Annotated in this window: 95 protein-coding genes, 1 other RNA gene and 5 pseudogenes (1 of these 101 only partly in view); 47 read left to right on the top strand and 54 right to left on the bottom strand. The window is 51.5% G+C overall.

What is annotated here, in order from left to right; translation table 11 throughout:
• Positions 1 to 427: the start of a 2-succinyl-5-enolpyruvyl-6-hydroxy-3-cyclohexene-1-carboxylic-acid synthase gene (gene menD / locus LCF41_RS05825; RefSeq protein ID WP_225087264.1), read on the bottom strand. The gene continues 1256 nt to the left of window position 1, outside the view; the window shows 427 of its 1683 coding nt (coding positions 1-427); it begins with the start codon at positions 425 to 427; the stop codon falls past the left edge of the window.
• Positions 428 to 647: 220 nt separating this feature from the next.
• Complete coding sequence (gene menF, locus LCF41_RS05820; protein ID WP_225087263.1) at positions 648 to 1970, bottom strand: isochorismate synthase MenF; 1323 nt, start codon at positions 1968 to 1970, stop codon at positions 648 to 650.
• Positions 1971 to 2328: 358 nt separating this feature from the next.
• Here menF and LCF41_RS05815 point away from each other — a divergent pair, with 358 nt between their 5' ends.
• From LCF41_RS05815 to rcsB, 3 genes are read left to right on the top strand one after another with little or no spacing between them, the layout of a single operon-like run.
• Positions 2329 to 3498 carry an MFS transporter gene (locus LCF41_RS05815; RefSeq protein ID WP_225087262.1) on the top strand — a complete coding sequence of 390 codons (1170 nt, stop codon included), beginning with the start codon at positions 2329 to 2331 and terminating at the stop codon, positions 3496 to 3498.
• 16 nt (positions 3499 to 3514) lie between these two features.
• Positions 3515 to 6202: a phosphotransferase RcsD gene (gene rcsD, locus LCF41_RS05810; protein WP_225087261.1), complete on the top strand. Its 2688-nt coding sequence runs from the start codon at positions 3515 to 3517 to the stop codon at positions 6200 to 6202.
• Between the two features lie 8 nt (positions 6203 to 6210).
• A complete protein-coding gene (gene rcsB, locus LCF41_RS05805; protein ID WP_015839395.1) occupies positions 6211 to 6861 on the top strand; it encodes a response regulator transcription factor RcsB in 651 nt (216 codons plus the stop codon).
• Between the two features lie 43 nt (positions 6862 to 6904).
• Here the strand turns inward: rcsB and rcsC are convergent, their stop codons facing one another.
• Positions 6905 to 9760, bottom strand: a complete 2856-nt coding sequence (gene rcsC / locus LCF41_RS05800) for a two-component system sensor histidine kinase RcsC (RefSeq protein WP_225087260.1) — start codon at positions 9758 to 9760, stop codon at positions 6905 to 6907.
• A 114-nt stretch (positions 9761 to 9874) separates the two neighbouring features.
• Positions 9875 to 12514, bottom strand: a complete 2640-nt coding sequence (gene gyrA, locus LCF41_RS05795) for a DNA topoisomerase (ATP-hydrolyzing) subunit A (RefSeq protein WP_225087259.1) — start codon at positions 12512 to 12514, stop codon at positions 9875 to 9877.
• Between the two features lie 302 nt (positions 12515 to 12816).
• Here gyrA and ubiG point away from each other — a divergent pair, with 302 nt between their 5' ends.
• The 6 genes from ubiG (at position 12817) to LCF41_RS05765 (ending at position 19342) form a co-directional block, all read left to right on the top strand.
• Positions 12817 to 13536, top strand: coding sequence for a bifunctional 2-polyprenyl-6-hydroxyphenol methylase/3-demethylubiquinol 3-O-methyltransferase UbiG (gene ubiG / locus LCF41_RS05790; protein WP_225087258.1), 720 nt, complete (start codon positions 12817 to 12819; stop codon positions 13534 to 13536).
• 359 nt (positions 13537 to 13895) lie between these two features.
• A complete protein-coding gene (nrdA, locus tag LCF41_RS05785; RefSeq protein ID WP_225087257.1) occupies positions 13896 to 16181 on the top strand; it encodes a class 1a ribonucleoside-diphosphate reductase subunit alpha in 2286 nt (761 codons plus the stop codon).
• Between the two features lie 250 nt (positions 16182 to 16431).
• The gene (nrdB, locus tag LCF41_RS05780; protein ID WP_039353027.1) at positions 16432 to 17562 is read left to right on the top strand and encodes a class Ia ribonucleoside-diphosphate reductase subunit beta; all 1131 of its coding nucleotides are present in this window, start codon (positions 16432 to 16434) and stop codon (positions 17560 to 17562) included.
• Positions 17563 to 17565: 3 nt separating this feature from the next.
• Positions 17566 to 17826, top strand: a complete 261-nt coding sequence (yfaE, locus tag LCF41_RS05775; RefSeq protein ID WP_010284079.1) for a class I ribonucleotide reductase maintenance protein YfaE — start codon at positions 17566 to 17568, stop codon at positions 17824 to 17826.
• 146 nt (positions 17827 to 17972) lie between these two features.
• Positions 17973 to 18887: an SPFH domain-containing protein gene (locus tag LCF41_RS05770; protein WP_015839389.1), complete on the top strand. Its 915-nt coding sequence runs from the start codon at positions 17973 to 17975 to the stop codon at positions 18885 to 18887.
• On the top strand, positions 18887 to 19342 hold the full coding sequence (locus tag LCF41_RS05765) for an NfeD family protein (RefSeq protein ID WP_225087256.1): 456 nt from the start codon (positions 18887 to 18889) through the stop codon (positions 19340 to 19342). Before LCF41_RS05770 ends, LCF41_RS05765 begins: the two co-directional genes overlap by 1 nt.
• 57 nt (positions 19343 to 19399) lie before the next feature.
• On the opposite strand, the gene cueR is transcribed toward LCF41_RS05765, so the two are convergent.
• A complete protein-coding gene (gene cueR / locus LCF41_RS05760) occupies positions 19400 to 19816 on the bottom strand; it encodes a Cu(I)-responsive transcriptional regulator (protein WP_225087255.1) in 417 nt (138 codons plus the stop codon).
• 116 nt (positions 19817 to 19932) lie between these two features.
• Between cueR and copA the strand changes: the two genes are divergently transcribed.
• On the top strand, positions 19933 to 22656 hold the full coding sequence (gene copA / locus LCF41_RS05755; protein ID WP_225087254.1) for a copper-exporting P-type ATPase CopA: 2724 nt from the start codon (positions 19933 to 19935) through the stop codon (positions 22654 to 22656).
• Positions 22657 to 22750: 94 nt separating this feature from the next.
• On the opposite strand, the gene LCF41_RS05750 is transcribed toward copA, so the two are convergent.
• Both LCF41_RS05750 and LCF41_RS05745 read right to left on the bottom strand, forming a co-directional pair.
• Complete coding sequence (locus LCF41_RS05750; protein WP_225088108.1) at positions 22751 to 23182, bottom strand: type II toxin-antitoxin system HicB family antitoxin; 432 nt, start codon at positions 23180 to 23182, stop codon at positions 22751 to 22753.
• Positions 23183 to 23209: 27 nt separating this feature from the next.
• Positions 23210 to 23386 (bottom strand): annotated as a pseudogene (locus tag LCF41_RS05745) (type II toxin-antitoxin system HicA family toxin); the annotation flags it as partial.
• 187 nt (positions 23387 to 23573) lie between these two features.
• Between LCF41_RS05745 and LCF41_RS05740 the strand changes: the two are divergent.
• Positions 23574 to 24392, top strand: coding sequence for a TraB/GumN family protein (locus LCF41_RS05740; RefSeq protein ID WP_225087253.1), 819 nt, complete (start codon positions 23574 to 23576; stop codon positions 24390 to 24392).
• Between the two features lie 70 nt (positions 24393 to 24462).
• A complete protein-coding gene (gene ybaK / locus LCF41_RS05735) occupies positions 24463 to 24942 on the top strand; it encodes a Cys-tRNA(Pro)/Cys-tRNA(Cys) deacylase YbaK (protein WP_225087252.1) in 480 nt (159 codons plus the stop codon).
• Positions 24943 to 25049: 107 nt separating this feature from the next.
• On the opposite strand, the gene LCF41_RS05730 is transcribed toward ybaK, so the two are convergent.
• The 6 genes from LCF41_RS05730 to ushA all read right to left on the bottom strand — a co-directional run bounded on the left by LCF41_RS05730 (position 25050) and on the right by ushA (position 34394).
• Complete coding sequence (locus tag LCF41_RS05730; protein ID WP_225087251.1) at positions 25050 to 26432, bottom strand: glycoside hydrolase family 28 protein; 1383 nt, start codon at positions 26430 to 26432, stop codon at positions 25050 to 25052.
• A gap of 253 nt (positions 26433 to 26685) precedes the next feature.
• Positions 26686 to 27687, bottom strand: a complete 1002-nt coding sequence (yjiA, locus tag LCF41_RS05725) for a GTPase (protein WP_225087250.1) — start codon at positions 27685 to 27687, stop codon at positions 26686 to 26688.
• A 16-nt stretch (positions 27688 to 27703) separates the two neighbouring features.
• On the bottom strand, positions 27704 to 27907 hold the full coding sequence (locus LCF41_RS05720) for a YbdD/YjiX family protein (RefSeq protein WP_039353071.1): 204 nt from the start codon (positions 27905 to 27907) through the stop codon (positions 27704 to 27706).
• Positions 27908 to 28051: 144 nt separating this feature from the next.
• Positions 28052 to 30205: a carbon starvation CstA family protein gene (locus LCF41_RS05715; RefSeq protein ID WP_225087249.1), complete on the bottom strand. Its 2154-nt coding sequence runs from the start codon at positions 30203 to 30205 to the stop codon at positions 28052 to 28054.
• Between the two features lie 289 nt (positions 30206 to 30494).
• Positions 30495 to 32510, bottom strand: coding sequence for a discoidin domain-containing protein (locus LCF41_RS05710; protein ID WP_225087248.1), 2016 nt, complete (start codon positions 32508 to 32510; stop codon positions 30495 to 30497).
• Between the two features lie 234 nt (positions 32511 to 32744).
• Positions 32745 to 34394: a bifunctional UDP-sugar hydrolase/5'-nucleotidase UshA gene (gene ushA, locus LCF41_RS05705; RefSeq protein WP_225087247.1), complete on the bottom strand. Its 1650-nt coding sequence runs from the start codon at positions 34392 to 34394 to the stop codon at positions 32745 to 32747.
• A gap of 668 nt (positions 34395 to 35062) precedes the next feature.
• Between ushA and ybaL the strand changes: the two genes are divergently transcribed.
• On the top strand, positions 35063 to 36748 hold the full coding sequence (gene ybaL, locus LCF41_RS05700) for a YbaL family putative K(+) efflux transporter (protein WP_225087246.1): 1686 nt from the start codon (positions 35063 to 35065) through the stop codon (positions 36746 to 36748).
• A gap of 245 nt (positions 36749 to 36993) precedes the next feature.
• On the opposite strand, the gene hemH is transcribed toward ybaL, so the two are convergent.
• Together hemH and adk are read right to left on the bottom strand one after the other, a co-directional pair.
• Positions 36994 to 37956, bottom strand: coding sequence for a ferrochelatase (gene hemH / locus LCF41_RS05695; protein ID WP_225087245.1), 963 nt, complete (start codon positions 37954 to 37956; stop codon positions 36994 to 36996).
• 347 nt (positions 37957 to 38303) lie between these two features.
• Positions 38304 to 38948, bottom strand: coding sequence for an adenylate kinase (adk, locus tag LCF41_RS05690; protein ID WP_225087244.1), 645 nt, complete (start codon positions 38946 to 38948; stop codon positions 38304 to 38306).
• Between the two features lie 507 nt (positions 38949 to 39455).
• Here adk and LCF41_RS05685 point away from each other — a divergent pair.
• The 4 pseudogenes from LCF41_RS05685 to LCF41_RS05670 all read left to right on the top strand — a co-directional run.
• A pseudogene (locus LCF41_RS05685) lies at positions 39456 to 41035 on the top strand (ABC transporter substrate-binding protein).
• Positions 41035 to 42010: pseudogene (locus tag LCF41_RS05680) on the top strand (ABC transporter permease). The pseudogenes LCF41_RS05685 and LCF41_RS05680 overlap by 1 nt, the downstream one beginning before the upstream one ends.
• Positions 42000 to 42245 (top strand): annotated as a pseudogene (locus LCF41_RS05675) (ABC transporter permease); the annotation flags it as partial. The pseudogenes LCF41_RS05680 and LCF41_RS05675, both read left to right, overlap by 11 nt.
• Positions 42246 to 42276: 31 nt before the next feature.
• A pseudogene (locus LCF41_RS05670) lies at positions 42277 to 42483 on the top strand (ATP-binding cassette domain-containing protein); the annotation flags it as partial.
• Between the two features lie 135 nt (positions 42484 to 42618).
• On the opposite strand, the gene htpG reads toward LCF41_RS05670, so the two are convergent.
• The 6 genes from htpG to LCF41_RS05640 all read right to left on the bottom strand — a co-directional run bounded on the left by htpG (position 42619) and on the right by LCF41_RS05640 (position 48974).
• Positions 42619 to 44502 carry a molecular chaperone HtpG gene (htpG, locus tag LCF41_RS05665; RefSeq protein ID WP_180742515.1) on the bottom strand — a complete coding sequence of 628 codons (1884 nt, stop codon included), beginning with the start codon at positions 44500 to 44502 and terminating at the stop codon, positions 42619 to 42621.
• A 180-nt stretch (positions 44503 to 44682) separates the two neighbouring features.
• Positions 44683 to 45288: a recombination mediator RecR gene (gene recR / locus LCF41_RS05660; protein ID WP_180742276.1), complete on the bottom strand. Its 606-nt coding sequence runs from the start codon at positions 45286 to 45288 to the stop codon at positions 44683 to 44685.
• A complete protein-coding gene (locus LCF41_RS05655; protein ID WP_132452506.1) occupies positions 45288 to 45617 on the bottom strand; it encodes a YbaB/EbfC family nucleoid-associated protein in 330 nt (109 codons plus the stop codon). The genes recR and LCF41_RS05655 overlap by 1 nt, the downstream gene beginning before the upstream one ends.
• A gap of 40 nt (positions 45618 to 45657) precedes the next feature.
• Complete coding sequence (gene dnaX, locus LCF41_RS05650; protein ID WP_225087243.1) at positions 45658 to 47733, bottom strand: DNA polymerase III subunit gamma/tau; 2076 nt, start codon at positions 47731 to 47733, stop codon at positions 45658 to 45660.
• 74 nt (positions 47734 to 47807) lie between these two features.
• On the bottom strand, positions 47808 to 48362 hold the full coding sequence (apt, locus tag LCF41_RS05645) for an adenine phosphoribosyltransferase (RefSeq protein WP_225088107.1): 555 nt from the start codon (positions 48360 to 48362) through the stop codon (positions 47808 to 47810).
• 216 nt (positions 48363 to 48578) lie between these two features.
• Positions 48579 to 48974 carry a DUF454 family protein gene (locus tag LCF41_RS05640; RefSeq protein ID WP_225087242.1) on the bottom strand — a complete coding sequence of 132 codons (396 nt, stop codon included), beginning with the start codon at positions 48972 to 48974 and terminating at the stop codon, positions 48579 to 48581.
• 208 nt (positions 48975 to 49182) lie between these two features.
• On the opposite strand from LCF41_RS05640, the gene priC reads away from it, so the two are divergent.
• Together priC and rsmS are read left to right on the top strand one after the other, a co-directional pair.
• Positions 49183 to 49719, top strand: coding sequence for a primosomal replication protein PriC (gene priC / locus LCF41_RS05635; RefSeq protein WP_225087241.1), 537 nt, complete (start codon positions 49183 to 49185; stop codon positions 49717 to 49719).
• A 38-nt stretch (positions 49720 to 49757) separates the two neighbouring features.
• A complete protein-coding gene (gene rsmS, locus LCF41_RS05630) occupies positions 49758 to 49937 on the top strand; it encodes a pleiotropic regulatory protein RsmS (protein ID WP_225087240.1) in 180 nt (59 codons plus the stop codon).
• Between the two features lie 34 nt (positions 49938 to 49971).
• On the opposite strand, the gene acrR is transcribed toward rsmS, so the two are convergent.
• Entirely contained in the window at positions 49972 to 50613 is a 642-nt protein-coding gene (gene acrR, locus LCF41_RS05625; protein WP_225087239.1) for a multidrug efflux transporter transcriptional repressor AcrR, read from the bottom strand.
• 165 nt (positions 50614 to 50778) lie between these two features.
• Between acrR and LCF41_RS05620 the strand changes: the two genes are divergently transcribed.
• From LCF41_RS05620 to LCF41_RS05595, 6 genes are all read left to right on the top strand, one after another.
• Positions 50779 to 51972, top strand: coding sequence for an efflux RND transporter periplasmic adaptor subunit (locus tag LCF41_RS05620; protein ID WP_225087238.1), 1194 nt, complete (start codon positions 50779 to 50781; stop codon positions 51970 to 51972).
• A 28-nt stretch (positions 51973 to 52000) separates the two neighbouring features.
• The gene (locus LCF41_RS05615) at positions 52001 to 55129 is read left to right on the top strand and encodes an efflux RND transporter permease subunit (RefSeq protein ID WP_225087237.1); all 3129 of its coding nucleotides are present in this window, start codon (positions 52001 to 52003) and stop codon (positions 55127 to 55129) included.
• 230 nt (positions 55130 to 55359) lie between these two features.
• Entirely contained in the window at positions 55360 to 55608 is a 249-nt protein-coding gene (locus LCF41_RS05610; RefSeq protein WP_225087236.1) for a type B 50S ribosomal protein L31, read from the top strand.
• Between the two features lie 17 nt (positions 55609 to 55625).
• Positions 55626 to 55769, top strand: a complete 144-nt coding sequence (ykgO, locus tag LCF41_RS05605) for a type B 50S ribosomal protein L36 (protein WP_005976091.1) — start codon at positions 55626 to 55628, stop codon at positions 55767 to 55769.
• 596 nt (positions 55770 to 56365) lie between these two features.
• Positions 56366 to 56734 (top strand): Hha toxicity modulator TomB, encoded by a 369-nt coding sequence (gene tomB / locus LCF41_RS05600; RefSeq protein WP_005976089.1) that lies wholly within the window; start codon positions 56366 to 56368, stop codon positions 56732 to 56734.
• A 53-nt stretch (positions 56735 to 56787) separates the two neighbouring features.
• On the top strand, positions 56788 to 56991 hold the full coding sequence (locus LCF41_RS05595; protein ID WP_005976087.1) for an HHA domain-containing protein: 204 nt from the start codon (positions 56788 to 56790) through the stop codon (positions 56989 to 56991).
• A gap of 462 nt (positions 56992 to 57453) precedes the next feature.
• Here the strand turns inward: LCF41_RS05595 and ffs are convergent.
• Positions 57454 to 57550: signal recognition particle sRNA small type (gene ffs, locus LCF41_RS05590), an RNA gene on the bottom strand.
• Positions 57551 to 57735: 185 nt separating this feature from the next.
• Between ffs and LCF41_RS05585 the strand changes: the two genes are divergently transcribed.
• Entirely contained in the window at positions 57736 to 58056 is a 321-nt protein-coding gene (locus tag LCF41_RS05585; protein ID WP_015839360.1) for an MGMT family protein, read from the top strand.
• 20 nt (positions 58057 to 58076) lie between these two features.
• Here the strand turns inward: LCF41_RS05585 and LCF41_RS05580 are convergent, their stop codons facing one another.
• The gene (locus tag LCF41_RS05580) at positions 58077 to 58658 is read right to left on the bottom strand and encodes a YbaY family lipoprotein (protein ID WP_225087235.1); all 582 of its coding nucleotides are present in this window, start codon (positions 58656 to 58658) and stop codon (positions 58077 to 58079) included.
• 212 nt (positions 58659 to 58870) lie between these two features.
• Between LCF41_RS05580 and tesB the strand changes: the two genes are divergently transcribed.
• A complete protein-coding gene (tesB, locus tag LCF41_RS05575) occupies positions 58871 to 59734 on the top strand; it encodes an acyl-CoA thioesterase II (RefSeq protein ID WP_225087234.1) in 864 nt (287 codons plus the stop codon).
• A 77-nt stretch (positions 59735 to 59811) separates the two neighbouring features.
• Here tesB and amtB read toward each other — a convergent pair whose 3' ends face one another.
• From amtB to LCF41_RS05550, 5 genes are all read right to left on the bottom strand, one after another.
• Positions 59812 to 61098 (bottom strand): ammonium transporter AmtB, encoded by a 1287-nt coding sequence (gene amtB, locus LCF41_RS05570; RefSeq protein ID WP_225087233.1) that lies wholly within the window; start codon positions 61096 to 61098, stop codon positions 59812 to 59814.
• 39 nt (positions 61099 to 61137) lie between these two features.
• A complete protein-coding gene (glnK, locus tag LCF41_RS05565) occupies positions 61138 to 61476 on the bottom strand; it encodes a P-II family nitrogen regulator (RefSeq protein WP_002208627.1) in 339 nt (112 codons plus the stop codon).
• Positions 61477 to 61835: 359 nt separating this feature from the next.
• Positions 61836 to 63611 (bottom strand): SmdB family multidrug efflux ABC transporter permease/ATP-binding protein, encoded by a 1776-nt coding sequence (locus LCF41_RS05560; protein WP_225087232.1) that lies wholly within the window; start codon positions 63609 to 63611, stop codon positions 61836 to 61838.
• Positions 63604 to 65373 carry a SmdA family multidrug ABC transporter permease/ATP-binding protein gene (locus tag LCF41_RS05555; RefSeq protein WP_225087231.1) on the bottom strand — a complete coding sequence of 590 codons (1770 nt, stop codon included), beginning with the start codon at positions 65371 to 65373 and terminating at the stop codon, positions 63604 to 63606. The genes LCF41_RS05560 and LCF41_RS05555 overlap by 8 nt, the downstream gene beginning before the upstream one ends.
• Before the next feature lie 78 nt (positions 65374 to 65451).
• A complete protein-coding gene (locus LCF41_RS05550; protein WP_005976040.1) occupies positions 65452 to 65913 on the bottom strand; it encodes an Lrp/AsnC family transcriptional regulator in 462 nt (153 codons plus the stop codon).
• A gap of 359 nt (positions 65914 to 66272) precedes the next feature.
• Here LCF41_RS05550 and LCF41_RS05545 point away from each other — a divergent pair, with 359 nt between their 5' ends.
• Positions 66273 to 67349 carry a PLP-dependent cysteine synthase family protein gene (locus LCF41_RS05545; protein ID WP_284144946.1) on the top strand — a complete coding sequence of 359 codons (1077 nt, stop codon included), beginning with the start codon at positions 66273 to 66275 and terminating at the stop codon, positions 67347 to 67349.
• A 176-nt stretch (positions 67350 to 67525) separates the two neighbouring features.
• On the top strand, positions 67526 to 68221 hold the full coding sequence (gene queC, locus LCF41_RS05540) for a 7-cyano-7-deazaguanine synthase QueC (protein ID WP_225087230.1): 696 nt from the start codon (positions 67526 to 67528) through the stop codon (positions 68219 to 68221).
• A gap of 73 nt (positions 68222 to 68294) precedes the next feature.
• Here queC and LCF41_RS05535 read toward each other — a convergent pair whose 3' ends face one another.
• From LCF41_RS05535 to bolA, 9 genes are all read right to left on the bottom strand, one after another.
• A complete protein-coding gene (locus tag LCF41_RS05535) occupies positions 68295 to 68693 on the bottom strand; it encodes an acyl-CoA thioesterase (RefSeq protein ID WP_225087229.1) in 399 nt (132 codons plus the stop codon).
• A gap of 138 nt (positions 68694 to 68831) precedes the next feature.
• The gene (locus tag LCF41_RS05530; protein WP_225087228.1) at positions 68832 to 69197 is read right to left on the bottom strand and encodes a ComEA family DNA-binding protein; all 366 of its coding nucleotides are present in this window, start codon (positions 69195 to 69197) and stop codon (positions 68832 to 68834) included.
• 138 nt (positions 69198 to 69335) lie between these two features.
• Entirely contained in the window at positions 69336 to 71216 is a 1881-nt protein-coding gene (ppiD, locus tag LCF41_RS05525; protein ID WP_225087227.1) for a peptidylprolyl isomerase, read from the bottom strand.
• A 269-nt stretch (positions 71217 to 71485) separates the two neighbouring features.
• The gene (gene hupB, locus LCF41_RS05520; protein WP_005976031.1) at positions 71486 to 71758 is read right to left on the bottom strand and encodes a nucleoid-associated protein HU-beta; all 273 of its coding nucleotides are present in this window, start codon (positions 71756 to 71758) and stop codon (positions 71486 to 71488) included.
• Positions 71759 to 71955: 197 nt separating this feature from the next.
• Positions 71956 to 74337 (bottom strand): endopeptidase La, encoded by a 2382-nt coding sequence (gene lon / locus LCF41_RS05515; RefSeq protein WP_225087226.1) that lies wholly within the window; start codon positions 74335 to 74337, stop codon positions 71956 to 71958.
• Positions 74338 to 74528: 191 nt separating this feature from the next.
• Complete coding sequence (gene clpX, locus LCF41_RS05510; protein ID WP_225087225.1) at positions 74529 to 75803, bottom strand: ATP-dependent protease ATP-binding subunit ClpX; 1275 nt, start codon at positions 75801 to 75803, stop codon at positions 74529 to 74531.
• Positions 75804 to 75966: 163 nt separating this feature from the next.
• A complete protein-coding gene (clpP, locus tag LCF41_RS05505) occupies positions 75967 to 76590 on the bottom strand; it encodes an ATP-dependent Clp endopeptidase proteolytic subunit ClpP (RefSeq protein ID WP_014700831.1) in 624 nt (207 codons plus the stop codon).
• A 505-nt stretch (positions 76591 to 77095) separates the two neighbouring features.
• On the bottom strand, positions 77096 to 78400 hold the full coding sequence (tig, locus tag LCF41_RS05500) for a trigger factor (protein WP_225087224.1): 1305 nt from the start codon (positions 78398 to 78400) through the stop codon (positions 77096 to 77098).
• A 315-nt stretch (positions 78401 to 78715) separates the two neighbouring features.
• Entirely contained in the window at positions 78716 to 79030 is a 315-nt protein-coding gene (bolA, locus tag LCF41_RS05495) for a transcriptional regulator BolA (protein WP_225087223.1), read from the bottom strand.
• A gap of 336 nt (positions 79031 to 79366) precedes the next feature.
• Between bolA and LCF41_RS05490 the strand changes: the two genes are divergently transcribed.
• The 9 genes from LCF41_RS05490 to LCF41_RS05450 all read left to right on the top strand — a co-directional run bounded on the left by LCF41_RS05490 (position 79367) and on the right by LCF41_RS05450 (position 89783).
• The gene (locus LCF41_RS05490; protein ID WP_225087222.1) at positions 79367 to 79945 is read left to right on the top strand and encodes a lipoprotein; all 579 of its coding nucleotides are present in this window, start codon (positions 79367 to 79369) and stop codon (positions 79943 to 79945) included.
• Positions 79946 to 80004: 59 nt separating this feature from the next.
• Positions 80005 to 81492 (top strand): muropeptide MFS transporter AmpG, encoded by a 1488-nt coding sequence (gene ampG, locus LCF41_RS05485; protein WP_225087221.1) that lies wholly within the window; start codon positions 80005 to 80007, stop codon positions 81490 to 81492.
• 424 nt (positions 81493 to 81916) lie between these two features.
• Entirely contained in the window at positions 81917 to 82954 is a 1038-nt protein-coding gene (gene cyoA, locus LCF41_RS05480) for a cytochrome o ubiquinol oxidase subunit II (protein ID WP_225087220.1), read from the top strand.
• A 4-nt stretch (positions 82955 to 82958) separates the two neighbouring features.
• Complete coding sequence (gene cyoB / locus LCF41_RS05475) at positions 82959 to 84950, top strand: cytochrome o ubiquinol oxidase subunit I (protein WP_225087219.1); 1992 nt, start codon at positions 82959 to 82961, stop codon at positions 84948 to 84950.
• Complete coding sequence (locus LCF41_RS05470) at positions 84940 to 85554, top strand: cytochrome o ubiquinol oxidase subunit III (RefSeq protein ID WP_015839340.1); 615 nt, start codon at positions 84940 to 84942, stop codon at positions 85552 to 85554. The genes cyoB and LCF41_RS05470 overlap by 11 nt, the downstream gene beginning before the upstream one ends.
• Entirely contained in the window at positions 85554 to 85886 is a 333-nt protein-coding gene (locus tag LCF41_RS05465) for a cytochrome o ubiquinol oxidase subunit IV (RefSeq protein WP_225087218.1), read from the top strand. The genes LCF41_RS05470 and LCF41_RS05465 overlap by 1 nt, the downstream gene beginning before the upstream one ends.
• 14 nt (positions 85887 to 85900) lie before the next feature.
• On the top strand, positions 85901 to 86791 hold the full coding sequence (gene cyoE / locus LCF41_RS05460; RefSeq protein ID WP_225087217.1) for a heme o synthase: 891 nt from the start codon (positions 85901 to 85903) through the stop codon (positions 86789 to 86791).
• Positions 86792 to 86920: 129 nt separating this feature from the next.
• On the top strand, positions 86921 to 88243 hold the full coding sequence (locus LCF41_RS05455; RefSeq protein WP_225087216.1) for an IS4 family transposase: 1323 nt from the start codon (positions 86921 to 86923) through the stop codon (positions 88241 to 88243).
• A 175-nt stretch (positions 88244 to 88418) separates the two neighbouring features.
• The gene (locus LCF41_RS05450) at positions 88419 to 89783 is read left to right on the top strand and encodes an MFS transporter (protein WP_225087215.1); all 1365 of its coding nucleotides are present in this window, start codon (positions 88419 to 88421) and stop codon (positions 89781 to 89783) included.
• Positions 89784 to 89876: 93 nt separating this feature from the next.
• On the opposite strand, the gene LCF41_RS05445 is transcribed toward LCF41_RS05450, so the two are convergent.
• Positions 89877 to 90368 (bottom strand): YajQ family cyclic di-GMP-binding protein, encoded by a 492-nt coding sequence (locus LCF41_RS05445; protein WP_225087214.1) that lies wholly within the window; start codon positions 90366 to 90368, stop codon positions 89877 to 89879.
• Positions 90369 to 90556: 188 nt separating this feature from the next.
• On the opposite strand from LCF41_RS05445, the gene panE reads away from it, so the two are divergent.
• Both panE and yajL read left to right on the top strand, forming a co-directional pair.
• Positions 90557 to 91465, top strand: a complete 909-nt coding sequence (gene panE / locus LCF41_RS05440) for a 2-dehydropantoate 2-reductase (RefSeq protein ID WP_225087213.1) — start codon at positions 90557 to 90559, stop codon at positions 91463 to 91465.
• Positions 91428 to 92018 (top strand): protein deglycase YajL, encoded by a 591-nt coding sequence (gene yajL, locus LCF41_RS05435; RefSeq protein ID WP_225087212.1) that lies wholly within the window; start codon positions 91428 to 91430, stop codon positions 92016 to 92018. The genes panE and yajL overlap by 38 nt, the downstream gene beginning before the upstream one ends.
• Before the next feature lie 36 nt (positions 92019 to 92054).
• On the opposite strand, the gene thiI is transcribed toward yajL, so the two are convergent.
• On the bottom strand, positions 92055 to 93503 hold the full coding sequence (gene thiI, locus LCF41_RS05430) for a tRNA uracil 4-sulfurtransferase ThiI (RefSeq protein WP_225087211.1): 1449 nt from the start codon (positions 93501 to 93503) through the stop codon (positions 92055 to 92057).
• A 251-nt stretch (positions 93504 to 93754) separates the two neighbouring features.
• Here thiI and xseB point away from each other — a divergent pair, with 251 nt between their 5' ends.
• The 3 genes from xseB to dxs are packed head-to-tail and all read left to right on the top strand — an operon-like array spanning position 93755 to position 96794.
• A complete protein-coding gene (xseB, locus tag LCF41_RS05425; protein WP_005976008.1) occupies positions 93755 to 94003 on the top strand; it encodes an exodeoxyribonuclease VII small subunit in 249 nt (82 codons plus the stop codon).
• Positions 94000 to 94911, top strand: coding sequence for a (2E,6E)-farnesyl diphosphate synthase (gene ispA / locus LCF41_RS05420; protein ID WP_225087210.1), 912 nt, complete (start codon positions 94000 to 94002; stop codon positions 94909 to 94911). Before xseB ends, ispA begins: the two co-directional genes overlap by 4 nt.
• A 17-nt stretch (positions 94912 to 94928) precedes the next feature.
• On the top strand, positions 94929 to 96794 hold the full coding sequence (gene dxs, locus LCF41_RS05415) for a 1-deoxy-D-xylulose-5-phosphate synthase (protein WP_225087209.1): 1866 nt from the start codon (positions 94929 to 94931) through the stop codon (positions 96792 to 96794).
• A 51-nt stretch (positions 96795 to 96845) separates the two neighbouring features.
• Here the strand turns inward: dxs and pgpA are convergent, their stop codons facing one another.
• The 6 genes from pgpA to nrdR all read right to left on the bottom strand — a co-directional run bounded on the left by pgpA (position 96846) and on the right by nrdR (position 101103).
• Entirely contained in the window at positions 96846 to 97382 is a 537-nt protein-coding gene (pgpA, locus tag LCF41_RS05410; RefSeq protein ID WP_225087208.1) for a phosphatidylglycerophosphatase A, read from the bottom strand.
• Complete coding sequence (thiL, locus tag LCF41_RS05405) at positions 97357 to 98337, bottom strand: thiamine-phosphate kinase (protein WP_225087207.1); 981 nt, start codon at positions 98335 to 98337, stop codon at positions 97357 to 97359. The genes pgpA and thiL overlap by 26 nt, the downstream gene beginning before the upstream one ends.
• Before the next feature lie 68 nt (positions 98338 to 98405).
• Positions 98406 to 98825 carry a transcription antitermination factor NusB gene (gene nusB, locus LCF41_RS05400; RefSeq protein ID WP_225087206.1) on the bottom strand — a complete coding sequence of 140 codons (420 nt, stop codon included), beginning with the start codon at positions 98823 to 98825 and terminating at the stop codon, positions 98406 to 98408.
• 24 nt (positions 98826 to 98849) lie between these two features.
• Entirely contained in the window at positions 98850 to 99326 is a 477-nt protein-coding gene (ribH, locus tag LCF41_RS05395) for a 6,7-dimethyl-8-ribityllumazine synthase (RefSeq protein WP_225087205.1), read from the bottom strand.
• A 110-nt stretch (positions 99327 to 99436) separates the two neighbouring features.
• On the bottom strand, positions 99437 to 100546 hold the full coding sequence (ribD, locus tag LCF41_RS05390; protein WP_225088105.1) for a bifunctional diaminohydroxyphosphoribosylaminopyrimidine deaminase/5-amino-6-(5-phosphoribosylamino)uracil reductase RibD: 1110 nt from the start codon (positions 100544 to 100546) through the stop codon (positions 99437 to 99439).
• A gap of 107 nt (positions 100547 to 100653) precedes the next feature.
• On the bottom strand, positions 100654 to 101103 hold the full coding sequence (gene nrdR, locus LCF41_RS05385) for a transcriptional regulator NrdR (protein ID WP_005975999.1): 450 nt from the start codon (positions 101101 to 101103) through the stop codon (positions 100654 to 100656).
• Between the two features lie 217 nt (positions 101104 to 101320).
• On the opposite strand from nrdR, the gene LCF41_RS05380 reads away from it, so the two are divergent.
• On the top strand, positions 101321 to 101890 hold the full coding sequence (locus LCF41_RS05380) for a SadB/YajI family lipoprotein (RefSeq protein WP_225087204.1): 570 nt from the start codon (positions 101321 to 101323) through the stop codon (positions 101888 to 101890).
• 72 nt (positions 101891 to 101962) lie between these two features.
• On the opposite strand, the gene secF is transcribed toward LCF41_RS05380, so the two are convergent.
• From secF to queA, 5 genes are all read right to left on the bottom strand, one after another.
• Positions 101963 to 102874 carry a protein translocase subunit SecF gene (secF, locus tag LCF41_RS05375; protein WP_225088104.1) on the bottom strand — a complete coding sequence of 304 codons (912 nt, stop codon included), beginning with the start codon at positions 102872 to 102874 and terminating at the stop codon, positions 101963 to 101965.
• Between the two features lie 72 nt (positions 102875 to 102946).
• Entirely contained in the window at positions 102947 to 104794 is a 1848-nt protein-coding gene (secD, locus tag LCF41_RS05370; protein ID WP_225087203.1) for a protein translocase subunit SecD, read from the bottom strand.
• Positions 104795 to 104821: 27 nt separating this feature from the next.
• Complete coding sequence (gene yajC, locus LCF41_RS05365; protein ID WP_225087202.1) at positions 104822 to 105157, bottom strand: preprotein translocase subunit YajC; 336 nt, start codon at positions 105155 to 105157, stop codon at positions 104822 to 104824.
• Between the two features lie 108 nt (positions 105158 to 105265).
• Positions 105266 to 106411: a tRNA guanosine(34) transglycosylase Tgt gene (gene tgt, locus LCF41_RS05360; protein ID WP_225087201.1), complete on the bottom strand. Its 1146-nt coding sequence runs from the start codon at positions 106409 to 106411 to the stop codon at positions 105266 to 105268.
• A 97-nt stretch (positions 106412 to 106508) separates the two neighbouring features.
• Complete coding sequence (gene queA, locus LCF41_RS05355) at positions 106509 to 107576, bottom strand: tRNA preQ1(34) S-adenosylmethionine ribosyltransferase-isomerase QueA (protein ID WP_225087200.1); 1068 nt, start codon at positions 107574 to 107576, stop codon at positions 106509 to 106511.
• A gap of 191 nt (positions 107577 to 107767) precedes the next feature.
• On the opposite strand from queA, the gene LCF41_RS05350 reads away from it, so the two are divergent.
• From LCF41_RS05350 to LCF41_RS05340, 3 genes are all read left to right on the top strand, one after another.
• Entirely contained in the window at positions 107768 to 108349 is a 582-nt protein-coding gene (locus tag LCF41_RS05350; protein WP_225087199.1) for an acyl carrier protein phosphodiesterase, read from the top strand.
• 210 nt (positions 108350 to 108559) lie between these two features.
• Positions 108560 to 109162, top strand: a complete 603-nt coding sequence (locus LCF41_RS05345; protein WP_010299049.1) for a peroxiredoxin C — start codon at positions 108560 to 108562, stop codon at positions 109160 to 109162.
• 220 nt (positions 109163 to 109382) lie between these two features.
• The gene (locus LCF41_RS05340; RefSeq protein WP_225087198.1) at positions 109383 to 110657 is read left to right on the top strand and encodes a mechanosensitive ion channel family protein; all 1275 of its coding nucleotides are present in this window, start codon (positions 109383 to 109385) and stop codon (positions 110655 to 110657) included.
• 232 nt (positions 110658 to 110889) lie between these two features.
• Here LCF41_RS05340 and proY read toward each other — a convergent pair whose 3' ends face one another.
• The 3 genes from proY to LCF41_RS05325 all read right to left on the bottom strand — a co-directional run bounded on the left by proY (position 110890) and on the right by LCF41_RS05325 (position 115309).
• Positions 110890 to 112266: a proline-specific permease ProY gene (gene proY / locus LCF41_RS05335; RefSeq protein WP_225087197.1), complete on the bottom strand. Its 1377-nt coding sequence runs from the start codon at positions 112264 to 112266 to the stop codon at positions 110890 to 110892.
• A 140-nt stretch (positions 112267 to 112406) separates the two neighbouring features.
• Positions 112407 to 113726 carry a branched-chain amino acid transport system II carrier protein gene (gene brnQ, locus LCF41_RS05330; protein ID WP_225087196.1) on the bottom strand — a complete coding sequence of 440 codons (1320 nt, stop codon included), beginning with the start codon at positions 113724 to 113726 and terminating at the stop codon, positions 112407 to 112409.
• Positions 113727 to 114202: 476 nt separating this feature from the next.
• A complete protein-coding gene (locus tag LCF41_RS05325) occupies positions 114203 to 115309 on the bottom strand; it encodes a cobalamin-independent methionine synthase II family protein (RefSeq protein ID WP_225087195.1) in 1107 nt (368 codons plus the stop codon).
• Between the last annotated feature and the right edge of the window lie 34 nt (positions 115310 to 115343).

Raw genomic sequence — 115343 nt, 5'->3', positions numbered from 1 at the left:
TGTCGGGCGTGGGGCGCGGTAAATCCAGCGCCAATGTGGGGTGTGAAGCATACAGCGCATGTTGACGAATCGCCTGATTCGCGCCGCAGTCGATCAGCTCCGGCGGACGGTCGGCGGTCAGAACGACCAGCCGCTCACCGGTCAGCCCGGCTTCAATGATGGCAGGATAAAGGTTCGCGGCAGCGGTGCCTGACGTCACGATAATCGCAACCGGTTCACGTGAGGCTTTTGCTAGCCCAAGCGCCAGATGCCCGAGCCCGCGTTCGTCAAAATGCGTGTGGCAAATCAGCGCGTGGTTGTCCGCCGCAGACAATGTCAGCGGGGTGGAGCGAGAACCGGGCGCGATACAGACATGCCGGACGCCGTGGCGGGTCAGCGATTCCAGCAGTAATGTAGCCCAGCGGCGATTAAATACACTTGTTGACATGATGTACTCAACAACTCAGGTTGCAGGTTATTCCCGCCATCTTCCTGTGTACTGGCTGAACCGCTCACAGAAAATGATGGATACAGGCAAAAGACGAATGATCAACTGTTGGCGGCCTGGTTGCCCTTTAGCAAACATCAAGATCGACCCTATTATATTTTTTTTTACCACGCTGACTTTGATATAAACCAGTACCAGGCACAACAACCATAAAACAAAACTATGACATATCACCGTCTAACAGGGATCTCAGCCCTGCCGCTTTGTTTTCCAACTCCTGCCATTCTTGTTCTGGATCAGAAGCGGCCACAATTCCGGCACCGGCATAGAGCGTTAAAATATGATCCCGCACTTCGGCTGAACGTAACGCCACGCTGAATTCAGACTGCTGACGAGAAAGGTAACCCGCCGACCCTGCGTACCAGCCGCGTTCAAACGGTTCATGTTCGGCAATAAAGCGCCGCGCCTCTTGCCGCGGCAAACCCGCAACCGCCGCCGTGGGCTGTAATGCCTTCAGGCACGCGCTATCAGACGCCGTTCGTAATGTGGCATGAATGGTGCGGCGCAGATGCTGTACTTTACGCAGGCGCACAATTTCCGGCGGCATCACATCCAGCGACAGCGCGGACTGCTGGAGCCGCTGGCAAATATCATCCACCACCAGCATGTTCTCGCACTGATTTTTGGTGTCATTCATCAGCCAGTCAGCCAGTTCAGCAGCTTTGTGTGCGTCGCGATCGCTTGCCACCGTCCCCGCCAGCGCTTCCGTTTCCAGCTCACTCCCCCGACGACGATAAAGCCGTTCCGGGCTGGAACCGAGAAACGCATGACGCGCGTCGTGCGCCAGCATGAAATGGAAACAGTGGTGATTTGCCGCCCGGCTGGCGGCCATAAAGGTGGTGGCCTGTAGCGACTGCGTCAGCGTTAGCGTAGTCGCCCGTGCCAGAACGACCTTTTCCATCAGTCCCGCATTGATGTCATGCAGCGCCCGCTGGAGCAAATCAATCCATCCCTGGCGCTCTGGCTGATGCCCGACGGACTGAACCTCCGCATGCAAAGCAGGCAGCGACGCAGGCGGCAGAAGCAGATTAATAAACGCCGAGGCTTCGGCGGCATCCTGCTGCAATGAGGTATCGCTGAACAGATTAATACTCAGGCTGAGCGTATCATCCTGACGCCGCAGCTCTGCACGGGGCAAAAACAGGTAGCCAGGAGACGAAGTGTCGCTTTCTTTTATCTGGTTAAACGCATTCAGTCCCCAGATTCGCACGTTGGGGCCGCACTGCTGCTCGGCGAGAAATGCCTCGGCATCCTGAATATGATGAAACCCGCACACATTGCCGCACACAGCGGCTTCTTCACGATCCTGGCGATGCTGCCAATAGAACTGTGGGTACACCGGCTGAGTCGCCAGCCACGGCAATAGCTCAGACGCATCGCTGAGAGTTAATGAACGCGTTATTTGTCTGAAACCAGCGCATTCAGGCTGTGGCTCGCGCAAATCCTGCTGCAAATGCCGCAGCAAGTCGGAAAGTTGTTTCACCGTTACCCCAGAGACCTAACACAAAGTAGGGGATTATACGGGAAAAAACACGCCGTGGGTGAGAGCTTACGCAAGAGCCCAAAGTCCCCGTTACAACCACGAGGGGGAAGACAACGCAAAATCGCATCAAACGGCAAAACGGCGCGTGCGCATCGCTTTAAAATTTCACATCATCATTATTGCTTTAATTGATCTCTTCTTTTGCCGATTATCTAATCGGCATTTTTTTGCGCGCGATATAACCTCGGGAAACGCGCTCTCCCTCCCTCTCGAACGGCGTATCAGGATTCTTTCCATTCAGGGCATGAGTTATGGTAAAAATAGGCCCTTGTTACGTTGACCGGATAGTCTCGTCAGGATGAGTACAACACTGAATTCCAACCCGTTATGCATTAATCAGCCTCTGCCAGGCAAAAAGGCACAGGCAGCGACGCGCATCGTTTTCTTTGTTGCGGGTTTCGCCATGGCCTCCTGGGCGCCGCTGGTTCCTTTTGTCAAAACGCGGCTGGCTATCAGTGATGCCTCTCTGGGGATGTTGCTACTTTCTCTCGGTATTGGGTCGTTGCTGGCTATGCCACTCACCGGTTTTCTCACCAGCAAGTTAGGGTGCCGCAGCGTGATTTTGCTGGGAAGCGCGCTGCTTTGTCTGGTATTGCCCGCATTGACGCAGGCAGGCACATTACCCCTGATGGCGATAACGCTGCTCTTTTTCGGTGCCTCTATGGGCATGATCGATGTCGCAATGAATATTCAGGCCGTCATCGTAGAACGTGCCAGCGGGCGGGCGATGATGTCCGGTTTTCATGGCTTCTTTAGTGTGGGGGGGATTGTCGGCGCAGGTGGCGTCAGCGCCCTGCTGTGGCTTGGCCTGTCCCCGCTGATGGCAATCCTGACGATGGTTGCGTTGATCCTGATCTTTATGGCAACGGCGCACAAGCACCTGCTGCGCACCACGAATCAGGATGACGGTGGCCCGCTGTTTGTCATTCCGCGCGGCTGGGTCATGTTTATTGGTTCACTGTGCTTCATCATGTTCCTGGCCGAAGGTTCCATACTGGATTGGAGCGCCCTCTTCTTAACGGTTGAACGCAACCTGACCGGCGCGCAGGCGGGCATGGGCTATGCCGCGTTTTCCGTCGCCATGACGCTGGGCAGGCTGAACGGCGATCGCATCGTTAATGCGCTCGGGCGCTACGCGATTCTTACCGGCGGCAGCCTCTGTGCCGCACTTGGTCTGGTGTTAACGATCAGCATTGATAATGCGATCACCGCGATTCTTGGCTTCGTCATGGTCGGTATCGGCGCATCAAATGTGGTGCCGATTCTTTTCAGTGCGGCGGGAAATCAAAAGATCATGCCGCCCAATCTGGCCATCGCGTCGATCACCACCGTGGGCTATGCCGGTATTCTGATCGGCCCGACCATTCTCGGCTTTATTGCACAGTTCAGCAATTTGGCTACCGCATTCGGGTTTGTCGCACTGCTGTTGCTGGCCGTTAGCGCCAGTGCGCGTGCCGTCATCCGCTAATCAGGAGCGTTAATTGATGCCAGCCATAATCCTGCGTTATTTTTCTCTCCTTACGGTGCTATCGCTCCTTATTACCGGAACGTTCGGCTATAGCTACATCAACGATTTGCTGGCGGGCAAAAAACATTCGCTGACGACCATTGCGCAGGGCATACAAAAACGCGTCGATACCTACCGTTTTTTCACCTATCAAATATACGGCAGTCTGAACAGCGAACCCGCCGCTAACGACCCCAGCATTACCGCCATTAATTTAATGCCGAATGTGTTCTACGTAGAAAAAAACGGTCAGAAAACGGACGCACTGATTTTCGGGCAGCACGATAAAGGAACGCTGACGTCGGTTCGTCGGATATCCCGTTATCTTGATATTCTCTGGGGAGCGGAGAACAGTGTCTATTCCATGTATTACCTGAACGGTATCGACAACAGCCTGACAATGATTTCCACGCAGACGCTGAAAGATATCTCTTCGCAGTTCCGGGGCAATTATATTACGGTCATCGCCGAGGCGCGCCGGACGGAAATGCTGCAACAGGCGAATGTGTTAGACGAGCGTGAAAGTTTTTCCCCGCTGCGTAAATTACGCTTCTATAACGACTACTATTTTACGCTGCGCACCACATTCAATCAGCCGGGGCATCTGGCAACCATTCTGGCCTTCGATCTGCCGATTAACGATTTAATTCCGGACACCATCCCGCGTGAGCACCTTATGCTGAAGCCGGATACGCCAGCAGCCAGCACGATGGACAGCAGCAATAATAGCGAAGGCTCGGCCGATGTGCAGCTTCACGGATCCAATATTGAAATCTCCGCTACGCTCGTTAATGCGCCGCTGAAAATCGTTTTTCAGGTGCCCGTAAAAGCCCTGATTATTGATTCATTGCGTAATAACGTCTGGCTTTTGCTGCTGAATCTGGTTCTGCTGAGTTTGTCCCTCGCGGGCTTTTATCTTTTCCGCCGGAAGTATGCGCACCCCGTAGAGGATGTATCCCATCAGTTGGAAAAGAAACTGGATATTTACCGTGAAACCACGAGCAGAATCCCGATGGGCGTGCTGGTTTATGACTTCAACAGCAATAAAATCATCATACAAAATGAGCGTGCCGAGCAGTTGCTTCCACACCTTAGTCTGCAAAAAATCACTAATATGGCAGACGAGCACCAGGGCGTCATTCAGGTCACGATCAATAATGAAATGTATGAAATCCGCCAAATTCGTAGCCAATATTCGCCGGACTATTGCCTCTTCCTGCTGCGTGAACAGGATAAAGAGATTCTGGTGCAGCGGAAACTGCTGCTCGCCCAGCGTGAATATGAAAAGAATATTCACGCCAGAAAACGCTTATTTCAAAACCTGCTCAGCGAATTCAAACAGCCGCTGATTTCACTACAACAGCATATTCATGCGCTGCGCCACAGCGATACGGGAACCGTACAGACACCCACACTGGAGCAACTCACGGCGGATACCCGTTGCGCTATTGAGCTACTGGAAAATATCGCCCTGCACGAAAAGCTGGAAGCGCAGGAATGGAGCGTGGTCAACGACAGCTTTTCGCTGCTGGCGCTGATGGACAATGTGCTTCTTGAGCTACTACCGCGATTGAATCAAAAAGGCCTGGCCCTATTCCATCATTACAACCTGGAGAATAATCAAACTTACGTGGGTGATGCCGGGTTGCTGAAAAAGACGCTGGCGCTGCTGCTGAATTATTCGGTGACCAATACGGATTACGGCAAAATTACGGTATCGGTTGACAGAAAAAATAATGAATCGGACACCCTAATTATTCAGGTCAGCGATACGGGCACCCATGTTTCAGGCAAAGAGCAGGAAAATATCCGCCACCCTTTCCTGCACCCTGCCACTTCCGATCGTTTCGGACAAAATTCAGGATTGACCTTATTTTTGTGTAATCAACTCTGTAATAAACTGGGCGGTGCGTTAACCATCAACAGTAAGTCCGGGCTAGGTACACACTATATTCTGACGCTAAAACTGGAGCCGGAACCGCTTTCCGTTGAGGAAGAAAAACTGCTGGATGGTATTACCATTCTGCTGGATGTGACGTCTGATGAAGTACAGCATATTGTCGGCAATATGCTGACGGGTTGGGGAGCGAATTATCTGGTCAGCGATGAACGCCAGATTAATCAGGAAGTCGATATCTGTATTACGGATGACCCGGATAATAAGGCAGATTATACGCTGCTATTGAGTCACGACGATGACACCTTAACGCCTTTGGGCCCGCGCCGTTTGCGGGTGAATTATAATATCAGCCACCTCCTGCTGGAGGCGTTGCTTAAGCTGATTGAGCTACAACTGGAACATTCCCCCGATGCGCTACAGGAAGGGGAACAGGACGATGTCGACTTTTACGCCGCGCAATTGGCATCAAGCGACTATTATTCGCTGTTCGTGGAGACAGTACCGGATGATTTAAAGAGGCTGTATACTGAAGCGGAAGCAGGCGATTTCCCGTCACTTTCGCAGACGGCACACCGGCTGAAAGGCGTGTTTGCCATGCTGAATCTGCATCCTGGCAAACAGTTGTGTGAACAGCTTGAACAGCATATTACCGCGCATGATAGTGAAGAGATCGAGGCTAACCTTCATGAAATTGAGAGGTTTGTCAGTGCATTACTATCCCCAATAGAACCTAAAGGGCAGCAAGGTAGCCAACAAGATGAGTAACCAAAACGATGAGTAACTTAAACGTAATTATTGCCGACGACCATCCTATTGTCCTTTTTGGCATCAAAAAATCGCTTGAGCAGATTGAATGGGTCAATGTGGTTGGCGAATTTGAAGACTCAACAGCGCTGATCAACAACCTGCCTAAGCTGGACGCTAACGTTTTAATTACCGATTTATCCATGCCTGGCGATAAATACGGCGATGGCATCACCCTCATTAAATACATTAAGCGCCATTTTCCTCATCTCTCTATTATTGTTCTCACCATGAATAATAATCCGGCGATTCTGAGCGCGGTACTGGATTTGGATATCGAAGGCATCGTGCTGAAACAGGGTGCGCCAACCGATTTACCCAAAGCGCTGGCTGCCCTGCAAAAAGGGAAGAAATTTACGCCGGACAGCGTATCCAAAGTACTGGAGAAAATCAGCGCCAGCGGCTACGGTGACAAACGCCTGTCTCCGAAAGAAAGTGAAGTGCTACGTCTGTTTGCAGAAGGTTTTCTGGTCACCGAAATCGCCAAAAAACTCAACCGCAGCATCAAAACAATCAGTAGCCAGAAGAAGTCAGCGATGACCAAGCTGGGCGTCGACAACGATATTGCCCTGCTGAACTACCTGTCTTCCGTTAATGGCGGCGCAACGCAGGTCGACTAAACCTTTACCTTTCCTCGCCTGCACCGGCAACCGCTGGTGCAGGTTACTCCCCGGATGTTCTCGCCTGACGCACCACGTTACTGTAATACGCCAGCGCCTGCTGCAAGGTATCCAGCGTAACCGGTTTTGACAAACAGTTATCCATCCCCGCACCCAGGCAACGTTCCCTTTCTTCCGCCAACGCATTCGCTGTCACGCCGATAACCGGGAAGCGTAATCCCTGCTCGCGCATACGCTGTGTAAACAGATAACCATCCATATTCGGCATGTTGACATCCGTCAGCACGATATCGATATGATTTTTACTCAATACGCCCAGCGCGTCGATCCCATCATTCGCCGTCATCGCCTGATACCCCAGAGAACCAAGCTGATCCGCCAGCAGCCTGCGGTTGATGGGATGATCGTCAACCACCAGAATCATAATATCGCCATTCTCTGCGCGCTCGTAGTGAGTCAGCGGCGGTGAAATCTCGGCGTACGCGCGATCCTCGTTTTCTGAACGATAGATTTTCTCCAGCAAATCGGGCAGATGTTGCGGCGTGGACGTTCCTTGCACCCAATGCCCTGCACTCACTTCCTGCGCGGATCCGGTATGGGAACCGCTCATCACGATATGCGCCCGAACGGTGATATTCTCTTCTGATATGTAATCGCTAATCATCACATCATCAGGCGACACGGTTTGGTTCTGATAACGCGCAACCTGCAACCCCTGATCTTGCAACAGCGTGAGCAGATAAGCCTCCAGCCGAGCATTGCGTATCTTCAACCAGCACATTTTCCCTTGCAGACTGGCGTTGATTGCTGCGGGAGCATAACGCGCTTTATACAGCGGAATTCTGACGCCAAACAGGCTGCCGAGCCCAGGTTCAGATTCAATGGTAATGTCTCCATCCATCAGATTGACCAGCTTTTCACAAATCGCCAGCCCTAACCCTGTGCCCTGAAAATGGCGCTGCACGCCGCTCCCCGCCTGGAAGAACGGGTCAAACAGCTTCACCGCCTCACGAGGTTGAATCCCTACCCCGGTATCACGCACCACAAATTCCAGATAGCCATCGCGGCAGCCGACTTCAAAAATGATGCAGCCCGTGTCGGTAAATTTGATGGCGTTGCTCAGCAGGTTAGACAACACCTGCTGCAAACGCACGGGATCGCCAAACAGGCTGACTGGCACATTGGGATCGATAAAGCAGTACAGCGTCAGGCGCTTTTTAACCACCAGTGGAAGATAGTTGCTGGTGATGTGGCTGATGACCTCATGCGGCGCAAACTCACACGGTTCGATCTTCAACTGTTCCGATTCAATCTTGGAAAAATCGAGGATATCGCTGATGATTTTCAGCAGCAGCGAGGAAGAGTTATTCATCGCCGCCACCAGACGGTTGGCGTCCTGCGGCAGCGATTTGGTTTGCAGTAAATCGAGGTTACCGATAATCCCGTACAGCGGCGTACGCAATTCATGGCTGACGGTAGCCAGAAACATCGATTTCGACTGGCTGGCCTGCTCGGCAGCATTCGCCATTTCCTGTAGCGACTCTTCCATTTTGACGCGCGCGCTGACGTCCAGCAGCACACAAATCGCCACGTTTTCATTACGATAGCGCGAATGAACAAAGCTGATTTGCAGGTGATGATTGCGGCTGGTCATGACATCCACAAACTTGGACTGCTGCTCGCAAATGATGCGGGTAATACGCAACCTGTCTTCGTGGGTCAGCAGGTTGAGATAGTTGTGCGCCAGCTCGTTACTGAGGATGTTCGTGCCGTCATTGATACGCAGGATACAAATCCCTACCGGTGCCGAGGCCACAATCTTACGGTTGAATTGCTCGTTCTCTTCCAGTTGGAACGCATTCACTTCTGCCGGCAACAGCATTTTCCGCTCAAACACCAGCGCCAGCACAAACAGCAAGATAGCCGATAACATATTCAGCACCAGCATGTTGATCATTAAGGCGCTGATATGGGAGAGCAGCACTTTCAACGGCAGTGAATACACGATGCTGAACGACGTCGGCGGCAGCGACTTCTTCAAAATGAGCTCGTCATAACCATTCACATAGCCAAAATAGTTATGATCGGAGGGATAACCGTCTACCGACGAAGCGTAACGCCCCTTATCATCGGAAAACTGCAAAACGACCTGATTGTATTGATCCAACAGCCTGGCACCGATCGGAAATTTACCTATGGTGACAAAGTCATCCAGACGAATCGTCTGTTCAATCCCCATGATGACTTCCAGCTTGTTATCCACATAAATCGGCGTCAGCGCATATAAATAGCCGACATCGGGGATAGACGCAGGAGTAATCCAATAGAGCGTTTCATCACGTCCGGTTTGGGTGCGGTTCTTCTTCTGATCCTGAAACCGATCCTGCACGTTTTTAAGTAAGTTATCACGGTCGAGCGACTGGTTACGGATGCCAAAATCAACCATACAGCGCCGATCGCCGCCGACAAAAAAGACCCGGTTAAGATCGTAGACGGCAGAGAAGTTATCCTGCCAGCCGTTAAAGAAATGACTTAATGAAAGCAGCGCTGCATTCCCGCCATATTGCGTGGAACAGGTTGCGCCGGGCGCGAGCGAATAAACGGAGACACCGGGGCCCCCTTCCATTGGCGGCTCTGCTTTTTCTCTCGCCAGCACCAGCCGATTTGCCGCCAGATACTGGAGTTCGCGCACAATATCCGACGCGTGTCGGATATAGCCCTGCGACTGATCAAAGCTGAGGTTGTACTCCTGCCGCAACTCTGACTCTTTTTCATTCAATACTTTAGTGACATAAAAAACGGATATCAGCGCGCCTAGCACCCACAGCATGACCGCCAGAACCCGAAATAAATAGCGGGAAACTTTTAATGTGGTATGGAATGAGGCGAGATATTTCAAGTGGATACCGTTGAATAATGGAAGAACCCGTTGGCTGATACACTACCGAGTGTCGATAAAAAAAGCCAGCGCATCGCGCTGGCTTACTCGACTCATTCCGGCTAAGGAAAAGGCTTATTCGTCATCTTCTGCGATATCATCATCGCCATCAATGTCATCAATCGCGTCGTCGTCTTCGGCAACTTCGCCTTCAACTTTTACCACACCATCCAGCTCTTCATCTTCTACCGGTTCGGCCACGCGTTGCAGGCCGACAACATGTTCGTCTTCCGCCGTACGAATCAGCGTCACACCTTGCGTGTTACGGCCAACGATACTGACTTCAGATACGCGGGTACGCACCAGCGTTCCGGCATCGGTGATCATCATGATCTGGTCTGCGGCATCGACCTGAACCGCACCAACCACTTTACCGTTACGTTCGCTGACCTTGATAGAGATAACCCCTTTCGTCGCACGCGACTTGGTCGGGTACTCACTCACGGCACTACGCTTACCAAAGCCATTTTGCGTCACGGTCAGGATATCGCCTTCGCCACGAGGAATGATCAGTGAAACAACGCGATCTTCGCCTTGCAGGTTGATACCACGGACACCCGTTGCCGTACGGCCCATGGAGCGCACCGCCTGCTCGGAGAAGCGAACCACTTTGCCTTCCGCAGAGAACAGCATCACTTCATCACTGCCATCGGTCAGGTCGACACCAATCAGCTCGTCACCCTCGTTCAGGTTAACCGCGATGATCCCCGCACTGCGCGGACGGCTGAATTCGGTTAGCGCCGTTTTCTTCACGGTACCGCTGGCGGTGGCCATGAAAATATGGCGACCTTCTTCGTATTCACGCACCGGCAGAATCGCGGTGATACGTTCATCCGCTTCAAGCGGCAGCAGGTTGACGATCGGGCGACCACGCGCGCCACGGCTGGCTTCCGGCAGTTGGTATACCTTCATCCAGTACAAACGACCCCGGCTGGAGAAGCACAGAATCGTGTCGTGGGTGTTCGCCACCAGCAGACGATCGATAAAGTCTTCTTCTTTTATACGTGCGGCAGACTTGCCTTTGCCGCCACGGCGCTGTGCTTCGTAATCGCTCAGCGGCTGATACTTCACGTAACCCTGATGGGACAAGGTGACGACAACATCTTCCTGATTGATCAGATCTTCGATGTTAATATCAGCGGTATTCGCGGTGATCTCGGTACGACGCTCATCGCTGTACTGCGTTTTGATCGCTTCCAGCTCTTCGCGGATCACTTCCATCAGGCGCTCAGGGCTGTTGAGGATATAAAGCAGCTCGGCGATTTCCGCCAGCAACGCTTTATATTCATCCAGCAGCTTTTCGTGCTCCATACCGGTCAGTTTCTGCAAACGCAGATCCAGGATCGCCTGCGCCTGCTGTTCCGTCAGGTAGTAACGCCCGTCACGGATACCGAACTCCGGCTCCAGCCACTCTGGACGCGCGGCATCATCACCCGCACGTTCCAGCATAGCCGCCACGCTACCCAGTTCCCATGCTTGTGCGATCAGCGAGGCTTTCGCTTCAGCCGGTGATGGCGCGCGGCGAATCAGTTCGATAATCGGATCGATGTTCGCCAGCGCAATCGCCAGACCTTCCAAAATATGGGCGCGATCGCGGGCTTTACGCAGTTCAAAAATGGTACGGCGCGTCACCACTTCGCGGCGGTGGCGCACAAACGCAACCAGAATATCCTTCAGCGGCATGATCTTTGGCTGCCCCTGATGCAGAGCAACCATGTTGATACCGAATGACGTCTGAAGCTGCGTCTGGGAATACAGATTATTCAGAACCACTTCACCCACGGCGTCACGCTTAATCTCGATGACGATACGCATACCGTCTTTATCGGATTCGTCACGCAGTGCGCTAATGCCTTCAATACGCTTGTCTTTAACCAGCTCGGCAATTTTCTCGATCAGGCGCGCTTTGTTCACCTGATAAGGAATTTCATGCACGATGATGGTTTCACGTCCGGTTTTCGCGTCCGCTTCTACTTCCGCGCGCGCACGGATGTAAATTTTACCGCGCCCGGTGCGATAGGCTTCTTCAATACCGCGTCGACCATTGATGATCGCCGCCGTCGGGAAATCCGGGCCTTTGATGTGTTCCATCAACCCTTCAAGGCTGATGTTTTCATCGTCGATATACGCCAGACAGCCGTTCACGACTTCTGTAAGGTTATGCGGAGGAATGTTCGTGGCCATCCCGACGGCGATACCGGAAGAACCGTTAACCAGCAGGTTGGGAATACGCGTTGGCATGACGTCAGGAATCTGCTCGGTGCCGTCATAGTTCGGCACAAAATCGACCGTCTCTTTTTCCAGATCGGCCAGCAGTTCATGGGCAATTTTCGCCATGCGAATTTCGGTATAACGCATCGCCGCCGCGGAGTCGCCGTCAATCGAACCGAAGTTACCCTGACCATCAACCAGCATGTAACGCAGTGAGAAAGGCTGCGCCATACGCACGATGGTTTCATAAACGGCAGAGTCGCCGTGCGGGTGGTATTTACCGATGACATCCCCGACGACACGGGCGGATTTTTTATACGGTTTGTTCCAGTCGTTGCCCAGTACGCTCATCGCATACAGTACGCGGCGGTGTACCGGTTTAAGTCCATCACGAACATCTGGTAATGCACGCCCGACAATAACGGACATCGCATAATCCAGATACGAGCTTTTCAGCTCTTCTTCAATGTTGACCGGTGTGATTTCTCTGGCAAGGTCGCTCATGGAGCCGCTATCCCTCTATTTAGGCATCTACCCGTGTTCAGAAAAGTGAACCGTTCAGGTAAGGTGAACTGTTCAAAAGGTGAAGGATTATATCACAAAGCCCCGTTTCGGGGGAAACTCCCTTCCACCTTGAACGGACGGTTTTCCTGCTGGACAGGTATTTTGCAGAGATAACGTATTTTGCAGAGAAAAGTCTCCGGCAAAGAAAAGTATGCCGCAGTGAAAAACGACAGCGCTGCACGTTGCGACACGAAGGGAGTATACTCGCGGCAGTAAAAGATGACGAAAGGCAGCGATGACAGATGAATGTAGAAAATCAAACTCCGAACGTTGACCATCAGGAGATTGCCAAATTTGAGGCTATCGCTTCACGTTGGTGGGATTTAGAAGGTGAATTCAAACCGTTACACCGCATTAATCCGCTACGTCTGGGCTATATTTCGCAGCGTGCGGAAGGTCTGTTCGGCAAGAAAGTGCTGGACGTCGGCTGCGGCGGCGGCATTTTAGCCGAGAGCATGGCGCGTGAAGGCGCAGACGTCACCGGGCTTGATATGGGCGCAGAACCGCTACAAGTCGCACGTTTGCATGCACTGGAAAGCGGTGTCGCCCTGAATTACGTACAGGAAACGGTAGAAGCCCATGCACAGGCGCATCCGGGCCTCTACGATGTTGTCACCTGTATGGAAATGCTGGAGCACGTTCCCGACCCGCAATCCGTGGTGCAGGCCTGCGCCAAGTTGGTCAAACCCGGCGGACATGTCTTCTTCTCCACCATCAACCGCAATGCGAAAGCGTGGATGATGGCCGTTATCGGCGCTGAGTACGTGCTAAAAATGGTACCGCGCGGCACCCATGACATTAAGAAATTCATCCGCCCGGCTGAGCTGATGCACTGGGTTGACAGTACGCCGCTGCGTGAAAAACACATCACCGGGCTACACTACAACCCGTTGACAGACCGCTTTAAGCTGGGTCCAAACGTAGACGTGAACTACATGCTGCACACGCGCCACGACAAATAGATCGGATTCAGAATATTCTTAAATGCTGCGCGGTTTTTTGCCGCGCGCCTTTATCCTTCTGGTGCCAAAACCAGCAAAGCCTTCAGGTTTTCTTTTTCTTATCAAAACCGAGAATGATATTGACATCGCCACAGGCCTTATCAGGCGAGGTTTTTAACAAAATATCTTTTCTTAAACCTCCAAATTAACGAAAAATCAACTCTTGTTCTTCAAAGAATCCACACTACAATACTCACCATGTAGTAGCCTTTTATCAAAAAATATCTATATCTAGTATTTATCCACAGAGTTAGTCACAGGGTGGTTTCTGTGAATAAACAGGGGATATTTTTTATTTTCACCAACAGGTAAATCCCAACATGAACCAGAGCTTGCTCGTTACCAAACGCGATGGCAGTAAAGAAAAAATCAATTTGGATAAAATCCACCGCGTCATTACCTGGGCCGCAGAGGGTTTACACAATGTCTCCGTCTCTCAGGTCGAACTTCGCTCCCACATTCAGTTTTACGATGGCATCAAGACCGCCGATATCCACGAGACCATCATTAAGGCCGCCGCCGATCTGATCTCGCGCGAAAGCCCGGATTATCAATATCTGGCCGCGCGTCTGGCTATCTTTCATCTGCGCAAGAAAGCCTACGGTCAGTTTGAGCCGCCAGCACTGCTGACTCACGTCACCAAGATGGTGGAACTGGGCAAGTACGACAAACACCTGCTGGAAGACTATAGCCCAGAAGAATTCGCCCAGATGGACGCTTTCATCGATCACTGGCGTGACATGAATTTCTCCTACGCGGCGGTTAAACAGCTGGAAGGGAAATATCTGGTACAAAACCGCGTCACCGGTGATATCTACGAAAGCGCCCAGTTCCTGTACATTCTGGTCGCGGCATGCCTGTTCTCCGGTTACCCACGTGAAACGCGTCTGGATTACATCAAACGTTTTTACGACGCGATTTCCACCTTCAAGATTTCCCTGCCGACGCCAATCATGGCGGGCGTGCGTACGCCAACGCGTCAGTTCAGTTCCTGCGTGCTGATCGAATGCGGCGATAGTCTGGATTCCATCAATGCGACATCCAGTGCAATCGTGAAATACGTTTCCCAGCGTGCCGGTATCGGCATCAACGCGGGCCGTATCCGTGCGCTCGGCAGCCCAATTCGCGGCGGTGAAGCCTTCCACACCGGCTGTATTCCTTTCTACAAACACTTCCAGACTGCGGTGAAATCCTGCTCTCAGGGCGGTGTACGCGGCGGTGCAGCTACACTGTTCTACCCATTGTGGCATCTGGAAGTGGAAAGTCTGCTGGTGCTGAAAAACAACCGTGGTGTAGAAGGTAACCGCGTTCGTCACCTCGACTATGGCGTGCAGTTGAACAAACTGATGTATCAGCGTCTGGTAAAAGGAGAAGACATCACGCTGTTCAGCCCGTCTGACGTACCGGGGTTATACGACGCGTTCTTCGCCGATCAGGATGAGTTCGAGCGTCTGTATGTGCAATATGAGCAGGATGACAGCATCCGCAAACAGCGCATCAAAGCCGTTGAGCTGTTCTCTCTGATGATGCAGGAACGTGCTTCCACCGGCCGTATCTATATTCAGAACGTTGACCACTGCAATACGCACAGCCCGTTCGATCCGCAGATTGCGCCGGTTCGCCAGTCCAACCTGTGTCTGGAAATCGCACTGCCGACCAAGCCGTTGGACGACGTGAATGATGAAAACGGTGAAATCGCGCTGTGTACGCTGTCTGCTTTCAACCTCGGTGCTATCAACAGCTTAGAGGATCTGGAAGAGCTGGCGACGCTGGCTGTACGCGCGCTGGATGCCCTGCTGGACTATCAGGATTACCCAATCACGGCCGCAGAGCGTGGCGCGATGGGCCGCCGCACGCTCGGTATTGGCGTCATCAACTTCGCTTACTATCTGGCGAAAAACGGCGTGCGTTACTCTGACGGCAGCGCCAACAACCTGACACACAGAACGTTTGAAGCGATTCAATACTACCTGCTGAAAGCCTCTAACGTGCTGGCGCGCGAGCAAGGTGCCTGCCCGTGGTTCAATGAAACCACCTATTCGCAGGGTATCCTGCCTATCGATACCTATAAGCGCGATCTGGATGCGATTTGCAACGAACCGCTGCATCTCGACTGGGAAGCGCTGCGTAACGACATCAAAGAATACGGGCTGCGTAACTCCACGCTGTCTGCACTGATGCCGTCTGAGACGTCGTCTCAGATCTCCAACGCGACCAACGGCATTGAACCACCGCGCGGCCACATCAGCGTTAAAGCATCCAAAGACGGTATCCTGCGCCAGGTGGTGCCGGAATACGAAACACTGAAAGATGCTTACGAGCTGCTGTGGGAAATGCCAGGCAACGATGGTTACCTGCAACTGGTGGGGTTGATGCAGAAATTTGTCGATCAGGCTATTTCTTCTAACACCAACTACGATCCGTCGCGTTTCCCATCAGGCAAAGTGCCGATGAAACAGTTGCTGAAAGATCTGGTCACGGCTTACAAATTCGGCGTGAAAACGCTGTATTACCAAAACACCCGTGACGGCGCAGAAGACGTACAGGACGACCTGCTGGCAGAGCCACAGGACGACGGCTGCGAAGGCGGCGCATGTAAGATTTAAGCCAATATACCCTAAATAATTCGAGTTTCAGGAAGGCGGCAAGCGAGGGAATCCCGATGAGCTTACTCAGGTAAGTGATTCGGGTGACTGAACGCAGCCAACGCACATGCAACTTGAAGTATGACGGGTATGATAATGAAAGGCTGCAATGCAGCCTTTCATCCTTTTATAGCGGGCGTCCCTGCCCACCCCCTACGGGGCTGCCGCAATCGGCATTAAAAAATGCTCCCGGCATTTTTTGGAGAGACTCATGGCCTATACCACTTTTTCACAGAATAAAAATGACCAGTTGCTAGAACCGATGTTCTTCGGCCAGTCCGTTAACGTTGCCCGTTTCGACCAGCAAAAATATGAAATTTTCGAAAAGCTGATCGAAAAGCAACTGTCCTTCTTCTGGCGCCCGGAAGAAGTCGACGTGTCGCGCGATCGTATCGACTATCAGGCACTGCCCGATCATGAAAAGCATATCTTTATCAGCAATCTTAAATACCAGACGCTGCTGGATTCGATTCAGGGTCGTAGCCCAAACGTGGCGCTGCTGCCGCTGATTTCGATCCCTGAGCTGGAAACCTGGGTAGAAACCTGGGCTTTCTCAGAAACCATTCACTCACGCTCTTACACGCACATCATCCGTAATATCGTGAACGATCCGTCTCTGGTGTTTGACGATATCGTCACGAATGACGAGATCCTGAAGCGCGCCAAAGATATCTCCGGCTACTATGACTCGCTGATCGAAATGACCAGCTACTATCATCTGCTGGGCGAAGGCACACATCAGGTTAACGGCAAGACCGTGACAGTGAACCTGCACACGCTCAAAAAGCAGTTGTATCTGTGCCTGATGAGTGTGAACGCGCTGGAAGCCATTCGCTTCTACGTCAGCTTCGCGTGTTCATTTGCTTTTGCAGAACGCGAGCTCATGGAAGGCAACGCCAAAATCATCAAGCTGATCGCGCGTGATGAAGCGCTGCACCTGACCGGCACGCAGCACATGTTGAACCTGATGCGCTCTGGCCATGACGATCCTGAAATGGCGCAGATTGCCGAAGAGTGTCAGCAAGAGTGTTATGACCTGTTTGTGCTCGCCGCGCAGCAGGAAAAAGAGTGGGCGGAATACCTGTTCCGCGACGGTTCGATGATTGGTCTGAACAAGGATATCCTGTGCCAGTACGTGGAGTACATCACCAACATTCGCATGCAGGCGGTTGGGCTGCCGCTGCCGTTCCAGACGCGCACTAACCCTATTCCGTGGATCAATGCCTGGCTGGTATCCGATAACGTGCAGGTCGCGCCTCAGGAAGTGGAAGTCAGCTCCTATCTGGTCGGCCAGATCGATTCAGAAATCAGCGACGATGACCTGAGCGATTTCCAACTGTAAGCGATGAGCAATCCAACGATCACACTGCGCACATCCGGTGCGCAGTTTTCCTGCTCAGACGACGGCCCTTCCCTGCTGGATGTGCTGGAGTCCAACCGCGTCAGCATTGAATATCAGTGCCGCTCCGGCTATTGCGGTTCCTGCCGACTGCGTCTGGTAAAAGGCAGAGTCGCGTATCGCCAAACCCCACTGGCCTGCATCCAACAGGATGAAATTCTCCCCTGCTGCTGCATGCCGCAAGGCGACATCGAACTCGATATTTAATCCCGTTCCGTCCTCCCACATCGACTACTCCGTCTATCGCTCTCGCTGGCGGGCGCATTTCCTGCCCGCTTTCCTACGCAAGTGAGTTACACTACCCGCTGACATCGTCTTTTGACCGATATAAAACAACCTGGAGGTTTTAAAACATGCTCACCGTCATTCCTATTTTGATCTTTGTTGCACTCATCATTGTCTGGTCAGGCATCAAAATCGTACCCCAGGGATATCAATGGACTGTGGAACGGTTTGGTCGTTATACCAAAACGCTGATGCCGGGCCTTAATCTGGTCGTGCCATTTATGGATCGTGTCGGCCGCAAAATTAATATGATGGAACAGGTGCTGGATATTCCCTCACAGGAAATCATTTCGAAAGATAACGCCAACGTCACCATCGACGCGGTGTGTTTTATCCAGGTTATCGATCCGGCTCGCGCCGCTTATGAAGTTAGCAATCTGGAACAGGCTATCGTCAATCTGACAATGACCAACATTCGTACCGTACTGGGTTCGATGGAGCTGGACGAAATGCTGTCTCAGCGTGACAGCATCAATACCCGCCTGCTGCATATCGTGGACGAAGCGACCAACCCGTGGGGCATTAAGATTACCCGTATTGAGATCCGCGACGTTCGTCCGCCAACAGAGCTGATTGCCGCGATGAACGCGCAGATGAAAGCGGAACGTAACAAGCGTGCCGATATTCTGGAAGCCGAAGGGGTGCGTCAGGCCGCAATCCTGAAAGCCGAAGGGGAAAAACAGTCGCAGATCCTGAAAGCAGAAGGCCTGCGTCAGTCCGCGTTCCTGGAAGCAGAGGCGCGTGAACGTGCGGCGGAAGCGGAAGCACAGGCAACCAAGATGGTGTCAGAGGCCATCGCGGCGGGCGACATTCAGGCAGTCAACTACTTCATCGCCCAGAAATATACCGATGCACTGCAACAGATTGGTTCTTCCAATAACAGCAAAGTCATCATGATGCCGTTGGAAGCCAGCAATTTAATGGGTGCTATCGGCGGAATTGCAGAACTGGTTAAAGACAGTAAAGAAAGCCGAGGTAAATAATGGGCATTGAACTGGTGATGGAAAATGCGCACTGGTTCTGGCTGTCACTCGGCGGCCTGCTTTTAGCCGCCGAAATGCTAGGCGCCAGTGGCTATTTACTGTGGAGCGGCTTATCGGCGGTATTGGTTGGGCTGCTCACGTGGGTCATGCCGCTGGGCTGGCCATGGCAGGGAACAATTTTTGCCATCCTGACGATCGTCACGGCGCTGCTCTGGTGGTATTGGCTACGTAAACGGACGCTGTCACGCCCACAGTCAACGCTCAACCAACGCGGGCAGCAGTTGATTGGCCTGCGCGCGACCCTGACCGACCCGGTGACTAACTGTTTCGGCCGGGTAAACATCGGTGACAGCAGTTGGCGTGTGAAAGCAGAGCAGGATCTGCCCGCGGGCACGCCTGTCGAAGTGATTGCCATTGATGGCATCACGCTGCATGTGCGCCCAACAGAGCGCTAACCGCACACACTGTAGGGGAGCCCGTCTCCCCTTTATGACGGCTTACTTTTTGGCAATTTACGCTTCCGACGACTTACTCTTCTGACAACAGCCCGCCAGATTATTGATTATCGGACAGTCCGCCCCACCGTCACCCGGACACTGCTCGGCCAGCGCCAGCAACTGTTCACGCATCGTTTTTAGCTCTTCGATATGCATTTCGATTTCGTGCACTTTCTGCAAGGTACGCGCTTTGACATCCGCACTTCGCCGCAGCGGATCGTTAAACAGCGTCACCAGTTCCCGGCATTCATCCAGATTAAACCCAACCTGACGAGCCTGGCGCAGCAGCGTGAGCTCTTCAACGTGATGATCGTCGTAGCTACGGTAACCATTTTCAGAACGCAGCGGCGTAGTCAGAAGTTCTTTTTCTTCATAGAAGCGAATGGTTTTACTGCTAAGACCGGTTTTTTTCGCGACATCACTGATATTCATGATTTCCCCCTTGACCCTCCCCTTGCTAGAAGGTTTACCTTACCCAATAACTAGTAGAAATCAGATAGCCGGTCAACGTCTTTCACCTCCGGCTGTGATCACGGGAGAAAATTATTATGTCACAAACCATCGTGTTGTCATTGCAGGGTCTAACCTGCGGACACTGTGTCCAACGTGTTAAAAAAGCACTGGACGCGCTTCCTGCGGTCGAACAAACCAGCGTCACACAACAGTACGCCAGCGTCAGCGGCGACATTGATTCGCAGACGTTGATCGACGCCATTGAGCAGGCTGGCTACGAAGCGCAGCTTGCGACTACACCGGATGTGTCCCTCCAGCTTTCCGGCCTGAGCTGCAATCACTGCGTCGCGGCTACGCGTAAAGTGCTGGAAGTTATTCCCGGCGTTGTGGCGACGGATGTCACTACAGAGCAGGCAAGCGTGTACGGCAACGTTGAGGCCACAATACTGATTAGCGCCATTGAAGAAGCCGGCTATCACGCCAGCGTGCAGGAGAGTGTTCACCCAAAAACTGAGCCGCTGGCACAGGTAGCGACGACGCCGGAAGCGCTGCCAGCGGCCGAGAGTATTCTTCCGGCAACAACCACATCGTCCACCCACGATGACGACAGCGTGCAGCTCCTGCTTCAGGGCATGAGCTGCGCCAGCTGCGTAAACCGCGTACAGACGGCGCTGCAAAACGTCAGCGGCGTCACGCAAGCGCGTGTCAATCTGGCCGAACGCAGTGCGTTGGTCAGCGGTCATGCTGAACCGGAAGCGTTGATTGCCGCCGTTGAACAATCGGGCTATGGGGCGGAAATCATTCAGGACGAAGAAGCACGCCGCGCGCGCCAGCAGCAAACCTCTCAGCAGGCAATCCGCCGTTTCCAATGGCAGGCCGCGCTGGGCTTACTGCTCGGTGTGCCGCTAATGCTGTGGGGCGTGCTGGGCGGCAGCATGAGTCTGACGCCAGAAAGCCAAACGCCGTGGCTCATCATCGGTATTTTGACGCTGGCGGTGATGGTATTGGCTGGCAGTCATTTTTACCGTAACGCCTGGCGTAGCCTTAGAAACGGTGTCGCAACCATGGATACGCTGGTCGCGCTGGGAACGGGGGCGGCGTGGCTTTACTCCATTACCGTTAACCTGTGGCCGGACCTTTTTCCAATGGCGGCGCGCCATCTTTATTATGAAGCCAGCGCGATGATCATCGGTTTAATCAACCTCGGTCATGCACTGGAACAGCGTGCCCGCCAGCGATCTTCTCGTGCGTTGGAGCGGCTACTGGATTTGACGCCGCCCACCGCTCGCGTCGTGACAGAAGAAGGTGAGAAATCGATTCCGTTGTCCGCTGTGCAGTCCGGCATGACGCTGCGCCTGACAACCGGCGATCGTATTCCTGTCGATGGCGAGATACTGCAAGGTGAGGTCTGGGTGGATGAAGCGATGCTGACCGGGGAGCCGATCCCGCAAGCCAAAACAGCTGGCGATACGGTGCATGCGGGTACGCTGGTTTCCGACGGCAGCGTTCTCTTCCGAGCGGATGCAATTGGTAATCAAACCACGCTGTCGCGCATTATTCGGCTGGTCAGGCAGGCACAAAGCAGCAAACCCGCTATCGGCCAGTTGGCGGATCGCATCTCTGCCGTGTTTGTGCCCGTCGTTGTGGCTATTGCGCTTCTCAGCGGCGCGATCTGGTTCTTCGTTGGGCCGCAGCCGCAGATGGTCTACACGCTCATCATCGTCACGACCGTCCTGATCATTGCCTGCCCCTGCGCACTTGGGCTGGCAACGCCGATGTCGATTATTTCCGGCGTCGGACGTGCTGCGGAGTTTGGCGTGCTGGTGCGAGATGCCGATGCCTTACAGCAGGCCAGCAAGCTAGATGTGCTGGTGTTTGACAAAACCGGTACGCTAACCGAAGGACAGCCGCGCGTTGTGGCGGTTCATACCTTCGGTGACGTAACGGAAACACAGGCACTGGCCTGGGCGGCCTCGCTGGAACAGGGATCGAATCATCCTCTGGCAAAAGCGATTCTTGAACGAGCAGAGAATCTGCCGCTCACGCCAACCGAGCAGTTCCGTACGCTGCGCGGTCTCGGCGTCAGCGGCAAGATCGGCGATACCACTCTGCTGTTGGGGAATCCGGCACTACTCAAACAGCATCAGGTCGATATCACCGAAGGTGAAACACTGATCAACGAACAGGCTCAGCGCGGGATCACGCCAGTATTGCTTGCGGCGAATGGTCGCATCATCGCGGTGTTATCTATTCACGATCCGCTGCGAGCAGATAGCGTGAGCGCCTTGCAGCGTCTGCATCGGCAGGGCTATCAGCTCGTCATGCTAACAGGGGACAACCCGCTTACGGCGAAGCGCATCGCGAAAGAAGCGGGTATCGACCAGGTGATTGCTGGGGTGCTGCCAGACGGAAAAGCCGAAGCCATCAAAAAGCTACAGGCTCAAGGCAAACGCGTGGCGATGATTGGTGATGGCATCAACGATGCGCCCGCGCTGGCGCAGGCCGATGTCGGCATTGCGATGGGCGGCGGCAGCGATATTGCGATTGAAACCGCCGCCATCACGCTGATGCGCCACAGTCTGCACGGCGTCGCCGATGCGCTGGCGCTCTCCAATGCCACGCTGCGCAACATGAAGCAGAACCTGCTGGGCGCATTTATCTATAACTCGCTGGGAATCCCGATTGCCGCGGGCGTACTTTACCCGCTGACCGGTGCGCTACTCAGCCCGGTGGTCGCTGGTGCCGCCATGGCGCTCTCCTCCATCACGGTTGTCAGCAACGCTAACCGCCTGCTGCGTTTTACACCTAAAAGTGAGTAATACAAATGCGGCGCGTCTCAACAACGCGCCGCGTTTCCTCTTTCGGAAATTGTCATGGTTTTTATCGACTGTCGTCAGACCTATTTAACCAGACTCACTCCAGTTCATGACGTGCCGCTTCTGCCAAAAAATGGCTACGATCGCGATAAGTTCCCGGCTGCTCCCGCACGCGATTATCAATACGCTGTATCAACGTATCAGGAAGTGAAATATTCAATCTCTGCGGCTTTCCTTCAAAAGCCGATAGATCGACATCCAGCACAAACCAACTATCGTAGTCCGCGAAATCAGGCATCGCCGCATAGATCAGATATCCAGCATCATTAAGTCGCTTAATGTCCAGACTTCCGCGACTCACCGCTTCATCAATAAGGGCTAAAATCGCTTCCCGCGCCATGCGTGCGATATCTTGCTGGCTGTCAGCCGCGGAGAAACAGCCGTAATCATCAGTACACAATGCCGGAACGATCAGCCCATATGCCGTAGCGTCATCTTTTGGCGTTTCCACACCGACTGAGAAAAACATATTGCCTCCGAAAAGGCGGGGATTAGATCCCCGCCATTTTTTGATGGATTTGACAGTTCCAAGTGGTAAATCCTTTTTGGGATGCGGCACCGGAAACGTTTTTCCGGTAATGGGTGACCACCATATTTGATGGCTTCCGCCGTTATGCCGTTTGCACTCACAACCTGCCGCTGCCAGCTCCTTTATCAGGTCAGTTGATTTCATATATCCTCCTAACCTGATTTTCATTATACACACTAATACACACCCATCAATATTTTACGCGCAGGGAAAATCGATAACGGATGAGCAGCCAAACTCTGAGGCTTCAGTGCCCTTAGGATTGGTACACCTTGTATTGTTCCGCATCTAGCGTTTAGCATAGTTATTCCCACATCAGGAGGCGGAATCAATGGGGCAACTGCTGCGCAGAATCGCAACTTTTCTTGGTTTTATTTCACCGCTGGCTTATGCCTATCCGGCGATAGACGTTCAGCTTGCCAACGAACGACAGCTACATCTGGTCGGCAGTATTCATATGGGGAGTCAGGATATGGCACCGCTGCCCGATACGCTGTTACGACAGCTCCGCCAGGCGACCGCACTCATCGTCGAAGCCGATATCTCCGATGCACACTCCCCCTTCGGCCACAGTGATAACGAGCCACCGCTGGTGCAACGCCTCAGCCCAGACAGCTACCGCCAGTTGCAAAAAATCTGCGAATCGCTCGCTTTCGATGAAAGCAATATCAATACGCTTCCGGCCTGGCAGGCCGCGCTGATGCTGCAAGCAAGGCAGGCACAGCTGCTGGGCTTACGCCCCGACTATGGCATCGATTATCAGTTGATTAACGCGGCGAAATCTCACGGTATTCCGGTCATCGAACTAGAAGGGCAACAGACGCAGGTTGAGTTGTTACAGCAGCTGCCACAGGGCGGTTTGCTGCTGCTGGAAGATACAATTCAACACTGGCACACCAACGCGCGTCTGCTGCAAACGATGGTCGGCTGGTGGCTAGACAGCAAGCCAGGCCAATATAAGCCGGATATCCCCGCAACATTTAGCAATGAAATGACCGACCTGCTGATGGGCCAGCGTAACCGCCTCTGGCAACGGCAACTTCAGGCGCTGCCGCCCGGAAACTACGTTGTGGCCGTCGGTGCCCTGCATCTGTATGGCGATGAGAATTTACCCACATTGCTCAGAAATGGTCATTCCACCACGCCATAAAAGAACACATTATGACGCGCAACCGCGTCTGCAAGATAAAACCCGCGAAAGGGTTAAGGACAGTGAAATCATGACACCCGCAGTCAATCTGCTCGAAAAGAATAAGATCGCCTTTACGCTGCACAGCTACCACCACGACAGTGACGAAACCAATTTTGGCGAGGAAGCGGCCAGAAAGCTGGGACTGAATAAAGAACAGGTTTATAAAACGCTGCTCGTTGCTCTGAATGGCGATGCGAAAAACCTCGCCGTAGCCGTCACGCCCGTCGCCGGAATGCTGGATCTCAAGAAAGTCGCTCGCGCGCTGTCGGCCAAAAAAGCCGATATGGCCGATCCGGTCATCGCTCAGCGTGTAACCGGTTATCTGGTTGGGGGAATCAGCCCGCTTGGGCAAAAGAAACTCCTGCCGACGGTCATTGATGAACCGGCACGCCAGTTCGATACCATTTTCATTTCCGGCGGTAAACGCGGGTTGGATATTGAGCTATCGGCAGACGATCTGGCGCGGCTACTGCGTGCGACCTTTGCCGATATCGCCAGACATGATTAATATCCGTCGCTGAACGGCCATCACCTGCCGGGTGACGTGTAGCAAAGTGAAGCAGGTAGCAGAGGACTCCACGGCCAGTGTGCCCCCCGCTACCGCTTCATAATCGATTACTGATCGACTTTCGCCCCTTTATCCAGCTGCATCACTGGGCCTTCTTTCACATTCACCGTCAGGCCTTTGGTTTGCAGTTCCGCGTTCCTTATGCGAATCCCTTTATCTGCATCAATGCGCACGTTATCAAAGTGGAAACCACTGAGCGGGGCTTCCGGCACGCCGATAATGTATGCCGCCGCCTTGGTCTTACCGGTCGACTCCAGATTCTCAATCGTCACATTACTGAAATGCGGCGTTTTGTATTGATCAAACGGCTGCTCTGGATCGGTATCCGGTGGGTAAATCTGCTCGCCCATAGTGAAGCCGCCTTCGGCCAGCATCTTGTCTACTTCAGCCTGCACAATCGGCGCGGCTTTATAGTAACCCGCAAAGACCAGCGGGATTTCGACATCCACCATTTTAGTATTACGGTAGGTGATGTTTTTCACTTCACCGCCTTTACCACGCAGGGTTTTAATACGGATTCCGTACATAGAACCTTCGAACTGGTTATTTTCGACCAGCACGTTATTCACACCGCCGGAGGTTTCACTGCCGATGGAGATACCGCGCCCCTGCTTCAGGATGTTATTGGCGATATAAATATTATCGACGACGCCGTTCGGGAAGCGACTATCCGGCTTCTCGGCTTTTATCGCGATATGGTCGTCATTACAGTCGATATAATTGTTGGTAATACGGATGTTCTGGCTGTCGATCGGGTCGATAGCATCCGTGTTTGGCGCATGCCACGGCGACAGAATCCGCGTACCGTTCACATCCACATCATGCGAGTAACGCATCACAACGTGGAAACTTGGGGAGTGCGTGAGCGTGACGCCGTCCACCAACACGTTACTGGAATTTTTGATATAAATCAGGCGTGGACGATCGGTACCACCTTTCTTGCCCGTTGCGCGAATATTGGCACGCCAGCGTTCCCACCAGACGGCGCCCTGCCCATCAATGGTGCCCTGGCCGGTGATAGCCACGTTTTGCGCATCCGCAATACTGATGAAGGGAAGCCAGCCATTTTCCGCTTCAGCGTACTTGGTTTTTTCCGTGGCGCGATACGCCGCTTCTTCGGTCGACGCAACAATGGTCGCATCTTTCGCTAAATCCAGCCTGATATTACTTTTCAGGAACAGCGGATCGACCAGATAGTTACCGCGAGGTACGTGTACCGTTCCCCCGCCGGCCGCAGCACAGTCATCAATCGCTTTCTGGAAAGCCTCGGTATTCAGTGCGATCTGTAAGCGGTGGCCTTCGGCGCCGTATTGCGTTACGTCACAGATTTTATCGGGGAATTTCACTGAGCTGGCCGCTTGTGCAGAGCCTGCTTGAATACCCAATGTGATGCAGGAAGCCATTAACGACAGGGCAAGACCACTACGCATACTTAACCTCACTAAAAAATGAAATATAGTTTTAATAAAATAACACTCTCATTCCATAAAAAAGCGAGGAGCGATCACGTTTTAGATGTATTCGTAATAATTACAATAAGGTATGAATTTTTCTGTGCAATTGCCCTATTCACATTTTGCCGATGGGCATAGCCTGAATACCGTTCTGTCGGGTAGTGAGCAACGTAAGCGGAATAAGGAATGGTGCTGGCCAGAGCGACCAGCACAGATAAGATGAATGATCTTATGCCGTCAGGCGAGCGAAAGCGTCACGAATGTCCTGTTCAGGTAAATCCACACCAATAAACACCAGCACGCTCTTTCTTTCTTCACCAGGCTGCCATTCTCTGTCCCAATCGGCGCTGTACAAGCGCTGAACGCCCTGAAACAGCAAACGGCGATCGTCACCGTTAATCGCCAGAATGCCTTTATAACGCAGCAGGTTATCGGAGAATTGCAGTAGCAGGTTTTCCATCACATCGGAAACAGACTGAAGCTCAACCGCCTTATCGAGATACACAACAATGGAGTGCACGTTATTCTGCGCGGGGGCAACAAAGCGGAATACGGGCGTTTTCACGTCCAGTTTGTCACTGAGCACATTATCGCCGAGAACAAAGCCGTCGATGTTAAACAGCACGCTCAGATCGATATCGCCGTGTACTACGGGATAGATCGGTGCACGCGCATTAATGCGCTGAAGACGCGGTAGCAGCGTGTCGTCCTCAGTTGCTACGTCGGTTTTAGTTAGCAGTATGCGGTCGGCATAGCCAATCTGCGACTGCGCGATAGTGAACTGATCGAGCTGCTGTTGCGCATGTACCGCATCCACCAGCGTGATGATGCCATCCAGCACAAAGCGTTCGCAGATAACGTCATGCGAGAAGAAGGTCTGTGCTACCGGCCCAGGATCAGCCATACCCGTGCATTCAATGATGACGTGATCGAAATCCAGCGTACCGTTATCAACGCCGTCGATCAGATCGAGCAGCGCATCGGCCAGTTCATTGGACTGTGTGCAGCAGATGCAACCGTTGCTCAGGGTCGTAATTTGGCTCGCGCGTTCACCGATTAACGTATTATCAATCGGTACTTCGCCGAATTCGTTTTCAATCACGGCGATTTTATAGCCGTGGTCTGCATTCAGAATATGTCGTAATAAGGTGGTTTTTCCCGCGCCGAGAAACCCGGTCAGGATGGTGACATACACAGGGGTAGCCACATCAGAGGATAAAGGTTGAGTCATAACAGGTTCCAAATCGTTAACAGCAGCGCATCCCGCCTTTGCCATCTCCGCCGTAACGCGCCTGCTGGCGTTCGCGGAAAAATTCTTCATACGTCATCACAGGTTTATCCGGGTGGTTGGTCTGCATATGCTGCACGTAGGTGTCATAGTCTGGCATACCGACCAGCATACGCGCCGCCTGGCCCAAATATTTTCCTGCTTTTCCCAGATTGCCAAACATCATTACCTCCAGACCATCGCCTGCGATAGCGGCTAGATAAAAAATACCCTGTATAACGTTATACATTATACAGGGTATCTGTACCCGTCATCTTTCACATTCAGCCTTGCTAGCTGTCTCGCAAAATCTGACGGGGCGAGTGACTTAGTGGCCGGAAGAGACTTTCACGCCGCCTTCAGGAACCGGCACATACGGCGTTTCCTGATCGGTACGTTCAGCTACTTTACGTGCGGCCAGAGCCTCTTTGATACCATACGCAATAATGCTGTACACCACGATCAGGAACAGAATGCTCAGACCGGCGTTGGTATAGTTGTTGGTCACGATATGGTTCATGTTCGCAATCTGCTGCGCGCTCAGGTCAGCACCGCCTTGCGCAATTTTGCCTTTGAACATGTTCGCCATATAGAAGAAACCTTCCAACTGCGGGTTGTCACTGAACAATTTCAGACCAAGAGCCCAGGTCGTACAGATCAGTAGCCAAATCGCCGGAAGCAGCGTGACCCAGATGTACTGTGTCCGTTTCATCTTAATCAGAATCACCGTACCCAGAATCAGCGCGACGGCAGCCAGCATCTGGTTAGAGATACCGAACAACGGCCACAGGCTCTTCACGCCGCCCAGCGGATCGACCACGCCTTGATACAGCAGGTAACCCCACAGACCAACGCAGCCCGCCGTACCGATCATACCGGCAATCAGAGAGTCGGTTTTCTTCAGGAACGGAACGAAGTTACCCAACAGATCCTGCAACATGAAGCGGCCAGCACGTGTGCCCGCATCCAGCGCAGTCAGAATGAACAGCGCTTCAAACAGAATACCGAAGTGATACCAGAAGCCCATGTCGGCACCAGGAATGATCTGGTGGAACACGTGTGCGATCCCCACAGCCAGCGTTGGTGCGCCACCAGCACGGTTCAGAACAGAAGGTTCACCGATATCTTTCGCCGTTTGCAGAATCTGTTCAGGAGAAATCACGAAGCCCCAGGAGCTGACTGTCGCCGCGGCATGAGCGGAGACATCCTGCAACTGTGCCAGAATCATCGGCGCATCCGCCGTGCCCAGTCGGTGCAGATCCGGCATCGTAATGCCCAGCGCCGCTGGCGGGGTGTTCATCGCGAAGTACAGGCCAGGTTCGATAATAGATGCCGCAACCAGCGCCATCACCGCCACGAACGATTCCATCAGCATCGCGCCATAGCCGATGAAACGCGCATCGGTTTCATTAGCCAGCAGTTTCGGTGTCGTACCAGACGCAATCAGCGCATGGAAGCCAGATACGGCACCACAGGCGATAGTAATAAACAGGAACGGGAACAGCGTACCTTTCCAGACCGGGCCGGTGCCATCCACAAACTGTGTTACTGCTGGCATTTTCAGATCTGGGTTCAGGATCACGATACCAATCGCCAGACCGACGATGACACCGATTTTCAGGAAGGTTGCCAGATAGTCACGCGGAGCCAGAATCAACCATACCGGCAGCAGTGCAGACACGAAAGCATAGCCAATCAGCGTATAGGTAATCGTCGTATCTTTGAAGGTCAGCGCCGGGCCCCAGTACGGGTCATGTGCAACCACGCCACCGAACCAGATCGCCAAGACCAGCAGCACGATACCCATCACCGAGACTTCACCGACTTTACCCGGACGGATAAAGCGCATGTAAATGCCCATAAACAGCGCGATCGGCACCGTAGAACACACGGTAAAGACGCCCCACGGGCTTTCTGCCAGTGCTTTCACCACAATCAGCGCCAGTACGGCAAGAATAATGATCATGATCAGGAAGCAGCCGAATAGCGCAATCGTACCCGGTACAGGGCCCAGCTCTTTCTTAACGATTTCGCCTAGCGACGCGCCATTACGACGGGTTGAAATAAACAGCACCATGAAGTCCTGTACTGCCCCCGCCAGCACGACGCCGGCCAGCAGCCACAAGGTGCCGGGCAAGTAACCGACCTGGGCGGCCAGTACCGGCCCAACCAGCGGGCCTGCACCAGCGATAGCGGCAAAGTGGTGCCCGAACAGGACGTTACGGTTCGTCGGCACATAGTTAAGACCGTCGTTATTGACAACGGCAGGGGTTGCTCTGGTCGGGTCCAACTTCATGACTTTCTGTGCGATATACAGGCTGTAGTATCGATAGGCCACGAGGTAAACGGCGACAGAAGCAACAATAATCCATAATGCACTGACATGCTCACCGCGACGTAGTGCGACTACGCCGAGGCAGGCAGCCCCGATGATTCCAAGAATCATCCAGGGGATGTGTTTAAGAATGGAACTGCTCTTCATAAGACATCCTTCAATTAAAAATTACGATCGTTTGATTTTGTTAGCTGTGGAAAAAGAAACCCTGGTAAGACGTTGCGCGATAACGTGTCATCGCGTGTTTCAGATAAAGGGACATCGTGGCGGCACATTACGCCATCGCGTACGCGCGTGGGGCGGGTATTTGGGTAGGCGGCAGAATAGCAAGTTAAGCGGTTAGAATGACGCGGTAAGTGGCAGGGGATAAATGGGGCGCTATAAAAGAAAAGGCCGCGAACGTCGCGGCCAGTAAAATGTTGAGTATCGTGAACGATTACGGTACCTGATACGCCAGTTTGTAATTGCCTGCCGTTACGGTGCGGAATGTCACGCTGTCGGTGCGCCAGCGGATTTCCACTTCTGCGGGAGACTGCACTTTCCAACTCGACGCATCGTTAACGTTCAGCACCAAGCGGTCAATGGTCGCGACATCTGCCGCCGGATCGGTAATATCAAGTGCGAACGCAAAGGCAAGCGAGTCCGGCACACCGTTGTTAGATGCAAACAGCTGCGTCCACTGGGCCGCCGTAATAGCGCCAAGCTCAGCAGGCATCATACCGTCGGCGATCAGTTTCGTTGCGCCCGCCGTATCGGCTGATAACGCCCCCACATCAACCCACGCTCCGTTCCGCAAGACATGCCAGTTCACTAAATCCCGCGTCACGGCGACACGCACTTTACCGTTGCCTGTCTGCGTTGCCGTTAACGTTGCGGCATTGATTTTTGACCATGAACCCGCAGAGGCAGATAATAGAGATTTACTGATAACAATTTGTGAATTAGGGAGATACGTTAATTTAATATTACGCTGATTCTCTGCGTGTACTGAGAACGGAGAAATAGCCGAAATATCAGATCCATTAATGGTCCCAGATGATGAAAATCCGCGACTAAAGTCAGCTGTCCCGATGTTCTCCAGCAATCCATTATTAACGGTATACCATGCATTATCACTGCCATTAATCAGCATACGGGCATGAGGGAATAGCTTAATGTTTTGTATAACAACATAGTTAGTATTTGGGTTTGATTCAGTAATAATAATTCGGTATGACGCATACGCTACTGATGAGGATATTCTGTACTCTCTGATAATCCCAGCATTGCTGTTCGTATCATTATTAACAGAATGAAGGACTTCCCATGCAACTCCATCATGGCTTCCCTCAAATCGCCATGAGCGTGGGCTACTGATAACAGATGATAATCGATTCTGGATTGAATAGCCGCCAATAGCTTCTGGTTTTGGTAAATCGACACGCAACCACTGAGGTGCTTCAGTTGTTGGTCCAACTGCTGAATTCCAAAAGCCAGGATTGGTCGACGAAAATGCCATCCACCCTGAATATGCAGGAGTGTATATCGATGATGAAGAGATAGTATATCCACTCGAGGATTCGTTTGATTCCATATCAGGGATAATGGATGTTATTTCCATATCAGAGATTGATAACGATTTAGCTCCGGATTTTATATCTGAAAAATATTCTCCACCGGATTCGCTGAGCGTTACAATTCCACCCATGTATGGCTGTAATTTTCCATCAAAAATAACCGCATTGGTCGCGTTATAATTAGGCTCACTCGACGCATTAAAGTCATCAACAACATAAGTCTGATTCGTTGCGCCAGCGACTTCTTTCAGCGCGTACGCCGCGAGATTAAACGTGCTTTGTGGGTTAATGTTGAATGCGTGATTTTGCCCTGCCGTTGCGCCCTGACGATCGGCAACGATATAGCCAGAGCCACCACTGCCCGAACCACCGCCCGTAGCACTGATTACCGTTTTCTCATTCACCGGGTTATAACTCAACGTCACACCCGTCCCGGCTTCCAGCGAGGAACGGATGAGCTGCTTCGTTTTTGCTGCGTAGTCGGTGATTTCCGCTGTGGTATGGGTATGTCCAATGGCCGCAACGCCCATTTGTGCCGGCGTAGGTGAAATATCACCACTACCCAGCAGCGATTGACCAAAGAGCGTGCGAATAGTGGTTCCAGAGAGTAATGCATCCTGCTTTGCATTCCAGACAGCCTTTTCATCCGGCGTGACAAAGGTTCTGGTGGCAGTTTCGGTAATCTGATCGGCCGTATAGTCACCATCTTGAGCGGTTACGACACCGGTACGCCCAAATACAGAGGAAACCCCGGACACTCCAGGTTGCGACTCGCACTGCTCATCCGTATCCACATGGCAGCAGGTGTGAGGATTGATCTGAATTGGGGGATTAACAGCACATGTTGCTTTTCCTGTGCTGCCACAGACGTTGATTTCAATATTTACGTTTTTCATAGTACCGACTACTCCGTTAGTGAGGGTGCATCAGGAGTATCGCGTATTTGGCAGGTCTGTTATTTTAAAGCACTTTACTAAACATAAGATTATTTAATCAATAAAACCAGCAAATTAGATTCAATTCATTTTTGTAATGCGCAGCTTATATGCAGCACAGCCTTTAAGGGCTCAAACAGAAAAAATGGCGGTTTCAGTCATCAGCAAAGAGACAAAAACCGCCATCACTATTTGTTACTTATAAACAATCTCACCTTTCGGCGCGTAGGCTTCCGCGTCCAGCGGAGAGTGCTTCTCGATATATTGTTTCAGCACTTCAGCGTCGACAAAACCGGTGTTCACATAGCCCGGCAGATTATCAAGACGCGGGTAGCCATCGCCGCCCATCGCATTAAAGTTCAGCGTTGCCATGCGGTAAACTTTATCTGCCTGCAACGGCTCACCTTTGATTTTCACGTTCTGTACGCCCTGCCCGTCCGCCGTCAAACTGACGTTGAGGAATTGCGCATAGGCACCGGAATCCACCTTTTTATTGGCTGCGACGGCCAGATATTTCTCAACATCGCTGCCTTTCATATCCACATAAACCAGCGTGTTGGCAAACGGCTGAACCTTAAGGACATCTTTATAAGTGATCTCACCGGATTCAATCGAGTCACGCACGCCACCGCCGCTCATGACGGCAAAATCCGCACCTGCGCGCTCAAGCTGTGCCGACAGCAGCACGTGCGCCAGATTGGTCTGACGGAAACGCACCTGATTACGATCGCCTTCGAGTTTGCCTTTCACACTGCCGATCTTGATGCCCAACTGCGCCTGCCCTTTTTCCTGGAACGGCGTCAGCACTTTCATGACCTCAGGATCCTGCGTGATTTCATGCGTATAGAAAACACGTTCGGTTTTGCCGTCCTTTTCTACCTTTTTCTTCAGGTTGATGGGTATCAGTTGGTAATGCTCAAGCTTCAATTCACCATTGCGGAAGGTAAAATCAGCCCGACCAACATATTTCCCCCATTCATGCGCCTGCACAATCCAGGTACCGTTTTGACGATCGGGTGAACAAGGTGTGCCTGGCACATAATCCACCTGCTTTTTATTTTCCTGCGCCATACAGACAGGATCCTGCGAATGCCCCCCGACGATCATGTCCAAATATCCCGCTGGCAGGCTACGTGCCATTTCTACATCGCCCGGCGCGTTGGAACCATGATTACCGTCGTCATAGTGCCCCATGTGCGTCGCAGCAATAATCACATCTGGCTTTTCGCTCTTACGCAATTGTTCAACAACCTGCTTCGCTTCCGTCGAAGGATTACGGAATTCGATATCGGTAAAATACTCAGGATTGCCTAATTTGGCCGTATCGTCCGTTGTCAGGCCGATAACCGCGATTTTCACACCTTGCTTGTCGAACAGCGCATAAGGCTTAAATAAGCGCTGATTGGTGCTTTTCTGATAGATATTGGCCGATAACAGTGGGAATTTTGCCCATTTCTCCTGCTGACGCAGGACAGACAGCGGATTATCAAATTCGTGGTTGCCAAGCGCCATCGCATCATAGCCAACCATGTTCATACCACGAAAATCTGGCTCCGCATCCTGCAAATCGGACTCAGGCACGCCAGTATTAATATCACCGCCGGAAAGCAGCAATACGCTGCCACCTTTACTCGCCACTTCCTGTCGAATCTGATCGACCAGCGTTTTTTGCGCCGCCAGCCCATATTCGCCGTGGTCGTTATGCCAGAAGTGGCCGTGGTGGTCATTCGTATGCAAAATGGTGATGGCGTATGTTTTATCTTTCTCCCAAGCCATTGACATAACAGGCGTTAGCGCCAGCGATACCGCCATCGCACATCCCAGAGCTTTTATTGAAAAGCGCATGATAAATCTCCGTTTATTTTAAAGACGCAGTGGAACCACTGAGAAATTCAGCACACAAATTACCACAGCAAGATGAACAATGCGCGAAGCACATCGGCACCGTCCGTCAGCAATGTGCGATAGCCGACAAAATCAGCTGAGGTATAGTCGCTATAATGATCGCTCGCTGACCCAACGCTGTCGTCGTGCCGTCACGAACTCTTGCTAATATGGATGCTTCACCAGAATAACCCGGCATCATACCGTTAATCCTCTGTTTTCCGACGTTTTACACCAGTGGATAAAATTATTCCGCTGAATACACAGAAAAGCAGTAAGGCATTAGCGTCAAGAACATCACGCTATCAGAATAATTACGCATGTTTATCAATGCTTATCGCGAGAAACCATCCTGAAATCTGTGTTACACTACCTTTAGCTTGAGAAACTGATATTTTTCATAAAATACCACTTTTACCCAAGCAACATTTCGCTATATGCAATAGAATTTGTGTATACCCAGAATAATTGGCGTTGCAGCCAGACAGCAAACGAACGGATCCAATACGCTTTTCGGTACATCTATAAGAGTGATAAGGGTACGTAAGCGCCGCTAACCACGCTGTAGCTTCAAGGCAAGAAGGGTAAATCCGCTCAATTACGTTTCACCTATGGCACAAGGAGTTGGGATGCATGCTGCAACACCGCTAATTTCTACTATCGCTGGAGGGCTGGTTCTTGCCTTCCTCCTTGGCATTCTGGCAAACCGCCTGCGAATCTCTCCCCTTGTTGGTTACCTTGCCGCAGGCGTACTTGTCGGTCCTTTTACCCCTGGCTTTGTCGCCGATACGTCACTGGCCTCCGAGCTGGCTGAACTTGGCGTCATCCTGCTGATGTTTGGCGTCGGCCTGCACTTCTCGCTGAAAGACCTCATGGCGGTAAAGTCCATCGCCATTCCCGGCGCAATAGCCCAGATTGCCGTGGCGACGCTGCTTGGAATGGGATTATCCTCCATACTGGGTTGGAGCCTGGCGAGCGGCCTGGTTTTCGGCCTCTGTCTGTCCACCGCCAGTACCGTGGTGCTGCTACGCGCGCTTGAAGAGCGACAGCTGATTGATAGCCAGCGCGGTCAAATCGCCATCGGCTGGTTGATTGTGGAAGATCTGGCGATGGTACTGACGCTGGTTCTGCTGCCAGCCTTCGGCGACATGATCGGCGCTGAACATGCTGACACCAGCAAACTGCTAGCCGATTTGGCCTGGACCATCGGTAAAGTTATCGCGTTTATTACCCTGATGATTGTCGTTGGTCGCCGTCTGGTGCCGTGGGTGTTGGCAAAAAGTGCCAGTACCGGCTCACGCGAGCTTTTCACGCTAGCGGTGTTAGCAATGGCACTCGGCATCGCCTTCGGCGCAGTGAAACTGTTTGATGTCTCCTTTGCACTGGGTGCATTCTTCGCCGGCGTGGTATTGAACGAATCAGAACTCAGCCAGCGTGCGGCGCACGATACGCTGCCACTGCGCGATGCTTTCGCCGTCCTGTTCTTCGTTTCTGTCGGTATGCTGTTTGATCCAATGATCCTGCTGAACGACCCCATTTCTGTGCTGATCACGCTGGCTATTATCGTGTTCGGTAAGTCAGCCGCCGCTTTCGTGCTGGTTCGGCTCTTTGGCCACTCAAAACGGACGGCATTAACGATTTCCGCCAGTCTGGCGCAGATCGGTGAGTTTGCCTTTATTTTGGCCGGGCTCGGCATTGTGTTGGGGCTGCTGTCCGAAGAGGGGCGGAATCTGGTGCTGGCCGGCGCTATTCTCTCGATCATGATAAACCCACTGCTGTTTACGCTGCTTGAACGCTATCTGGCGAAGCATGAAACCATCGAAGAGCAGATCGTGGAAGAAGCGATTGAGGAAGAGAAACAGATTCCTGTCGATATGTGCAACCATGCGCTGCTGGTCGGCTATGGTCGCGTAGGGAGCCTGATTGGTGCCAAACTGCATCAGGCAGGGATTCCCATCGTGGTCATTGAGAATTCCCGTACCCGCGTTGATGCCTTGCGTGAACAGGGGATTAAAGCGGTGTTGGGTAACGCGACCAAACCTGAAATCATGGACATTGCGCGTCTGGACTGTGCCCGCTGGTTACTGTTGACGATTCCGAACGGCTATGAAGCCGGGGAAATCGTCGCGGCAGCCCGTGAGAAGCGCGCCGATCTGGAGATTATCGCCCGCGCGCACTATGACGATGAAGTCAGCTACATTACCGAGCACGGAGCCAACGAGGTGGTCATGGGCGAGCGGGAAATCGCCAACAGCATGATCACACTGCTGAAACTGGATGAACTCCCTCCGGCACCTCAGGCGTGTCCTATTTAAACGGCGACATGCTGAATACGAAAATGGCGGGCAAATAAGCCCTAATGCCGATCGTTTAAGAGTCGAGATACCGGGGGCTACCACGGTGCGAGGTATCCCTGCGGGAACCTCATCACCGTGTTTCCCCCTAAATCCACGCTTAAGTGAACAGTATTAGGCAAATAAGCCCGCCATTTTTTACGTTATGCGCCATGCCTTCAAACACTGACGCCTTCAAACGCCACCAGACAAAGGCAACCTCATCCCTACTCTGCTTTACTCACTAACTGTTCCAGCAGATCAATATGCAGCGGGTCATCATTGAGCGCTGGGATATAGTGGAAAGCCTCGCCACCTGCATGCAGGAAAATTTCGCGGTTCTGTTCCTGAATCTCTTCCAACGTTTCCAGACAGTCAGCCGCAAAACCAGGGCACATAATCTGAATATGTTTAACGCCCTGCGCGGGAAGCCCCTGCATGGTTTCATCCGTGTACGGCGTCAGCCAGGGTTCACGGCCAAAGCGTGACTGGAAGGTCATCATCACTTTCTCTTTCGGCAGCCCCAGCGCAGCAATCAGCGCCTCCGTAGTCGCCCGACAGCGCTGCGGATAGTCATCCCCTTCATTGGCATACCGCACGGGGATACCGTGATAAGAGATCACTAACCTGTCTGGTTCACCGTGTTCAGCAAAAGACTGCTCGACACGGTGCTTTAGCGCTGCAATATAAGCAGGATGCTCGGCGTAATCACGGATAAAGCGAATCGCAGGCAGTTGGCGATTATCACGCAGCTGTGTCGCTAGCCCATCCCACACCGCTGCGGTTGTTGAGCAGGAATATTGCGGATACATCGGCAAGACCACCAGTTGCGTCACGCCCTGCGCCAGTAATTTATCCAGCGCCGAACGCAGGCTAGGCGAACCATAGCTCATCCCCAGCTCAACAGGCGTTTCCGGCATTCGTGCAGCCAGTGCCTGCTGCTGTCGACGGCTAATCACCAACAGCGGCGATCCCCCTTCCATCCAGACCGACTGATAGAGCTTCGCCACTCGCGGCGAGCGTATTGGCAGGATGATACCACGTAGCAACGGCCACCATAGCAAACGTGGCGTATCCACCACACGGCGGTCACTCAGAAACTCAGCCAGATAACGCTTCACCGCCTGCGGCGTCGGGGCATCGGGCGTTCCTAAGTTAACCATTAGCACGCCGTATTTCTCTTGTTTCATCGCCGTCTTCCTTTTATGGAGAAGCAGGCCTTCTTTCAGCCCGCCAGTGCGTAATATCAAGTGTCTATACCCTAAATAATTCGAGTTGCATGCAGGCGGCAACCGCACGAATCCCCAGGAGCTTACACAAGTAAGTGACTGGGGTGAGCAAGGGAAGCCAACGAACATTCAGCTTGAAGTATGACGGGTATATTGTAGCGAAAAAAAGCTAAACAAATACGGGTAGATAGCAGGGATAACGCCGATGCTATCAATAGAGGAAAATAAGCAAACGAGGATTTCAGAACGAAAAAATGCCAGACCGTCGTCTGGCATTTCTGTGACAAGGTGGGACTCGCAGCGAAAAATTAGCCCAGAATGGTTTCCAGTTCTGCGCGAACTTCTTCCACTTTACGCGTGCCTTCTACTTTGAAATAGCGCGTGTTGCCCGCATCCGCTTCTTTCTGATAGTAAGAAACCAGTGGTGCCGTCTGCTGATGATATTCAACCAGACGCTTACGCACGGTATCTTCGTGGTCGTCTTTACGAATCGTCAGTTCTTCGCCTGTCACATCATCTTTGCCTTCAACTTTAGGCGGATTGAATTTTACATGATAGACACGACCGGACGCCGCATGGACGCGACGACCAACGATACGATCGATAATCAGTTCGTCAGGAACGGCAAATTCGATAACGTAATCGACATTGATGCCTGCTTCTTTCATGGCATCAGCTTGCGGAATGGTGCGTGGGAAGCCATCCAGCAGAAAACCGTTACGGCAATCGTCCTGGGCGATGCGCTCTTTAACCAGAGCAATGACCAGTTCATCAGTGACCAGTTTACCCGCGTCCATGATTTCTTTAGCCTGCTTGCCCAATTCAGTACCGGCTTTTACCGCTGCACGCAGCATGTCACCCGTGGAAATCTGCGGAATACCGTATTTTTCCATGATGAATTGAGCCTGAGTACCTTTGCCTGCGCCCGGAGCGCCCAGCAGAATAATACGCATCGCGTAAATCCCCTTGCTATGTAATATTTATAAAATAAATTTGAAAAACGCTAAACCATACCATTCCAGACGCTTATGCTCAAGGAACGGGCACGCTTCAGCAACGCGCAGGCAGACGAAAAAAGTGTCAACGTAAAGCAGAAATAGCCCGATTACTGCAAAGCCGTCATGTCCATTGCACCCAACTGTCGGCATTCCTTACTGCTGTAACGACAAATATCATGACAACCACGGCACCAAAAAGTGAAAATGCAGGGCAGTGCAATCTGCATAACGCATTCATTGTAGCAGCTCAGCCTGGATTTGGCTGACCGCGACATAATGTGAGTCCAGCAGGCCATTGCCACGCTGCTCACTGACCGTCAGATGTTTTTTTTAATCATCATACTTTTCTGTCCTGTATCATATTCTCCCTCAGATTTGCCCACCATAATCCCTACTCTAGGAACTCCTGCGTATGGCTTCGTGAGGAGTAATACAAGTAAAGCAGAGTCTGGGACACGATTCATGAATATAGGCAAACTGGCACTGCTTATGTGTGCCTTATCCTTCACTTTAGCCACCCCACTTTTCGCAGAACAACACATTGCTAAAGGCCAGACATTAAAAATGGCAATCGGGCCAGAACCTTCCGAAGGTTTTGACCCAATGCTTGGCTGGAGCCATGGTAGTTATCTTCTTCTGCATGCGCCGTTGTTAAAACAAAATGTCGATATGAGTTGGGGAAACCTGCTCACCGAAAAAGTTGAAACTAGCGCAGAGGGTAGAATCTGGACACTGACATTAAAACCCGATCTCAAGTTCTCTGATGGTTCGCCGTTGACTGCCAAAGATGTTGTTTTTACTTATAACAAAGCGGCAAAAAGCGGCGGAAAAATCGACATGGGCAACTTTAGCCACGCACGTCAGGTTGGTGTACGTCAAATTGAAATCACGTTGAGTCATCCCCAAAGCACATTCATTAATGTGCTTGGCTCTTTAGGTATTGTTCCCGAGAAACTTTATGATGAGAAAACGTTCGCCCACAAGCCTATTGGCGCAGGCCTTACCGTCTTGTCAGTTTTCAGCCAGGACAACAGTTAATTGTTGAAGCTAACCCTTGGTATGCCGGTAAAAAGAATGATTTTAGCCGGCTCATCTTTGTATTCCTTGATGAAGATAATGCTTACTCCGCCGCAAGAAGTGGTCAGTTGGGGCTGGTACGTATTGCTCCGTCAATGGCAGTCGTACCCCAACAAGATAATCTTAAACTCTGGGTTCGCGACAGTGTTGAGAATAGAGGCATTGTTTTCCCAATGGTTCACGCAGGTAAAAACGATGCCAATGGCTTCCCTGTTGGGAACGATGTAACGGCAGATGTGGCGATCAGGCGAGCCATTAACTACGCCATCAATCGTAAACAATTGGCAGAACTGGTCATGGAAGGTCATGCTATACCAGCATACAGTGCTGTTCAGGGACTCTCCTGGCAGAGTCCTGACGTCGTTTTCAAAGATGGCGATGTAGAAAAATCACGCAAAATCCTTGATGATGCGGGCTGGCAAGTCGGTAAAGATGGGATTCGTACCAAAGAGGGCAAAGAGGCGCGCTTGACCTTATGGTATGCAAGTGGTGACAGCACCAGAAAAGATCTGGCAGAAGCCGTTCGGGCGATGCTGCACCCCGTAGGTATCGCTATCTCTCTGCAATCGGGCAGTTGGGAAACCGTAGAGCGGCATATGCACGCCAACCCTACGTTGTTCGGTTGGGGAAGTCTGGACCCAATGTAACTCTTCCATCATTACAGTGCTCAGACTGCCGGTTTGGAATACTATAATCCGGGTTATTACAGTAATCCGGTTGTTGAACAACATCTTAAACAGGCCATTGATGCGCCTGACTGGCAAAAAGCACTGCCATTCTGGCGACAAGTTGAATGGGATGGAAAACAGGGAGCGGGCGTTCAGGGTGACGCCGCCTGGGCGTGGTTAATTAATATTCAACACACCTACCTTGCTAACCCGTGTATTGACCTAGGTAAAGGGGCCGCTGAGATTCACGGCAGTTGGTCACTTCTGAATAATCTGGATGACTGGACCTGCCATTAATGAAATGTGTTTTCAGTCATATGTTCAGGCTGATGATACTGTTGGTGCTGGTTGCTGCCAGCACCTTCATTCTGCTCAGTTTTTCGCCTATTGATCCTATACGCGCCTATATTGGTAATGACCTGCTGCATGTCCCCCCCCCGAACAATATGCGCGCATTGCTGCACGCTGGGGACTCGACCAGCCACTTTGGGAACGTTTTTGTCGTTGGTTTTTACAACTCATACAAGGCGATCTTGGCTATTCAATGCTCTTTAATGCCCCTGTCGCCAGTGTTATTCACGAGCGGTTCGCAACATCATTTGCTCTTCTTGCTGGGGCCTGGCTCATATCGGGAGTGCTGGGTATTGCTCTCGGCTTTTTAGCTGGGCGCTATCTCAATCGCTGGCCAGACAAGATGATTTGTCGGCTTAGCTATCTGCTTTCCTCCCCCCTACCTTCTGGATTGGCATGTTGCTGCTGTCATTATTCGCCGTGCAATGGCCGATTGCCCCCGTTTGTTGTGCATGGGAACCCGGTAATAATGCTGATATAGCAACCTTTTCAGAACGGTTGCGCCATCTGGCTCTTCCCGTGTGCGCACTAAGTTTACTGGGATTAGGGCAAATCACTCTCCACACGCGTGAAAAAATTGCCACTATTATGGACAGCGAGTTTATTCGTTTTGCACGTTCTCAAGGCGATAAAGGATGGTCACTGTTGCGCCATCAGATCCTTCGGCATGCAATTACACCCGCGCTCTGTCTTCAGTTTGCCTCGCTTGGAGGGTTGTTGGGCGGCGCTTTTCTGGCAGAAAAAGTATTTGCCTATCCAGGCCTAGGTCAGGCAACCATAGATGCGGGCTTGCGTGGTGATCTGCCCTTACTCATGCGAATAGTCTTGTTTAGCACCTTATTGGTGTTTATTGGCAACTCGCTGTCAGCCTGGCTGGTGAAAGTGTTAAATCGTGCATTGGAGCGTCCACATGCTCTATAACCCAGCCCCCGCTTTCATTCGCCTCTTGATCTCTTCGTTAGGCTTATTATTCATTGCGATTTATGGCTTCACGAGTCTGGATACGCCTTTAGCGGTTAATCTTCTGGCCCGACATCTGCCACCTGACTCGCTGTATTGGTTCGGGACGGATAATCTGGGGCGCGATTTGTGGACACGCTGCTTTCAGGGAGCGTTGACCAGCTTGCAAATTGGTATTGGTGCAGCATTATGCAGCGTTTTGTATAAATCGGGAGAGTTGAGCGAATGCTCTGCTTCGTGCCCTCAATCCGCGTACCCGTTTTTTAATTGCAGATGAAATAACGGCGCAACTCGATCCTTCGATCCAACGTAATATCTGGGCGCATCTTCTCGAAATATGCCCAAGCCGCCCACTGGGAATGCTGGTCATTAGCCACCAATATGCGTTGCTAAAACAAGTTTGCGCCAAAGAACTGCCAATGACTCAGAAATGATGTTAAACCAAGAACGAGCGTAAAGACGGCAGGCAGAGTTGCTAGCGTTCAGCGACGGAAAAGGGAAGACATCAGGAAGAAAATGCGTAGAACGGAAAGACCCCGGTTAACACCGGGGTCTGAAGGGTATCACTATCAAGCACTTAGCAACTGATTCATACGACGAATGAACAGGTTCGGATCGTCCAGCGTACCACGCTCAGCCAGCAGAGCCTGATCCAGCAGCAGTTCGACCCATTCGCCAAACTCCGCTTCATCAGAAACGTCGGCCGCGCGTTTAATTAACGCGTGATCCGGATTCAGTTCAAAAATGTACTTCACTTCTGGAGCTTGCTGGCCGGCTGCGGCGAACAGTTTCGCCATCTGGGTACTCATCTCATCCGCATCCGTCACGACAATCGCTGGCGTATCGGTCAAACGGTAAGTGAAACGCACGTCTTTAACGCGCTCGCCCAGCAGGGTTTTTACACGCTCAACAAACGGCTCCAGCGCTTTTTGCGCTTCTTTCTGTTCCTCGTTTTCTTCGTCAGCCAGTTTATCCAGCGCCTCATCGGCCTTGCTGACTGACTGGAAGGATTTACCGTCGAACTCAGTCAGGTAGCTCATCATCCATTCGTCAATACGATCGGACAACAGCAGAACCTCGATACCTTTCTTACGGAACAGCTCCAGATGTGGGCTGCTCTTCGCCGCCGCATAGCTGTCTGCCGTGATGTAGTAGATCTTGTCCTGACCTTCCACCATCCGACTAACGTAATCTTCCAGCGACACCGTCTGCGCGGAGCTGTCAGATTGCGTGGTCGCAAAACGCAGCAATTTCGCAATCGCTTCACGGTTGCTGCCGTCTTCTGCCGGGCCTTCCTTCAGTACCAGACCGAACTGCTGCCAGAACGTCTGGTATTTTTCCGCGTCGTCTTTCGCCAGTTTATCCAGCATTTGCAACACGCGTTTGGTCAGCGCATTACGCAGGTTTTGCGTCACGCGACTGTCTTGTAAAATCTCACGGGAAACGTTCAATGGCAGATCGTTAGAATCAATCAGGCCGCGAACAAAACGCAGGTAGTTCGGCATGAACTGTTCGGCGTCATCCATAATAAAGACGCGCTGAACATACAATTTCAGGCCGTGTTTATGATCGCGGTTCCACATATCCCACGGTGCACGGGCAGGGATGTAAAGCAGGCTAGTGTATTCCTGCTTACCTTCCACACGGTTGTGGCTCCAGCTCAGCGGATCGGTAAAATCATGGGAGATGTGCTTATAAAATTCGTTGTATTCATCATCGCTGACTTCAGATTTACTGCGCGTCCACAGAGCCTGCGCCTTGTTAATTTTTTCCCAGCTAACGGTGGACTCACCGCCTTCTTCTTCGCTTTCCGTCCGGGATTCAATTTCTACCGGCAGCGCGATATGGTCAGAATATTTGCTGATGACGGAACGCACACGCCAGTCATCCAGAAATTCGTCTTCGCCTTCACGCAGATGCAGAGTGATTTCCGTTCCACGGTCGTCTTTGGTGATGTCAGCAATGGTGTAATCGCCTTCCCCGGCAGATTCCCAGTACACGCCCTGATCGGCATTCGCGCCCGCAGCACGCGTACGCACGGTCACCTTATCTGCCACGATGAAGGCAGAGTAGAAGCCCACACCGAACTGGCCAATCAGTTGACTATCTTTAACCTGATCGGAACCCATCGATTCAAGAAAAGCCTTGGTGCCGGATTTCGCAATCGTACCGAGATTATCAATGACTTCGTCACGGCTCATGCCGATACCGTTGTCAGAAATCGTCAGCGTACGTTTTTCTTTATCCGTAGACACCCGCACGCGCAGGTCGCCATCGCCCGCATACAGTTCCGGTGCAGACAGCGCACGGAAACGTAATTTGTCTGCCGCATCGGAGGCATTGGAAATCAATTCACGCAGAAAAATTTCTTTGTTGGAATAAAGCGAATGGATCATCAAATGCAGGAGTTGCTTAACTTCGGACTGGAACCCGCGAGTTTCTTGGCCTTTCATACTCATTGTTGCTTACCTCAATCCTAATATTATTCAGGCTGATTAAACTGACGATAAGTAGCAAATGGGGATAAACCAGGTTGATTTCAAGGGGTAAATTTCAGTGAAAAAAGAAAACGGTGCGATAAGAATGAAAAGCAAAACTGCGGCTGCCAGATAATGGCGCTGGCAGCCGACAGATTAAAACCGGAAAGGCTGGCGCCCCGCGAGTGAATGGGACAGCGTGGTGCCGTCGACCATTTCCAGCTCGCCGCCAACGGGAACACCGTGAGCAATACGGCTGGCCATCACACCGTGTTGTGCGCACAGTTCAGCGATATAGTTCGCCGTCGCGTCGCCTTCAACCGTCGGGTTGGTTGCCAGAATCACTTCGCTGATCGACTCCACCTGCAAGCGCTCTTCCAACCGCCCCAAACCGATATCGTCCGGGCCAATGCCATCAAGCGGCGACAAGTGTCCCATCAGTACAAAGTAACGGCCGGCAAACTGCCCTGTCTGTTCGATAGCCTGAATATCAGCCGGGCTTTCCACCACGCAAATCTGGCCGTTTTGCTGGCGACGCGAATTCGAGCAAATCGCACACACATCCTGCTCGGTGAATGTCCGACAATCGCTACAGTGGCCGATTTCGGACATCGCCCGCGTCAACGCCTGCGCCAGGCGCATACCGCCGCTGCGGTTACGTTGCAGCAGTTGAAACGCCATGCGCTGTGCCGATTTGGGTCCAACGCCCGGCAGGCAGCGCAGCGCTTCCATCAATGATTCAAGAAGCGGACTGGTCTGCATCAGAACGGCATCTTGAAGCCCGGCGGCAGTTGCATACCGCTGGAAACAGACGCCATTTTCTCTTTCTGCGTTTCCGCGATGCGGCGGGCAGCATCATTGAATGCCGCAGCAATCAGATCTTCCAGCATTTCTTTGTCATCTTCCATCAGGCTGGGATCGATTTCTACGCGGCGGCAGTTATGCGCACCGTTGATCGTAATTTTCACCAGACCCGCGCCCGATTCGCCCGTGACTTCCAGATTCGCAATTTCTTCCTGCATCTGCTGCATTTTTTCCTGCATCTGCTGGGCTTGCTTCATCAGGTTACCAATTCCACCTTTACCAAACATAGTTTTCTCTCTATCACGTCGGGCTGCGCACTCGCAGCGGTTAAACAGGGCGGATACTTTCTTCATCCAGTTCCGCATCAAAGAAACGCCGCAGCGTTTGAATCGTTGTATCGGCCAGAATAGACTGACGCGCCTGCGTCAGTTTCTCTTCGTATATAGCCTGACGCCACTCCAGCGGCGTCCGCACCGCTGGGTTGTCGTCTTCCGTAATCAGTAATTCTACAGGGTGCCCGTAGTGGGCCGTCAATGCGTCGGCCAGCGTCTTTTGGGCCGCCGGCGAATTCAGGTGCCGCTGGGATGAACGCAAGTGCAGATGAACCTTACCGGCCTCTTCACTCTCTTTAAACGCATTGAGCGCCAGCTGTTGTACCAGCTTTGGCAGCGTCAGGCGATGGATTTCCGCCGCCCAGGCATCCCGCTCCAGTGACTCTTCCGCCAGCCGAGCTGCCAGCTCCGGCGTTTTTTCGTGTTCTAACGCCGAACGCAGCGCTTTTGGCGTCGCCACATCGACCTTTTCTTCATCGACTTTGTTTTGCGCCCGCCAACGATAGGCTTCCGGTTTTTTAGGTTCGGAAGGCGAGGTTTTCGCGTTTTGCCGTTGAATGCTGCGCTCAGTCACCGAAGCTAACCGCTCCAGCGCTGAGGTTGCCGGCCGCGTGTTGTCAGACGCTGCCGGTTCAGCCTTTTTTGGTAGCGTACTCCCCTGTTTTCGCAGCAGTTGACTGCGCGCCTGTAACAGTTGGGAAGTCGCATCAGGCAGTTCACTCTCATCATCCGGCTGCTGAGAAGCCGATGAAGCAGAAGGTTCCCCTAACGGTGGCGCATACGCGGATGCATCCATCGGTGGTTCGGGAGAATAAGTGGGTGCCTGTACGTCAGCCAGAGGTTCATTGTTCTGCGGCGCTGGCGTACGAACCCTCGCCGATGCGGCGGTAACAGGCTGCGGCGGCACGGCGGGTTGAGTCACAGGAGCTCGCGCAGCCTGAGCAGGCGCAGCACTCACTGGCGCGACAGGTTCGGCGATAATCTGACTAGGGTGAAACGCCAGCGCTCTCAGTAACGTCATTTCAACGCCCATGCGACGATCTGGCGCAAAAGGCAGCTCTTTGCGGCCAATTAACATCGTCTGGTAATACAACTGCACGTCCGCAGGCGGCAGCGCACGCGCCAAATCCCGCATGCGGGCTTCAACGGCAGCGTAATCATCACCCAATGCCGCAGGCAGCAGTTGAACCATCGCAATGCGGTGTAATAGCGTCTGGGTTTCTACCAGCAGCGATTCCCAGTCCACACCCCGAGCCGCGACCTGATCTAACAGCGACATGACCTGTGCACCATCGCCTTTCGCCAACGCCTCAATAAGTGCCAGCGGTTGCTCATCGTCCAGCGTGCCCAGCATTTGGCTGACGGAAGCGGTCGTGACCTGCCCCTGCCCCATAGCAATAGCCTGATCGGTCAGGCTCAACGCATCGCGCAAGCTCCCATCGGCGGCACGCGCCAGAAGCTGTAACGCACGAGGTTCGCTGATGAGATTCTCTGCCTGTAATACCTGTTCCAGATGTGCGCGAATCTGTTCGACATCCAGCGCTTTGAGGTGAAATTGTAGGCAGCGTGACAGAATGGTCACAGGCAATTTCTGCGGATCGGTGGTCGCCAGCAAGAACTTAACGTGCGGAGGGGGTTCTTCCAGCGTTTTCAACAGCGCATTAAAACTGTGACGCGATAGCATGTGTACTTCGTCAATCAAGTACACCTTGAACCGCCCACGTGCGGGGGCATATTGCACGTTATCCAGCAGATCGCGCGTATCTTCTACTTTAGTACGAGACGCAGCATCAATTTCGATCAAATCGACAAAACGCCCCTGCTCGATTTCGCGGCAGTTATCACACTGACCACACGGCGTTGCCGTCACGCCCTGTTCGCAATTCAGCCCTTTTGCCAGCAAACGGGCAATCGACGTCTTCCCGACGCCACGGGTGCCAGAAAACAAATAAGCGTGATGGATTCTGCCTAGGGAAAGGCCGTTAGCCAGCGCGGTCAGGACATGTTCCTGACCGACAACGTGGGCAAAGGTTTGGGGACGCCACTTACGGGCAAGAACCTGATAGCTCATCAATACCGCAACAGTCGAGTTATTGAGGCGATCATGCTAACACAGCCACGCCGCTATCGGCGAGACTGTTATGATTAATGTCCGGGGAAGTCAACCAGGCTATAGCAGGTGACGCCCATCTCGGTCAGGCGTTGCTCGCCCCCCAGATCGAACAAATTAATGATAAATGCCGCATCGTTGACCGTGCCGCCCAGACGACGAATCAGTTTCACCGTCGCTTCGAGCGTACCGCCCGTTGCCAGCAGATCGTCAATCACCAGCACATTATCGCCAGCAGAGATCGCATCGGCATGAATTTCCAGCGTATCTGAACCGTACTCCAGTTCATAACTTTCGCTGATGGTCGGACGTGGCAGCTTGCCCGGTTTACGCACGGGAACAAAACCCACACCCAGCGCCAAAGCAACCGGGGCGCCAAACAGAAAACCACGCGCTTCCGTGCCGACAACCTTCGTCACACCGCTATTGCGGTAACGGTTCGCCAACATCTCAATACTGGCTGCGTAGGCCACAGGATCTTCCAGCAGGCTGGTGACATCACGGAACAGTATGCCCGGCTTCGGATAATCGGGGATGCTTTTGATACTGTTTTTAATTAATTCTGCCTGCTGCTGCACTGTTACGGTCATCATAGTTGTGCCTGATAAAACGTTCTGAACATACAAATGCCGGTCACCACAAGGCTTTCATCATCGTATGGCGTGATGAAGAGGCATTATGACAAAGAGGAAATGGCGACCCGCGCACGAAAACGCTCAAATCTAGTCAAAGTGACGGACAAATGCAACTATCCGCACTCTGGGTGCGTATTTTTTATATTTCCATCACAGAGGTCGCCGCCCACGCTATCTTTTCGGATTCGCGCCCTGTGTTTCTTGTTCTGGATCAATCACGGGCAAACGAAGCATAAAGGTCAACAAAATAGCCAAAATGACCAATAGCAAAATCCTGACCCAAACCAGCTTGACCAGCCAAAGCGAAAGCGCGAACGTTAACAGAATCATGGTAACCGCCTTCCATTTTGCTCCCGGCGGCAGTGCCCGATGCTGCTGCCAATGGCGCAAATAGCTGCCAAACCACGAACGGTACAGTAGCCAGTCGTGGAAACGCGGGGACGAACGGGCAAAACACCAGGCAGCCAGTAACAAGAAAGGTGTGGTCGGCAATAAAGGCAACACAACACCCAACGTTGCCAGCACAACGGAAACCCACCCTAATATAATCAGCAACGCGCGATACATATTCACCTTTATACGTTGTTCACTACCAATATGTTTTGTCTACGCAGTATGCTTTGTCTGCGACAGTGTCTATCACACTTTATCACCACCTTGTCTGATGAATTAGTTAAGATATCCTCATACGGTGTATTAAGGCGATGTTGGCTAACAATTATCAATACACCACGCACCGATGCACTGAATCATCAGCCTTACCGTAAGGGAAACCGTGAACACGCACCGATTGCTGCAGGCGCTTGAACAACAAATTACTACGCTGGCGAAAGAACTCGAACCGCTGGCGGATAAGGCCGTGCCGCAATCGCGCTTTGATCGCCAACTTTTTAGCAGCTATGGCACCCGACTACGGGATTATCGCGCCGAAGTTGAACAAAATTTGCAGGCAATAAAACAGTTGGTCGCAGAGCAACGCACCGAACGTGTGGCATTTCTGGCAGAAAAGCTGGTCAGCCAGATAGCCGCACTCCAGCGTGAACTGGCAACGCAGTCATTACGCAGGCAGGAGCAGTATGCGACCCCGCCGGCGGAAGATGTGTATCACAAGCTGGCAGAACATCAGGATTATGAACGCCGTTTGCTCGCCATGATTCAGGATAGAGAAAGCCTGCTCGTCACGCAGACGCTTTTCAGCGAGCAACAGCGGTTACAAAAAGAGCTGGCGGCGCTGGAAGGACGACTATCGCGCTGCCGTCAGGCACTGTCTCGACTGGAGCGCCAGATCGAACGTCGGGAGCAAGGGCTATAGCACAGCGCCTTGACCGAGGAAAAAAGAGGAACTGGTTCATGTCACTTGAAAACGCCCCACCCGAAATCAAACTGGCGGTCGATTTGATCATGTTGCTGGAAGAAAACCAGATCGAGCCCCGTATCGCTCTGGCTGCTCTGGATATTGTCCGTAACGATTTTGAGAAAAAGCGCTCACAAGAAGAAAGCGACGCAGCCCCGCGATCAAAGGGACATTGAATGATAAAAGGCGTTAGCGCCGTCCAGCGACGGCTTATTCAGCGGGTTTGCGTAGCGCCGGGCTAAAATGCAGCATATCGATAAAGGCATCCACCAGCGCAGGGGCTTCCTGATCGAGATCGAAACTTTCCGGCATAAATAACCAGTTTTCCATCACACCGGAAAAGTAGGCACGCAGCGCAATCGCTGCACGGCGGGGATGAATGTCCGTCGGCAACATGCTCATACGAATGCACTGAATCAGATTTTCTTCAATATCGACGTAGCAGGAAAGGTAGAGTTCCTTGCGTGCATTATACGATTGCAACATTTCACCGACAAACTCACATTTGTGAAAAGCAATCTCCATAATGGAACGCCAGTGCGTATCGCTAACGGTTAAACGCAGCATATAAATCAATAATTCACGCATCACACGGAGTGGATTATCAGGGAATTTTGTCTGATACTCTATTTCAAACTCACTGATTTTCGATTCTGCCAGCGCCCAGATCTCATCAAATATTTCAGCTTTATTTTTAAAATGCCAATAAATAGCACCCCGGGTCACGCCGGCAGCAGTCGCAATGTCAGACAATGAAGTTGCAGACACACCATGCTCAGAGAACACTCTTAACGCAGTATCCAGTATCTGTTGTCGGGTTTCCTGAGCCTGTTTTTTAGTTTTTCGTGCCATGATAGTTTGGTTTTTCGTGCCATATCGCTGTATTTGAAGGAAAGTGAGATTTACATACATTCAAGTATGTATGTAACATAGCACGAACATAAGACTATAGCAGCAATGGGTTTTTGGGCTTGTGATCCATTGGTCAATTTCAAATCGGACACTTGAGGTTTATCTATGAACAAAAACAGAGGGCTAACGCCTCTGGCGGCAGTTCTGATGCTTTCTGGCGGCTTAATGCTCGCAGGATGTGATGGCGGCAATAATCAGCAAGGCGGCGCACAGCAGCAGATGCCTGAAGTGGGTATTGTCACGTTAAAAACGGAAGCACTGAATGTCATGACCGAGCTGCCGGGCCGTACAAGTGCTTACCGCATTGCTGAGGTTCGTCCACAGGTTGGTGGGATTATCCTCAAACGCAACTTCGTTGAAGGGTCGGACGTTAAAGCGGGCGCATCGCTGTACCAAATCGATCCTGCGACCTATCAGGCAAACTACAACAGCGCCAAAGGGTCACTCGCTCAGGCTCAGGCTCAGGCGGAAATTGCCCGTCTGACCGTTAACCGTTATAAGCCACTGCTGGGCACCAACTACGTCAGCAAGCAGGATTATGACCAGGCCGTCGCCACTTCTCGTCAGGCTGATGCTGCCGTTCAAGCGGCCAAAGCAGCAGTGGACACCGCACAAATCAATCTGGCTTACACCAAAGTCAATTCGCCTATCGAAGGGCGCGTGGGTAAATCCACGGTGACAGAAGGTGCATTAGTGGCTACCGGGCAAGCGACGGCATTAACGACCGTGCAGCAGCTTGATCCGATCTATGTTGACGTCACGCAGTCCAGCAATGATTTCCTGCAACTGAAAAGAGAACTGGAAAACGGTACGCTGAAACAAAGTGCAGGCAAAGCCAATGTCCGCCTGCTGTTGGAAAACGGTACGGAATATACCGAGGCAGGTACATTGGAATTCTCTGATGTCACGGTAGATGAAACCACTGGCTCCATCACGCTGCGTGCTATTTTCCCTAACCCACAGCACAACCTGCTTCCCGGTATGTTTGTACGCGCCCGTCTCGATTCCGGCGTTAACCCAACAGCCTTATTAGTCCCTCAGCAAGGCATCACCCGCGATCCACGTGGTCAGGCTACCGCTATGGTAGTTGGGGAAGGCGATAAAGTGGAACCCCGTACGCTTACAACCAGTAAAGCTATTGGTGACAAATGGTTGGTTACCGAAGGCCTGAAAGCGGGCGATCGCGTTATTGTTACGGGTCTGCAGAAAATCATACCTGGTGCGCAGGTGAAGGCTAAAGAAGTCGCCCAAGAAAATCAGCAGGCGCAACAAGCACCAGCAGAACCCGCGAAGTCTTAAGACGTTCTAACAGGAGCCGGTATAATTCATGGCTAAGTTTTTTATAGATCGACCCATTTTTGCATGGGTACTCGCCATCATGGTGATGCTGACGGGGTTGCTGGCAATTGTTAAATTACCGGTTGCCCAGTATCCAACGATCGCGCCCCCCGCGATTGACGTAATAGCAACTTATCCAGGGGCCGATGCATCAACGCTGCAAGATTCCGTTACGCAGGTTATCGAACAGAATATGAACGGCATCGATAACCTGATGTATATGTCATCAAACAGTGACTCTTCTGGTTCGGTTCAGATTACGCTGACGTTTGAGGCAGGCACGGATCCGGACATCGCTCAGGTTCAGGTGCAGAATAAGCTGCAACTGGCTATGCCACTGCTACCGCAGGAAGTACAGCAGCAAGGGGTTAACGTTCAGAAATCCAGTAGCAGTTTCCTCATGGTTGCCGCCTTCATCAGTGAAGACGGCAAAATGTCACAGGAAGATATCGCTGACTACGTAGCAGCTAACGTTAAAGACCCTATCAGCCGGACATCCGGTGTCGGTGACGCGCAGTTATTTGGCTCCCAGTACGCCATGCGTATCTGGCTGGATCCGAACAAGCTTAATAACTATCAATTAACGGCTGGCGATGTCACCACGGCAATTCGGGTTCAAAACAACCAGATCGCTGCAGGACAATTGGGCGGCGCCCCACCGGTTCCCGGACAGCAATTAAATGCTTCCATCATTGCGCAAACCCGTCTGAATTCAGCAGAGGAATTTTCTAAAATACTGCTGAAAGTTAACGCAGATGGCTCTCAGGTTCGTCTTAAAGACGTTGCACGCGTTGAGCTGGGTGCAGAAGGTTACGACGTTATCGCTCGTTTTAACGGTAAACCTGCTGCCGGTATCGGTATCAAATTGGCAACAGGAGCGAACGCCCTGGATACGGCAACCGCAGTCAAAAATGCACTGACCAAGGCCGAAGAATTCTTCCCTGCTGGCCTAAAAGTCGTTTACCCGTACGATACAACGCCCTTCGTTAAGATCTCGATCAACGAAGTAGTGAAAACGCTGGTGGAAGCCATCGTACTGGTATTCCTGGTCATGTACCTGTTCTTGCAGAACTTCCGTGCCACGCTGATCCCAACTATTGCGGTGCCGGTCGTGTTGCTGGGGACGTTTGCAATCCTCTCCGCGTTTGGTTATTCCATTAACACCTTGACGATGTTCGCGATGGTGCTCGCCATCGGGCTTCTGGTGGATGACGCCATCGTTGTGGTGGAAAACGTGGAACGTGTCATGGCGGAAGAAGGTCTGCCGCCTAAAGAAGCCACCAAACGTTCCATGGAGCAAATCCAGGGCGCGTTAGTCGGTATCGCGCTGGTGCTGTCCGCGGTCTTCGTGCCAATGGCCTTTACCGGTGGTTCCACAGGGGCAATCTACCGCCAGTTCTCCATCACAATCGTTTCTGCGATGGTGCTGTCGGTGCTGGTCGCGTTGGTTCTGACGCCAGCCCTTTGCGCAACCCTGTTGAAACCGATTGCCAAAGGCGATCACGGCGAGAAAAAAGGCTTCTTCGGCTGGTTCAACAGACTGTTTGAGAAAAGCACGCATCATTACACCGATAGCGTGGCCAATATTCTGCGCAGCACCGGGCGTTATCTGGTCATCTATCTGCTGATTGTGGTCGGGCTGGCATTCCTGTTCTTGCGTTTGCCAACGTCGTTCCTGCCAGATGAAGACCAGGGCGTTCTCCTGAACATCGTTCAATTGCCTTCAGGAGCAACGCAGGAAAATACCCAGAAGATCATGGACCGAATGACGAACTACTATCTCGATAATGAGAAAAATAACGTCAAATCTGTATTTACGATCTCAGGTTTCGGGTTCTCTGGCCGCGGGCAGAATGTCGGACTGGCTTTCACCAGCCTGAATGACTGGAGTGAACGAAGCGGCACAGAGAATAAAGTTCAGGCGATTGCAGCAAGAGCGAACGCAGCCTTTAGTGAGTATAAAGAAGCCATGGTGTTCGCAGTCAACCTTCCTGCGATTATCGAACTGGGGACAGCCACTGGTTTTGACTTCCAGTTGATTGACCAGGCTAACCTTGGCCATGCAAAACTGACGGAAGCGCGTAACCAACTGTTGGGCATGGCTGCACAACACCCTGATACGCTGGTGCAGGTTCGTCCTAACGGGATGGAAGATACCCCGCAGTTCCGTCTCGATATCGATCAGGAAAAAGCACAGGCGCTCGGCGTATCACTGTCGGATATCAGTTCAACATTGGCAACTGCGCTGGGTGGTTCTTATGTAAATGACTTTACCGATCGAGGTCGTGTGAAGAAAGTTTACGTTCAGGCCGATGCACCTTTCCGTATGCTGCCAGATGACATTAAAAACTGGTACATCCGCGGTAGCAATGGACAAATGGTGCCATTCTCTGCATTCACGCAGAGCCACTGGGAATACGGTTCACCGCGTCTGGAACGTTATAATGGCCAGCCATCCATGCAGATACAAGGTGAAGCGACTCCAGGTAAGAGTACCGGCGAAGCCATGGCATTGATGGAAAATTTCGTTACCCAATTACCACAAGGTATCGGTTACGAATGGACGGGTATGTCCTATCAGGAGCGGTTATCCGGTAACCAGGCACCTGCAATCTATGCCATTTCATTGATTGTCGTGTTCCTGTGTCTGGCAGCGCTTTATGAGAGCTGGTCAATACCGTTCTCCGTCATGCTGGTTGTTCCATTGGGGATCATCGGCGCATTGATTGCGGCAAATATGACAGGTCTTGAAAACGACGTTTACTTTAAGGTGGGCCTGTTGACAACCATAGGGCTATCCGCGAAGAACGCCATATTGATCGTCGAATTTGCTAAAGATCTGATGGAAAAAGAAGGGAAAGGACTGATAGAAGCAACGCTGGATGCCGTTCGTATGCGTTTGCGCCCAATCTTGATGACATCCCTTGCCTTTATCCTCGGGGTAATGCCGCTGGTAATCAGTAGCGGTGCGGGGTCCGGTGCACAGAACGCCGTTGGTACTGGCGTAATGGGCGGGATGATTACCGCAACCGTGCTGGCTATCTTCTTCGTTCCAGTGTTCTTTGTGGTTGTCCGCCGTCGCTTCGGCAAGAAAGTAGACGACACAGCAGCGCACTAAAACTGCCCCCATATCTACTCTAAAAGGCCGCCTCGCGGCCTTTTTTCTTTCCCCAACCCTCTTCCCTTTTCATGTCGACTAACTCGTGCCAAACCGCGCTGTTTAGCTCTTTATCCGTGTTTATCGTGGCTTAGAGGGATGCAACAGCCCCAAAGCAACATAATGGTTGATCCTGATGCCAAAAAAGCGCAACATAACGCATATGTTATAACATAACAAATGAGGTAAATATGAAAGCAGGAATTCATCCTGACTATCGCACGGTGGTATTTCATGATACCAGCGCTGATGTCTATTACAGGACGGGATCAACAATTAAAACCGATCGAACCATTGAACTGGAGGGGGTCAGCTACCCTTACGTCGCCATTGACGTTTCTTCGGCATCGCATCCCTATTACACCGGGAAGCAAAAAGAATATTCCAAAGAAGGCAGCACGGCGCGCTTCCAGCAGCGCTTTGGGAACTTCTTCAAGTAATCAGAGAGGGTTATTAAATGCAGGTGCTTAGTTCGCTGCGTTCAGCAAAAAATCGTCACAAAGACTGTATTGTGGTTCGCCGTCGTGGGCGAGTTTACGTTATATGCAAATCCAATCCGCGCTTTAAGGCCGTGCAAGGCGGAAAAAAGAAAAAAGGTTAATCTTTCTCGACCCCATCCCGATACAGTCTATGTTATGACGTTAACAAAACTGTACGGGATGCACGCATGAAAAAACTTCTGAAACAATAAGATAACCCTCACCAACATACCTTATCCACTGACTAGTCTCTTCGCATTCCTTCTGCCATTTCTCATATTTTCAGATAGAAATAATTAAATCATCAGCAGCCAAGTTTATTCTATGCTCATTGTTACAACAAAAAATATGAGGATTAATCAAAATAAATAGCAGTGAAAACCTTACCTATTATCCGCGAATTTTACGAACGCTTTTGCTATAGTCATATATAGAATGACGTAAGCGTAACCAACATGGTATAGCTATACTTAAGGTTAAGTCATGATAGGTTGGTATTTACGACAACCCTATTTCGCGACATAGTAGAGAGTAGGAGGTACAAACATCTTTGTTGTCTCATTCATTGCTGAACAAATCACAATGGCTCAATGCTCTGTTTGTCACAACAGGAATACGAAACAGCGTTAACGTTTTATCTTGCAAGTTTCATCAGTCTACCTGTTTACCAGGTGTTAACCGCAGTAACACTGAATAACGGCTTAACGGAGGGATTGATATGGATGAGTACACACCAAAACATTATGATATTGCCCAACTCAGATTCTTATGTGAGAATCTGTGTGACGAAAGCATAGCAACGTTAGGCGATAGCAGTCACGGCTGGGTCAATGATCCAACATCTGCGATCAATCTCCAATTAAATGAACTTATTGAGCATATCGCTACGTTTATTCTCACATTTAAAATAAAATACCCTAACGAAAGTGAGCTTTCAGAGCAGGTTGAAAAGTATTTGGATGATACTTACGTCTTGTTTAGCAACTATGGTATTAATGATGCTGAACTGCGGCGTTGGCAGAAGTCCAAAGCAAAATTATTCGGAATGTTCTCAGGGGAGAACGTCTGTACGCCTGCTAAAACTTAAGCAATAATTTATTTATATTTTTTAACCACCAGGTACTGTTTGCATAGGCCATTATGAAAAAAATCGACTATTTGATGCGTTTGCGTAAATGCACAACCATTGACACCCTCGAACGCGTTATTGAAAAAAACAAGTATGAACTCTCCAATGATGAACTGGAGATGTTCTTTTCCGCAGCCGATCATCGTCTGGCAGAACTGACGATGAACAAACTCTATGACAAAGTACCGACTGCGGTATGGCGATACGTCCGTTAATTCCAACGAAACGTATACAAAAACTGACATTAAATACACTGTGCCGATAATATTATCGGCCTTTGTTTTTATTATCTTTTTAACGTATTAATTGAGTAAGACTTGTAACAAATTGTATTTTTAATATTAAGTAAAAATGAATTTTACTTCATACCACGACGCTTATTTACCCACCGTTTATCATTTATAACAACCGTATTGATAACATCACTAATAGTATATCCAGTGATGGAAACAGAGAATGTAATAATTGGCGCAATTATTACTCACCAGGTAAAGATGCACGGCATCCTTCAGAAGAAACAAAGATCGGCAAAACGGAAAGTGACGGAGCCATACTTATGCGCTCCAGAGAGCGGACTTATGGCCGAAAATTGGCATATGACAAAAGCATGGGTTATGAACAGAAGATGAAACCTAACTGGCGATAACACGGCAAGATAAGGGCAGAAATGGTGGAGGCCCTGCCAGCTACATCCCGGCACACACGTCTCCTGCTGCGGCTGCTTCCTTCCGGACCTGACCGAATCCATAGGTTAGTGTTGCGGGAGAACCGACAGGGCCTCCATTGACGACTTTATAACCGCTAGCACATGATAATCGCAACGTGTCACAAAGCGGTGGGCATTATCGGTGATAGGATAGGCAATTGCAAGCTAACACAGACTAACCGTTGTTTTCTTACCCACCCTACTATGCCACTATGGCAGTCAATCGGTTTCGAAACAGCAGGAACATCCGCTGATGTCAGAAGAAAATGATAATTTCCGCCAGCGTGTTTTTCAAATCGTCGCGGCGATTCCTTATGGAAAAATAGCGACCTATGGCGACATTGCCCAGCTTGCCGATTCACCCAGAGCATCAAGGCAAGTCGGAGGAGTATTAAAACGCCTGCCGAAAGACAGCAAACTCCCCTGGCATCGGGTAATCAATCGTAAAGGTGAAATATCACTAGTCGGTGGCGACTATGTGCGCCAGAAATCAGCGCTGCAGGCGGAAGGGATTATTTTCAATCGTCAGGGAAAGATCGATCTTGCGAAATACCGCTGGCAATACGCGCCATAACGGCGCGTATGCAGCCCATGTTACCAAGTAGTCTGAGGTGCCACAGATGGCGCAGCAGGCTGCCCTTGAAGCATATGAGGGCTCTGATTCGCCGGGTTGGATAGCATTGATCCCTGATTCTGAGCCGGCAAAGGAACCGAGGCGACAGGCACCAGCACCAAATCGGCGTTATTTACGCCGTTGCTAATAACCGGCAAGACGTTCTCCGTCACCATCACGATGCGGTTATCGATTGCAATTGCTGCACTGAGTAAAATACGTGCGTTGGGCTGAATATCAGCCGGATTGTACGGTAGATCGAATTGGAAAGGTGCTTGCTTTCCTTCTGTGCGCATCACGCGCTGAGTAATGACTTTTGAAGGCGCATCTGCCAGCGATGCATCAGACACCGTAACGGTTAACACTGCGTTGTGAGGAAGTGCAATACGCTGACGAATATTCACCGTACCGGTTACTGCTGGCATCGCAACAGCCGGGCGCTGTGAAGAAGCACTGGTGACAGGTGCACCAGTTTGAGGAGAAACGCCATAATCACTCCTCTGTGCACATGCAGCCAGAGTCATCGATAACGTGATACCACCTAAGATATGCCATAATTTCATTCGGTCAGTCTCCTTTATTATTGTCGGACTACCGGTATCGCAAACCGGCACTCATAAAGAGTATGATTCACCCAACACAATAATGATGGTGCAAAATTCTGATATTTTCATGAAAACCGCATATTTATTGCAGAAAGAAAGCCATAAATAGACATTTACACCTTATAAAACAAACAGATGCTTAGCCATTCTCATCCATTGGGGCCGATACCATGAGTCAACCACTACAACACCTTCTCGACCTCCTGCATTTAGAGAAGCTCGAAGAAGGGCTATTTCGCGGACAAAGCGATGATTTGGGGCTGCGCCAGGTCTTTGGCGGGCAAGTCGTAGGCCAGGCCATGTCAGCCGCCAAACAAACCGTTCCCGTCGAGCGCAACATTCACTCTTTCCACAGCTACTTTTTGCTGCCCGGCGACAGCCAGAAACCGATTATTTATGACGTTGAAAACCTGCGCGATGGCAACAGTTTCAGCGCCAGACGCGTCAGTGCCATCCAGAATGGTCGCCCTATCTTTTATATGACAGCCTCTTTTCAAAGCCATGAAGAAGGGTTTGAGCACCAGAATGTGATGCCTGAGGTTCCACCGCCAGAAGCGCTGAAATCCGAGCAGGAAATCGCGCAAGATATGCAGCACCTCTTGCCGCCCCGCTTTCGCGATAAATTTATTCAGGCCAGCCCAATTGAGATGCGCCCGGTTAAATTCCATAACCCCTTAAAAGGCGAAGTGGATGAGCCAGTACGACACGTTTGGTGCCGGGCCAGCGGCCCACTGCCGGATGACAAGCGTATTCACCAATACCTGCTTGGCTATACGTCTGACTGCAACTTCCTACTCACGGCTTTACAACCTCATGGCGTTGGCTTTTTGGAGCCGGGTATGCAGGTCGCCACGATTGATCACTCAATGTGGTTCCACCGTGATTTCCGGTTGGATGACTGGCTGCTCTACACCGTAGAAAGTACATCCGCATCCGGTGCTCGTGGCTTCGTACGTGGGCAGTTCTATACCCGAGAAGGCGTGCTGGTTGCATCCAGCGTACAGGAAGGGGTGATGCGCCGCCGTCAAACGTAAGGATGGTGGCAGCCTCATAACGTAAAACGGGCGTGGAGTTTCCTCCACGCCCGCTTGTTGCATTTGAACAAGCTCAATTATTGGTTGTAAGCGCTCTCGCCATGGCTGTTGACGTCCAGACCTTCGCGCTCTTGATCTTCCGGTACACGCAGGCCGACAATCATATCCGCCACTTTGAAGGCCACGAATGCCACCACGCCAGACCATACCAGAGCAACAATTACGCTAAATAACTGTACCCAAACCTGATGCGCCATCGTCACACCTTCTGCATAGCCAGTACCACCCAGTGAAGCTGAAGTGAATACGCCAGTCAGGATACAGCCAACGATACCGCACACGCCGTGAACACCGAATACATCACAGGGGTCATCCACGCGCAGCCATCTTTTCAGTACGGTTACGCCCCACAGACCTGCGACACCGCCAGCCAGACCGATGATCAATGCACCACCGACGCCCACCGTACCCGCAGCTGGTGTGATTGCTACCAGACCCGCGATACAACCGGAACATGCACCCAGCAGAGAAGGCTTACCGCGCACCATCCACTCACCACCAACCCACGCCAGAATCGCAGCAGCAGTAGCGACAACCGTGTTCAGGAAAGCCAGAGCAGCAATGCCGTTTGCGGCCCCCGCAGAACCCGCGTTAAAGCCAAACCAGCCGATATACAGAATCGCTGTACCGATAAACACCATCGGCAGGTTATGTGGTTTGAAGGCTTCTTTGCCAAAACCAGCGCGTTTGCCCAGCAGGTAAGCACCAACCAACCCAGCAACCGCGGCGTTAATGTGAACCACCGTACCACCCGCGAAGTCCAACGCACCATCCAATGCCAGATAACCACCGCCCCACACCATGTGCGTCATCGGCAGGTAGGAGAACGTCAGCCACAGCGCAACGAAAATCAGTACAGCAGAGAAACGGATACGTTCAGCAATCGCCCCGACAATCAGCGCAACGGTGATGCAGGCAAAGGAAGCCTGATACGCCACGTGTACAAATTGATAGTAGGTGCCGCTAATCGATTCAATCCCGATGCCTTTCAGCATAAACGTACTGAAGCCACCGAAGAAGGCATTACCTTCGCTGAAAGCCAGGCTATATCCGTAAACCACCCACAGGATACAAACCATCGCGAATGTTACGCTCACCTGCGTCATCATGGACAGAACGTTTTTGGAACGAATCAGGCCGCCGTAAAACAGTGCGATGCCCGGTATAGTCATAAAAAGTACCAGCGCGGTACAAATCATAATAAAAGCGTTATCCGCTTTATCAATCGTCGGTGTTGCAGCCATTGCCCAGGACGGGAGTAATGCCGCCACACCGAGACCTAATGAAGAGAGTAATTTTTTCATTTTCATCCATCCCTATTTACGTATCTACGCTAGGTGTTGTTAAAGTGCGGCTTCGTCAGTTTCACCCGTACGAATACGGATAACCCTTTGCAACTCGGCGACAAAAATTTTGCCATCACCAATTTTTCCGGTGTACGCCGCTTTGCTGATAACATCGATCACTTCATCCAATTGGTCGTCTGCAATCGCGATATCAATTTTTACTTTGGGTAAAAAGTTAACGCTATATTCTGCACCACGGTAGAGTTCCGCATGCCCCTTCTGACGACCAAATCCTTTCACCTCAGTGACGGTGAGCCCCTGGATGCCGACAGAAGATAACGCTTCACGTACATCTTCCAGCTTGAATGGTTTTATCACCACAGTAACCAGTTTCATTTGTCTTCCCCCTAGCCATTACGTTCAGGCTTTCGCCCGTCACTTGTTCGATTACACGCTCTATGAAGTAGGTCTACGTCATGACTAAAGCAAAGGGTGTGCCATAAATGATTTATCTGGCATAAATCAGGAAAGAGAACGCGTTTAAAGATGAGAAAGGACAAAAAGCAAACATAACGAGGAAGAAAGGCTGGAAGAATTGGGCAAGAATTGCACTATTTTGGTGCGCAAAGAGTATTTTCAGTGCAGCGTGGGTCAAAACCGGAATCACGATGCTTAATGATGGTGCGAAGCCATGAGCAGACTGTCAGTCTGCACCACTCAAGGCGGTGCAGACCATCGTATGACCTATAATCGAGTCAGGCAATGCAAGGTTCGGTGCTGGTGGCAGCAAGATCCTCTCCGGCCAGTTGCAATTGATACATCTGATAATAGCGCCCCTGCTGTTGCAGCAGTTGCTCATGCGTTCCCCGCTCAACGGTTTGCCCATGATGAAGCACCATGATCGTGTCGGCCTCAACGATGGTAGAAAGCCGATGCGCGATGATAATCAAGGTTGTCTGTTCCCTGATGATACGCAACGCCTTTTGCACAGCCTGTTCCGTACCCGAGTCAATATTCGCCGTCGCTTCATCAAGAATCAGAATTTTAGGCGTTTGCACCAGTACCCGCGCGATCGCTAACAGCTGCTTTTGTCCGGTAGACAAATTATTCCCCTGCTCACCAACGCGCGTATGCAATCCTTCAGGGAAAGTCCGCACCAGCTCAGCCAGCTGTACGACCTCCAACACGCGCCAGACGGCCTCTTCGCTGATATCACGCCCCAGCGTCACATTCACAAACATGGATTCCGCCAGCACAACCGGATCCTGCTGCACCATTGCCACATTTTGGCGCAACACCGCATGAGAGAGCGTAGAAAGCGGCCGGCCATCGAGCCGAATTTCTCCTTCGTCCGGCGTGTAATATCCCATCAGCAAACTGGCCAGGGTGCTTTTTCCGCTGCCCGTATGCCCGACCAACGCGACGAACCCGCGCTCTGGTATCGTCAGAGAAATATGCTGTAGTACGCGTTTTTCGGTGCCATACGAGAAAGAAACATCGTCAATATCGACACGCCCGGTAGCCAGCGGACGCTCATCGTCGCCGTAGCCCTGCTTTGTCCCATCCATCAACTCAAAGATACGCTCACCCGCAACAACCGCCTGCTGCAACATAGACTGCTGGGTTGTCAGTTCAATCAGCGGTTCATTCAGACGCCCCAAATAGTTGATAAACGCATACAAAACCCCGACGCCAACCGACCCCATCGAACTGAAACCAAATTGGATCAACAACCCACACAGCACCATCGCAGCAAACAGGCTCAGCAGTGGCCGCAGCAGGAACCCTTCCAGACGCAACGCCTTCATTCGTGCGTCATAATGCGCGTGGCTGGAGGCTCCCAGTTTCTTGCCAAAGCGAGCCTGCTGGCGGAACTGCTGAATGACGCCCATGCCATTAATCACTTCGTTGAAACCATCATTAATGTCGGCCAGGTAGCTTCGAACCTTGCGCACAATCGGCGTACTGAAACGATGGTACAGCGCCATGACCACCGCGACCGCAGGGAAAATCATCAGTGCAATCAGCGCCATCTGCCAGTTCAGACTGAACATCGCCACCAGCATCGCCCCCACCAGCGCCGCACTGCGTAATACCGTTGACACCACCATGACGTACAGATCTTTAACGACCTCGGTGTCATTGGTGACGCGTGAAATCAGTTGCCCAACGGGTTGCGTATCGAATGTGCTCAGCGGCTGGCGCAACGCCGCATCCATCACATCAATGCGCAGTTGTTGGACGACGCCGACCGCAACGCGGTTAAACAACAGCGTCTGAAAATAGTGCAGCAGTGCCGCCAGCATTTGCAGCAGGATGTAGGCCATCGCCAGGCCCGCCGCAATCGCCAGCGGAAATTCGCCTTTAGCCACCAGATCATCAATAAAATAACTCACCAATATAGGGCCAGAAACTTCTGCGGCCGCAGCAACCCATAACATCACGACACCGGACAGCAGCGGTTTTCGCCAAGGTGAACCATAGGACAACAGGCGTTTCAGCGTTGGCCAAAACTGTTGAGGGCTATTCATTTCTTGCTCCTTCCGCCTGCGGTACCTCATCCAGCGCCGCCTCAAGCTGTTGATAGCGGTACATATCCCGATACCAGCCAGGCTCTGCGGCCAGCGTCCGGTGTGTGCCGCGCTGCACCGCTTGTCCTTGCTGCAACACCACGATTTCATTCGCTTCCGTGAGGGCTGACAGGCGATGTGCGCTGATGATCAACGTCCGTTTTTCGCCCCATGTTTTCAGATTCTGCAAAATCTGGTGCTCCGTTCGCCCATCCACCGCAGACAGCGCATCGTCCAGCACCAGAATTTCAGCGTCCAGCAGCAGCGCACGGGCAATCGCGATCCGCTGTTTTTGACCGCCAGATAACATCACACCGCGCTCACCCACCTCAGTTTGGTAACCTTGAGGCAAACGCAGAATATCGTCATGAACGCTGGCAAGACGCGCCGCCTGTTCAATCTCTTGTTGCGTCGCCTCAGGTCGACCCAGTGCGATGTTTTGCGCCACCGTGTCCGAAAACAGAAAAGGCATTTGCCCAACAACGGCAAAACGGCTTCGTAGCTCGTCCAGCCGAATAGCATTCAGCGGGCGATCGTGATAACGAATCTCTCCCGACTGGGTATCGAAATGACGCAAAATCAACGCCAGCAGCGTACTTTTCCCCGACCCTGTCGGCCCACATAATCCCAACATATTGCCCGGAGACAGCGTAAACTGAATATGCTGTAAGGCATCGCGGGTATTATCCGGGTAGCGAAACGCGGAGATGTTCACCGCCAACACGCCCCGCTCCGCAGGCAATGATTCTTCACCGTCTTTCACCACGAGTTCTTCCGCCAGTAACTGACGAATACGGCTATATGCCGCGCTACCGCGTTCAACAATGTTAAACATCCAGGCCAGCGCCAACATCGGCCATATCATCAATCCCAGATACATGACAAAGCTGGTCAACAAGCCTAACGTCAGCGAACCGTTAATCACCATCCAACTGCCGCCACCAATCGCCAGCAAATTCGAAAGCCCGACAGCGATATAAATAGTGGGATCGAAGCGGGCATCAACGCGGGCGACGTGCATGTTTTTGGCACCTGCCTCTGCCGCAACCTGTGCAAAACGCGCAGATTGATAGTTTTCCAACCCAAAGGCTTTAATCATGCGAATGCTGGTCAAGCTTTCCTGCGCCTGATCGTTAAGCGAAGAAAAAGCAGCCTGTGCGGATTTAAAACGGTTATGCAACTGCGTGCCGTAGCGCTTGATGAAAATCGCCATAAATGGCATCGGAAGCAACGCCAGCAGAGTGAGTTCCCAACTGATCTGCGTACACATGACAACCAGTACCGCACAGCCCATCACCATCGAATCGACCAGCGTCAGTACACCTTCTCCGGCGGCAAAAACCACGCGATCGACATCGTTGGTGGCTCGCGCCATCAGATCGCCGGTACGATGACGCTGGTAAAACGCCGGATGCTGGCGACTCAATTGGCGGTAAAAATCTTCCCGTAGCTCAACCGCCAGTTGGTATGAAGCACCGAACAGGAACACGCGCCACACGTAGCGCAGCAGGTAGACCATGACGGCGGTCAGCAGCATCACGCCAATCCACTTCATCATTTCGGTCATCGACATGCCGTGTTGCGTCACACCATCGACGATCACGCCAACCAGTTTAGGAGGAAGCAATTGCAGAATGGCAATCACAATCAATAGCGCAATGGCACCCAGATAGCGGCGCCATTCACGGCGAAAATACCAACTCAGTTGAGCAAACAGTCTCACGCGGTTTTCATTCCAATAGCCAGACGGGTCATGACAGACTCAGAAAAGTGATTATACAAAAGACGGATGGATGATGAATCACAGGGATAAAGGCAGAGCCGTGGTGTGTTTGATTCGTTCCATAGCAAAGCTAGATGTTACATCGACCAAACCGGGAATACCATTCACCAGCCGCTTATAGAAATCATCATAGCTTTTCATATCAGCAACCTGAACCTGCATCAGGTAATCGTATTCGCCAGCCATGCGATAAAAAGCCAACACTTCAGGCATATCGGACACAACACGAGTGAAGGTCTGATACCAGTCGCGGTTGTGCTGCTGCGTCTTCAATAAGACGAACGCCGTCAGCCCTAGTCCCAGACGCTCATTATCCAGCAGCGCCACCCGAGCTCGGATAATCCCTTCTTCTTCCAGACGCTTCAGGCGTTTCCAGCACGGCGTGGATGTCAGATTAACCGCATCGGCCAGCGTCTGTAGCGAAAGCGTGCAATCCTGTTGCAACATATTCAGCAGAGTGCGATCAATTTTATCCAACATAGTTTTTACCTGATTAGTTTTTACCTGATATAGCTTTACCACTATAGCGCTGCGCGATAGAAAACTTTCTCTACTTTCCGCCATTAAGAGAGAAAAGCAATGTTCTTGCCGTTTAAAGCCACGCTAATAGCATTATTGGCACCATCAGCATGCGATGGACTTCGTTGCACAGGCCCTGCTGTCGCCATGATGTTGGAGGTAGCAATTTACCCACGCCTTATATAGTAAAATCACCCCCAAAAAAAACCATTAAGGAGTAAAGTATTCCCCCAAAAACCCCATTAAGAGATAAAAAGGTAATTTTTTTATCCTAAAAACTCGTTACTCTATTCACATCACTGTCTAACCGAGTTTTCATCATGACCAATGCCTGGGTTAAAAATGCCATCAGCGCTATCGAAGCAGATTTTCAGCGTTCGGCTGATACGCATCTTATCCGTTTGACCCTGCCGGATTACCCCGGTATCTATTTTTACCTCAAAGATGAAAGCACACATCCCAGCGGCAGCCTGAAGCATCGTCTGGCGCGTTCTTTGTTTCTCTATGGGCTGTGCAACGGTTGGATTAAAGAAGGCACGCCGATTATCGAAGCATCATCCGGCAGTACCGCCGTGTCAGAGGCGTATTTTGCCCGCTTGCTTGGCCTGCCGTTTATCGCCGTCATGCCCTCCTGCACTGCAAAAAGAAAAGTTGAGCAAATCGCGTTCTATGGTGGACGCTGCCATTTTGTCGAACAGGCAGGACAAATCTATGCGGCATCTGAACAGCTCGCACAAGAGATGAACGGCCATTATATGGATCAGTTCACTTACGCAGAACGTGCCACCGACTGGCGCGGCAACAACAATATTGCTGACAGCATTTACCGCCAAATGGCACGTGAACCGTATCCTGTTCCAGACTATATCGTGATGAGCGCAGGCACTGGCGGCACCTCAGCCACGCTCGGGCGCTACATTCGCTATCAGGGTCTGGATACGCAACTGGTCGTCGTCGATCCTGAAAATTCTGTTTTTTACGACTGCTACCAGCAGCGGGATCGTTCCATCACGGGTCCGTGCGGTAGCCGGATAGAGGGTATTGGCCGTCCGCGTGCCGAGCCTTCTTTTATTCCTGACGTCATTGATAGCATGATCAAAGTGCCGGATGCCGCCAGCATCGCCACACTTTACTGGCTGGAAAGCGTATTAGGTCGCAAGGCAGGCGCCTCTACCGGCACCAACGTCTGGGGGATGCTGCAACTGGCCAAAGAAATGATGAGCCGCGGTCAAAAAGGGGCGATTGTGACCCTACTCTGCGACAGCGGTGAACGCTATCTGGATACCTATTACAACAGCAGTTGGGTAGAAAAAAACATCGGCGACATTCTCCCTTACCTCAATGCGCTGAACAGCCCAGAGATATCCCCTCTCATATCTGAACCCAGCCTGGCGTAAGGCTGACATATTCAGCATGCAGCCGCGGCGCTGAATACGAGCCATTTTTCAGGTAACATGTTTTTTCAGATAACATTGCTTTCTAAACAGAATTGCTTTCCAGATAACATGGCGACGTTACACCGCACTGCATGACAGACGTACTGCGGTTAGCGTCGCGTTAAGGTGAATGAAGAATGAAGCGTGCTGTGGTCGTTTTTAGCGGTGGACAAGATTCCACAACCTGCCTGATTCAGGCCCTGCAACATTATGATGACGTCCACTGCATCACCTTCGATTATGGACAGCGTCACCGTGCGGAAATTGATATCGCCCAAGAACTCAGCCTGAAGCTGGGTGCAACGGCGCATAAGGTTCTGGACGTAGGCTTACTGAATGAGCTCGCCACCAGCAGCCTGACGCGCGACAGTATCCCGGTTCCTGATTACGACGCCAATGCGCAAGGCATCCCCAATACCTTCGTTCCAGGAAGAAATATTCTTTTCCTGACGCTCGCCTCAATCTACGCCTATCAGGTTGGTGCCGAGACTGTCATTACCGGCGTGTGTGAGACCGACTTTTCCGGCTACCCTGATTGTCGCGACGAATTCGTGAAGGCGCTAAATCAGGCTATTGTATTAGGCATTGCCCGCGACATTCGCTTTGAAACCCCGCTGATGTGGCTCAATAAAGCAGAAACCTGGGCGCTGGCGGATTACTACCAGCAACTCGATACGGTGCGCTATCACACGTTAACTTGCTATAACGGCATTAAGGGTGATGGATGTGGCCAATGTGCCGCCTGCCATTTACGCGCAAACGGGCTTGCTCAATATCAAAACGACTCCGCGGCTGTCATGGCATCACTGAAGCAGAAAACAGGATTACGCTGATACGCCACAACACAACATCATGCGACGTAAAAACCGTAGGCCACGCCAAACAGCAATAGCCTGCGGCTTTATGTTAACGGCGAATTCCGTTTAGGTGTTCCAGCAGTTCTCCCTCCAGCGGCAGCGCTTTTTGCGTCAATAAATCGATGCAGACAAACGTCAGCGTGGCATCAGTCACGTCGCTTTCATCCGCTACCCGGGTTATCTTCTGACTGATCACGCCGCTTTTTGTATTTATCTGTAGTAATTCGCTATCAATGCGCAGTACATCACCGAGCACGGCAGGCTTGCGGTAGTTGATATTGATATTCACCACAACGAAAGCGATTTTGTTGCGATGCATCCAGCCAAAAGCGGGCTGGGTTTCCAGCCATTGCCAACGCGCTTCTTCCAGAAACTCCAGATAACGCGCGTTATTAACGTGCTGATAAACATCAATGTGATAGCCACGAACGGTAATTAACGTCTGCATAGCGGGAATACTCCTGTGACAAAACCGACAACTGGTATGACCTGACAATTAGCCTAGCAGAGGTTCGCAGCTCAGAGAAAGTGCTCGACTGAGCTGCGACTGATATCACAGTTTTAAAGACATCACGGGCTTAAAAAATCACAGTTTTAAACGAGAGAGATTGCGCTCAACCAACGCCGCCCCAATTCCCGGCACCTCCGTTAGCTGATCTACTTGAGTAAAAGGGCCATTTTGCTCGCGGTAGTTAACTATCGCTTCCGCCTTTTTCAGACCGACACCGTTCATGATGTCTGCCAACTCGGCAGCACTCGCTGCATTAATACTTACCTTATCCTCGTCGGCATCAGGAAGCGTCGCTTTTTCCACTTTCTGATCCGCTGGCGCAGACTTTACTGCCGTCGACGTGCTGTCGGCGGCTTTAGGTGCCGCCTGAACCAGTAATGGCAACCCAGATAAACTCATTCCAATGATTAAGCACAGTACTTTTATTCCTGATTTTTTCATGCTGTTTCCTCCATGTGTGTGACAGCACGACTACCTTGCCGTAGAGCAATCAACACCGCAAACAGCAGAATTTAAATGTGGAAAAGGCCGCGAAAGCGGCCTTTAGTTGTTGCAACAGTTTGCAAATTTTTGCGGGGCTTATTGTTGTTCCTGCGCCGCATTGCCCATCTTGATTTTCGCTTCACTACGCAAGCTGGACAGCAGAGAATCAAACAGCGCCCCCAGTGAACCTTGCTGAACCTGGCTGGCAAACTGTGTTTTCTGCTCATCATTTAGCTGATGTGGCGTCACGCTATCCAGCGCGACCAGTACGACGTTACCAGCTTGATCCTGAGTAATCGCATAAGACGGCTTATCCTTCTCTGGATGTGGCATAGCAAAAATCGCTTCAGCCGTTGCATCACCCTGAGAGACCGAAGACATCGTTTTTGCTTCGCTAAAGCTCAACACTGCTGCTTTCAGCGCGTCGTCTTTACCTTGCTTCAACTCAGCCAGAATTTTTTCAGCGTCGATACGAGCCTGCTGTTCAGCCTTCTGACGTTTTAATGTCTCTACGATCTCGGGACGAACCTGATCAAGAGGACGAGTGCTTTCAGGCTTGTGCTCAGTGATGCGCAAAACGAAAGCACGGTCACCGTCAACGTTAATCACATCGGAGTTATTGCCCGCTGCACCGTTTTCTCCCAGCAGCGCACCGCTAAAGATAGCCTGCGTTACCGGTTGGAAGTTCAGAGCGGCAGGAACCTTCTCACGCGTAAACCAGTCGGTCTGTGTGGCTTTCACACCAGCCGCTTCTTCTGCTGAAGCCAGAGATTCGTTGTCATTGCTGGCCGCTTCGCTGACTTTTTGTTGCAACGCATAATAGCCATCCTGCGCTTTCTCATGCTTCACTTTCTCAGCGATTTCAGCACGCACTTCGCTCAGCGGTTTGATCTGCTGCGGCTGAATATCATCCAGACGCACAATCAGATAGCCAACAGAGGATTTAATGGCTCCGGAAACCTGACCTTTCTCCGTCAGTTTTGCCTGCTTCAGCTCATCAATCATGCTGTTTTCGTCCATCCATCCCAGATCGCCACCATTGCGGCGCGAGATGATGTCCGTTGATTTTTCTTTCGCCAGCGTAGCGAAATCACCACCTTGCTTCAACGCATCCAGAACAGACGTTGCATCGGCCTCATTCTTCACCTGAATGACGCTGAATTTTTTGCGCTCAGGTTGGGAGTAGTCGTTCTTATTCTGTTCGTAGAAATCGTTGATGGCCGCATCGTCTACTTTCACGCTATCCATGATGCTTGCCGCATCCAGCCCGATATAGCTGACTTTGAATTCTTCCGGCGCGATGAAATTGCCTTTGTTCTGATCGTAATAGCTCTGAACTTCATCGTCAGCAACCATCTGGGCTTTCGCCTTCGCAGCAATATCAATGGTTGCCAAACGGACAACGCGATCTTGTGCAGCCAGTTTCACCAGATTATCGATCTCCTGCGGCAGCAGGAATGATGTATTGCCAAAACCGCGGATCAGCTGCTGTGATGTCAGTTGCTTACGCAGCATCTGAGCATACATATCCGGTGTTACACCAAGACGACGAACTTGATCCAGATACTTTTCATTATCAAAACGGTTGTTTGTCTGAAACGCGGGAACGTCAAAGATTGCCTGTTTGATTTGCTCATCACTGATGTTCAGCCCCAACTTGTTGGCATACTGATCCAACAAGGTTTCATCAATGAGTTGGGAGAGTGCCTGCCTACGCAATTGCTGCATGTAACCGTCATTGCTCGCCAGAAGAGAGAAATTCTCACCCAAGGCTTCCTGCTGACGACTGCGTTCGTTCTGTACCGCCTGCTCAAGCTGTGCGCGGGTAATTTCCTGCCCGTTCACCTTTGCCGCGTAATCTCCTGAACCACCAATAAGATAATCACCAACGCCAGTTAGAACGAATGATGCGATGATCAAAGCAAGAATAATTTTGAGCACGACGTTATTTGCGGCCGTACGTAAATTGTCCATCATAATGTGACAACACTCCGCTGTAGAATGGATAAAACTCCCTGCGCTGGCCGAAGCCATGCATCCTTGCGATTGCTATAGCCCATACAAGGCTAGGGCGCACTTAAACTTATTGCCCGCCACGTTCTGCCATGTGTCGGGTATGTAAAATCCTATATAAATAAAAGGCACATCATGAAATGATGCGCCTCGTATCTTACCCTACCAATATCATTGCGTCAGGTATTGTTTGGCACCCAAAGTGGTTATCAGCCAAACCTGTGACGTAATAATCAGTTAACGGCGTCTTTCAGCGTCTTACCAGCACGGAATCCTGGTACTTTCGCTGCAGGGATACTGATTTCTTTACCCGTTTGCGGGTTACGGCCGGTACGAGCAGCACGTTCACGCACTGAGAAAGTACCAAAACCAACCAAAGCAACATCATCCCCTTCTTTCAGGGATTCGGTAACGGAACCAATAATTGCATCTAACACACGCCCTGCTGCCGCTTTGGAAATATCAGCATCTGCGGCAATTTTGTCGATCAATTGTGACTTGTTCACTCTGTCATCCCCTCTGGAATTCTCTTATCGCGCTTCAATGTCCCAAGACGCGACACGTAACTTATTATCAATACTGTCATGCTTAGCCAGTTACGGCTAAAACTAACAGTGCTCTAACTTAGCGGTACAAAAAAAAGCTGGCAAGCACGATTTCACCCACCAGCCCTGATTTTCTCAAGGGTTTTTGCGACAGGTCACTATTTTGCCTTGGCTTTGGGCTTTGCTTTAGGAGCAGAGACCACTTGCATGCCAGAAGGCGAATTCTGCAACGCTAACGCCAACACTTCCTCGATACGTTTCACCGGATGGATTTCCAGATCCGCAATCACGTTCTGTGGGATATCCTCCAGATCGCGCTTGTTGTCATCGGGAATCAATACCGTCTTGATTCCACCACGGTGTGCGGCCAGCAGTTTCTCTTTCAGACCGCCAATCGGCAGTACCAAGCCACGCAGGGTAATCTCCCCCGTCATCGCCACGTCGGCACGCACCGGATTCCCAGTCAAACAAGACACCAGCGCGGTACACATCGCGATACCCGCACTTGGCCCATCTTTCGGCGTTGCACCTTCAGGAACGTGAACGTGGATATCACGCTTTTCGTAAAAATCAGCATTAATGCCTAATTTTTCCGCACGGGCGCGAACCACGGTGAGCGCAGCCTGAATCGACTCTTGCATCACCTCACCTAACGAACCGGTATAGGTCAGTTTCCCCTTGCCCGGCACACAGGCGGTTTCGATTGTCAGCAGGTCGCCACCGACTTCTGTCCAGGCCAAACCGGTCACCTGCCCTACGCGATTTTCGTCATCCGCACGGCCATAGTCAAAGCGCTGTACCCCGAGGAAATCCTTAAGGTTATCGCCCGAAACCTGAATATGCTTAGTGGATTTATCCATCAACAGCGTTTTTACTGCTTTACGGCACAGTTTAGAGATTTCACGCTCCAGACTACGCACACCCGCTTCACGCGTGTAATAACGGATAATGCCAACAATCGCGCTGTCTTCTACCGACAGTTCACCATTTTTCAGCGCATTACGTTCGATCTGTTTCGGCAACAGGTGCTGTTTGGCGATGTTCAGTTTTTCATCTTCGGTATAACCGGAAAGACGAATGACTTCCATACGGTCAAGCAACGGGGCCGGGATATTCATGGAGTTAGACGTCGCCACAAACATCACATCAGACAGATCGTAGTCGACTTCCAGATAGTGATCGTTAAACGCCACGTTCTGCTCAGGATCGAGCACTTCCAGCAGAGCAGAAGCCGGATCGCCACGCATATCGGAAGACATCTTGTCGATCTCATCCAGCAGGAACAGCGGGTTTTTCACACCGACTTTCGCCATTTTCTGGATCAGTTTGCCCGGCATTGAACCAATATAGGTACGGCGGTGCCCACGGATTTCCGCTTCGTCACGCACGCCGCCCAGCGCCATACGTACATACTGACGTCCGGTCGCTTTGGCGATGGATTGACCCAGTGAGGTTTTGCCGACGCCAGGAGGCCCTACCAGACACAGAATCGGCCCTCTGATCTTACTGACACGGCTCTGTACCGCGAGGTACTCGAGGATACGTTCTTTAACACGATCCAGACCATAATGGTCGGTATCCAGCATTTCCTGAGCTTTCAGTAAGTCTTTCTTCACTTTACTGCGCGCATTCCACGGTACCTGTACCATCCAGTCGATATAGCTGCGCACCACCGTCGCTTCTGCCGACATCGGCGACATCATCTTCAGCTTTTGTAGTTCCGCTTCGGCTTTCTCACGCGCGTCTTTCGGCATTTTTGCCGCATCAATCTTACGCTTTAACGCTTCGTGTTCATCAGGCGCGTCGTCCATCTCACCCAGCTCTTTCTGAATGGCTTTCATTTGCTCATTCAGATAGTACTCACGCTGGCTTTTCTCCATTTGCTTCTTAACGCGGCCACGGATCCGTTTTTCTACCTGCAGCAGGTCGATTTCGGATTCCATCATCGCCATCAGGTACTCCAAACGCTCAGTGATATCGAACATTTCAAGTACGGACTGTTTATCAGCCAATTTCAGCGGCATGTGTGCAGCAATGGTGTCGGCTAAACGCGCAGCATCATCAATACTGTTTAGAGACGTCAGCACTTCCGGCGGAATCTTTTTGTTCAGCTTGATATATCCCTCAAACTGATTGATTGCCGTGCGCATGAGCACTTCCTGCTCGCGTTCATCGATCGCCGGAGAGTCAAGATATTCGGCTTTCGCAGCGAAATGCTCACCGCTGTCAGAAAGCGTCGTAATACGTGCACGCTGTAACCCTTCGACCAGAACTTTTACCGTGCCGTCCGGCAGTTTCAGCATTTGAAGAATTGAGGCTACCGTCCCTACCGAGAAAAGATCGTTAATACTTGGCTCATCCGTTGAGGCTTCTTTCTGTGCCACCAGCATGATCTTCTTATCATGATCCATTGCGGCTTCAAGGCACCGAATCGATTTCTCACGACCAACAAACAACGGAATGACCATGTGCGGATAAACCACCACATCGCGCAATGGCAATACGGGGATTTCTATGCGTTCGGAACGCTCAGGGTTCATAGAGCTCTCTCTTAGTTTCGTTTCCGCCAGGTTATGGGAATCTCATGAAACGCGGTTTTCACGGGTTTCATCAAATAGGTATTTGAGTATATGGGGATAAATGTCTCACATTCAACGACCAGCATGCGTGTAAAAAACAAATGGGGGATAAATCCCCCATTTTTATTTTTTGATACAGCCAAATTGATTAATTATTCGCCGGAAGCCTGCTGTGTCTCAGGTTTGCCATAGATCAGCAATGGCTCGGACTGGCCCGCAATAACAGATTCATCAATGACGACTTTATCCACGCTATCCAGCGATGGCAGGTCATACATGGTATCCAGCAAAGCAGCCTCAACGATAGAACGCAGGCCACGTGCACCGGTTTTACGCGCCATCGCTTTCTTGGCAATCGCCGTCAGCGCTTCATCGCGGAACTCCAGTTCAACGCCTTCCAGATTGAACAGCGCCTGATACTGTTTGGTCAGCGCATTCTTCGGCTCACGCAGAATCTGAATCAGCGCCTCTTCACTCAGCTCTCTCAGCGTAGCAACCACTGGCAGACGGCCGATGAACTCAGGAATCAAACCGAATTTAATCAAGTCACCCGGTTCAACATTGCTTAACAGTTCACCTTCTGTCGCCTTGTCAGCCGATCCTTTAACCGTTGCATTAAAGCCAATGCCGCGACCAGTATCGGTACGCTGCTCGATCACCTTGTCCAGACCCGCGAACGCACCGCCGCAGATAAAGAGGATCTTGGAGGTATCAACCTGCAAGAACTCCTGCTGCGGATGCTTACGACCGCCCTGTGGCGGAACCGCAGCAATCGTCCCTTCGATAAGCTTCAGCAGCGCCTGCTGCACACCTTCGCCTGAAACATCACGGGTGATCGACGGGTTGTCTGATTTACGAGAAATCTTGTCGATCTCATCGATGTAGACAATGCCGCGCTGTGCTTTCTGCACATCGTAATCACACTTCTGCAGCAGCTTCTGAATGATGTTTTCCACATCTTCACCGACGTACCCCGCTTCAGTCAGCGTGGTGGCATCCGCCATGGTAAATGGCACATCCAGGAAGCGCGCCAGCGTTTCAGCCAGCAGCGTTTTACCGCTCCCGGTAGGACCAATCAGCAGGATGTTACTTTTACCCAGTTCGATCCCATTGCTGCTGTCACCATTACGCAAGCGTTTATAGTGGTTATATACCGCAACGGCCAATACCTTCTTCGCCTGTTCTTGACCAATGACGTAATCGTCAAGGTGGCGGCGAATTTCGTGTGGCGTCGGCAACGCGCTGCGCTCACGGTGGGGCGCCACTTCCTTAATTTCTTCGCGAATAATGTCGTTACACAAATCAACACATTCATCGCAGATATACACCGACGGCCCGGCAATCAGCTTACGCACTTCATGCTGGCTCTTGCCGCAAAAAGAGCAGTACAGTAACTTTCCTGAACCGTCTTTGCGCTTATCTGTCATGAGTTAAACCTCTTTTTCGTCTTTTGCCCGCAGGCCAACCACAGCGATACCGCTACAACGAACGCCGATACTTATAGCCAATACGCGTAAAATAACCTCGCACAACAGACTATCGGTCGAACACTGATTTTTAGCTACACCAGACCACGACTATGGCGAATGATTACCCGCGGTTAGTGAATACGGAATCTACCAAACCGTACTCTACAGCCTCACTGGCAGAGAGGAAACGATCGCGCTCGGTGTCTCTCTCTATCGCTTCAAGAGGCTGGCCCGTATGTTTCGCCATCAGCTCATTCATCTTGGCTTTCACTTTCAGTATTTCTTTGGCATGGATTTCAATATCCGTCGCCTGCCCCTGGAAACCACCCAACGGCTGGTGAATCATCACGCGCGAGTTAGGCAGGCAAATACGTTTGCCTTTGGCACCCGCAGTCAACAGGAACGCCCCCATTGAGCAAGCCTGTCCCATACAGATCGTGCTGACATCCGGCTTGATAAACTGCATGGTGTCGTAAATGGACATACCGGCAGTAATGACGCCACCTGGAGAGTTAATGTACAGATAAATGTCTTTTTCTGGGTTTTCGGCTTCCAGAAACAGCATCTGTGCCACAACCAGATTCGCCATGTGATCTTCAACCTGACCAGTCAGGAAGATTATCCGTTCTTTTAGCAGACGGGAATAGATATCGTAAGAACGTTCCCCACGCGAGGTCTGTTCAACCACCATCGGCACTAACGCCATATGAGGTGCTTGTCTTTCTTGTTCGCCACTGTATGACATTCACGTCTCCTAGATAAAATGCGTCCGGCACTCTTGTTGCGTTGTTCAAGCATTGCATTCAATTCTACTAGAGATAGGGGGGGATGACTACGGAACCCTATCCCTCCACGGCTGAACAACCTATACGGCCGAGAATCCTTACCTGCTGTGCCTACTTTTCCTCTTCAGTGAGTGGGGGCACGCGCATTGAATTTCAAGCTTACACTATCAATCGCTCTCTATTAAAGAGCCAATTATTTTATTATTAACACGTTATCGGCATGGCAAACCTGTGGTTTAACTCCTTGCCTGACCTCATAAATTCTTTGCCTGATTTAATGATAGTGCAATTTCAGGCAGCCATTCCTCGTCGATACAACAGGCGTTGTGAGGTAAACACCGAGATAAAGCACGATCGAACGGTAACTATCAGCATCATGATCGCACTAGCCCATAAGCAAAAAGCCCGCGCCATAAGGCACGGGCTTTTGATAGGGAAAATTCCCTACTACGCGATAAACGTGGTTTATGCTGTAGCGGTTTGATTCATCAGCTCGTTGAAGCTCACTGATTTCTCAACGACTTTCGCTTTAGCAAGTACAGTTTCTACCGCTTGCTCTTCCAGCGCGACGTTACGCATGTTGTTCAGCAGCTCTTTATTCTTGCCGTAGAACTCGATAACTTCCTGCGGATCTTCGTAAGCAGAAGCCATCTCTTCGATCAGTGCGTTAACGCGTGCTTCGTCAGCTTTCAGCTCATTGCTGCTGATGACTTCGCCCAGCAACAGACCGATAACAACGCGACGTTTAGCTTGCTCTTCGAACAGCTCACGCGGTAATTCCTGCGCTTGCTTCTCGTTGCCACCAAAACGCTGTGCAGCCTGACGACGCAGAACATCGATTTCGCCATCGATCAATGCCGCTGGCACATCGATTTCGTTTGCGTTGATCAGTCCGTCCAGAACCTGAGTTTTCACACGGTTACGCACAGCGCCTTTCAGCTCACGTTCCATATTTTTACGGACTTCAGCACGCAAACCTTCCTGAGAACCATCAGCCACGCCAAAACGCTTGATGAATTCTTCAGTCAGTTCAGGCAGTTCACGCTCTTCAACTTTCTTCAGGACGATAGCGAACTGCGCCGCTTTTCCTTTCAGGTTTTCAGCGTGGTAGTCTTCAGGGAAGTTCACATCGATAGTGAATTCTTCACCCGCTTTGTGCCCAACAACGCCATCTTCAAAACCTGGGATCATGCGGTTCTGGCCCATTGCCAGAACGAAATCGGAGGCTTTGCCGCCTTCGAAAACTTCACCGTCAATAGAGCCAGTGAAATCGATAGTAACACGATCTTCGGCTGCCGCAGCGCGGTCAGTTTCTTTCCAGGTCGCCTGTTGCTTACGCAGCGTTTCCAGCATGGTATCAACGTCAGCGTCAGTCACTTCAACAACCGGTTTTTCAACTTCGATTGCATCCAGACCTTTCAATTCAACTTCCGGGTACACTTCAAACTCAACAGAGTAAGTGAAGTCGGAGTTTTTATCATAGTTACCAGGCACATATTTAACTCTTCCAGCAGGAGTTAAATTCTCTTGCTGCAGCGCCTTAACGAGGTTCTGTTCCATTGCATCACCCAAAGCATTATTCAGCGCATCCGCACCATAACGCTTTGCAATCAATGACTTAGGCGCCTTACCTGGACGAAATCCATCAACTTTTGCTCGTTTAGCAAATACTGAGAGTTCGCGATCAACAGCATTTTCAATATCTTGCGTAGAAATCGTAATGTTTAAACGACGTCCCAGGCCTTGAGTGGTTTCAACTGAAACTTGCATCTTGTTACCTCAAAAAATCACAGTGATCGGTCAACCCCAAAACTATTCTCGCGACGAAAAATCTCACGACAGCAAGGCTGACTCAAAACTGGCACCAAGGTGCACAGCGTTAAACAAACCTCGCAGAACCGGGAAATTGCCAACCCCGTTCCCTGTAGTCAGAAGCGTCCCGAATACATTCAGGAAAAATAGACGCGGCATTATAGCGGTATAGAGAGGATGAGTCGAGAACGGCGGGTGGACTATTACAGCAACAGATTCACACTTTTAGTCAGTAACCCGCCCCGATATGTCAGGAACGGGCCATATTAATGACTAAGAAAGGATGCCTGCACCACCACAAGGTGGTGAAGAAGGTACGGCATTTTGCAAACTGACCCACTCTTTTGTCGAATACGTATGTAACGCTAACGCATGCACCGAACCAGCCAGTTCCTCAGCCAATACGGCATAGACTGCACGATGTCGCCCAATTACGCGTTCTCCCGTGAATTTATCGCTGACCAGCACAACTTTAAAATGGCTTTCCGCTCCCGCAGGCACGTTGTGACGATAGCTTTCATCGATCACCTCTAAATGAACGGGCTCAAAACCCACACGCAGCTTTTCCTCTATCGTTTCACGCATCATACGGCTACCCTTTCGGCTTGGGGAAAACTTGATCTCAACACGACATTGCTGCCACTCAACGGCGACTCACCGATGCCCGAATTATTATAACCTTAGCGTTTTTTCAACCTGTTATGCGTAAAAACGGTCTGACAAAGAAGAAAAATATTTGCAACGCCTTGATATCTCATCGACGGTTTTGATGTGATAAAAACGGTTTTTTCAGGCCAATGGCACGAAAAAGATGAATTTCAGAACAATTTACCTGCTATCGGCTCTTTTTCCTGCCAGTGGCGATGATATGATATCAACAATATTTGTCGACTCACCACACTAATCATTACTGAGAAAATACGAATGTTAAAAAAATTATTTTTCCCTCTTCTGGCCGTAATCTTGCTTGCAGGATGTGCAGCAAAAAGTAACACGCTGAACATCACGCCTAAAATTAGCCTACCTTCTCAGGATCCGACCCTGATGGGCGTAACAATTAGTATTAATGGTGCAGATCAGCGCGCCGACCAGGCGTTGGCAAAAGTGAATCGCGATGGCCAACTGATTACGCTAACACCTTCCCGCGATCTGCGTTTCCTGTTACAAGAAGCGCTGGAAAAGCAAATGACCGCGCGTGGTTATATGATCGGCACAGGTGGCCCGGTAGCCTTGCAGATCGTCGTTAACCACCTGTATGCCGACGTTTCAGAAGGAAACCTGCGCTACAACATCACGACCAAAGCCGATATCTCCATCATTTCTCAGGCGGCAAACGGCAACAAACAGGTGAAAAACTACCGCTCAACCTATAACGTTCAGGGTGCTTTCACCGCCAGCAACGACAAAATTACCGATGCGGTTAACACCGTGCTAGGTGATGTCATCAATGACATGGCACAAGACACCAGCGTAAGCAGCTTTATCAAAGAAAACGCCCGTTAATCTCTATACGCCGCTTCCCTTGCTCCTGAACGCTGTCGGAGCAAGGGAAAGGATTCTTCATGTTTAGTCGCATCGTTGCTTTATTCAGCCAACGTAATTCGCTTTTTATGCTGTTGCTTGGCTTTGCTTCCGGTTTACCACTGGCGTTGACATCCGGCACATTGCAAGCGTGGATGACCGTCGAGAATGTCGATCTGAAAACCATCGGTTTTTTCTCATTGGTGGGTCAAGCCTACGTATTCAAGTTCCTGTGGTCCCCTCTCATGGATCGCTATACCCCACCATTTCTTGGCAGACGCCGAGGCTGGCTGATTCTCAGTCAGATCCTGCTCATCGCCGCCATTATTGGCATGGGGTTTATGAATCCGGCACGCGATCTCTGGTGGCTGGCAGCGTTGGCCGTAATGGTCGCGTTCTGTTCGGCTTCTCAGGATATTGTTTTTGATGCTTATAAGACGGATTTACTCCCCCCGGAAGAACGCGGCACAGGCGCGGCAACCTCAGTCTTAGGCTATCGTCTGGCCATGCTGGTTTCTGGCGGACTGGCGCTGTGGATGGCGGATCGCTATCTCGGCTGGCAGGCAACGTATTGGCTCATGGCAGGACTCATGCTGATCGGTGTGTTCGCCACCCTGTTGGCACCGGAGCCACAAAATAGCCAGCCGGCGCCGCGCACCATGGAGCAGGCCATTGTTGCTCCCTTGCGCGATTTCTTCGAACGCAACAATGCCTGGCTTATCCTTCTGCTTATTGTTTTATACAAGCTCGGTGACGCCTTTGCGATCAGCCTGACGACCACATTCCTGATACGCGGCGTTGGTTTCAATGCCGGTGATGTTGGGCTGGTGAATAAGACGCTTGGACTGTTCGCCACCATCGTGGGAGCCATTTACGGTGGATTATTGATGCAGCGGCTCTCGCTGTTCAGAGCATTGATGCTGTTTGGCATCCTTCAGGCGGTGTCCAATGCAGGATACTGGCTGCTGGCCATCACGGCCAAAAGTCTGTTCACTATGGCTACCGCCGTTTTCCTGGAAAACCTCTGTGGTGGTATGGGAACAGCGGCATTCGTCGCGCTCTTGATGACGCTGTGTAATAAATCATTCTCAGCCACACAGTTTGCCCTGCTTTCCGCCCTTGCAGCTGTCGGACGGGTATACGTTGGCCCTATCGCAGGCTGGTTTGTTGAATCCTACGGCTGGGCATGGTTCTATCTGTTCTCGATTTTGGCCGCCTTACCGGGCCTGGCAATCCTGATGATTTGCCGTGAGACACTGGAATTCACCCAGAAAACCGACACCTTTCAGTTGCGTACACACTTCCAGAATTATTACAGGAAGGCCTTACATGTACTGGGTTCAGGGGTGATATTGCTGGCGCTGTGGCTCATGCTGCTCATTAGCAATGCGCTGGAATGGTCTTCATTGCCCCAACTGGCGGAATACCTGCTCGCTGCAGGCTGTACACTTGCTCTGCTGGGCATTTTCTTCGGTAGCTTGTTGGATTACCTGTCGCTTAGGCGCGCGCCAAAACCGTCAACACACTGATGGTTTTCGTTCAGGCAGCGTTCATCTGCTGCCTGAACCTATTACCTATTTCCTTTATTTAATTATTTTTCCCATAATTATCTTGCTAGCGGGAATTTTATTTCCTCGTAAAATCTCGCAAAACTAATTTCATTCGTTATCAAAAACGCCGATTGAACAAAAATTTTCACCAAACCGGAAATAGAAAATAAGCGTTAGCGCAAGTTGTAATTTCTTATTATCCATCCATACTTTTATCGGAGTGGCCGCTTAATTTGCTGTTTTTAAAAATTATTTTTATTTTGGCCATTCTTGTGACATTAAGGGCAAAAACCAGCAACAACCGGCTGACATAACCTTAATCATGTTTACAGTGCAGTAACCTTCCCGTAAAATGCCCGCTCGCGTGAAATGACAATAGAGCCCTTGTTATTGAGGTCGCTAGATGAGACTCAGGAAATACAATAAAATTTTTGGGATGCTGTCTTTATTTGCAGCCACAGCTCTGCTGAGCGGTTGCGATATGGCGCTGATGAACCCCAAAGGAGAGATCGGGTTAGAGCAAAGATCGCTAATACTGACTGCCATCGGGCTGATGTTGATCGTTGTGATTCCCGTTATCGTTATGACGATAGCTTTTGCCTGGAAGTTCCGTGCTTCCAATGAAAAGGCAAAATATACCCCGAATTGGTCACACTCCAATAAGATAGAAGCCGTAGTTTGGACTGTACCAATTATCATTATCGTCATTCTTGGCACGATTACCTGGAAGACGACCCACTCGCTTGATCCCTACAAGCCATTGGAATCAGACGTCAAACCTATCAATGTCGAAGTTATTTCGCTTGATTGGAAATGGCTGTTTGTTTACCCGGATTTGGGCATTGCAACGGTTAACGAACTGGCTTTCCCTGCCAACGTACCGGTTGCATTCAAGATTACTTCCGACTCAGTGATGAACTCCTTCTTCATTCCTCGTCTTGGTGGACAGATTTACGCCATGGCCGGAATGCAGACGAAGCTCCACTTGATCGCTAACGAACCGGGCAAGTATGACGGTATCTCTGGCGGCTATAGTGGTAAAGGCTTCTCTGGTATGAAGTTCACCGCAATTGCCACACCGACTCAACAAGAGTTCGACCAGTGGGTTGCGAACGTTCGTGCGTCTTCCAAGACACTGAATACCATGGATGAATTCAACACTTTGGCTAAGCCAAGTGAATTCCACCCTGTCGAATATTTCTCCAGTGTCCAGCCGGATTTGTTCAATAATCTTATTCGCAAATTCATAGGCAACGACATGAACATGCAACATCATGGTGAAGGCATGAAGCATGATGGTGAAAGCATGAAGTCTGACGAAAGCATGCAACACAGTGAAGGCATGAAGCACGATGAAAACATGCAACACGGTGAGGCCATGCAACACGGCGACGGCATGAACATGGGTGAGCATAGCTCGCACAAAGGAGCCGAGGGATAATACGATGTTCGGAAAACTTACACTCGATGCGGTTCCGTACCACGAACCCATTATTATGGTCACCGTGGCGGCGATCATCGTTGGCGGCCTTGCACTGCTGGCGGCAATAACCTATTTAGGTAAGTGGAAATGGCTGTGGGCCGAGTGGTTCACCTCCGTCGACCACAAGAAAATCGGTATCATGTACATCATCGTCGGTCTGGTGATGATGATTCGTGGTTTTGCCGATGCCATCCTGATGCGCGGCCAGCAGGTGCTGGCTTCTGCCGGGCAAGAGGGCTTCCTAAACGCTCACCACTACGATCAGATTTTCACCGCGCACGGTGTGATCATGATCTTCTTCGTTGCGACACCGTTTGTCGTTGGTCTGATGAACCTGGCGGTTCCTTTGCAGATCGGTGCGCGTGACGTAGCGTTCCCATTCCTGAACTCCCTCAGCTTCTGGCTGTTTGTTGTCGGCGTTATCTTGATCAACCTCTCTCTTGGGGTCGGTGAGTTTGCGCAGACGGGTTGGGTTGCCTATCCGCCGCTGTCAGGGAAGGAGTACAGTCCCGGCGTCGGGGTCGATTACTGGATATGGAGTCTACAGATATCCGGTATCGGTACCACGCTGACGGGTGTTAACTTCTTCGCTACCATTCTGAAGATGCGTGCACCTGGTATGACGTTGATGAAAATGCCAGTATTTACCTGGACGGCACTGTGTACCAACGTGCTGATCATCGCCGCATTCCCGATATTGACCGTTACCATTGCGCTGCTGACGCTTGACCGTTACCTCGGTACCCATTTCTTTACCAATGATATGGGTGGCAACATGATGATGTACATCAACCTGATTTGGGCATGGGGTCATCCTGAGGTTTACATTCTGGTGCTACCGATCTTTGGTGTTTACTCCGAAATCGTAGCAACCTTCTGTAAGAAACGGCTGTTTGGTTACACCTCTCTGGTGTGGGCTACCATTGCGATTACGGTTCTGTCGTTCATCGTTTGGCTGCACCACTTCTTTACCATGGGGTCCGGTGCGAACGTCAACGCCTTCTTTGGTATAGCCACCATGATTATTTCGATTCCAACTGGGGTTAAAATCTTCAACTGGCTGTTCACCATGTATCAAGGTCGTATTCAGTCCCACTCTACGATGCTGTGGACCACAGGCTTCATCATCACCTTCACTATCGGTGGGATGACCGGGGTTCTGCTGGCCGTACCGGGCGCGAACTTTGTCCTGCACAACAGCCTGTTCCTGATTGCTCACTTCCATAACGTGATCATCGGCGGCGTCGTGTTCGGTTGCTTCGCAGGTATTACCTACTGGTTCCCGAAAGCCTTTGGCTTCACCCTGAACGAAACCTGGGGTAAACGTGCGTTCTGGTTCTGGATTATCGGCTTCTTCGTTGCCTTCATGCCGCTGTATATCCTCGGCTTCATGGGGATGACGCGTCGTCTGAGCCAACAAATCAACCCTGAGTTCCACGCCTTACTGGTCGTGGCTTCCATCGGTGCGGTCTTGATCGGTATCGGTGTGCTGTGTCAGGTTATCCAGTTCTACGTCAGTATCCGCGATCGTCACCAAAATCGTGACCTGACAGGCGATCCGTGGGGTGGACGCACGCTAGAGTGGGCAACCTCTTCTCCTGCACCGTTCTACAACTTCGCTGTCGTGCCGCATGTTGACGAGCGTGATGCATTCTGGGAAGCGAAAGAGAAAGGCGAAGCTTACAAGCGCCCTGCCAGCTATGAAGAGATTCACATGCCGAAAAACACCGGCGCCGGTGTGATTATCTCCGCATTCAGCCTGGTATTCGGTTTTGCCATGATCTGGCATATCTGGTGGCTGGCCATAGCTGGCTTCGCAGGCATGATTGTGACCTGGATTGTGCATAGCTTTAATCAAGACGTGGATTACTACGTGCCGGTTAAAGAAATTGAGCAAATTGAGAATCAGAATTTTGATCAACTCAGTAAGGCAGGCGTGAAACATGTCAACTGAAACTCTGACTAACCACAATACTGCCCATGCCGAGCATGGGCACCACGACACAGGAGCCAATAAAGTCTTCGGCTTCTGGGTCTACCTGATGAGCGACCTGATCATTTTCGGATCACTGTTCGCAACCTATGCCGTACTGGTTAACGGTACTGCCGGTGGCCCAAGCGGGAAGGACATTTTCCAACTGCCCTTCGTGCTGGTAGAAACGTTCGCGCTGTTGTTCAGTAGTATTACCTACGGCATGGCGATGATCGCCATGAACAAGGGTAACAAGTCTCAGGTTAATGCCTGGCTGGGCGTAACGTTCTTGTTCGGTCTGGTGTTTATCGGGATGGAAATCTATGAATTCCATCACCTGATTGTTGAAGGCTATGGCCCGGATCGCAGTGCATTCCTGTCTGCCTTCTTCGCACTGGTCGGAACTCACGGGCTCCACGTAACGGGCGGTCTGATCTGGTTGGTCATCATGATGATTCAGGTGTCCAAACGTGGCCTGACGGCAACCAACAAAACACGTCTGATGTGCCTGAGCCTGTTCTGGCACTTCCTCGACGTAGTGTGGATTTGCGTCTTCACCGTTGTTTATCTGCTGGGGGCAATCTAATGAGTCATTCAACAACCGATCATTCAGGTGCTAGCCACGGTAGCGTTAAGTCATACGTAATAGGTTTTGTACTGTCAGTAATTTTGACTGTCATTCCTTTCAGTATGGTCATGAGCGGCACTGCCTCACATAACGCCATTCTTTTCACGGTGGTGGGAGCTGCAGTGGTTCAGATTCTGGTGCATCTGGTGTACTTCCTGCACCTGAATACGTCCTCAGAAGAGCGCTGGAACGTGGTGGCTCTTGTGTTTGCCGTCCTGATTATCGCCATTGTCGTCGTGGGCTCCATCTGGATTATGATGAGCGCACACCACAATATGATGATCCAGTAACCGAGCCGTAAAAGATGATTAAGCAATACCTGCAAGTTACTAAACCAGGAATTATTTTCGGAAATCTGATTTCCGTTATCGGTGGATTTCTCCTTGCGGCCCAGGGCCGCATTGATTATCCCTTGTTTCTCGCCACCCTTCTGGGTGTGTCGTTAGTCGTTGCATCTGGCTGCGTGTTTAATAACGTCATTGACCGCGACATCGACAAGAAAATGGAGAGAACCAAAAATCGGGTTCTGGTAAAAGGACTGATTTCGCTGAAGGTAACGCTGGTTTACGCATCGCTGTTAGGTATTGCGGGCTTTGCTCTGCTGTACATCGCGGCTAACCCGCTGGCCATGTGGCTGGCGGTGATGGGCTTCATCGTGTATGTCGGTGTTTATAGCCTGTATATGAAGCGGCATTCTGTTTATGGCACGCTCATTGGCAGCCTGTCCGGCGCAGCGCCTCCGGTTATCGGTTACTGCGCCGTCAGCAACCAGTTCGATGCTGGTGCGTTGATTCTGCTACTGATCTTTAGCCTGTGGCAAATGCCGCATTCATACGCGATTGCGATTTTCCGCTTTAAGGATTATCAGGCCGCCAACATCCCGGTTCTGCCCGTGGTGAAAGGTATCTCCGTTGCGAAAAACCACATTACGCTATATATCGTGGCGTTTGCGGTCGCAACATTGATGCTGTCTCTCGGCGGTTATGCCGGTTACAAATATCTGGTCGTTGCCGCAGCCGTTAGCGTCTGGTGGCTGGGTATGGCGCTGTCGGGCTATAAAAATGCGATTGATGACCGCGTGTGGGCAAGAAAGCTGTTTGTTTTCTCCATCGTCGCGATTACTTCGCTGAGCGTCATGATGTCCGTGGACTCAATGGCTCCTGCGCATGAAGTCCTGCTGACCTACCTGCGTTAATCACAAGCGGTACGCTACACATTACGAAAAACAGGTGGCTTGTCCGGCTAATGCCGATGGTTTAAGGATTAGTTGAACGATCCAGCCGTTGGTGTAAAAAAGGTTCATGACATTCATGGACCTTTTTTTATGCAACTTTCTCAGGCTCTTGGCATTATCAATCTTACTGCGCCGGAACAGATTCACACTCTGGCTGATCTCCTACCCGTTAGCATGATTGAACAGGCATTAACGCTCACTGATACCGTCACGCTGCGCAAGCGAAAACTCCCCCTTGAGTCCATGGTGTGGCTGGTTATTGGCATGGCCGTATTCAATCAGCGCCCTCTTTCCCACATCGTTAATCTCATGGATATCGCTGATCGCTCCGGCACCCCGTTCATCGCCCCCAGTTCAGTCATACAACGGCGGCAGACGCTCGGTGAGGCTGCTGTCAGAGAACTGTTTGATATCACACAACGACACTGGAACGAACAGGCTCAGCACCCACAATGGCATGGGCTTAACCTCTTTGCCGTCGACGGTGTGGTCTGGCAAACGCAGGATACACCGGAAAATGAGGCGGCCTTCGGCAAGGCCTCCAATCAGCACGGCGACAAGGGTTACCCGCAGGTGAGAATGGCTTGCCTGATGGAACTGAGCAGTCATCTGATAACTGCCAGTGCGTTCGGCCGCTACGATGTCAACGAGATGCGGCTGGCAGCAGAGCTGACCGGAAAAACACCCGATAACAGCATTACCCTGTTCGACAAAGGGTTTTACTCCGTCGGTTTACTGCATCACTGGCGAACAGCGGGGGAAAATCGGCACTGGCTGCTGCCGTTGAAGAAAAATACGCAATACGAAGTGATAAGCAAGCTGGGCAGGCAAGACAGACTGGTACGGATAAAGACATCGCCGCAGGCGCGTAAACAATTGGCGACGCTGCCGGAGAGCATCACAGCGCGGTTGTTAACGAAGACGATAGAAGGAAAAACGCGAGAGGTGCTGACGTCACTGACGGACCCGATGCGTTATCCGGCGGCGGAGGTGAACGCCCTTTACGCTCACCGATGGGAAATCGAGTTGGGATATCGCGAGGCGAAACAAGGCTTGCTGGGTAACAGGTGGCATTTACGGAGCAGACTGCCGGAAATGGTGAGGCAGGAGTTGTGGGGCGTGCTGCTGACGTACAATCTGGTGCGTTATCAGATGGTGAAAATGGCGTTTACGCTGAAAGGAGATTACCTGCCGTATCAGTTGAGCTTCAGCGGCGCCCTGACGGAAATCTGGCGATTACTTATCGGTCTGCCGGGTTCATCACCGGGTGCGATACCAGGACATCTGAAGCATTTTTATGAGCAGGCAATCTATCTGGTATTGCCGTTAAGAAGGGAGCGAAGTTACCCCCGAGAAATCAGGGGAAGACGAGCGAAATATCCGTTAAAAAACAATGCCGGTCACCTTAAGTGACCGGCATTAGCTTGTCCGCCTGTTTTTTTATTGTTGGCCTTAAATTACCGCCTCGACAGGTGGTTTTTACTTTTCCCTCCCCTAGTTACTTTCCGCCAAATCACGTAACAAACCTATCGTTTACTGTATGGGCGATAACGCACTAAAATAGCGCCAATTGTTTTCAGAGGTACGAATGAACGATAATAAAATGACGCCAGGCGAATTACGCGCCACATGGGGTCTGGGTGCGGTCTTTTCACTGCGTATGCTCGGCATGTTCATGGTGCTGCCTGTCCTCACTACTTACGGCATGGCCTTGCAGGGCGCCAGTGAAGCGCTGATCGGCATTGCGATTGGTATTTATGGCCTGATGCAGGCTATCTTCCAGATTCCCTTCGGCCTGGTTTCTGACCGTATCGGCAGAAAACCCCTGATTGTTGGAGGGCTGCTGATTTTTGCACTCGGCAGCGTTATCGCCGCACTAAGCGACTCCATCTGGGGCATTATCCTTGGACGCGCGTTGCAGGGCGCTGGCGCGATATCCGCTGCCGTTATGGCGCTACTTTCTGACCTAACGCGTGAGCAGAATCGAACCAAAGCCATGGCATTTATCGGCGTGAGTTTCGGCGTCACCTTTGCTATCGCGATGGTCGTCGGTCCTATCGTTACCCACGCTTTTGGCTTACAGGCGCTCTTCTGGGGCATCGCCCTTCTGTCACTCGCAGGCATCGCCATCACCCTCACCCTGATTCCTTCCGCTCCTGCACATATCCTGAATCGAGAATCAGCGATGGTGCGCGGCAGTTTCCTCAAGGTACTCGGCAATAGCCGGCTGTTGAAACTGAATATTGGCATTATGTGTCTGCATATTTTATTGATGTCGAGCTTCGTCGCCCTGCCCCGCGTCATGGAATCCGCGGGGATGGCGCCACAGGATCATTGGAAAGTCTATCTGGTCACGATGCTGATCTCTTTTGCTGGCGTTGTGCCTTTCATTATTTATGCCGAAGTGAAAAGGCGAATGAAGCAGGTCTTCATCGGCTGCATCGTGGTGCTGATCGCCGCAGAGGTTGTCTTATGGACGGCAGGTAACCATCTCTGGCAAATTATCCTCGGCGTGCAGCTGTTCTTCCTGGCTTTCAACGTGATGGAAGCGCTGTTGCCATCGCTGATTAGCAAGGAATCGCCGGCGGGATACAAAGGTACGGCGATGGGGGTTTACTCCACCACACAGTTTATCGGCGTGGCGATTGGCGGGAGCCTCGGCGGTGGAGTGTTTGAGTGGTATGGCGCTTCGGCGGTGTTTATGGCTGGTGCGGCTATTGCAGCCATCTGGCTACTCGTCAGCTTCACCATGCAGGAACCACCTTATCTCAGCAGCCTGAGAATCGCCCTGTCCGATGTAGCGTTGCAAGATGGCGAGTTGGAACAGAAAATTCGTACTCAGCCCGGCGTTGCTGACGTGGTCATCGTGCCGGATGAGTACAGCGCCTATGTGAAGATCGACAACAAAAAGACCAGTCGGCAGCAGCTAGAACAACTAGCAGGTCAGGTCTGATTAATCATCACCACTTCCCGAAAGTGGTGTCCGGCTGACAAGCAAAAGGCCAGCTTTCGCTGGCCTTTTTCGTCGGTAAATGACGAGAAAACATCAATCACGGAAGTTGGTAAACTGGAATGGCTGCCCCAAATTTCCGCCGCGAATCAACGCCATCACACCCTGCAAATCATCACGTGATTTTCCGGTAACACGAATCTGTTCACCCTGAATCTGCGCCTGTACTTTCAGTTTGCTGTCTTTAATCAGCTTGACTATTTTCTTCGCCTGCGTGGTTTCAATGCCCTGCTTCAATTTGGCCTCCACGCTGTACGTTTTACCGCTGTGCTCGAACGCTTCCGGAACCTCTAACGCACCGCCTTCAATCCCGCGCTTCAGCAATTTCTCGCGCATAATATCAATCAGTTGCTGTACCTGAAAATCAGACTCGCTGGTCGCTTTAATACTTTGCGATTTCTCATTCAGTTCAAAGCTGGCCGGAACATTGCGAAAATCCCAGCGGGTGCTCAGCTCACGCGTGGCATTTTCCACCGCGTTACGGACTTCCTGCATATCAATTTCCGAAACAATATCGAAAGATGGCATAATTCGCTCTCCTGACAAATTTGGCTGGCGAGCATAATAACCGCTCTTCTGCGATAAGCAAGATGCCAGACACGATCCCGATTTTTACTCTGTACCGGGTAAACAGGCCGAATAGCACAAGATCGTAACGTGAATGATAGCCTATGATGGCAGAACGACAGCGCCCGCATCAAATAGGGGAGACATACATGAAAATCACCGTTCTTGGCTGTGGCGCGCTGGGTCAACTTTGGCTCGCTGCGTTACATCAGCAAGGGCATGATGTCCAGGGATGGCTGCGCATTCCGCAACCCTATTGTCCGGTCAATGTCACCATGCTGGATGGTCAGCACTGTAATCTCAACCTGACGGCTAACGATCCCGAACACCTTGCCCAAAGCGAACTACTGCTGGTGACGTTAAAAGCCTGGCAGGTTTCAGATGCCGTCACCGTACTGTTGCCACAGCTCAACCCACATTGCACGATTCTGCTTTTACACAACGGGATGGGCACACGGGAAGAATTACCGTCGCTACAGCAGCCGCTGGTTCTGGGGATCACCACCCATGCCGCACGGCGTGACACGACCAACGTTGTGCATGTTGCCGCTGGTACAACGCACATCGGCACCTTTAACGGCGACAGCAGCCAAAGTCATCTGGCGGAAGTGCTGCATCAGGCCTTGCCTGATGTGGCCTGGCACACCAATATTAGCGCCACCTGCTGGCTGAAGCTCGCGGCTAACTGCGTCATCAATCCGCTCACGGTGAAATATCACTGTACCAATGGCGAGCTTTCTGCGTACCCGGAACTGATTTCGTCACTTTGTCAGGAAGTGGCTAGCGTCATGGAGCGAGAGGGCTTCCACACATCGCGGGATAGCCTGCTGCTCTACGTGAATCAAATTATTCAGAACACGGCGGCAAACACCTCATCGATGTTGCAGGACATCATCGCTCAGCGGCATACCGAAATTGATTACATTACCGGGTATTTACTGCACCGAGCGCGCCTCCACGGCCTGACGCTCCCCGAAAATGCTCGTCTGTTTGACTACATTAAGCAAAAGGAAAATGATTATGACCGCATCGGCACTGGTGTGTCTGCCACCTGGTAGTGAAGAAACTGAAGCCGTCACGACCATCGATTTACTTGTACGGGCAGGTATTCAGGTCACGCTTGCCAGCGTAGCCAGCGATGGCAATCTGGAAATTGTCTGTTCACGTGGGGTAAGGCTGCTGGCGGATGCCCCACTGGCTGCCGTCGCCGATCGGCCTTTCGATGTGCTGGTGTTACCGGGTGGGCTGCAAGGTGCGGAGTGCTTCCGCGATAGCCCAATACTGGTGGAATGCATTCGACAAGCGCATCTGGAAGGGAAAATTGTCGCTGCGATGTGTGCAACGCCTGCGCTGGTGCTGGAATATCATCAGCTGTTCCCCGTCGGAAACATGACGGGCTACCCTGCGTTTAAGGATAAGATTGCGCCAGAAAAATGGATGGAAAAGCGCGTCGTCTACGATCCGCGCGTGAATCTGTTAACCACGCAAGGGCCAGGCACCAGTATGGATTTCGCCCTGAAGATCATCGATTTACTGCTAGGAAAAGAAAAAGCTGCCGAGGTTGCTGAACAGTTAATCCTGCCGCCGGGGATTTATAACTATCGTGATTAGCGTAAATGAAAAAGGCGCTTACGCGCCTTTTTCACATTACGGACGGTATACCTTCACATTGGTAAAACCTTGCTCACGCAGGTACAGCGCCTGCAAGCGGCTCATCACGCCACGTTCGCAGTAAAGCAGGTAGGTTTTGCTCTGATCCAAATCGCCAAACTGCGTACCCAGCTTGTAGAACGGTAAGGATTTGATTTCCACGTGATCCAGTTCAAGCGGCTTGTCGTCCTGTTCATCCGGCGCACGGATATCAAGCAACACGTCAGTCGGTGCAAACGACGCGACCGTTTCGACTTCAACCACTTCTTGCTTGGTCTGTTCTGCGATCTCACGGATATCAATATTCCGCGCTTCGCTCACCACACGCTCCAGAATAGCAAAATCAAAGTGGCTTTCTTCGGCCTCAATCTTCGCTTTTACCGCTTTCACCGTCGGGCTTTTCGAGATCACACCGCAATATTCCGGCATCGTTTTGGCGAAATCTTCCGTTCCCAGTTCGCGAGCCTGTTTGATAATGTGTTCTTTATCATGAGAAATCAGCGGACGCAGAATCAGCGTATCGGAGGCATTATCGATCAAACGCAGGTTGGTCAACGTCTGGCTAGAAACCTGACCTAATGCTTCACCGGTCACCAGCGCCTGAACACCGTAACGCTCAGCAATTTTGGAGGCCGCGCGCACCATCATGCGTTTCAATACGACGCCCATCTGGCCATCGTCAACCTTCTCCAGAATTTCACCGACGACAGGATCGAAGTCAATCGCAATAAAGCGTACTCGGTGTGAGCTACCAAAACGATTCCACAGATAGTATGCGACCTGTTTCACACCAATCTCGTGTGCCGCACCGCCAAGGTTAAAGAAGCAGTAATGCACGCGACACCCGCGACGCATCAGCATATAGCTGGATACGCCAGAGTCGAAACCACCGGAAATCAGCGACAACACATCTTCCTGCGTACCGATCGGGAAGCCGCCGATCCCTTCATAACGTCCTTTAATCAGCAGCAAACGATCCTGCTCGATTTCCAGATGCACAGTCACCTGCGGCGCAGTGAGATTGACTCGCGCCGTTTCAATATGCTGGTTCAGACCACCGCCGACATAACGCTCTACATCCTGTGAACTAAATTCATGCTTACCGCGGCGCTTCACTCGCACACAAAACGTCTTGCCTTCCAACTGCTCACGATACAGCGCCAGCGCCTGTTCAAAGATATTGTGCACGTCGGTGTAGGCGTGATCTTCCACTTCCAGAATATGGTGAATACCCGGAATTCTCGTCAGCGCATCACGAATTGCTGAACGCTGGCTTTCGTCTTTGGCCCGAACTTCGATATGATCCCAGTGACGGACAACCGCCAGCGTTTCATCATAGTGTTTTAATACGTTGCGAATGTTTCCGGTTAGAATCTTGATAAAGCGCAACCGCACAGATTGGCTCTTGATGGTGATTTCCGGGAACAATTTAATGATAAACTTCATGGTGGCTGTCGTTACTTGGTCAGAAAGGCGTAAATAAATTTACCCTGAGCACTAAAATCACGTTATCGGTAAAATCAGCGGAACAGAGATGATTTTACCAATAGCATCCAGGGCGCGGAGTATATCATTATATGAAGATATACTGTGCGCTTTAACCGTATAATTGTTGCGCATCCACGGATGACCAAACGCAACACCACGCTCTGCCGCCACAAGCCAACGGCGTATAACACCAGGATTCTGAAACCACTATGCCTAAGAAGACCGAGCAGCCAGTCAGCTTTGAAAGCTCGCTGAACGAACTGGAAAAAATCGTTACCCGCCTCGAATCAGGCGAACTGCCGCTGGACGATGCGCTAAATGAATTTGAGCATGGCATCCAGCTCGCTCGTCAGGGTCAGCAAAAACTGCAACAGGCGGAACAGCGCGTACAAATCCTGCTTAGTGACGATCCCGATGCCCCGCTGTCACCGTTCACGCCGGATAATGATTCGCTATGACCGATTTCAGCACGCAACTGAATGCGCATTACCAACGCACTAACCGTATGTTGGGCCATTTCATCACCAGCCTCCCCTTTCAGAGTAGTCCACTGGTCAATGCGATGGAGTATGGCTCACTCTTAGGAGGCAAACGCCTGCGCCCGTTTCTGGTTTATACTACGGGTGAACTGTTTGGTATGCCGTTAGAGAGTCTGGATGCCCCTGCTGCGGCAGTAGAATGTATCCATGCCTATTCACTGATTCATGACGATCTGCCAGCGATGGACGACGACGATTTACGCCGCGGACAGCCAACCTGCCATATCAAATTTGGCGAAGCCAATGCCATTCTGGCGGGGGATGCACTGCAAACGTTGGCGTTCTCCATTCTGGCCGACGCGCCGATGCCACAGGTCTCCGATCGCGATCGGCTGGCGATGCTCTCAGAATTGGCGCACGCCAGTGGTGTCGCAGGTATGTGCGGCGGGCAGGCTTTCGACCTGGAAGCGGAAGGTCATCAGGTCGATCTGGCTGCGTTAGAGCGCATTCACCGCCACAAAACTGGCGCCTTGATTCGCGCAGCCGTTCGACTAGGCGCACTGGCCGCCGGTGAAACAGGACGCGCCGCCTTGCCCCACCTGGATCGCTACGCTGACGCGATTGGGCTCGCCTTTCAGGTTCAGGACGATATTCTCGATGTTGTTGGCGACAGCGCGACAACAGGCAAACGTCAGGGTGCGGACCAGCAGTTAGGTAAAAGCACCTATCCCAGCCTGCTGGGATTAGATAACGCACGAAAAAAAGCACAGGAGCTTTATCAGGAATCACTGGCATCGCTGGACGATCTCGTCGCATCCAGTCCGATCCCCCTGAATATTGCCCCACTACAAGCGCTGGCGAATTTCATCGTTGAACGCGATAAGTAATTACCTAATGAGTCTCTATGAGTTTTGATACCGCGAAGTACCCTACATTGGCGTTAGTGGAAACACCGGATGAACTTCGACTGTTGCCGAAAGATAGCCTGCCAAAGCTGTGCGATGAGCTGCGCCAATACCTGCTGGACAGCGTCAGCCGTTCAAGCGGCCATTTTGCTTCAGGGTTAGGAACGGTTGAATTAACGGTTGCGCTGCATTATGTCTACAACACTCCTTTCGATCATCTGGTGTGGGATGTCGGCCATCAGGCTTACCCGCATAAAATTCTGACCGGCCGTCGCGATCGCATTTCAACAATCCGCCAAAAAGGCGGTTTGCACCCCTTTCCGTGGCGTGATGAAAGCGACTATGACGTATTGAGCGTCGGGCATTCATCGACCTCAATCAGTGCCGGGCTGGGCATGGCCGTTGCGGCCGAGCGTGAAGGCAAAGGCCGCCGTACGGTTTGTGTAATCGGCGACGGCGCGATTACTGCGGGTATGGCCTTTGAAGCGATGAACCATGCGGGCGACATCCGCTCCGACCTGCTGGTTGTGCTGAACGACAACGAAATGTCGATTTCGGAAAACGTCGGCGCATTGAACAATCATCTGGCACAACTGCTGTCCGGCAAGCTCTATGCCAGCCTGCGCGAAGGAGGGAAAAAGGTCTTATCTGGCCTGCCGCCAATAAAAGAGCTGGTGAAGCGTACCGAAGAGCATCTTAAAGGCATGGTTGTGCCGGGTACGTTATTTGAGGAGCTGGGCTTTAATTATATTGGCCCGGTCGACGGCCACGACGTTCAGGCGCTGGCGCATACATTGAAAAACATGCGCAACCTGAAAGGCCCGCAGCTCCTGCATATCATGACGAAAAAAGGCAAAGGCTATGCCCCTGCCGAACAGGATCCGATCAGTTGGCATGCGGTGCCAAAATTCGATCCAGCCAGCGGCACATTGCCGAAAAGCAAGGAAGGCGCTCAACCCACCTATTCTAAAATCTTCGGTCAATGGCTACAGGAAACGGCAGCCAAGGACAGCAAGCTTATGGCGATCACGCCAGCGATGCGCGAAGGTTCCGGCATGGTGCAGTTCTCCCGCGATTACCCGCAGCAATATTTTGACGTTGCCATTGCCGAACAGCATGCTGTCACGTTTGCTGCCGGTCTGGCCGTTGGCGGCTATCACCCGGTTGTCGCTATTTACTCGACGTTCCTGCAACGCGCCTACGATCAGGTTATACACGATGTGGCGATCCAGAATCTGCCAGTTCTGTTTGCTATCGATCGCGGCGGTATTGTTGGCGCGGATGGGCAAACGCATCAGGGAGCGTTCGATCTCTCTTTCTTACGCTGTATCCCGAACATGATCATCATGACGCCCAGCGATGAAAACGAGTGTCGCCAGATGCTGCACACGGGCTATCACTACCAGAAAGGCCCGACCGCAGTGCGCTACCCGCGAGGAAACGGTACGGGTACGGAATTGACGCCACTATCAGAACTGCCAATCGGTAAAGGCGTGGTGCGTCGTCAGGGCGAAACGATCGCGATTCTGAATTTCGGTACGCTTCTGCCAGAAGCACAGATTGCGGCAGAGCAGTTAAACGCCACCCTCGTCGATATGCGTTTTGTGAAGCCACTGGATGAAGCGTTACTGGAAGAGTTGGCACAGTCTCACAGCACGTTTGTGACGCTGGAAGAAAATGCGATCATGGGCGGTGCGGGAAGCGGTGTGAATGAGTTCCTGATGGCGAAGCGTCTCGCCGTCTCGGTGCTGAACATCGGGCTACCGGACGTCTTTATTCCGCAAGGTTCACAGGAAGAAATCCGTGCCGATCTGGGTCTGGATGCCGCCGGCATCGAGCGCAGAATCACGCAGTGGATGGCATAAGCGGCTCACGATAATCGAGGCACATGGCCCCGGTTCAATCGCGTTGTAACATCAGAATATCGGCCAGTGATGGCCGATAAAATAGATAATTCCCGCCGAGATCACCCCTGCGACAATATCATCGATCATGATTCCCATACCGCCGTGTACGTTGCGATCAAACCAACGAATCGGCCAGGGTTTCCAGATATCCAGACAACGAAAGACGACAAACCCTGCCGCCACCCACTGCCACTCATCCACTGGAATAGCCATCAGGGTAATCCACATGCCGACAAATTCGTCCCAGACGATGCTGCCGTGATCGTGAACGCCCATATCTTTCGCCGTCTGGTGACACAGGTAAACACCGATACAAATGCTCAGCATGACCAGCAGCGAATACAATTCAAGCGGCAGGAAGGACATGAGATACCACAGAGGAATCGCCGCCAGCGACCCTACCGTGCCCGGCATCCAGGGAGATAGCCCGCTACCCAATCCCGTCGCCAGAAGGTGCCACGGGTTACTCAGCCGTAGACGACGCTTTGCCACCTCAGCACCTTTCACTTTACTCGCGGAATCAGTTTTGCTCGCTAAAATGGTCATACCCCTTCCAGTTCAGCTCGGTCACTTTATTATCCCTGAAAAAGCGAACCCCTTCAGATGAAGGTCCGATTTGCCCGATACAGGTGTAGCCGGCACCGAGATGCCCCAGGGCAAGCTCCAGCGCACCGCGGTTAATCTCCGGCACGGTAAAGCACAGCTCATAGTCTTCGCCGCCAGATAGCGCCCAGCGCAATGCCTGTTCTTCATCAACACATCCCCGCAGCCAATCAGACTGTGGAATGGCGTCCAGATTAATACGTGCACCGCACTCGCTGGCTTTAAGTATATGCTGTAGATCGGAAATGAGGCCGTCAGAAAGATCGATAGCCGAACTGGCCAGATCGCGCAGCGCCTGACCTTGCAGAATTCTGGGCTGAGGTCGCAGGTGACGCTGGATCAGTCCCTGACGCGCCTCGTCATCCTCAACGTGCAATGTGTTCCGTAGGATAGCCAGACCGGCGGCGCTGTCGCCTAATGAACCCGTAACATAGACCCAGTCGCCGATTCTGGCTCCGCGGCGCGTCAACGCCCGACCCGCAGGCACCAGACCGTGGATAGTCAGCGTCAGGCTCAGTGGGCCGCGCGTCGTATCTCCGCCAACTAGTTGCATACCATAGTAATCAAGCAGCTCAAACAAACTGTCGCTATATGCGGCCAGCCACTGGCTATTGCTTTGAGGTAGGGTAATGGCCAGAGAAAGCCAGGCAGGATCGGCTCCCATTGCAGCCAGATCGCTTAAATTGACCGCCAGAGATTTGTAACCCAGATCGGCGGGATCGATATCGGGTAAGAAATGAACACCAGATACCAGCGTGTCGGTACTGACCGCCAGCATCTGCTTATCTGCCACCGTCAGTAACGCACAGTCATCACCAATGCCTAACTCAACATCGCGACGTGAACTTCGGACCCGATTAAAATAGCGGGCAATAAGGTCAAACTCACCTTCAATCATAACCTTTCCAGCCAGCCTATCATTCAAAAGCGATCAGGGCCGGATATCCGGCCCTGATTCGATGCATTTTACTTCTTGCCTTTCCGTACGCTCGGAGCCGCTTTATCCAGCACGCCATTCACAAATTTATGGCTATCTTCAGCGCCGAAGACTTTAGCCAGTTCGATGGCTTCGTTGATCGCCACTTTGTAAGGAACATCTTCGCGCTTGCTCAGCTCAAACATCGCCAAACGCAGAATCGCTTTCTCAACCTGTCCCAATTCCTCAAGTTGACGAGACAGGAAAGGTGCCATCAGTTGATCAAGCTTCTCAGCCTGAGTGGCAACCCCCGCCAGCAATTCACGGAAATAGGTAATGTCGACATCTTTGACATCCTGCTCGCTCAGGAATTGTAGTTCAACATCGGCAATATCATTTTTAGATAACTGCCAGGAGTAAAGCGCTTGAACCGCACATTCACGAGCGCGGCGACGAGCAGCAGGTTTCACGGAATTCCCCTTACTTAATCAGGCTTACTTAATCGCTTTCAATACATTAATCATTTCTAGCGCGGTCAGGGCAGCTTCTGCACCTTTGTTCCCCGCTTTCGTGCCAGCGCGCTCAATTGCCTGTTCAATGCTTTCCGTCGTCAGAACGCCGAAAGCAACAGGGATTTCGCTGTCCATCGCAACGGAGGACAGGCCAGAGCTACATTCACCAGCAACAAATTCAAAATGCGCTGTTCCACCACGGATAACCGTTCCCAGAGCAATAACGGCATCATACCCGCCATTTTGCGTGCTTTTGGTCAGCGCACGAACCGTCAATGGCAGTTCGTAAGCACCCGGCACCCAAACAACGGTGATATTTTCGTCTTTAACCTGACCGATGCGTTTCAACGCATCAACCGCACCTTCCAGCAGGCTGTCGTTAATAAAATGGTTAAAACGCGCAATCGCAATCGCCACACGGGCATCAGGAGTAGCAACAACACCTTCGATAACGTTCATAGCTTTCCTTGTATCTGGTCTTTATGGCCCGCAGGGGGGCGGATTCTATCATAATTTTTGTTGGCACGTATCCGGTTTTGTCGGACCTGCACCACGTATTTACATACACATCAGAATTTAGGTTTCAGACGTAATCGCAGATCCGGGCCAATCTGGCGAACCTCTGCGATATCAAATTCCGGTGCCTGAGACAGTTGATCCAGTCCTGGCAGGAGGCACAGCGAGCGAGCGTTTTCACCCAGCAGTTTTGGCGCAAGATAAACGATGAGTTCATCAACGACGCCAGCGTTAAGCAACGCACCAGCCAAGCTGGCTCCGGCCTCGACCCAGACGGAGTTAATCTGGCGTCTTCCCAGTATCATCATCAGTGCCACCAGATCAACGCCGCCATTGTGCTGCGGCAATGTGACCTGTTCGACGCTCTGTGGCCACGTCTGTTCGTCCGCCTGCACACGCGCCAACCAGGTCTGGCCGGGTTGGCTAACAATCCGATGCTGCGGCGTGACGCGCTGCTGACTGTCCACAATCACCCGAACAGGTTGCCTGAGATCGGCTTCTGAATAACGTGTCTGCACATCGGCGCCCAGCTCTGACCACCGCACAGTAAGAGAGGGATCGTCAGCCAGCACCGTTGCACTACTGCTCAGAATCGCTGCACTCTCCGCGCGAAAACGTTGCACATCCTGCCGCGCCTGCGGTGAGGTAATCCACTGGCTTTCTCCCGACGCCATCGCAGTGCGCCCATCCAAAGACGCCGCCATCTTGAGCTGCACGTAAGGAAAGCCCGTCCGCATACGTTTCAGAAAGCCGACATTCACTTTCTCTGCTTCAGCCATCATCAAACCATGACTGACGGCAATCCCCGCTTGCTGTAAGCGATGTAAGCCACGGCCCGCGACCTGCGGATTGGGATCCTGCATCGCGGCAACCACACGGGAAACGCCAGCAGCAACCAACGCATCGGCACAAGGTGGCGTTCGGCCATGATGGCTGCACGGCTCTAGCGTGACGTAAGCCGTCGCACCACGTACGCGCTCCCCTGCCATTCTCAGCGCATGAACTTCAGCATGAGGTTCGCCAGCACGGAAATGATAGCCTTCACCGACAATTTCGCCATCACGCACGATCACACAGCCAACATTGGGGTTAGGAGCCGTCGTAAAACGACCACGGCGTGCCAGCTCTAACGCTCGCGCCATGTATAGCTCATCCTGCGGCACGTGGCCGTTTTCCTGAACACTATCCTTCTGAACTCTATCTTTCTGAGTACGGTTTCCCTGAAAAACGCTCATTCCCGAACCTCTTATCTCTCTCAAACCGACGCGGCTTAATCCTGCAAACGCGCAATCTCTTCGCCAAATTCACGGATATCTTCAAAGCTGCGATACACCGATGCAAAGCGGATATACGCCACTTTATCCAGCTTTCTCAGCGCTTCCATCACCAGATTGCCGACCATCTTGGTGGTAACTTCACGTTCTCCGGTCGCACGAAGATGAGATTTGATGTGATTAATCGCCATTTCGACGTCATCAGAGCTTACCGGCCTTTTTTCCAGCGCTTTCAGCATGCCGCTACGCAATTTATCTTCATTAAAAGGCTCGCGCACTTCATTGCTTTTGATGACTCGCGGCATCACCAGTTCAGCCACTTCAAACGTGGTGAAGCGTTCATGACAAACCAGACACTGCCGACGACGGCGTACTTGCGAACCTTCGCCGACCAGACGGGAATCAATGACTTTGGTATCAACAGCGGAGCAAAACGGGCAATGCATGATGTGTCCTGACCAGTAATCCTTAACGTAGAGACAGTTTACCCTGAATTAACGGACTAACCAAAACTCCTGAATCACGTTGCGAAGGGTTTCGCATCTCTCCCGGTAATAGGACGAAAAAAGCTGTCTCACCTATGACTTAGGCTTAATCGCAGCTAAACTCAGCAACAGGGATCAACGGATCAATGAATAAAACATCGAAAGGGGAACCACAGATATGAGAACCCGATATCGCGTACTGACCTTCCTGCCAGCGCTGCTTTTGCTCGCAGGGTGCGCCGAACAGCGCCAGATGCCAAAGCTACAGAATCAGATAGGTCAGCTAAACCAGCAATTACAAACGCTGACCGATCAGGCTACGGCATTAGAGCGACAAAATGCGTTGAATTCTCAATCCACCTCTGGCGTTTATTTACTGCCCGCAGCGCAAACCAGCACAATGCTGGAAAGCAGCATTGGCAGACTCAGCGTATCGTTACGTAATATCGAGACGGAAGCGAACGGAACAAGCGCGTTACTGCATATCCGTACACTTGATGCGAAAGGGCTGCCAGCCTTTGGTGCACAGCTTGACTGGGGACGGCTCGACCCGGTGAGTGGCCAACCTTTAGTCGGCGACACACAAACGCAGTCTTTTGTCGTCTCCCCCACGCTGTTACCAAAAGCCGAAGCGATTATTGAATTACGCCTGAGCGGTTTGCCACCGGAAGAACTCGGTTTTGTTCGTTTGCATCAGGTTCAGGAGATACAAAGTCCCCCGCCTGTTGCCGCAACCGAGTCCCCCTAGCAAACGAACTTCCTGACGCTAATACGCAAAAAACCCCGCGACGCGGGGTTTTTTATGTTTACAGTCGGTAGATTAAGGCAGGATAGACGGTTGGTCCGCCCCTTCTTTTTCCACTTTCTGAACGATCAGGTGTTCACGCTTCATACCCAGTTTCAGCGCCAGAGCAGAAGAAACATAGATGGAAGAGATCGTCCCGATGATCACACCAATAAACATCGTTAACGAGAAGCCATGCAACAAGGCTCCACCGAAGACCATGAGGATCACAATCATCGCCAATGTGGTTGCTGATGTGATAATGGTACGGTGCAGCGTCTGCGTCAGAGAAATGTTGGTAATCTCATATGGTGTACCGCGACGAACCTTGCGGAAGTTTTCACGAATACGGTCAGATACCACGATCTTATCGTTAAGCGAATAACCAATTACCGACATCAGCGACGCAATGATCGTTAGGTCAATCTCAATAGAGAACAGAGACAGCAGCCCCATTGTGATGATCGTATCGTGCGCCAAAGCCAGCACGGACCCCATCGCCAGACGCCATTCAAAACGAAAACCGATGTAAATAAGGATAGCAATCAGCGCAGACATCAGCGCCAATGCGCCCGCCTGTGCCAAATCGCTCCCCACGCTCGGCCCGACAAACTCAATACGTTTCACCGTCGCATGCTGCTGGAAGGTATCATTCACTACCGTCAGCACTTTGTTACCGAGCGCTTCGTTCTCGCTGCCAGAAACGGGTGGCATACGCACCATCACGTCGCGGCTGCTACCGAAGTTTTGTACCTGCGGCTCTGAAAACCCAGAGGTCTCTAACGAACTACGCAGGACATCGAGATCGATCGGTTTCTCAAGGTTAATCTCAATGACCGTACCACCGGTAAAGTCGAGCCCCCAGTTGAAACCACGCACGCCCATAACCACGATAGAAGCGATGATCAGCAGGCCGGAAATGGCAAATGCCAATGTGTCCCAGCGCATGAAATCATAGACTTTACGCCCATGATTAAGTTGTTCAATGTTGTATTCCTGTTCCTGTGCCACAACGCACTCCTAGATAGACAGCTTGTTGATACGTTTACCGCCGTAAAGCAGGTTAACGATGGCACGAGTACCGACGATCGCCGTAAACATTGAGGTCGCAATCCCAATCGCAGTCGTGATAGCAAACCCTTTGATAGAACCGGTACCAACCGCATACAGGATGATGACTTTAATCAACGTCGTGACGTTCGCATCAACAATCGAACTGAACGCACCTTTGTAGCCCTCATGAATCGCCTGTTGCACAGAGCGACCATTACTGAGTTCTTCCTTGATACGTTCGTTAATGAGTACGTTAGCATCGACTGCAACCGCCAGCGTAAGCACGATACCCGCGATACCCGGCATGGTCAGCGTCGCCCCTGGCAGCAGCGACATCACACCGACAATCAGCACCAGGTTAGCAACCAATGCACTGGTCGCGATGACACCAAACTTCTTGTAGAAGAAGACCATAAAGAGGATCGATGCGATCAAACCCCACAAACAGGCTTCCAGACCCTGAGTGATGTTTTGCATCCCAAGCGTTGGCCCAATAGTACGTTCTTCCACAATCTGGATCGGCGCAATCAGCGCACCCGCTCGCAGCAGCAGAGAAAGCTGACGCGCTTCATTCGGGTTATCAATGCCGGTAATACGGAAGCTGTTACCCAGTCGCGACTGAATCGTCGCCACGTTGATCACTTCTTCGTGTTTTTCCAGCACCGAACGGCCTGTCGCATCTTTCTTGCCGCTGTCTTTGTATTCGACAAACAGCGTCGCCATCAGCTTACCGATACTGTCCTTGGTGAAGTTGGACATGGTGTTGCCACCCGCGCTGTCCAGAGAAATATTCACCTGAGGCTGGTTGTATTCATCCGTACTCGATGTCGAATCGGTGATATGGTCGCCCGTCAGAATCACGCGCTTGAACAGCACCACCGGTGAGCCGTCACGCATGCTCTTCACTTCAGAGTCGCCCGGCACACGGCCGTTCGCCGCTGCGGTCGCATCGGCATTACTGTTAACCAGACGGAATTCCAGCGTAGCGGTTGCGCCAAGAATTTCTTTCGCGCGCGCCGTATCCTGAATACCCGGTAACTCAACGACGATACGGTCAGCACCCTGACGCTGTACCAACGGTTCAGCAACGCCGAGTTGGTTCACACGGTTACGCAGGATATTGATGTTCTGCTGTACAGCGTATTCGCGCGCTTCACGCAGACGTTCATCAGACATCACCGCACGTAGCAGGTTGCTACCGCTGCTGCTAAGAACCAGATTGCGATGGCGAGGGGTCAGATAGTTGATGCCGTCATCACGCGTTTGCGCATCACGGAAACGAATTTCGACGCCGTAATTGTCAGTTTTACGCACGGAAGCATAAGGGATGTTCTTCTCACGCAGATCGCTGCGCAAAGAGTCCATGGTTTGTTCTTGCAGTTTACCCAGCGCTGTATCCATATCCACTTCCATCAGGAAGTGAACGCCGCCGCGCAGGTCAAGCCCCAATTTCATCGGTTCGGCACCTAACAACCGCAGCCAGTTTGGCGTGGCAGGAGCCAGGTTAAGTGCGACGACGAATTTTTCGCCCAGCTCATTAACGAGCGCTTCACGCGCGCGGAGCTGAACATCAGGGTTAGAGAAGCGAGCCAGAATTGCACCATTTTCCAATGCAATCGACTTACTGGTAATGTTTTGTTCTTTTAAGACATTCTGGACTTGGATCAGCGTCGTTTCGCTGGCGGCGGTTCCCCGCGCGCCAGTAACTTGTACCGCCGGATCCTCACCATATAGGTTAGGAAGTGCGTAGAGCAGGCCAACAAACAACACCACGACCAGCATCAGGTACTTCCACAAAGGATAACGATTTAACACGGCAGTTCCCTTCGGGAAAATCGGAAATTACAGGGCCTTAATCGTGCCCTTCGGCAGCACGGCAGCCACGAAATCACGTTTGATAACCACTTCATTGGTCTCGTTCAACGCAATCGCAATATAGCCAGTTTCGGACACTTTAGTCACGCGACCAACCAGACCACCGGTCGTTAAAACTTCATCGCCCTTGCTGATAGAATCCATTAACTTTTTGTGTTCCTTGGCGCGTTTTTGCTGAGGACGCAGGATCATAAAGTAGAAAATCAGACCAAAAACGGCCAGCATAATAACCAATTGAACAGTACCACCACCCTGTCCGGGAGTAACCGCCGTAGCCGCAGCATCGGAGATGAAAAGACTCATTTAAATATCCTCTTTTTTGTCAAAAGATAAGCTATCAAAAAGATAAATTATCAACCTTACAATCGTAAAAACGCTTCACAGCAAAATGCAATTCATAGCAAACGGGCTTCAGTTGCTTGCGGCAACGTCTTTTTCCGCTAGCGGCGGAATGGGTTTGCCTATCCGCTGGTAAAAATCCACCACAAAGTGCTCTAATTTACCCTCTTCAATGGCCTGACGTAAACCCGCCATTAAACGCTGATAATAACGCAAGTTATGGATGGTATTGAGTCGTGCTCCGAGTATTTCGTTGCAACGGTCAAGATGATGCAAGTAGGCACGGCTATAATTGCGACACGTGTAGCAATCACAGTGTTCATCCAGCGGATTCACGTCGTCTTTATACTTCGCATTGCGGATTTTCACCACGCCATCGGTCACGAAGAGATGCCCGTTACGGGCATTGCGCGTTGGCATCACGCAGTCAAACATATCGACACCGCGACGCACGCCTTCAACCAGGTCTTCCGGCTTGCCAACACCCATCAAATAGCGCGGTTTATCTTCTGGAATCTGCGGACAAACGTGCTCCAGAATGCGGTGCATGTCTTCTTTCGGTTCGCCCACTGCTAAACCGCCCACAGCGTACCCATCAAAGCCAATGTCTACCAGCCCTTTTACGGATACATCACGTAAATCTTCGTAAACACTTCCCTGAATAATACCGAACAGCGCGTTTTTATTCTCCAGCTCATCAAAACGCTGGCGGCTGCGTTTCGCCCAGCGCAGTGACATCTCCATCGAGCGCTTGGCATAATCCCAGTCGGCAGGATACGGCGTACACTCATCAAAAATCATCACGATGTCAGAACCGAGATCGTGCTGAATTTCCATTGATTTTTCCGGGCTAAGGAAAATCGAATCTCCGTTGATCGGGTTACGGAAATGCACGCCCTGTTCGGTAATCTTGCGAATATCACCGAGGCTGAACACCTGAAAACCGCCGGAATCCGTCAGAATCGGGCCGTGCCACTGCATGAAATCGTGCAAATCGCCGTGCAGTTTCATAATTTCCTGACCGGGACGCAGCCACAAGTGGAACGTGTTACCAAGCAAAATCTGCGCGCCAGTCTCTTTTACTTCTTCCGGCGTCATGCCTTTCACCGTGCCGTAAGTTCCCACGGGCATAAAAGCCGGGGTTTCCACCACGCCACGTTCAAAAATCAATCTGCCGCGACGCGCACGGCCGTCCGTTGTTTGTAATTCGTACTTCACTTAACCTCCGACATCAGAAAAACAGTCTGATGGTAATGATGTATTAATGCCTGACAGAGCGTGGTCTGTGGCATCGCTAATGTGCAGAAAACCGGGTTTATCCCACTTTTTCCTGTTCGGCCATCGGGTTGTGCGTGATAAACATCGCATCACCGTAGCTGAAAAAACGATACTGCTCTGCCACCGCCTGACGGTAGGCAGACATCGTGTTCTGGTAACCGGCAAAGGCCGACACCAGCATAATTAACGTCGATTCGGGTAAATGGAAGTTGGTCACCAATGCATCGATAATGCGGTAGTGATAGCCCGGATAGATGAAAATTTTGGTATCGCCGAAGAACGGTTCGATCGGCGCATTCTGGCTGGCTTGTGCGGCGCTTTCCAGCGATCGTACCGAAGTGGTGCCAACGGCGATCACGCGGTTTCCCCGCGCTTTGCACGCCAGAACGGCATCAACGACGTCCTGCGGCACTTCAGCATATTCGGCATGCATGATGTGATCTTCGATCGCATCGACACGTACGGGCTGGAACGTCCCCGCTCCCACGTGCAGCGTCACGAACGCCATTTCGATGCCCTTCTCGCGTAGCGCAGCCAGCATCGGTTCATCAAAGTGTAAACCTGCCGTCGGCGCGGCTACAGCCCCCGGACGCTGGCTATACACGGTCTGATAAAGCTCGCGGTCGGCGTCTTCATCAGGTCTGTCGATGTAGGGCGGCAACGGCATGTGGCCGATATCATTCAGGATCGACAAGACATCGCGGGAATCATCGAAATGCAGCTCAAATAGCGCATCGTGGCGAGCCGCCATCGTGGCTTTGACGCTCTCATCATCGCCCAGCAGCAGCGCGGTGCCTGGCTTCGGCGCTTTGGACGCCCGAACGTGCGCCAGCACCCGGTGTTCATCCAGCACACGTTCCACCAGCACTTCCAGCTTACCGCCGCTGGCTTTACGGCCAAACAGACGAGCAGGAATCACGCGTGTGTTGTTGAACACCAGCAGATCGCCAGGATTCAGTTTATCCAGCAAATCGGTAAACACACCGTGCGTCAGATTTCCCGTTGGCCCATCCAGCGATAGCAGGCGACAACCACTGCGTTCCGCTTGTGGATAATGGGCAATCAATGATTCAGGAAGTTCAAACGAGAAATCGGCAACACGCATGGCAATTCACTTAGCTGTTAATACATTAAAAATGGGCGGCCTAGTCTAGAGCCGCAAGCGCATGGCTGCAAGAAATAAGCACACAGCAGGCACGACACATCACAATCCGTATCACATCACTGCCAGAGAATTCCCACTTTGCCATGTAAGAGGACGTGCACAATAAAAGAAGAAGCGGATATACTACTTCAATGAATTTTCTTGCCCACCTCCATCTGGCCACGCTGGCCGACAGCTCCCTATTAGGTAATCTGATGGCGGATTTCGTGCGCGGCAACCCGCAGGACAGCTACGCAGACGAGATCGTCGCGGGTATTCGCCTGCATCGCCGCGTTGATTCGCTCACTGACAGCCTGCCGGAGGTCAAACAGGCGCGTCAGTATTTCAGCGATGAATTCCGCCGCGTTGCGCCAATTACGCTTGATGTGCTGTGGGATCACTATCTTGCACGGCACTGGCTAGAGCTGGTGCCGGATACGCCCTTGCAAACCTTTATCGACGGCGCACAGTCACAAATCGAGCCGCATCTGGCACAAACTCCTGAACGCTTTCAGAACCTGAATCGCTATCTGTGGCCGGAACGCTGGATGACGCGTTACGCAGAGCTGCCGTTTATCGCCGATGTGCTGCACAGAATGTCGGTACGCCGCCCGAAACTGGCGGCGCTATCTGGTTCTTTTCAGGATATCGAGCAGCACTATCACCAATTTGAAACACTCTTCTGGCAGTTTTATCCACGGATGATGCAATTGGCGAAAGCGCAACAGCTGTAAGATCGCAATTTTTCCGTTTTTATACGCAACGTATTGTCCTTTCTACTAAAAGGGTTAATGTAGCGTCTTGAAAGGAAATAGCGATGAGTTCAATAGACAGAAACTATCTCATTGATTGGTCTCTTTGCCTGTATTCGCTCAGGTAGAATCCCTATACTGATCGCTGTTTTTTACATCCTCCATCATTAACCGCTATCTACAGGAGTAATTATGGTCCTGGTAACTCGTCAAGCCCCAGACTTCACCGCAGCTGCCGTTTTAGGCAGTGGCGAAATCGTCGAAAATTTCAACCTGAAGAAGCACATCAACGGTAAAGCTGCCGTGATCTTCTTCTGGCCGATGGACTTCACCTTTGTTTGTCCGTCAGAGCTGATTGCTTTCGATCACCGCTATGCCGAGTTCAAAAAACGCGGTGTGGAAGTGGTTGGTGTTTCTTTCGACTCCGAGTTTGTTCACAACGCATGGCGTAAAACCCCTGTGGACAAAGGCGGCATCGGCGAAGTGCAATACGCGATGGTTGCTGACATTAAGCGTGAAATCCAGAAGGCCTACGGCATTGAGCACCCAGAAGCCGGTGTTGCACTGCGTGGTTCTTTCCTGATCGACAAAAACGGCGTGGTTCGCCACCAGGTGGTGAACGATCTGCCGCTGGGTCGTAACATCGACGAAATGCTGCGTACCGTTGACGCGCTGCAATTCCACGAAGAGCACGGCGAAGTATGTCCAGCGCAATGGGAAAAAGGTAAATCCGGTATGGGCGCGTCACCAGACGGTGTAGCGAAATACCTGTCTGAGAACGCAGACAAGCTGTAATTCCCTCATCCTGCCTACAGGGCAATGATGATCAAGCCAGTTGCTATGCGACTGGCTTTTTCTTTATCCATGATTTTCCCCGATGTTCTTCCTCACACCGTTCCAGCCTTTCCTACGCGATTCCAGAGAATACAAAAGGTTGACTGAGGGCGCTAAATCCTTAGCCTTAACCTCACATCGTGTTAATGCACGACAGATTCATTGGAATAAAGGAGAACGCATGCAACAAAATCTCGCGCTGTGGCTGAGAGAAGCTGGAATACAACACGCTAGCATCATTGCGTTACTGATTGTTCTTGGGCTGATATTGCTCATTTCTGCCGTCATTCACCTGATTTTGCATCAGGTTGTGCTGAAAAGAATGGTTCTGCGTTCACTCAATAAGCCTGGAAAAACCGAGGGGCACGGGTGGAAACAGGCGTTAACGCAACACAACCTGTTTAACCGGTTGGCTTTTTTGCTACAAGGGGTGATCCTCAATATTCAGGTCTTTGTGTGGCTGCCCTCGCAGAGTGAAACACGTGAAACGCTCATCATCTGCTCCCAAGTGTGGATCATGATTTTTGCGCTGCTGTCGTTGTTCTCACTGCTCGACGTTCTGCTCAACGTTTCCGCCCGAACCAAAGTCGCGGCACAGTTGCCGCTGCGCGGTATCTTCCAAAGCCTGAAACTGATTGCCACCATCGTCATCAGTATTATGGTGGTCTCACTGCTCATCGGGAAATCCCCACTGATTCTGATTAGCGGGTTAGGTGCGATGGCCGCCGTACTGATGTTGGTGTTCAAAGATCCGATTATGGGGCTGGTCGCAGGCATCCAGCTTTCTGCCAACGATATGCTCACGCTGGGAGACTGGCTAGAAATGCCGAAATACGGCGCTGACGGCGCGGTTATCGACATCGGGCTGACGACGGTGAAAGTGAAAAACTGGGACAATACCGTCACCACCATTCCCACTTATGCGTTGGTGTCAGACTCCTTCAAGAACTGGCGTTCGATGGCGGAATCAGGAGGGAGACGTATCAAGCGCAGTATCAATATCGATACCACCAGCGTGCATTTTATGACGGAAGAGGAGCAGGCTCGATTGCTGCGCAGCAAGCTCCTGTCGCCCTACATTCAGAACAAGAAAAACGAACTGGATCAGCACAACGCCCAGTCAGATTCCGACCTGACTTCACCGCTGAATGGTCGCCGCCTGACGAATTTAGGCACGTTCCGCGCCTACCTTCAGGTTTATCTGCGCACCCATCCGGGTATTCATAAGGGAATGACGCTGATGGTACGGCAGCTTGCGCCAACATCAGACGGGGTGCCGCTAGAAATTTATGCGTTCACCAACACGACCGCCTGGGTCGATTATGAAAGCATTCAATCTGACATTTTCGACCACATCTTTGCGATCCTGCCAGAGTTCGATCTGCGCGTTCATCAAACCCCAACCGGTCACGATATGCGGGTCATGGCGCAGCAAATGACGGCCCCGAAAGCGTAAAAATAGGCACAAAAAAATGCTCCAATGGGAGCGCAGAGGTTGCTAATAAAGCCCGTAGTGCGGGAGTAACGAATAGATCGTAAAGACGCTGCAAGTACGTCCATGTAAGCTCGGCTTGCGCCATCCATGGCGCAAACGCTTTACTCTTCTATTTCGTTACTCCCGTTTTCGTTCGACAAATAGGTTTGTCAACGGACAGTCTGAGTGCTTCTTCTGATATCAATCGACTAGCTTAATTCTGTGCCGCTACCGCGTTCTGACGTTTCTTCTTCCAGACATAGCCCACTAAAAGCAGCAATATCCAGATAATACCGACATACAGCGACACACGCGTGTCCGGGAAGTAGCCGATCAGACCGATGATGAAGAACAGGAAGAAAATACCGAACACGGAGGTCGCGATACCGCCGCGCAGCGGGAACGCCAGCGCCTTCACTTCATCCGGGCTCAGACGGCGACGAAACGCAATCTGTGAAAACAGAATCATGATCCACACCCACACCGTCGCGAACGTTGCCAGTGAAGCAATCACCAGGAAAACTTTGCCAGGCATAATGTAGTTCAGGTACACCGCGACCAACAGCGCCGTCATCATCACGACGACCGTTACCCACGGAATACCGCGTTTGGAAATGCGGCTAAATACCTTCGGTGCATGCCCCTGTTCCGCCATTCCGTGCAGCATACGGCCTACGCCGAAGACATCGCTGTTAATCGCCGACAGCGACGCAGTAATCACGACAAAATTCAGGATACCGGCCGCCGCCGTAATGCCCATATGTTGGAACGTCAGAACGAACGGACTCCCGTTGGTTCCGACCTGATTCCACGGGTAAATCGACATGATCACAAACAGTGTACCGACATAGAACACCAGAATACGCCACGGCACCGAGTTAATCGCGCGAGGGATGGATTTATGCGGATCTTTGGCTTCACCAGCGGTAATTCCGATGATCTCCACGCCGCCATACGCAAACATCACCAGTTGCAGCGAGAGAATCATCCCCATCACGCCGTTACTGAAGAACCCACCATTACTCCAGAGATTATGAATGCCAGTCGGTTCACCGCCGTTGCCAATCCCCCAGACAATAATACCGATCCCCGCAACGATCATAATGATAATGGTGGCAACCTTGAAGAACGAGAGCCAGAACTCCAGTTCACCAAAGGCTTTCACATTCATCAGGTTAATCGCGCCAATGATGAGCACCACACTCAAAACCCACACCCAGTGCGGTACCGCAGGGAACCAGACCCCCATGTAGATGCCAAATGCGGTCACATCGGCAATGGCGACAATCAGCATCTCAAAGCAGTAGGTCCAGCCAGTGATATAGCCCGCCAATGGCCCGAGGTAATCTTGTGCATAGCGAGAAAATGAACTGGACTGTGGGTTGTGTACCGACATTTCGCCCAGAGCGCGCATGATGATATACGCGACAACTCCGCCGATCAGATAAGCCAGTAACACACTGGGGCCAGCCATTTGGATGGCGCTCGCGGAACCATAAAAAAGACCGGTTCCGATCGCTGAGCCAAGGGCGATAAAGCGAATATGCCGCGTGCTTAACCCACGCTTGAGCTTGGAAGATGGTTGTTCCATTGATAAGCAACCCTGTCTTATAGAAAGAAAACATTACAAAAAGAAAAACCACAGGCAAATACCTGTGGTGCAGAAACCCAACGTTGGGCCGGAGCAGTACGATATCCCTACCGCACCGGCGCTATCAGGCATTAACGATATTATTGATGTACCGTCACTTCCTGACGACCACACAGTCTGTCGTAAATCACTGCAACCAGCAAAACCAGCAGTGACGGTGGCAACCAGGCCAACCCTTGCTCGCTCAGCGGCAGGTTGAGGCTCCACTCTGGCAACAGCGATTTGAAAGCCGACGATTTTATACCATCAATCATGCCAAATAACAGACTGACTAACATGACAGGCGCCACAATACGTGACGCGCTATTCCACCAGCGCAGCGTAAAGCTCAATAAAACCAGAATGATACAAGGCGGATAAATCGCTGTCAGTACGGGAATGGAAAGTTGGATCAGATGGCTAAGACCCAGGTTAGACACCACCATTGAGAAGATGCCCAGCACAAACACCAGCGTGCGGTAAGACAACGGCAGGTATTGTGCAAAAAATTCAGCGCAAGCACAGGTTAGCCCCACCGCCGTCACCAGACAGGCGATAAAGATTAACAACGCCAGGAAGCTGCTTCCCATGTTACCGAATGTGTGTTGCACATAAGCATGGAGAATTTCAGCGCCGTTCTGCGCCTGCGTCACCAGTTCACCACTGACGGAACCGAGCTGGAACAAGCTCAAATAGACCAGCGTCAAGCCAATACCAGCAATTAACCCAGCCCACACGGTGTAACGCGTCAGCAGGACAGGGCTTGCCACCCCACGTGAGCGCGCGGCATTGACGATCACGATACCAAAGACCATCGCGCCCAAGGTATCCATCGTCAGATAGCCGTTAACGAAACCATTGGAAAACGGCAGATGCTCATACGCTTCCGTCGCGGGAATCGGCGTACCCGCAGGCCACAGCACCGCTGCAATGCCCAGTATCGCCAGAGCAATAATCTTTAAAGGAGCCAGCACGTGACCAACCGTATCCAGCAGTTTACCTGGATACAGGGAAATCCCGATAACGATAGCAAAATAAATCAGGCTATAAATCAATAACGGAGACGCTCCGTTACCCACCAAAGGAGCCAGACCGACTTCAAACGACACAGTTGCCGTACGCGGCGTTGCGAACAATGGCCCAACGGCCAGATAGCACACGGTGGCCAGAACCACGCCCGCTTTCTTACCAATTGGCGAGCTGAGCGCATCAACGCCACCGCCAACCCTAGCCAATGCGATCACAGTCAACACGGGTAGGCCAACGGCGGTCAGCAGGAAGCCGAGTGCCGCAGTCCAAACGTGCTCACCTGACTGCAATCCCACCATAGGCGGGAAAATAATATTTCCAGCCCCCACGAATAAAGCAAAGGTCATAAAACCTAATGCCACAATATCTTTGGAAGTTAAACGATGACTCATAGTTATGTCGTGTTGCCTGTATCAAATCGATAAAAAGAAAACTGTGTCGTTTATCGCCGCCGTAAGCCGTTCGCAAAAGGTTAGCTCGGAGCATGACGCCAACACTTCGGCGACACGAAAATGGCGGTCATAGAAGTTATTTTTTGCACAGCTATATTGGGTGCTAAGTAAACCGTTTATAGCGTAAAAAGACAAGCAGAGATCCAAAAACCAGAACATACAGCCTAACTATGAGAAAAAATAAGAATATAAATTGGTTTATCATGATTTGCATAACACATGATTTGCGCATTTATCGATATTTCATTGCAATAAAACTGACAAAAACCGGCATAAAATGCGCTGTTCGATCATAAAAAAAACATATTTCACAAAACATCGCGGGCAGAAGGCAGGAGAACGACCATAAAAAAGGCCGGATCTAATGATCCAGCCTCTGTATTTCCATTTGCAGGAATCGGGTTATCTCGCCGCTCTTACCACACGCGATTGGCGATATCCACGACAAGTTTCAGCTTATTCCACTGCTGCTCTTCCGTCAGGCTGTTCCCCTCTTCCGTTGAAGCAAAACCACACTGCGGGCTCAGGCAAATCTGGCTGAGATCGACATATTTTGCCGCTTCCGCGATACGCGCCTGCACCACATCGGCATCTTCCAGTTCACCGTTCTTCGTGGTGATCAGTCCCAGAACCACCTGCTGATGACCCGGTTTCACAAAGCGCAGCGGCTCAAATCCACCCGCTCTCTCGGTATCGTATTCCAGGAAGAAAGCATCAACATTCACTTCGCCAAACAGAATCTCTGCCACAGGCTCATAGCCGCCTTCAGAAATCCAGGTAGAGCGGAAGTTACCGCGGCAGACGTGCAAACCAATAACCAGATCCGCAGGTTTATCCGCCAGCGCTTTGTTCAGCACATCGGCGTATGTCCGCGCCAGCTGTTCCGGGTCTTCACCACGTTCACGGATCTGGCGTTTTTGATCGTCAGAGCACAGATAAGCCCACACGGTGTCATCCAATTGCAGGAAGCGGCAGCCGGCGTCATAAAATGCATGAATCGCATCGCGCCAGGTTTGCGCCAGATCGTCGAAATAGTCAGCCAGATCGGGATACACCGTCGCATCAATCGCTTTACGCCCGCCGCGGAAATGCATCACGCTGGGGCTAGGAATCGTCATTTTAGCGACCGCATCGCCAGAAATGCTGTTCAGGTAGCGGAAATGATCGAGCATCGGATGCTGAGGGTTGAAACTCACTTTATCCACGACGCGAATCGCATGAGATTTCGTCTGAATACCGTTGAATTGAATACCGTGATCGGCTTCATAGCGCTCCACACCGTGCAAATCAGCAAAAAAGTCAAAGTGCCACCAGGCACGACGCAGTTCACCATCCGTCACAATCTGCAAGCCTGCTTCACGCTGCTTTTCTACCACCCGCAGGATCTCACGATCCTCAATGTTACGCAGCGCGATATCATCAATCTCGCCCGCCTGATGTTGAAGACGAGCCTGCTTAATCGCAGCCGGACGTAAGAAACTGCCGACGATATCAGCACGGAAAGGGGATAAGGTGTTCGCCATGTGTCGCTCCTGACATGTTGCCAGCACCGATCTT

The organism is Pectobacterium colocasium, assembly GCF_020181655.1.
Classification (GTDB): domain Bacteria; phylum Pseudomonadota; class Gammaproteobacteria; order Enterobacterales; family Enterobacteriaceae; genus Pectobacterium; species Pectobacterium colocasium.
This window is presented reverse-complemented; position numbering and strand designations above follow the sequence as displayed.

What these genes read in the sequence shown, in the direction of transcription:
- LCF41_RS05595 (WP_005976087.1), top strand. Translation starts at nt 56,788, where the DNA reads ATGAAAAAAATCGACTATTTGATGCGTTTGCGTAAATGCACAACCATT.
- secF (WP_225088104.1), bottom strand. Translation starts at nt 102,874, where the DNA reads ATGCGCTGGGACACATTGGCATTTGCCATTTCCGGCCTGCTGATCATC.
- LCF41_RS05710 (WP_225087248.1), bottom strand. Translation starts at nt 32,510, where the DNA reads ATGAAAAACGTAAATATTGAAATCAACGTCTGTGGCAGCACAGGAAAA.
- LCF41_RS05585 (WP_015839360.1), top strand. Translation starts at nt 57,736, where the DNA reads ATGTCAGAAGAAAATGATAATTTCCGCCAGCGTGTTTTTCAAATCGTC.
- LCF41_RS05530 (WP_225087228.1), bottom strand. Translation starts at nt 69,197, where the DNA reads ATGAAAAAATCAGGAATAAAAGTACTGTGCTTAATCATTGGAATGAGT.
- nrdA (WP_225087257.1), top strand. Translation starts at nt 13,896, where the DNA reads ATGAACCAGAGCTTGCTCGTTACCAAACGCGATGGCAGTAAAGAAAAA.
- ribH (WP_225087205.1), bottom strand. Translation starts at nt 99,326, where the DNA reads ATGAACGTTATCGAAGGTGTTGTTGCTACTCCTGATGCCCGTGTGGCG.
- LCF41_RS05345 (WP_010299049.1), top strand. Translation starts at nt 108,560, where the DNA reads ATGGTCCTGGTAACTCGTCAAGCCCCAGACTTCACCGCAGCTGCCGTT.
- LCF41_RS05550 (WP_005976040.1), bottom strand. Translation starts at nt 65,913, where the DNA reads ATGTTGGATAAAATTGATCGCACTCTGCTGAATATGTTGCAACAGGAT.
- LCF41_RS05740 (WP_225087253.1), top strand. Translation starts at nt 23,574, where the DNA reads ATGGGGCAACTGCTGCGCAGAATCGCAACTTTTCTTGGTTTTATTTCA.
- LCF41_RS05535 (WP_225087229.1), bottom strand. Translation starts at nt 68,693, where the DNA reads ATGCAGACGTTAATTACCGTTCGTGGCTATCACATTGATGTTTATCAG.
- LCF41_RS05560 (WP_225087232.1), bottom strand. Translation starts at nt 63,611, where the DNA reads ATGAATAGCCCTCAACAGTTTTGGCCAACGCTGAAACGCCTGTTGTCC.
- LCF41_RS05765 (WP_225087256.1), top strand. Translation starts at nt 18,887, where the DNA reads ATGGGCATTGAACTGGTGATGGAAAATGCGCACTGGTTCTGGCTGTCA.
- gyrA (WP_225087259.1), bottom strand. Translation starts at nt 12,514, where the DNA reads ATGAGCGACCTTGCCAGAGAAATCACACCGGTCAACATTGAAGAAGAG.
- dxs (WP_225087209.1), top strand. Translation starts at nt 94,929, where the DNA reads ATGAGTTTTGATACCGCGAAGTACCCTACATTGGCGTTAGTGGAAACA.
- LCF41_RS05815 (WP_225087262.1), top strand. Translation starts at nt 2,329, where the DNA reads ATGAGTACAACACTGAATTCCAACCCGTTATGCATTAATCAGCCTCTG.
- ubiG (WP_225087258.1), top strand. Translation starts at nt 12,817, where the DNA reads ATGAATGTAGAAAATCAAACTCCGAACGTTGACCATCAGGAGATTGCC.
- thiI (WP_225087211.1), bottom strand. Translation starts at nt 93,503, where the DNA reads ATGAAGTTTATCATTAAATTGTTCCCGGAAATCACCATCAAGAGCCAA.
- rcsB (WP_015839395.1), top strand. Translation starts at nt 6,211, where the DNA reads ATGAGTAACTTAAACGTAATTATTGCCGACGACCATCCTATTGTCCTT.
- recR (WP_180742276.1), bottom strand. Translation starts at nt 45,288, where the DNA reads ATGCAGACCAGTCCGCTTCTTGAATCATTGATGGAAGCGCTGCGCTGC.
- LCF41_RS05465 (WP_225087218.1), top strand. Translation starts at nt 85,554, where the DNA reads ATGAGTCATTCAACAACCGATCATTCAGGTGCTAGCCACGGTAGCGTT.
- adk (WP_225087244.1), bottom strand. Translation starts at nt 38,948, where the DNA reads ATGCGTATTATTCTGCTGGGCGCTCCGGGCGCAGGCAAAGGTACTCAG.
- hemH (WP_225087245.1), bottom strand. Translation starts at nt 37,956, where the DNA reads ATGAAACAAGAGAAATACGGCGTGCTAATGGTTAACTTAGGAACGCCC.
- pgpA (WP_225087208.1), bottom strand. Translation starts at nt 97,382, where the DNA reads ATGACCATTTTAGCGAGCAAAACTGATTCCGCGAGTAAAGTGAAAGGT.
- tesB (WP_225087234.1), top strand. Translation starts at nt 58,871, where the DNA reads ATGAGTCAACCACTACAACACCTTCTCGACCTCCTGCATTTAGAGAAG.
- copA (WP_225087254.1), top strand. Translation starts at nt 19,933, where the DNA reads ATGTCACAAACCATCGTGTTGTCATTGCAGGGTCTAACCTGCGGACAC.
- yjiA (WP_225087250.1), bottom strand. Translation starts at nt 27,687, where the DNA reads ATGACTCAACCTTTATCCTCTGATGTGGCTACCCCTGTGTATGTCACC.
- yajC (WP_225087202.1), bottom strand. Translation starts at nt 105,157, where the DNA reads ATGAGTCTTTTCATCTCCGATGCTGCGGCTACGGCGGTTACTCCCGGA.
- glnK (WP_002208627.1), bottom strand. Translation starts at nt 61,476, where the DNA reads ATGAAACTGGTTACTGTGGTGATAAAACCATTCAAGCTGGAAGATGTA.
- LCF41_RS05640 (WP_225087242.1), bottom strand. Translation starts at nt 48,974, where the DNA reads ATGTATCGCGCGTTGCTGATTATATTAGGGTGGGTTTCCGTTGTGCTG.
- LCF41_RS05490 (WP_225087222.1), top strand. Translation starts at nt 79,367, where the DNA reads ATGTTAAAAAAATTATTTTTCCCTCTTCTGGCCGTAATCTTGCTTGCA.
- brnQ (WP_225087196.1), bottom strand. Translation starts at nt 113,726, where the DNA reads ATGAGTCATCGTTTAACTTCCAAAGATATTGTGGCATTAGGTTTTATG.
- yfaE (WP_010284079.1), top strand. Translation starts at nt 17,566, where the DNA reads ATGAGCAATCCAACGATCACACTGCGCACATCCGGTGCGCAGTTTTCC.
- LCF41_RS05445 (WP_225087214.1), bottom strand. Translation starts at nt 90,368, where the DNA reads ATGCCATCTTTCGATATTGTTTCGGAAATTGATATGCAGGAAGTCCGT.
- LCF41_RS05350 (WP_225087199.1), top strand. Translation starts at nt 107,768, where the DNA reads ATGAATTTTCTTGCCCACCTCCATCTGGCCACGCTGGCCGACAGCTCC.
- tomB (WP_005976089.1), top strand. Translation starts at nt 56,366, where the DNA reads ATGGATGAGTACACACCAAAACATTATGATATTGCCCAACTCAGATTC.
- htpG (WP_180742515.1), bottom strand. Translation starts at nt 44,502, where the DNA reads ATGAAAGGCCAAGAAACTCGCGGGTTCCAGTCCGAAGTTAAGCAACTC.
- acrR (WP_225087239.1), bottom strand. Translation starts at nt 50,613, where the DNA reads ATGGCACGAAAAACTAAAAAACAGGCTCAGGAAACCCGACAACAGATA.
- yajL (WP_225087212.1), top strand. Translation starts at nt 91,428, where the DNA reads ATGACCGCATCGGCACTGGTGTGTCTGCCACCTGGTAGTGAAGAAACT.
- LCF41_RS05545 (WP_284144946.1), top strand. Translation starts at nt 66,273, where the DNA reads ATGACCAATGCCTGGGTTAAAAATGCCATCAGCGCTATCGAAGCAGAT.
- queA (WP_225087200.1), bottom strand. Translation starts at nt 107,576, where the DNA reads ATGCGTGTTGCCGATTTCTCGTTTGAACTTCCTGAATCATTGATTGCC.
- proY (WP_225087197.1), bottom strand. Translation starts at nt 112,266, where the DNA reads ATGGAACAACCATCTTCCAAGCTCAAGCGTGGGTTAAGCACGCGGCAT.
- panE (WP_225087213.1), top strand. Translation starts at nt 90,557, where the DNA reads ATGAAAATCACCGTTCTTGGCTGTGGCGCGCTGGGTCAACTTTGGCTC.
- clpP (WP_014700831.1), bottom strand. Translation starts at nt 76,590, where the DNA reads ATGTCATACAGTGGCGAACAAGAAAGACAAGCACCTCATATGGCGTTA.
- tig (WP_225087224.1), bottom strand. Translation starts at nt 78,400, where the DNA reads ATGCAAGTTTCAGTTGAAACCACTCAAGGCCTGGGACGTCGTTTAAAC.
- clpX (WP_225087225.1), bottom strand. Translation starts at nt 75,803, where the DNA reads ATGACAGATAAGCGCAAAGACGGTTCAGGAAAGTTACTGTACTGCTCT.
- thiL (WP_225087207.1), bottom strand. Translation starts at nt 98,337, where the DNA reads ATGATTGAAGGTGAGTTTGACCTTATTGCCCGCTATTTTAATCGGGTC.
- LCF41_RS05750 (WP_225088108.1), bottom strand. Translation starts at nt 23,182, where the DNA reads ATGTTTTTCTCAGTCGGTGTGGAAACGCCAAAAGATGACGCTACGGCA.
- LCF41_RS05580 (WP_225087235.1), bottom strand. Translation starts at nt 58,658, where the DNA reads ATGAAATTATGGCATATCTTAGGTGGTATCACGTTATCGATGACTCTG.
- lon (WP_225087226.1), bottom strand. Translation starts at nt 74,337, where the DNA reads ATGAACCCTGAGCGTTCCGAACGCATAGAAATCCCCGTATTGCCATTG.
- rsmS (WP_225087240.1), top strand. Translation starts at nt 49,758, where the DNA reads ATGTCACTTGAAAACGCCCCACCCGAAATCAAACTGGCGGTCGATTTG.
- ppiD (WP_225087227.1), bottom strand. Translation starts at nt 71,216, where the DNA reads ATGATGGACAATTTACGTACGGCCGCAAATAACGTCGTGCTCAAAATT.
- ampG (WP_225087221.1), top strand. Translation starts at nt 80,005, where the DNA reads ATGTTTAGTCGCATCGTTGCTTTATTCAGCCAACGTAATTCGCTTTTT.
- LCF41_RS05715 (WP_225087249.1), bottom strand. Translation starts at nt 30,205, where the DNA reads ATGAAGAGCAGTTCCATTCTTAAACACATCCCCTGGATGATTCTTGGA.
- ykgO (WP_005976091.1), top strand. Translation starts at nt 55,626, where the DNA reads ATGCAGGTGCTTAGTTCGCTGCGTTCAGCAAAAAATCGTCACAAAGAC.
- LCF41_RS05340 (WP_225087198.1), top strand. Translation starts at nt 109,383, where the DNA reads ATGCAACAAAATCTCGCGCTGTGGCTGAGAGAAGCTGGAATACAACAC.
- LCF41_RS05770 (WP_015839389.1), top strand. Translation starts at nt 17,973, where the DNA reads ATGCTCACCGTCATTCCTATTTTGATCTTTGTTGCACTCATCATTGTC.
- ispA (WP_225087210.1), top strand. Translation starts at nt 94,000, where the DNA reads ATGACCGATTTCAGCACGCAACTGAATGCGCATTACCAACGCACTAAC.
- LCF41_RS05620 (WP_225087238.1), top strand. Translation starts at nt 50,779, where the DNA reads ATGAACAAAAACAGAGGGCTAACGCCTCTGGCGGCAGTTCTGATGCTT.
- LCF41_RS05325 (WP_225087195.1), bottom strand. Translation starts at nt 115,309, where the DNA reads ATGGCGAACACCTTATCCCCTTTCCGTGCTGATATCGTCGGCAGTTTC.
- LCF41_RS05655 (WP_132452506.1), bottom strand. Translation starts at nt 45,617, where the DNA reads ATGTTTGGTAAAGGTGGAATTGGTAACCTGATGAAGCAAGCCCAGCAG.
- LCF41_RS05455 (WP_225087216.1), top strand. Translation starts at nt 86,921, where the DNA reads ATGCAACTTTCTCAGGCTCTTGGCATTATCAATCTTACTGCGCCGGAA.
- bolA (WP_225087223.1), bottom strand. Translation starts at nt 79,030, where the DNA reads ATGATGCGTGAAACGATAGAGGAAAAGCTGCGTGTGGGTTTTGAGCCC.
- rcsD (WP_225087261.1), top strand. Translation starts at nt 3,515, where the DNA reads ATGCCAGCCATAATCCTGCGTTATTTTTCTCTCCTTACGGTGCTATCG.
- LCF41_RS05610 (WP_225087236.1), top strand. Translation starts at nt 55,360, where the DNA reads ATGAAAGCAGGAATTCATCCTGACTATCGCACGGTGGTATTTCATGAT.
- dnaX (WP_225087243.1), bottom strand. Translation starts at nt 47,733, where the DNA reads ATGAGCTATCAGGTTCTTGCCCGTAAGTGGCGTCCCCAAACCTTTGCC.
- amtB (WP_225087233.1), bottom strand. Translation starts at nt 61,098, where the DNA reads ATGAAAAAATTACTCTCTTCATTAGGTCTCGGTGTGGCGGCATTACTC.
- ybaK (WP_225087252.1), top strand. Translation starts at nt 24,463, where the DNA reads ATGACACCCGCAGTCAATCTGCTCGAAAAGAATAAGATCGCCTTTACG.
- cyoB (WP_225087219.1), top strand. Translation starts at nt 82,959, where the DNA reads ATGTTCGGAAAACTTACACTCGATGCGGTTCCGTACCACGAACCCATT.
- LCF41_RS05380 (WP_225087204.1), top strand. Translation starts at nt 101,321, where the DNA reads ATGAGAACCCGATATCGCGTACTGACCTTCCTGCCAGCGCTGCTTTTG.
- LCF41_RS05615 (WP_225087237.1), top strand. Translation starts at nt 52,001, where the DNA reads ATGGCTAAGTTTTTTATAGATCGACCCATTTTTGCATGGGTACTCGCC.
- LCF41_RS05720 (WP_039353071.1), bottom strand. Translation starts at nt 27,907, where the DNA reads ATGTTTGGCAATCTGGGAAAAGCAGGAAAATATTTGGGCCAGGCGGCG.
- apt (WP_225088107.1), bottom strand. Translation starts at nt 48,362, where the DNA reads ATGACCGTAACAGTGCAGCAGCAGGCAGAATTAATTAAAAACAGTATC.
- xseB (WP_005976008.1), top strand. Translation starts at nt 93,755, where the DNA reads ATGCCTAAGAAGACCGAGCAGCCAGTCAGCTTTGAAAGCTCGCTGAAC.
- LCF41_RS05450 (WP_225087215.1), top strand. Translation starts at nt 88,419, where the DNA reads ATGAACGATAATAAAATGACGCCAGGCGAATTACGCGCCACATGGGGT.
- nrdB (WP_039353027.1), top strand. Translation starts at nt 16,432, where the DNA reads ATGGCCTATACCACTTTTTCACAGAATAAAAATGACCAGTTGCTAGAA.
- LCF41_RS05730 (WP_225087251.1), bottom strand. Translation starts at nt 26,432, where the DNA reads ATGCGTAGTGGTCTTGCCCTGTCGTTAATGGCTTCCTGCATCACATTG.
- ushA (WP_225087247.1), bottom strand. Translation starts at nt 34,394, where the DNA reads ATGCGCTTTTCAATAAAAGCTCTGGGATGTGCGATGGCGGTATCGCTG.
- nrdR (WP_005975999.1), bottom strand. Translation starts at nt 101,103, where the DNA reads ATGCATTGCCCGTTTTGCTCCGCTGTTGATACCAAAGTCATTGATTCC.
- queC (WP_225087230.1), top strand. Translation starts at nt 67,526, where the DNA reads ATGAAGCGTGCTGTGGTCGTTTTTAGCGGTGGACAAGATTCCACAACC.
- cyoA (WP_225087220.1), top strand. Translation starts at nt 81,917, where the DNA reads ATGAGACTCAGGAAATACAATAAAATTTTTGGGATGCTGTCTTTATTT.
- cyoE (WP_225087217.1), top strand. Translation starts at nt 85,901, where the DNA reads ATGATTAAGCAATACCTGCAAGTTACTAAACCAGGAATTATTTTCGGA.
- LCF41_RS05470 (WP_015839340.1), top strand. Translation starts at nt 84,940, where the DNA reads ATGTCAACTGAAACTCTGACTAACCACAATACTGCCCATGCCGAGCAT.
- ybaL (WP_225087246.1), top strand. Translation starts at nt 35,063, where the DNA reads ATGCATGCTGCAACACCGCTAATTTCTACTATCGCTGGAGGGCTGGTT.
- cueR (WP_225087255.1), bottom strand. Translation starts at nt 19,816, where the DNA reads ATGAATATCAGTGATGTCGCGAAAAAAACCGGTCTTAGCAGTAAAACC.